Here is a 110191-nt window from a genome sequence, read left to right on the forward strand (position 1 = left end):
GATTGCCTGCAGAGATAAACTTGCTCTTAATGACGAGATGTTAGCTAAGTATTACGATGAAGCCATCAAATGGACCGAAGATCTATTAGCGATCGAAACGGAATATCACACCCACGCTTAACTTGGATTTTTTATGACATCATGCTATTGCGGTAACGATGCACCGTTTGAGTCGTGCTGCCTACCAATACACCAAGACGTTCGCAAGGCGAACAAGCCTGAACAGCTTATGCGCGCTCGGTTTAGTGCTCATAAGACAAAAAATGTCGACTTTGTTGTCGCCACCTATCACCCTAGCTGCGATGCCGAAGCCGAACGCAGTTCAATCGCTGATTCAATTAATAGCAATTGGACCAAGCTCAAGGTTACTGGTACTGAGAGCGGAACGAATGAGCATGAAGGTTTCGTGTCTTTTGAAGCTTATCTTGAAGAGGACGGCTTTGAATATTGTCTTACCGAACGATCTCGCTTCATTTTTGAAGACGATCAATGGTATTACATCGATGGCGAGTTAGACGATTCTATTCCGCCTCGCCCACTCACCACGCAAGCGCTCAAGGTCGGCAGAAACGATCCATGCGTGTGTGGCAGCGGCAAGAAATACAAAAAGTGCTGCGGATAGAGGATCATAAGGGAAAGCGAATCAACTCACTTTCCCTTATTTCATACATTGGATTCGCTACGACCGACCGCTGAACTAGAGTTAGCGTTCATACGCTTTAAACTGATTGGTTAAAGGATCATATTGATAGCCCAGCATATCTAGCTTGCCAACGACCCCTTCTACATCCATTTCGTACATGCTAACAAGCTCTTCGAACGAATCACATTCTAAGCGAAGCTTTTCATTAACGATGCCCAATAAGATAATGCTATCAAAACGGCTCACGTTACTTAAATCCATAATCGTACTCCATAAATAAGGCTAGCCTTTAAAGACTAGCCTTATTTAGTAAAATAGAAAGTGACCTAAGTGGCAGATTACGCCAGCCAATAGAGTTGCAACAACCCGACGTTAGTAACCATTAAACTAAGAAAAGCGATCGTCAATTGACCTTTGGTTGGCGTGCTATGACGAATGATGTGCCAACTCCAGATAACTATTCCGACCATCAGCATCACCAATGAACTAACCACAGCAGACGTGTATTGAGTCACGATTTCTGGTTCCCACTGGTAAGCATTTACGACAAAGCTCACCGCAAGAAGCATTGAAAAGATCACCCCTGAGACAGGCAAAATACGATGAAACGCCTGTAAGCGGGTTCTCGCGATAGTCAAAAGCAGGTGAGCAAAAGCCGTACCTAGTAGTAGGCCAGAACAGACTAGAGAAAGAGACTGAGCTAAATTTGGCTGTTGAGCAACAATGATACCCGCAAACGCAATACTGAAACCATTGGCTAAATGCACTACCCAAAAAGGGCCTTTCTCTCGCGTTTTGCCAGTTTTAACTTGGGAATAGAAGTAAAACACCGCGAATACCACAAGAAACGCCTCAACCTTTAATGATGCGATTGCTAACCACAAAATTCCGATAGCTGGAAACAACTTGTGGATACGTCCGCGTTGACCAGGGCAAATATCACCTTTTGCCAGTATTAGGGTCAGGATAAGCAGAGCTACCGTTAAAGCAGGCGCTAGAAGGGTTAAAACAGCGGTAATCATGGTTTGACATTCAAAATGGTAATTGATGGCGCTGATAATATATCAGGTAACCCTCGAATGCTATTCACATTGAAAAACCACAATTTCTTTGGGCTTTGAAGTCATCAACGTAGGGGTATATAATGCCCGCCTCCAAAACTAGAGGTTAAAATATGTACAACGACGTTTCCCCAATCCATGAGCATAAAAAATACTGGGCAGAGTGCTTCGGTGTGGCTCGTTTTCTGCCAACCAGCAGAAAAGAAATGGATGCCCTTGGTTGGGACAGCTGCGACATCATCATTGTTACTGGTGATGCCTACGTCGACCACCCTAGTTTTGGTATGGCGATCATCGGACGTTTGTTAGAAGCGCAAGGCTTTCGCGTTGGCATTATTGCCCAACCAGATTGGAGCAACAAAAATGACTTCATGAAGCTTGGTCAACCGAATCTGTTTTTCGGTATTACTGCAGGTAACATGGACTCGATGATAAACCGCTATACTGCCGATCGTAAGCTACGTCACGATGACGCGTACACGCCGAATAACGAAGGTGGAAAAAGACCCGATCGTGCAACACTTGTTTATTCTCAGCGTTGTCGTGAAGCTTATAAAGAGACACCCATTGTATTGGGTGGTATCGAAGCGAGTTTGCGCCGAATTGCGCACTATGATTATTGGTCTGATAAAGTTCGCCGCTCTGTGTTATTTGATGCTAAAGCGGATATTTTGCTGTTTGGTAATGCCGAGCGTGCCTTAGTTGAGGTCGCACACCGTCTTGCTGATGGAGAAACTATTAGCAACATGACCAATATTCGCGGGACTGCTGTTAATCTTCCTGCAGAACCAGAAAACTACACGATTATTGATTCTTCTCGCATTGAAAAGCCGGGTAAAGCGTTCGTGCCTCAAAACCCGTACGAAGTAGAATCAAATTGCGATACACAAAAGAAAGAGCCTGAAGCTAAGCCAATTACGATTCGCCCTTCTCGTCATGATGCAAAAACAACCGCAGTGAGACTGCCACCGTACGAGAAGCTTAACAACGACCGTATTTTGTACGCGCACGCCAGTCGTGTCATGCATCTGGAAACAAACCCTTATTCGGGGCGTGCTTTGATTCAAAAGCACGGTAATCGTGAGCTTTGGGTAAACCAAGCACCAATCCCACTTTCTACCGAAGAGATGGATTACGTATTCGGTCTACCTTATGCACGTGTACCACATCCTATGTACGGTAAGGCCAAGATTCCTGCCTATGACATGATCAAGACTTCTGTGAACATCATGCGTGGCTGTTTTGGTGGCTGCTCATTCTGTTCGATTACTGAGCATGAAGGCCGCATTATTCAAAACCGTTCGCAAGACTCAATTCTTAACGAACTTGAAGAGATTCGCGATAAAGTTCCAGGCTTCACGGGTACGATTTCTGATCTAGGTGGTCCAACAGCTAACATGTATCGTCTTGGCTGTTCAGATCCAAAAGCAGAAGCCAACTGTCGTCGTCCTTCTTGCGTCTTCCCTGGCATCTGTAACAAGCTCAATACTGACCACAAACACACTATTGACCTTTATCGTGCAGCTCGCAAAGTTAAAGGGGTCAAAAAGGTGATGATTGCATCGGGTGTCCGCTACGACTTGGCAATAGAATCACCGGAATATGTGAAAGAGCTTGTTACGCATCACGTCGGTGGTTATTTGAAGATTGCTCCTGAGCATACCGAGAAGAATCCACTCGACTTAATGATGAAACCGGGTATGGGAACTTACGACCGTTTCAAGGAGATGTTCCAAAAGTACAGTGAAGAGGCTGGTAAAAAACAATACCTCATTCCTTACTTTATCTCTGCGCATCCAGGCACTGAAGATGAAGATATGTTGAACCTCGCGTTGTGGTTGAAAAAGAACAACTACGAATGTGATCAGGTTCAGAACTTCTATCCATCGCCGATGTGTAATGCCACATCAATGTATTACTCAGAGACCAACCCACTCAAGCGTGTGAAGTATAAAAAACGTGAGGATGTGCCTGTTGCTAAAGGAGATCGTCAACGTCGGTTGCATAAAGCGCTGTTACGTTATCATGACCCAGCAAACTGGCCTTTGCTCCGAGAAGCATTAACGAGCATGGGCAAGCAGTACTTGATCGGTGACAAACCGGGCTGTTTAGTCCCTGCAGAAGATCTTGATGCTAAGACGCCAGCCCAACGAAGAAAGTCAGGTCGACACGGTGCAAACAGATTCGCGACCAAACATACTAAAGGTCAACCAGATATCAGAACTGACAGCCAAAGAAATTCAGGTAAAGGTTCGAAACCTAAGAAAAAGTCTGGGCAACCATCTGGCAATGGAAAACCATCCAGAAGCCCTAAACGACGACCTCGTTAAGCCTAACGTCAATATAAAAAAGCGCCTCTCAATTTGAGAAGCGCTTTTTTTATTTTGCGACAGACCCTATTGCATGCAAATAAGCCATTGAATTATTGATATTTATAAGTTTGGCACAGTCCGTGCTCTGTTACTCGAAACACACTCCCCTTGATAAGGACAGCAAGATGGAACTACTAAGAGCAGAGACCAACAACCACACTTTGAAACTAGAACTGTATGGTGATTTTGATGCTCGAGGAAGCCGTGAAGCACAGCCTCAAATCGATGACATTATCCACAATGATTGGCACCAAGAGATAGAGGTTGACCTAAGTCAAGTCCGCTTTATGGATTCTTCAGGCATCGGTGCTATTGTTTATCTATATAAGCGTCTAGTTGAACGCGAACGCAAAATGCGATTAGAGAACGTAACGGGACAACCGCTACAAATCATACAGTTGCTTCGAATTGGTCAGGCAATTCCTGTGAACACGCATGCGAGTAACGAATACCTGTAACACATAATTATACTAATTTGTTGGCAGAATAGGTGGTAACTACATGGACGTAAAAACGGGTGTAAAGCTATGCATTACCTGTCTCTCGGCATATCTCCTTTTAGCTTGTACAAGCTACCCAGATGAGGGAACAGGTGGTATTGCCGAGAACTATGCAGGTTCTGATTTTTCACCAGTGATGCCAGATGAACCCTTGGGACCTGAGCACGGTTTGCGATTTGACTGGAAGCTAGCCGCGCTGCACCTAGATTCCTTGATTGAAGAAGGGGCACAATGGTGCTTCCCCGCTGCCGTTCTTCAGGCACAAGAAAAACAAAATCGCATCGCAAGAGAGTTAGAGGGCGGCCTATGGATTGACGCTGCTAACGACATCGTCATTCAACGTAAAAAGCTCAATGATTTGGAGCTGCGTCTCGACTACGTATTGAATGAGGCGACATGTGCGCCCCCTCTTAAAGGCAAGGATTTTGATGATCTAATGCAAGTGGTTAAGCGTGTCTACCAACTTCTTAATGTCGATAACCAGTTCGCGTATAACTCTGTCGAAGTTAATCCCAAATACATGGGTCATCTCGCGGAAGCAGCAAATATCCTTAAACAACATCCTACCATTCGCCTTTCTGTTACCGGACACGCCGATGCTACCGGAGGTACCGAATACAATGAAAAGATTGCGAAAGGACGTGCGCAGCAAGTTAAGCGCTACCTAACTATATTTGGCCTAGCTCCTGGTCGTATCGAAACACACTCACTTGGTGAAGAACTGCCTCTCTACGAGGGTGACAGCCCGGGAGTTCGACTTACCAACCGAAGAGTCAGCATTGAAGTCATCGCGGATAAAAATAGCAATGCCACACAAGGAGCGTTGTGATGAACCAAGCTAAAGCAATAGTACTACTATGCGTAACTGTTCTCTTCGCCTTATTTGCATCACTTTCCCTAGCTAACGAGAAGCAGGTACAAGTCGGCGACCTCATTCAAGTCGATTTGCCTGGCGAATCGAGCTTAAATAGGGGATTTCAGGTTGATAAACGCGGTCGAATTACACTACCAGAAGTAGGCCCTGTATTCGTTGCTGGCTATAACGAAGAACAGCTCACCACGGCGGTTAAAGGTGCGCTTGATAAAGTTTTTCGAGACACCTCAAACGTCCAAGTTTATGTCGCAGAACGGCAAATTCTAATTTCAGTACAGGGCTATGTTGCCTCACCAGGAGAATATACGCTTCCCTACAACTCAAATGTCCAAATGGCATTGCACGCCGCTGGCGGACTGCGCTCCGGAGCCCAGTTAAACAAAATGTTGTTAAAACGAGGGGCAGATAGACAGGAATTCGACTACAAGCGATTCCTTGATACTGGTGATGACAAAAACCTCCCAGCCCTGCAATCTTTGGACACCTTATTTGTACCAGCTTCCCCATTAGTCGGTAATATTGAACAAGAGTTTGACCCGGCTAAACTTGCTGATTCGGGTGATAGTGCCGACTCACGCCAAGCCATTAAAGTATTTGGTGAAGTGAATGCACCTGGCTCCTTCTCCTATAAATCGAATAGCGACCTAGTAGACGTGCTGATGCGAGCAGGCGGCGTTACGCGTTATGCGAGCGTGGAGCAAATTCGAGTAATCAGCAATAACACCCCTACACTATTCAACTTAAAACGCTATTTAGACAGTGGTGATGTTTCCTTGTTACCTCCTCTGCAAGCCGGAGCGACCATTTTTGTACCCAAACAAGAAGAGGAAATTAAATCCGGCTCCAATACCGTGTATGTCATGGGTGAAGTAGCCGCTCCCGGTGCTTTTGAAGGCAAAAAAGGCGCGACCTTTATGGATATCCTTGCAAATGCCGGAGGCCCAACACGATTTGCAGAGTCTAGACAGATTCGTGTAATAAAGTCCGATGGCCGAGTAGTCCCTTTTGATATGACAGCGTACACCGAAGGTCTAAAAGGCAGTCAAGCACCAAAAATAGAGCCTGGTGACGCTATCTTTGTACCAGAGAAAACCGATATCAACGAGAAATCGTGGCTTAAAGTATCCCCAGACCGAGCAGTCAACGTAATCGGTGAAGTAGTTCGACCTGGTCGAATTGAATGGTCAGATGAAATGGATCTGATGGACTTGCTGGCGCATGTTGGAGGTCCAAGCGGCCGCGCAGACACCTCAAAAATCGAAGTCGCTAACGGCAACAAAATGGTGGTATTTGATCTTGATGCCTTCATAAAACGAGGGGCTCCTCAATCAGAGCTGCCTTACATTTCAGCTGGCGCTATTGTCCGTGTTCATGATTTACCACAAGATCCATCAGATAACAAAGCTCAGTGGGTAAGACAAAGCTCCGATGCCTCCATCTACGTGTTCGGCCAAGTCAATGCTCCGGGCCGTTATCGATTCACGGACGATATGCATTTTCTTGATATTTTATCTGCGGCAGACGGACCAACTAAAGACGCGGACATTCACAACATTCGCGTGACTCACCGAGACAAGCCTTATTCGAAAGTAAGCAAGCTCAATCTCTCGCTTTACTTTGAGACCGGTGATGAGTCCATTATTCCACTGGTTAAGCGCGGAGATACGATTTATGTCCCAGAGAAAAACCGTAACTGGTTAGATACGCCTAAAGAGAAAACCATTCGCATATTAGGTGCTGTCAATAACCCCGGACGATACGTGTTTAACGACAATATGACAATTCTTGACGTTTTAGCAGAGGCAGGAGGACCAAGTGATAGAGCTTATGTAGAGAAGATTAGCGTCGTCAACATGTCTTGCTGCCAAGGACAAGCAAGAACCTTTGATCTGGTGGAGTTCAGTAAAACTGCTGATATCAAAATGTTACCCGTGATTCGCGCAGGCGATACTATTTATATCCCGGACCGCCGTAATAGCTTTGCAGAACAAGCTCGACTGGGCTTAACCGATATCTTCAGGATCGTCTCGACGATCGCTGTAATAGGAGCGCTATAATGTCTATTCCCGCGACTCATGCTGAAATTGAAGAGCTTTATCTCAATGCAGAATTGAAGCAATGCCGCTCAATCAGTATTACAGCCTGCAACAGCCAAGAAGGCACCTCTTCGATAGCGCAAGCTTTGACTGAGCGCTACCTTCTTGCTGGTCATAAAACACTGTTGGTCGACCTCAATCTATACCACCCAAGTCTGATGAGCATAGAACTGTCTGATGTTCCCTCTCTTTCATCAGAACTCACGCCGAAGAACAGCCACTGGGTGCAAGATAAAAACTCCCCAAAAGTGTTTCTTGGGGTATCCGCACCTAGCGACCCACGAACTCGTTTGTTGTATAAGGACCCAACCAACTTAAGGCAACAAGTTGCGGAATGGCTAACTCAATACGATCGAGTGGTTATTGATACGTCACCTATCCTCAACGTTAATCAAAACAACATCCCAGCACACTGTGTCGCTAACGCATGTGATGGTACTTATTTGGTTGTGCTAAGCGGGGTCACGCTCACCAACCAAGTAGCCGATGCAGTTCAGGCATTACAAGAAGGTACCCACACCCACTTATTGGGAACCGTACTTAACTACCGGGATCAACCTTCACTAGCAAGTGAGATTTGCCGCGAGATTGATCGTCTGGGTTGGTTACCTTCCAAAATAACATCGTGGGCTAAGAAGAAAGTGATCAGCAATAGATTCCTGTCGTTGCCTATTTGACACTCTTTTGCGCAAATTCTTTATATTCAGCGCGTTAGACAGTAATTTACTAAAAATCGTCGTTATTTGTACTATCCTTTAATCAGCAGTGATATTAAACAAGGAAGTAAATATGACACCGAAAGTGCTCCTTATTGAAGACTCTTCTTCACTCGCAGTACTTTATAAACAGTTTTTGCAGAACGAGCCCTACGAATTATTGCATGTGGCTACCGGCGCGGAAGCAAAGCGTCTGTTAGAACGAACCTTGCCTTCATTGATAATCCTAGATCTGCAATTGCCCGATATGCAGGGAGACGAGATCCTTGAATGGATGGAAGAAAAAAACCTGCAGATTCCGGTTATCGTCGCTACCGCACATGGCAGTGTAGATACTGCCGTCAAGCTTATTCAAAAAGGCGCGAAAGACTTCCTTGAAAAACCAATTCGAGCTGACCGCTTAAAAACGTCCGTCAACATACATCTAAAGCAAGTTCAATTGGAAACTATGCTCGATGATATTCAACAGCAGATGGAACGTGAACGATTTCATGATTTCATTGGCGCCAGTATTCCCATGCAAGGTGTTTACAAAATTATCGATGCAGTAGCGGATACCAACGCCAGCGTGTTTATTATTGGTGAAAGTGGCACCGGTAAAGAGGTTTGCGCCAACGCCATTCACAACGAAAGCGAACGTCGAGAGCAGCCTTTTATTGCCATAAACTGTGGCGCTATTCCTAAAGATTTAATGGAAAGCGAAGTTTTTGGACATGTCAAAGGCGCATTTACAGGGGCGACAACGGATCGTAAGGGCGCTGCGTCACTTGCACACGGCGGTACTTTGTTCCTGGACGAATTGTGCGAAATGGACTTAGAAATGCAGAAGAAACTTCTGCGCTTTTTGCAAACTGGCACGTTTACACCACTAGGCGCAACCAAAGAACAAAAAGTAGATGTTCGCATTATTTGCGCGACGAACCGTGACCCATTAGCTGAAGTAAAAGAAGGTCGTTTCCGTGAAGACCTTTATTATCGCGTGCATGTAGTTCCAATTCATATGCCGCCACTGCGTGAGCGAGACCGTGACATCGTCACTCTGGCAGAACACTTCTTGAAAGGTTACGCGAAGCAAGATAAACGCCGTTTTGAATCCATTTCCAAAGAAGCACAGCGTTATCTCAAACGATATGACTGGCCTGGGAACGTTCGACAGTTGCAAAACGTAATACGTAACATTGTGGTTCTTAACGATGACAAATCTTTGGGCGTTAATCATCTGCCCGCCGAAATGGTCCAAACAAGACCAGCAACAGTTGTTCGTCCTAGCCCCCCACAAAGTCTGCTCTCAGTGGTACAACATCCAACGCCAGAAAACACCGTTGACCACAATATGGTAGAGACGGTCCAAATGGCCGCCGTGCAACCTCAGCCTGACAGCGATACTGAGCCTAGAACACCTAACATTCGTCCTATGTGGCAGGTTGAGCGAGAAACCATACAGCAGGCTATCGATTTTTGTGATGGCAATGTGCTCAATGCGGCCGTGCTTCTAGAGTTAAGCCCATCCACTGTCTACCGAAAAAAACAAGCTTGGGAGGCAGAAGACAGTGCCTCGTAGCAAGCGGGTTTGGCTACTGTTAGACAGTAGTACTTTTGGCGGTATAGAGACGCACGTCCTTGAGCTAGCAAAAGGCTTGATTGCCTTCAAGCAAAACGTAAAAGTTGTATTTTTAACGTCGCATAAACCTACGCCGCCACTCATTGCGCAGCTTCAAACCGCTAATATTGATACCACTATATTGGATGTCGACTATCCGCAACACTCTATTTGGCTGAGGCTAAACAAAGCCATTGACAAAGCGGCTTCGCAAAACCAAAAACCCACTGTTATTCATGCACATGGCTACAAAGCGAACATACTACTTCGCTTATCTCGCCTTTGCGGCGCGACATCTGCAATTAACATAGTATCGACTTTTCATGCTGGTGAAACACCGATCGGAAAAGTTCGCTGGTACGACGCTGTAGATCGAGTCAGTGCCATAGTCAGTCATAAGCGGATTTGTGTAAGTCGCGCGATCCAAGGCAAAGTTCCTTATTCTAGTGTACTGGTCAATAACTTTGTCCCACAAACTGAGTTTCTTGAATCCACAAATCAAAACGTAGCGTTCGTAGGGCGATTAAGTCCAGAAAAAGGCCCTGACACTTTTCTAGATATCGCAAATCGGTTTCCTCGCAATGCCTTTCATGTTTATGGCTCTGGTGATATGGAGCTAGAGTTAAAACAACACAATTCACCTAACGTCACTTTCCATGGCCACCAAAAAGAGATGGCCCGTGTATGGCCTGACATCGATGTATTACTCATCACCTCGAAGTATGAAGGGCTGCCCATGGCTGCGTTAGAGGCGATGTCTCGTGGCATTCCACTTATTAGCTTTAAACTGGGCGAACTGCCTAGCATGATAGACTCGGGGATCAATGGATGGATCGTTGACAGTAACCAGGAGATGTATGACGCGCTAAAGCACTGGTTTTCACTCTCCCCCGCTGAAAAAGCGCAAGTAAAGCGTAACGCGCAACAAACGATAGAACAGAACTACTCCACCAAAGTCATCATTCCCCAAGTACTCTCCATTTATGGTTTTGGCGATGCCGTAACCCAGTAACACCTATCATTAAGCTGTCATTGTGATTCCTATATTGAGAATTCCATTATCAAGTACAAGCGCACCTGAAGAGTTTTATCCTTAACTATTTGTAATATAAAGAGTTAGTAACGTGGCATCTTACTTGCTCTAAACATATCTATTACGCAAATTGATGAGCTATCCCTCGAGATAGTTATTCATCTCAATCAGGCCTTAGATATGACCAAACAATGCCAAAAACATATTGTAGTCTTCGATGCTTATTCCACTAAAGACAACGATACTTTAGCGTTGCACTCTTTGCTGCGTCAGCTCGGTAATGAAAGTGTGCAGATAAGCGTCTTAGCCGCGAAAGCCAGTCATTGGACACGACTGAAAGACTACGAAATCCCGTTGCAGATATACTCACTCCCTTTCCCTATTGACTCTAAAAAGCGGTTATCAATTACTGATTGGTTCAAAAGCTTCTGCCAGCTTTGTTACTGTCTCTACTTCTTAACAACACTCCCAAAGGTGCATGTGATGCTATCGTTTTCTCAGCCTCAAATGGCCCTCCCAGTCTACTGGCTGAGAGTGTGTTGGGGCTATGCGCTCGTTCACTTGGTTTATTCAAAACTCTATGACTCTGCCACAAACCTGTGGTGCCTAACCAAAGCCACGAAAGTTTTCTACCTAGCTGGTACTGAAGAATTAAACAGACATCTGCTACAACAAAACAACACGTTGAAAGATGAAAACTGGCAAAGCTTCCAAAGTGGTATCACAATCGCTGATTGGCCAACCGTAAGAAAAACCGCAGACTCGAGAATTTTCTGGGCAGGAGACCTTAATCAAGATCATATCGAGCACCTCTTAACTGCGGTGGCACAAGTTCCTCGGCCTATTGACGGAGATATCTGTTACTACTCTCGATCATTACTGAAATCAGCTGATAAAAGCACCTCTATCCCCCGCCCAATTAAAGGGCTACATTGGTATCAGGGCTGGCGAAATATCGATGAAATAAGACAGCAATGCAGTATTTTTGTATCAACTGCGCCTGATGAATCGGCTAACCTGTTAATTTTAGAAGCGATGGCTGCGGGCATGTGCCCTATTATTCCGAGGGACAATGGATATTGGGGTCGAGTGTTATCAGACGGTTACAGCTGTCTGAAATATAATGGCAATGAACCCAGTTCTCTCGCAAAAGTTCTCCACCATTGTTACAAAGACCCCTTCTCAAGGGATGCGATTGCCGTCGAAGCGATGAAGGTTGCTCAGTGTTACGATGCTGAGAAGAGTTATCGCCCAATCACTACTTACGTACTCGCTACATGCAATTCCATTCTTGAGTTGGAGCTTAGTCATGACTAGCGTCGATGCGCACGATTCCAATTGGAATGGGCTAGATGTCGTTGTAAGCAAGGTATGGCGATGAATACCGCCACTCCTTCTTCTAACCACTCTAAACATACACTACTGAGTGTTACGTTGTGCGCTCTGGTAGGCCTTATATGGGCATTGGTACCCCACCCTATTGTGGGTCTGGCTATCGGACTAATTCCAATCGCTATATTGGTTGTTTTGAGTCAGACCTTTTGGTTGGTAACGCTATTTATCGTATTTTCTTTTTTCCGAATTCATGAAGTTTTTCCCGCACTCTATCCATTGAAAATTCCGTTAATGCTCTCGGCTGCCGCCCTGTCCGCGTTACTTTGGCATACCTTAATTAGTGGAAAAATACAGCTTTACTGGCATCCGGTTTACCGATGGCTGTTTATATTTTGGGGGATTGTCATTATAGGAGTCGTGTTTGCCGCGAATAGAAGCGTTGCCATCGCGATGTTTAGTGGCACTTACGTCAAAATAATTATCATGACATTGGCCGTGTCATGGTTGATTACCTCTCCCAAAGAGCTATCACGTTTTTCATTTCTGATTGTTATTTCGGGGCTTGTTGTAAGTTGTGTTGCACTCTATAACTCCGCTAATGGTATTGGTTTAGTCGAAGGCTCAAGGGTCACTATTGGTCGAAATTTCGGCTCTATGCTTGGCGACCCAAATGATCTTGCCTTAGTGCTGCTGTTTCCTCTTGCATTTACTGTCGCCACTATGACGACGAAAGGAATCGGGTGGTCATTTCGAGCCCTGTCGCTCCTAACTTCTGCGGTTCTGTTTTTTGCAATTGTCGCAACTCAAAGCCGAGGAGGATTGTTAGGGTCACTTGCGGTGCTGGGGTTCTACGCTTGGCGCATCATTCCATCAAAGACTCTATTTGCCTTTTTAGGTGTTATCGGTGCTCTTGCGCTCTACTCATTAGCTGGCATATCCGGACGAGCCTCTGGAGGAGCTGCGGAAGAAGGGATTGATGAATCTGCAATGGGCAGGATCTATGCGTGGGAAGCTGCCTATAAAATGGCACTAGACAACCCTGTCTTAGGTGTTGGACTGGATAACTTTTACTATAACTATTTCTTCTACAGTCCTCATTGGGATGGATTAAACCACGCTGTTCACAGTACTTGGTTTGGCGTGTTAGCCGAGACTGGCTTTATTGGGCTTATTGTTTTCTTACTTTTCATTTATCAGCTTTTGAAGTGTGCTAGGCAAACGCTCACTTTCATAGATGGTAGAGCGGATATCCCACCTTATCTGCGCTCAATGGCACTGGCAGTATACAGTGGCCTTATAGGCACCTTTGTATCCGGTACTTTTCTCACTCAAGGCTTCGTATGGCCGATTTATATTCTCGCTGCACTGACCATCGCAGTGTCACAAATTGCTTCGCAATTTGAGAAGTGCGAAAGCCCAGAACATAGGTAGACGACAACCCTTTGATTAATATAACTATAATTATTGGCGCATTTCTTGTTACCCCTTCTAGTATCCTAAAATCTACGACTCAGAATAATGAGAAGGAATGTCAAAATGAATACTACTTCGTCATTCGATTTCAAAAATTGGCTTCGGTCTCATCCAAACCCCAAAATGAGAAACCTTTTTGTCATTTTGAAAAGAGCGCGTGCGACAGGCATTCCCACGCCATCGTTTTATAACAAAGCGCTCTATGCGTTATTAACTATTTTGCGAAATGGAATCGAAACACTATCTCGACTACTTGTATACACGCCTGCATTTAAAGGGCGCGTATCGAAATGTGGTCACTCACTCTATCTTTACAGCGGATTGCCACTTGTCACTGGTCCCCTGAAAATTGAATTAGGCAATGACTGCCGAGTGTCAGGACACACCACTTTTAGCGCTCGAACTACACCTCACCCTAACCCTGCAATACATCCAGAACTTATCGTCGGTAGCAATGTTGATATAGGTTGGCAGGTCACTATCGCTGTTGCCGAAAAAGTTGAAATTCAAGACAACGTGAGAATCGCGGGACGTTGTCAATTATTTGGTTACTCAGGACATCCGCTCAATGCACGCCAAAGAGCAGAAGGTGCACCCGATGAAGATCATCGCATTGGAAGCATTGTCCTAGAGCAAGACGTTTGGCTAGCGACAGGAGTAACCGTGCAAACTGGCGTGACAATTGGACAGGGAACCATCGTCGCTGCAGGTAGCGTCGTGACTAACGATTTACCCGCCAATGTTATCGCCGCTGGATGCCCTGCGAAAGTTGTTAGACATATCGATCAGACGATATAGCGCTAATTGGCCGTTACTGAATAACAAGGATTATGTTATGAGAGATTTGATTGTATTCGGAGAAGACTATGGTGCCTTGCCTTCTAGCACTCAGCATCTCGTCAAGCGCCTTGCCAGTCAGCGGAAAGTACTCTGGATAAATTCCATTGGTTTACGTCAACCCAAGTTTACTAAACACGATGCGGCCCGAGCACTAAACAAGCTACTCCGACGTGATAAGTCCAAACAACTGAAACTCGAATCCGAGCCAGTACCAGAGACTATTACTATTGTAAACCTGATGACGATTCCAGCGCCTCGTTCAACATGGTCTAGAAAGCTGGCAGCAGCCTTGATGGAGTCACAGTTGGTTCCCGTTATTAAAAGACTAAAACTCAACAATCCCATTATTTGGAGTTCATTACCCACCGCTGCTGACGTCTGCCAACGATTAGGTAATCTACCTATTGTCTACTACTGCGGTGACGATTTTGGAGCGCTCGCAGGAGTTGATCATGACACGGTATTGCAGCATGAACGTCATCTGGTTCAAGAGGCTGATATGGTCATTACGGCAAGCGAAAAGCTTCTGAGAAAATTCCCGGAAAGGAAAACTCGCTTGCTAACTCATGGTGTGGATTGTCAGCGCTTCTCCCAGCCTACCAAGCGCGCCAATGACTTACCAAACAGAGGACGTCCAATTGCTGGCTTCTATGGCAGTCTTTCTAATTGGCTAGATTATGATCTCCTTAATCAGGTGATAAGTGCCATGCCGCATTGGGATTTCGTATTTATTGGTCAACTCGAACTAGAACAGTTTCCAATTGTACAGGCCGACAACGTCTTTTATCTGGGACCCAAGCCTCATGCGCAACTCGCATGTTACAGCCAGCACTGGACCGTCAGTTTGCTGCCATTCGTCTTAAACGCACAAATTAGTGCGTGCAACCCTCTTAAGCTGAAAGAGTATTTAGCCGCAAGAAGACCGGTTATTACTACCGAATTTCCGGCACTTAAGCCCTACCGTGAACATGTCATCGTGATTCAAAATGTTGGCGAAATGATAAAAGCGCTTGAGTCAGCGGCAAAGCAATCGACTAAGCTTCCTGAAGGTCTAGTCGACAGCGAGAGCTGGGAACAAAGAACTCAAGTACTAGAGCGCTATTTGGAGGCCTTATGAGTGAGCTAAAGCTGAGGCTTTTAGCTATCTTAACGGCAGCGTGGAGGCGTCGTTATGCGATAGCAATGCCAATCTTGATCATGCCGTTTGTCGCTTATGCTATTGGCGTCTTGACTCCTCTGAAATATAAATCGCATACCAGCATGCTGATTCAAGAAACCGCCAAAATGAATCCGTTCCTTGAAGATATTGCCGTCTCGACCATGCTCAAAGATCGTCTGTCAGCACTTAAAACTCTCCTCAACAGCCGACACGTGCTGTTGTCAGTTGCAAGTGACCTAAGCCTTATTAATGACTCCATGACCGCATCTCAAAAAGATCAAATTATCGCTGAGCTTTCTGCCAACCTAACCGTTACTCAATTAGGCAAAGACTTCATAAAAATTGAACACTCCTCATCCTCACCAGAGGGCATGAAGGCGCTGCTAGAATCAGTAAGTGTTCACTTTGTCGAAGAACTTTTGGCACCTGAACGCTCATCGATCAGAGATTCCAGTGAATTTCTGACTATCCATATTAAGAAACGCAAACAAGAGCTAGAAAACGCCGAACAAGCGTTAGCCGATTATTACAACCAACACTCTTCAGCGACACCTGAAATGCAAAATGAGAATCTGAGCCGACTAGCCTCGCTTAAGCAAACTTTGGCGGAAAAACAAGCTGAGCTATCTGGCGTAGAACAAAGCCTAGGCTCGCTTGATCAGCAACTCTCCAAAACCAACCCGATAGTCGGCAAATTGGAAGAACAGATCATTGAAACTCGAAGCGCGTTAACCTTACTTAAAGCAAAATACACTGATACCCACAGTGCCGTGCAGGCCAAACTTAGAGAACTTAGTAGGCTAGAGAAAGAGCGCAACCAATTACTTCAGTCTGAGCAACCCGAACTCAACAGCGACCAACTGTGGGATATTGCCAGTGTGACTTCAGTTAGCGATGTAGGCGATATTCAGCCACTTCTAATTACCCAGCTTCACAGCCTCCAACTTGTTCGAGGTCGGTACGAATCACTCAAGCAAGAGACTAATAGCTTGCAGTCTATGATTGATGAGCTCACCGTCAACGCCCAAAGTTACGGTAGTAATGCCAAACAATTATTGAAGCTACAACGTGATGTCAGTCTTAAAAGACAACTCTACGATGAACTAGTGGAACGTTACGAAATGGCACAATTGACCGGTTCATTAGGTGTGTTTGAGCAAAATAAACGAGTCAAAATCATCGATCTCCCTTATACACCCAGTTCACCAACGAATTTCACGCCAACCGTATTTGCGGCTGTTGGTGTTATCGCTGGACTTGTTCTGGGCATAGGTATGGCAATTGTTCTTGAGCTCTTTGATACAACTATACGCCGTAGGGATCAACTCACTCAAATATCCGGTGTGCCTTTGATCACTGCTATTCCTAAGATTGCCGCCGAATGATATTCAGAATGAATGTCATATCGGGAAAGCCATATGTTTTGAGCTTAACTATATGTTTTTACTTACTTATAAATTTGGCACAACCTGTGCAATGCTAGATTAACAATGCAACGCCTATGCAAGGAGCAAATTATGGCAAGCTCACCCCTTATCCCAAAACACAACTCTGGTCCCACATACAAGGTCGTACACGTTGTTCAACACCTCGCTCCCGGAGGACTTGAAACCATGGTTCTTGAGCTGCTTAAGCAAGCGAACGAAGATGAGAGAGTATTTATCATCAGTTTGGAGGGGGAACTTGAACAAGCCATCAAACACTGGCCACAACTTATCAAATACCGTTCACACCTGTTTTTTCTTGGCAAAAAGCCAGGTTCCCAAATTACTCTGCTTCGAGTGATGTATCGACTCCTTAAGGTACTCAAGCCCCAAGTTGTCCACACTCATCATATTGGGCCTCTAATCTATGGTGGTATTGCCGCAAGACTCAACCGAGTTCCAGCACGGATTCATACCGAGCATGATATGTGGCACTTAACCGACGCAAAACGTCAAAAGGTAGAAAACCTCGCACTCAAATTGGTTAACCCTATCTTAGTCGCTGATGCTCAAAAGGTTCAGCAGCAGCTTTCTCAGCTTTTTCCGTACACCACGCCGAAGGTGATTAAAAATGGAGTGGATTGTAACCGATTCGTACCTGCAAATCAGGCAGGGGCAAGGCGTATACTTGATTTACCCTCCAAGGTTATCCTTATTGGTACTGCTGGTCGCTTAGAACCTGTCAAAGCACAGGCGACTTTGATCAAGGCCGTTGCACGACTTTCCAACGATATCCACCTCGCTATTGCTGGTATTGGTTCCCTTGAGCAAGAGCTCAAAGACCTTGCCAAAGCGTTGAAAGTGGAGGACAGGGTCCACTTCCTTGGATTAGTAAACGATATGCCTTCATTTTACCAATCGCTTGACCTGTTCTGTCTTCCCTCTGTGTGTGAGGGGTTTCCACTTTCGCCACTAGAAGCACAAGCGTGCAACATTCCAGTAGTGGTTACGGATGTTGGTGCAGCAAAGGAAACTCTCTGCCCATTATCTGGTGTGACAACGAAGTCAAATCGAGTGTTTTCTCTAGTGCAAGCTCTAGAGAACGCCTTGAAGACACGTCACCTATTCTGTCCACGAGACTTTGTTGTCGAGAATAATGATGTACGTTCAATGAGTGAAGCCTACCGAAATCTAGTATTCAAGGCTTAACAATTGGCTAGTCGAGATTAATTATAGAAAGGACATAGTATGGAAGTTGTAATGATTGGAGTATTCATTCTAAGCGCATTTTTCATAGTGTATCACCATGCTGTATATCCTGTGATTCTCCGTTGGTGGGCTAACCAACACCCAATAGTCGCAAGCGTTGCCATACCAAGAGGCTATCGTAGCGTTCGTAGAGATCGTGCACTACCTACGGTTACCATTATCATTCCCGCCTATAATGAGGAGCAGTGGATAGCAGATAAAATCAGAAATTGCGCATCGTTAGACTATCCAAAAGATAAGCTAAAAATCTTGATTATTGATGATGGCAGTGAGGACAACACTCTTCACTTTGCGGAGTCAACAATACAAGAGGCCATATGCGCGGATACCCATTTTGAAATTATCAATCAGAGAGATAATATTGGGAAAGTTGCCATCCTCAACCAATACATTCCCAAAATCGACACTGATATCACTTGCATTTCAGATGTTTCAGCCATTATTTCCGTTGATGCCCTCCTAATCGCCAGTGAATTTTTCAAAGACCAGAACATAGGTGTCGTAAACTCAACCTATCAGCTGCTCCATGCTAGCCAAACCGGTGAGTCAGACTACTGGCAATATCAAAACAACATCAAATATCGTGAGTCCACTATGGGGTCTACTATTGGTGCACATGGGGCACTGTATTTCATTCGAACACCGCTATTTGAATTGTTACCGGACAATACAATCAACGATGATTTCATCATTCCGATGAGGATTGTTCGCCAACACTATCAAGCTGCCTACGCACCTAATATGAATGCCATCGAGCAAGAACCTACTGAATCAGTACAAGACTTCCAACGACGATTACGAATCTCAGCCGGAAACATGCAGCAGGTCATCATGTTGTTTGATCTATTTTCACCGCAATATGGAAGAACTGCATTCACCTTTTTTTCCGGCAAAGGACTACGCCTATTTACACCATACTTAATGATTACATGCTTGATTTCGTCACTTTGGTTGGCGCAAACAAACGCTATCTTCTTGGTACTGTTTTATTCGCAGGTAGCCGTTTACGTTATTGCCGCAATAGCAAACTACTGCCCACCTCTTCAAAAGCTGCGACTCATTCGTTTAATTACATACTTAATCGTTGGCCATACTGCTAACTTGATTGGTGGGCTTCGTTACTTATTTGGACTTGAAAATGGAAAATGGCAGCGTCTCGCGCGCTAGGAGGATAATTATGACTAACTATGAAAGACGCTCAATTCACTTCTCAAAACGAATTTTCGATATTGTAGGTGCTAGTGTTGGCATGATCATCCTTGCAATCACTTTTATACCTGTAGCGCTAGCAATTAAATTTACCTCGAGAGGACCCATATTTTATAAGCAGCTCAGAGTAGGGAAATGGACTCCTGAAAGAATGGACTTCATTCATGTACTCAAGTATCGTTCAATGTATGTGGATGCCGAATCCCATTCAGGCGCAACATGGGCGACAGAAGACGATCCGCGAATCACACCTGTAGGCCGCTTTCTTCGCAAAACCCGACTTGATGAACTCCCGCAGTTTATTAATGTACTCAAAGGCGATATGTCGCTCATAGGGCCAAGACCAGAACGCCCTGACTTCTATAACAAGCTTGAGAATGACATTCCCTTCTTTGTAGAGCGTACTTACGACGTACTACCCGGTATCACAGGACTAGCACAAGTTAATCAAGGTTATGATACATGTATTGAAGATGTGAGAAGTAAGGTTGGTTACGACCACAGTTACGCCTTATCACTGTCGTCATTTAAAACTTGGCTATCCACTGACATTCATATTGTGTTTAAAACTCTAAAGATCATGGTTGATGGACGCGGCAGATAAATCTGAGACACAAAGAAAAGTCCAGCCTAATGGCTGGACTTTTTCGTGGTAAAGATAAAGGTCAGCCCTAGGAGGATAAAACCGATCCCAGACAATTTCACCCAACTAAATGACTCATTGAGCCAAGGCAAAGTAACTGCTAGCAAGTAGACAATTACATAGCTCAAGCTGAGCAAAGGATACGCGACCCCTAGTGGCAAGTGCTTTAAAGCCATTACCCAGCACGCCATAGACAGTGCATAGCAACCTAGGCCGATGCCAACACCAATTAAAGCTGGCCACACATGCAATAGCAGCTCGGCCAGTTGAGCTTGCCCAAATAGAGCTACAATGCTGTCCCATTGCGATGCAAGCCCTCCCATTCCCCATTTCATAGAGAGCTGAGCAGTAGATATGAGCAGAACGCTCACAAGTGCAATTGGCAAGCCGGCTTTAAGATCTTTCAATACCATTAACCAGCTCCTCCAAGAATGCCAACGCCGATCATTATGCACATGACACCAAGCCATTGCTTGGGCAGAATGACTTCGCCAAAGGCAAATTTAGAAACCAATAACATGATAACGAAGTTAACGCTTAGTAACGGATAAGCAACTGATACATCCCACTGACTCAGTACACCCAACCAAGTTAGAGCGCTGGTCGCCAAGAAGACAATTCCAAGGATCATAGGAAAGCTCAATAGCTTCCCTACTGCGGACAGCTGTGGATTTTCTTCAAAATACATAGCGGCTCGCTTTTGCCAATATTGGCTAAGCGAGCTTGCTACAACTGAGAGTACAAACAGCAGTACTGTCATTACTGGGCATCTTTTTGATTAAAGATCAGCGCATGATAACGGCCACGGTCAACGTGATCATCTGGTTTAGGAAAACCTTCTGGCAACGGTGGTAGGTCTCTAAAATGCAGCAACACTGGACCCGTTAACTGTTTTTCTTTGATAAAGTCATCTAGCTGATTCCACTCAATGTAGCGATGCTTCGAGTCATCATATTTCAGACCATAATCCACTTCGCCCATTGCCTTGGTAAGATAAACATCGCTGCGCTTCAAGTACCAGTTTAATGCTGACATCGTATCCGGGTAGTCAGCGATAAGAACCATATCATCGGTGACTTTTGGTGCTAGCTGCTCCATGAAACGCGCTGGCATTTTTGAGTCAATCGTCGTGTTTGGAACAACGGTAGAGAACAGCGCGAAAAGAGCCAAAGGCGATACCATATACGCTGCAAACTTGTGTTCGAACGCTTTGGCTTTCGCTGCATAGAAAGCACAGGTAGCCCAAAATCCTAGTATGAACAACGCAATCCAAGGACGATAAGATTCAGACTCATCCAAAGGTAGCTTACCCATAAAGAACATCACCATTAATGTAATAGCAACCGTCGCAAAGAATAAGCCATTAATGATCGAACCTATTGTTAGGCCTTTCGCTTTGCTGTTATAAGCTTTGATAATGCCATGGGTCAATAGAATCGCAATAGGAGCCATGCAAGGTAAAATATACGTTGCCAGTTTTCCACTTGCATAGGAGAACAACAAAAATGGCATTACCGCCCAGAGACTAGAGTAGCGAATAAGTGGCTTTGAAAACTCACCCTTCAACTGAACAAGAGCAGACGGTGCCCAAAATACCCAAGGTAAAGTTCCTAAGAATAGGAACGGTACATAATACCAAATCGGCGCAGCATGCTGTGCATCTTCAGCAGAGAAACGATGGATATGCTCTTCCCAGAAGAAGTAATTCCAGTAATCTGGTTCAGCTGCATGTATAGCTAGAGACCATGGCAAACAAGTGATTAGCGCAACAAACATTACCCACCAGCCCCATCTTAATATCTCTAGGAACTGCTTTTGCATGATCATGTAAGGCACGACAACGATAACTGGTAAGGCAAGTGCCAAAAAGCCTTTAGTTAATACTGCACAACCACAAAAGAAGCCCGCGAGACCGTAATGCAGCCAACGTTGCTTGGTAGAGGTCGCTTCCGTTGCAAAATAGAAAGCGGCATAACAAGCAGTAAGCCAGAATGCCAACATGCCATCAAGTACACTATAAGTACCGATTGCTGCCACCATAAACATGCTAAGAAACACACCTGCTGTTAGCCAACCTTGACGGCGATCTGTCATTCTGCCAACGAGAGAAACTAAAAATAGCGCAGAACCAAACATAGCGAGTGCCGAGGCAATTCTCACAGCAAAATTGGTATCACCAAAAATAACTTGTGCAATGGCGTTAAACCAATAGCCCATGATCGGCTTTTCGAAATAACGTAGGTCGTTAAAGGTGGGAACTATCCAGTTACCGGAAGCCACCATCTCGCGAGAGATCTCACCGTAGCGTAGCTCATCTGGTGACCACAGAGGGCGCAGATCAAGCGGTAGTATGTATAACGCAATAAAGAAAAGCGGTATCCAAACCGCCCAGTTAATTCGTGATTGTTGCATTCTTCATCCAATTGAATAAAAGCCCATGACATCATGGGCTTATACTAGTTTCAAATCTACATGCCGCAGCATTTAAGGCGTAAAAGCAACTACAGTCCCATGCGTTCAACAAATGACGCCTGGTGTGTTAGCCACCCTTCTCGCCCTTCCATTTCGATGTTTTTTATTGCATCACGTGGAAGTGGCGATTTTGTCCCTTCAAGCAGATCTATCATGGGTACGAATTCTATATTCTGTTGCTTGGCTCTGACAATCAAATCTTCAAACATTTCAGCACAAACAATACCTTCTACTTCCGCGTGGATTGTATAAACATTCAAACCATCGCGTTTGATAAGCTTAAGAATAGCATCATTGTAGTTGCTGTTGTCGACACCATCTTGCCCGACAAGCTCGTCATAGGTAGGCAGGGTCACTGGGATTTGAGGTGCCATTCCTTCGCCTGGAGAGAAAATAGAATCGCCACGGCAATCGCTATTGTACTTAAATGGGAAGGCATCTTTCTCAACAAGTGTTTGATCAGTGCAGCGCCAACCAGCTACCGCACTACAAGGCAGATCTCTACCAGTAATATCCTTCAGCATGTTATAGCCTTTGGAAATCTCACTGCGCAGCTCTTCAGGTGACATGGTATCGGTTTTCATCTGCCACTTGTGGTGATCCCAAGCATGCAAACCGATTTCATGACCAGCTTTATCAGCCGCCTCAATAATTGGACGAAGTTTTTTGCCAATCACAGGACCTGGCCAGATAGTGCCACGAATTAAAATATCGTAACCGTAAAGACTAGCGGCCTTAGAGCGAAGCATCTTCTTCAGAAATGCGGGACGCAAAAGGCGCCATATATGGCGCCCCATGTTATCAGGTCCAACAGTAAAGAAGAATGAAGCCTTCACTCCTTGCTTCTCGAAAATTTCGAGTAGCTTAGGTACACCAAGTTTGGTGCCTCTAAAAGTGTCTACATCGATACGAAGACCGACTTTAGTGACTTCATTCTGTTCCATTACTTCTCTTCTGCTACTGCACCTTTAAGGAAGAAATCTAGAGTCTCTTCGATTGTGTCGTTCATGTGAACTTTTGGTTCCCAATCAAGCAGCTTCTTCGCGTTTGCGATGCTTGGTTTACGGTGTTGAACGTCTTGGTAGCCGTCACCGTAGAACGCTTTGCTTTCTACTAGGTTGTAGCCAGCAAATGGAGGGAACTGATCACGCAGTGGGTGGTTCTCAAACTTCTCAACCAATGTCTCAGCAAGCTCTTTGATGCTCGCTTCGTTTTCTGGTGCACCGATGTTGATGATTTGACCGTCACACAGACCTTCTTTGTTCTCGATGATGCGGAATAGCGCTTCAATCGCTTCAGATATGTCAGTGAAACAACGCTTCTGTTCACCACCGTCGATAAGCTTGATCGGCGTACCTTCAACTAGGTTTAGGATAAGTTGAGTGATCGCGCGGCTAGAACCGATACGTGCAGAGTTCAAGCTATCTAGACGTGGGCCCATCCAGTTGAACGGACGGAATAGCGTGAACTTAAGGCCATCTTTCTTACCGTAAGCCCAGATAACACGGTCAAGTAGCTGCTTAGATACTGAGTAGATCCAACGCTGACGGTTAATAGGACCAACGATCAGTGGTGAAGTATCTTCGTTGAACTCAGGATCCGTCGACATACCGTAAACTTCAGAAGTCGATGGGAAGATAATGCGCTTGTTGTATTTCACACACGCACGAACGATCTTCAGGTTCTCTTCAAAGTCGAGTTCGAATACGCGAAGTGGGTTACGCGTGTATTCGATTGGTGTTGCGATAGCCACTAGTGGAAGAATGATGTCACACTTCTTAACGTGGTACTCGATCCACTCGTTGTGGATAGTGATATCACCTTCTACAAAGTGGAAATCTGGGTGGCTTAGGTGCTCTTCGATTTGATTCGAGTTCATGTCCATTGCATAAACTTCGTAACCACCGTCGTCTAGAAGACGCTTAGTTAGGTGAGTACCGATGAAGCCGTTAGCACCGAGGATAAGTACTTTTTGACGCTTCTTAGCGTTAATAAGTGCACTTGCTTGAGAACCAAAGCGCATGCCTTCAACAAGGTGAAGCTCAGCAGCTAGCTGCTCACCACCTAGGTATAGACCGTTTTCTGCTTCACCAGATTTAACAATCAGTGAACCTTGAGCACAAGCGATCGTTAATGGTGTAGTAGAAACGATAGTACCAGGAGTTACATCAAATGTTTTGTCGCTTGCTTCCGCGCTCCAAATAGTCAGCTTACGCTCACCAAGGAAAGTGAATGCACCTGGGAACGGTTCTGTTACCGCGCGAACTAGGTTAAATACGGTACGAGAATCGTTAGACCATTTAATCTCACCGTCAGCAGGAGTACGACGGCCAAAGTAAGTTGCTTTGCTTTCGTCCTGAGCCGTTGTTTTGAATGAACCATCTACGATAGTTGGAAGCACTTTGCTCAGTAGATCGCTAGATGCTGTGTTCATACGCTTATGAAGCGTTTCTGCCGTATCAGCGTCAGTGATAGCAATTTTTTCTTGACCAACGATATCGCCAGCATCCGCTTTCTGAACCATTTGGTGCAGCGTTACACCAGTTTCAGTTTCGCCGTTAACTAATGCCCAGTTGATTGGTGCTCGACCGCGGTATGTTGGAAGCAAAGAACCATGTAGGTTGAAACCACCTTTAGGAGCGATATCTAGCACTTCTTGGCTGATCATATTGCGATAGTAGAAAGAGAACAGTGCATCTGGCTTCATCGCACGGATTTTCTCAACCCATAGTGGGTGGTTCACGTCTTCAGGTGCGTAAACTGGAATACCGTTCTTTGCTGCAAGTTTCGCTACAGAGTCAAAAAACACGTTCTCGTTGCTGTCATCAACATGAGTAAATACTGCTTCGATTTCTACACCCGCGTCTAGCAAGCTACGAATACCAGTACAACCGATATTGTGGTAGGCAAACACTACTACTTTCATGGAATATTCCTCTAAATACAAATCTTATTCTTTATTTTTTAATTCGTCGCTTTCACGTGCATTTTTAGTGGCTTCACCGACTAAAACATCTTGCACGTAAAAACGTGGGCGCGCTCTTACATCAGAGTAAATACGACCAATGTACTCACCAAGTAAGCCTAGACCCACAAACTGTGCACCAACAAATACAAATAGGATAGCAAACAAAGTAAACAGGCCATCACCTGCCCACTCAGAACCAAACATAATGCGCATCAACATAAGGATGACGCCAAACGCGATACCTGCCGCAGCGATACCACCACCAACAATGCTCAACAGGCGTAATGGCGCTGTTGTCATACTGGTGATCAAGTCAAACATTAGGCTAATAAGCTTCATAAAGCTATATTTCGACTCACCATCAGCACGCTCATCATGATGCACATCGATCTCAGTGGTGTGGCGAGAGAAGCCATTCGCTAGCACAGGAATAAACGTGCTGCGCTCGTGACACTCAAGCATTGCGTCAACAACATGTCGGCGGTACGCACGAAGCATACAACCATAATCATTCATCTCTACGCCAGTAGAACGTTTCACTAGCTTGTTGATAAGCTTTGATGGGTAACGACGAAGTGCACTATCTTGACGATTCTTACGAACTGTCCCCACAGAATCGAACCCTTCTTCAGCTTTTGCTACAAGGTTAGGGATTTCTTCTGGTGGATTCTGAAGGTCTGCATCAAGTGTGATGATCAAATCACCACGTACTTGCTCAAAGCCAGCCATAATAGCGTTATGTTGGCCATAGTTACGATTCAAGATAACGCCAACAACATGGCTCCCTTCTTTCGCTGATGCTTCTTCAATGATTTCCGCGCTGCGATCACGACTTCCATCGTCCACAAGAATGAGCTCGTAATCTTTACCTAGGCTATCACTCGCCTTGGTCGTACGGTCAATGAGTTCTTGTAGACAGTTTTCTTCGTTGTATACCGGAATAACGATAGAGACAAAGTTGATTGCTTGATTGTGTTTCATGGTTTACCCAATTATTTCTGAAACGGCGCTAACTACACGCTCGACATCATCCTGAGTCATATCAGGAAACAGCGGTAGTGAGCAGATTTGATTACTGTTACGTTCTGTATTCTGTAAATCAGGGTTAATTGCCCCGAACAATTCCGCGTAGTTTTCGCGGTAATATTTTTGAGTATGACAGGCTTTAAAGTGAATACCTGCTCCGATACCTTTTTCTTTTAGTGCGGCAATTAGGTCGTCGCGCGTAAGGCCTGCAACAGCAGGATCCACTCTAACGATCATTAGGTGCCAACAGTGTTTGTGCTCATGAGAGGCCAAACCTAGTGGCGTCACACCTTTGATAGACGCCAACTGACTGCGATAAGACAGCGCTAACTGCGTACGTTTTTCGGTGATTTCCGCAATTCGATCCATTTGTCCAAGCGCTAACACTGCACAGATATCAGGCATATTGTATTTGAAGCCAGGCTCCACGACTTCTGCTTGAGGCGCTCGTCCTTGAGTTTCACGATCAAAAGCATCAACGCCCAGACCATGGAATTTTAAACGACGCACTTTGTCAGCTAATTCAGCATCATGCGTGGTAAGTACACCACCTTCTGCCGTCGTCACGTTTTTGATTGCGTGAGTAGAGAATAGGCATGTACCACGATTGCCCACTGGCTTGCCTTTGTACTCGGTACCTAAAGCATGAGCCGCATCCTCAATCACAGGGATATTGTGCTTCTCACCTAACTGGTAAATAGGGTCAAGGTCAAGCGATGCCCCAGCATAATGCACCGGGATGATAAGCTTCGTCTTGCTAGTGATCAGTGATTCAATTTTCTCAGCATCCGTCATCAAGGTGTCAGCATCAACATCTACGAATACTGGTTTTGCTCCAACAAGCGTAATCATATTGACGGTAGAAACCCAAGTAAGTGATGGAGTGATAACTTCATCTCCAGGACCGATACCTAAAGCCAACAATACTAGATGCATACCTGCAGTTGCGCTACTAAGAGCAACTGCATGTGGAGCACCAGTGTGTTCAGACACTTTATTTTCTAACTCTGCATTTTTGGGACCCGTGGTGATCCACCCGGAACGAAGGACATCGACCACGGCTTGGATGTCTTGCTCATCTACAGCAGGTCTACATAAAGGGAGAAAAGGCTGGCTCATTTTTTAAACTCACAGTTAAATCGTGTACTCTGACACGAAGAAGGACAACAAAGTTTACTAGGGCGTTCAAAGAATTAAAAGGGTCGATGCGTTTTAGCAATACAAAACATTGACCTTTAGAACATAATTACCGCAAATATAACCCACAACTATGTGTGTATCGGCAAATTAACAATAATATTTACTAAAGTGCTACTTATCGGTAAATATTCTTGGCCTAGCAGTAAAAATCCTATGATTTATCTAATCAGCATAGCACTCAGGGCACTAAGTCAGTTTTATGTAAATTTAGCTGACTCTTGTTTCACACTTTCTAAGCTAAGAAAACGCGCTATTCTGCCACATTTAATGGCTCGCCAATGTAATCATTTGTATGCGCTCTGTTTGTGTCTATCATGGTGAGAAGGTAGAATCAGCGTCCACTTTTTTGATTCAGGTATGATCGTGAACCTCAATAACAGTCCCGTGACACAACACCAGTTTCAAGGACACGATTTTCATTTGAAGCGAGATGACTTGCTACATAGTCATTTCAACGGCAATAAGGCGAGGAAATTTGCTGAATTGCTAGAGACAGATTTAGCGAACGTTACTCAACTCATCGGTTGGGGCTCCGCTCAAGCAAATTCCTTAACCTCTTTGGCTGCGCTGGCTAAAATAAAAGGTATAAAGCTTAAGTATTTTGTTGATCACAAACCAGAATGGTTAGACCTAAACCCTAATGGTAACTACAGGGCAGCTAAAGAGCTTGGTGCTGAGATAGTCTCCCTCAAAGAGCTGCTAGGTCCCAATGCACCGCATCCGCATGCCTATATACAAGCCAACTTCGCCAATTCTACTGACAGCTATATCGTACCAGAGGGGGGACGCTTTCAATCAGCCCGTCAAGGTATCGTGCAGTTAGCAGAGGAAATTCTAAGTTGGTCGAGGTTTGAAAAAAACAAGCAGATTAAAGTGGCATTACCTTCAGGAACTGGAACGACAGCTCTGTATTTGGCACAAGTTCTCGCCCCCCAAGGTATTGAGGTTCTGACTTGCCCTTGTGTGGGCGGTAAAGATTACTTAATACAACAGTTTGACGAGCTTGGTAATTTTTCTTATTCCCCGACCATTCTTGAGCTCGAAAACAAACATCACTTTGGCAAGTTGTATTTAGAAGATTATGAGATCTGGCGGTTACTACAAGCTGAAACCCACGTGGAGTTTGATCTACTTTACGACCCAATGATGTGGCGTTGCCTACTACCTTGGTTAAGTGATAACCCAGATGTTTCTCTATTGTACATTCACCAAGGTGGCATACTGGGTAATGAGACCATGCTACCCCGCTATCGCAGAAAATACGACGCACCAAAAAATGAGTGGTAGTTCAGCCTCAATGCGGTGCAACATGAAACAAAAAGAGGAGCTACAGCTCCTCATTTTTGTTTCTAAGAAGGCTCCGCTCTATCATTGATGCGAAGAGTACGACTCTAAATAGAGTTTTGCTTTCTGTTGAGCTTGCTGTAACTCGTCCGCGTTTAACTTGAGCGCTAAATCATCACGGAGCTTTTCCGCCGTCGCATAACCATTAGTAGATGCAACAGAGGCCCAAGCATAAGCTTCTACATTATTGAGCTCTACGCCCTCTCCTAATGAATACTTATAAGCCAAATTTCGCTGCCCATAAGCGTATCCGTTCTCAGCAGCCTTTCGATACCACTTTACTGCTTCAAGATCATCACGCTCGACGCCCAGCCCTTTAGCATACATTACGCCCAAACTATTCTGTGCTACATCAAAGTTGCGTTCAGCAGCTAATTGATAATACTCTACTGCCTTACTATTACTCTTGGGAACACCGCGTCCCCATTTGTACATACCAGCCAAATAATACTGGGCTTGAACACTACCTTTTTGAGACGCTTTTTCGAACCATGACGCCGCTTCTTTGGCATCGTAATTTACACCATGACCATTGTCGTACATCATGCCTAGCTTGTACATGGCGGATTCGCTGCCTTGTTTGGCCGCTTTGTGATACCACTCCACCGCTTTGGCGTCATTTTCTTTGACACCATTGCCGTCAGCATAGCGGTCACCCAACTCTATTTGAGCAAATAGATCGCCTTGCTTGGCACCTTGCTCAACTTTTTTTACGCTCACTGTTGACCAATCTTTTACAAACGCAAGGCTTCCTGCACTAAAACACAGACCACATAGGGAAACCGCTAACAGTGTTTTTCGCATTGTTTATTCCTATCCTTAAAGACGTCGTCAAATTCTGCCATATGATTAATAATCTTCTGACTAATTAAAACAGAATTAGCGATACTCTGACAAAGAATTTCGTATTAGTCACAAAAATGTTGTGGGTTGAACGCAAACTAAGCACAAATATATCGTTTGCCTTTTCAAGTCCCGCCCTATTTGAGCCTACAAGGCTCAGCCTTGCAATCGTTTACAGAAATCCCTCGTTTTACCCTAGTAAGTTTTGTACACTCAGAAAAGATTTTGAATTGGTCAAATTAGATAAAGAACGGAGTAGTTATGGTCTCTAAATGGGCGAAACGATTCATTCAGATGGCGGAACTGGTTGGTTCCTGGAGTAAAGACCCATCGACGCAAGTTGGTGCCGTTATTACCAAAAATAATCGAATCGTTTCTGTCGGCTTTAATGGGTATCCCCATGGCATTTCTGATAGTGCAGAAGTCGATGAACGAGAAACCAAATATCTCAAAACTCTGCATGCTGAAGAGAACGCAATTTTATTTGCAAAGAGAGATTTAGACGGTTGTGAGATCTGGGTTACCCATTTCCCATGCCCTAATTGCGCAGCAAAGATTATCCAAACTGGTATTTCGGTCGTGCACTGTCCGCAACAAACGGAAGACTTTCTGTCTCGTTGGGGTGAAAAAATTTCACTGAGCCAAGATATGTTTGAGCAAGCAGGTGTTCATGTAGATTGGCTACCTTTAGAACAACTAGATTAGAAATCATAGCAGTCCGAGTGCTTATCTTTTAGTTTAGAACTTACCATCTGATTCTTAACTAAAGAGCTAATTACTCAACTCGCAATGAACTGATAGCCTAGGGAAACCGTAAGCCAAATTGCAAATAATGAATGCAATGAGGCTTAACATGAACATCGTCAAACTTTCACTATTTGCTTCTGCAGCAACGTTCCTAGCTGGCTGTGGAAGCGACTCTCACGACTCAACCCCTACTTCTCAACTTCGTGTAACGCATGCTAGTGCTGATGCACCGCAGGTTTCAATATTACTTGACGGAGCTATCGCCAGCGGACTTTCTGAAGTGGATTATCAACAAGGCAGCGGGCTAATTACTGTAGATGCGGGTAATCACGACCTCATCGTCAGAGGTTTATTGGCAGGAGATACGACCGCGGATGTCATCACTGCTAATGCTGTCAATTTTGCACCAGACATGCAGTATGACGTTTTTGCGGTAAATAACGTTAACGCAATCGAGCCTGTGATTTTGTCACGTTCGACAATCGGTCCAGATGCTCAATCCGTGCGATTGGACGTATTACATGGTCATCCGGGAGTTGGTGGCGTCGATATTCACCTGACGACAGACCCAAGTATTAGTGCCAGCACTATCGCTGTTTCAGACCTTACTTTCAAAGAAGACGAATCTCAGCTCCCAGTTACATTACCTGCGGGTGATTATCGCATTAGAATTACGCTGGCTGGAAAGAGTACTGATGCAGATGTAGTTTACGACAGTGGAACCCTGACATTAGACGGTGGCAGCGATCTAATGGTTACCGCTGTGCCAAATGTCAGTGGAGGAATGGTATCACCTGTTAATTTGCTGGTTGCTGACGGTTCCGCTGTCAGCGTGTTGCGTAGTACAGGAGAAAAAGCAACGGTGCGAGTAGGTCATGCCGTTGCCGACCTCGGTGACGTCGACGTTCGAGCATCAGGTAACGTAGTGACAGGATTAAATGTTATTGGTTTTGAAAAAATCAAAAGCCTTGATTTGGCCGCTTCATCATATGACTTAACCGTCACTCCTACTGGAGCAACTACACCAGAAGCAATTCAAGCTCCAGGAACATTATTTTCTGCTGGCTCGGAAACGACGATTTTTGCTGTGGGACGTTTTTCGGATCAATCTATTGAACCTGTGGTGATCGAAGATGATCTCAGAAGTGTGGCCTCCTACGCAAAACTACGTGTATTACACGCAAATCCAGTTGCAGGCACCGTTGATATTCATGCAGCAGCCGCAGGCACCGGATTCTCTGCGAACACCGTTGTTTTGGAAGGCGTTAACTTTAAAGAAACCGCTGTATTAGAGGTCAATGCTGGAACCTATGATTTTGCCATTGCAGCCGCTGGAACGACAAACGTACTCTTGTCTGCTTCTGGAGTCACACTAGCTAATGGTAACGTCGCGACAGCGTTCGCTACTGAAAACTCGATTGCGCTCAATGTAGACAAATAGCTTAAAGCTCACGTCTGACCAAAGTCCGCTATTAACATGTAGCGGGCTTTTTGCTCAGCCTTACCATTAATTTTCTTTCCATATATGTTTTAGTCCACTACAATCCGCGATCTTATAATTTGAGCCAATAGTAACTCCATCAATGACCAATTTTCTTGTTTCCGTTTTCAAGCGTGCCGTATGCACTTCTACCTTAATATCTCTAGGTCTAGGTTCAGCGAACGCCATCGAGCTACCTCTATTTAAGAAGGAAGCAGAAGAGCGTGGATATACTCTACCCGAAGCGGTTGGACTTAGCTTGGGGTATATGAATGTGTCGCAAAACATTAATATAGATTCCATTCAATTTGATGGTTTAAAAACACCAATTTTCGGCTTACCTATTGGATCAGATACGATAGCAATCGACACAAAGGGTGGATATCAAGAGAGTGACGTTTTAACTCTCAAGGCAGATGTTTGGCTGCTTCCTTTTTTGAACTTTTATGCCATTGGCGGAAAAGTTCAAGGCTATTCAGAGACAACCATTAGTTCTATCGGAATTAAAGGGCTCGGTAGTGTAGAAACAGATATGCCCTTCAGGCTGGATCTCGACGGGTATTTATATGGAGCAGGAACGGTTATCGCTGGCGGATATGAGAACTGGTTTGCTCTTGCAGATGTTAGCTATACAAAAACACAGTTAACCGTTATTGAAGGGGAAATTGATTCTATCGTTTTCTCGCCAAGAGTAGGTTACGATTTTTCCAGAACCTCAGACTTCCCTGTTCGTATTTGGGTTGGTGCCCAATATCAAAATGTTGAGCAAAGTCTATCAGGAAAAATCAGCGACTTGAGCTTACCTTCTGAGCTGTCCGGACTAATTGGATTGGTTAATAAAGACGGTGAGGGTAGATTCAAGGTAAATCAAAGCCTCGCAAACCACTGGAATACTTTAGTAGGTGCTCAATATGAGTTTACACCTAATTGGGTTTTAGTTACTGAAATGGGTTTGGGTCAACGTAAGAGCTTCTTTGTTACTTTGGACGCACGATTCTAGCTACCGAGATTGCCAAAGAGAAATCTAACGCATCGATTTAATTAGATAATCACGGAATTTACATCTACTTTGAGTTTATGTTTGCTTTGGGTAGGTTCCTGCCTACGCAGGAATGACGTGGCTTCTTCCCTTGGGCTCGCTTCAGGTAATTGACAGCCTACGGAGGCTGGGGGCTTGTTGCACGGCATTGAGTGCGTGCTTTGAGTAGATCCCTGCCTGCGCAGGGATGACCACCTTTATTTCTTTGGCTTTGTGCAGATTATGTCGCTTTTTTCTTTGTTAGTTCTAGTAATACCGGTAGTAAAACCAAACTAAATACCAAGATGCAGCTAAGTGCGATGGTTAGCACTAAGCCAATAGAATGCATCCCTCTATGTTCTGCGACGATTAGCGCTCCAAACGTGGCGAGTGTCGTTAGGCAACTAATCAAGGACGCTTTAGGTGTAGAGGTTTTAAAGAAAGCATCGATGTTTCTAACGGCTCTAAAACGCTTAACGATGTGAATACCATTATCGACTCCCAATCCAAATATCAAAGGGATGACAATAATATTGGCCATGTTCATTGATAGATTAAACCAATGCATCATGCCTAAAGTGGTGATTGCAGCTAGGCCAAGCGGAATAAAGATCAAAATAACATCACGCTTCTTGTCTACTGTCCAAATCAAAATCAGTGCAATACCAAATACCGACATCAAGATGGCGGCTTGAAACGCTTGGACAATAATGCTTCCAACTTCTTGCTCTGCTACTGCACGTCCTGTTGCATTAGAAGCGATTTTTTTCACCTGGGAGATAAACTGTTCTAATTCATGAACATTTGTCATATCTCCCTTGGGAGTAACGGCAACCAACCACTCTCCACTATTAGCAATGTAGCGTTGTTGAAGTGATTTTGGTAACTGACTGACTGTCGGAGCGACAAGCTTAGCTTCTGGATTATTAGCAAGTGATGAAAGGTTTTCAAAGAGGTCCATTGTCACTTTCTGGGTGTCAATATTTGTAGGTAATTTCTCAGCATCAACCCAATGTTTTGACAATGCAGACTGTCTAAATTCGGCATAATCCATTGGTTCGTCGACTGACTGAGCATTTATAGCATTGTTTAGTTGTGAGTATCGCTGTTCGATATTATTAGGTATAAAATCACTCGCAATTGTTACGTCTTGAACGCTATTCTGATTCAATAGCCTTTTTTTCCACTGCTGAGCTTCTTGCTGATCCTTTGCTATAGCATACAATTGGTAACTCGAACCAAGACCGTGTTGCTGAAGTGCATTTAAGCCCGCCACCGACTCGGAATTAGGGTTTTTAAGAACCAATGTCGAGAAGTCGAATTTAAATTGTGTTGCACCATACCCCATACCGACAGCAAGAAGGCATGAAGCTGCGACTACCAGGTTTTTGTTTTCATTCAGTTTTTTTCCAAACCATACAAATCGGTGAGTATCCACTTGGTGCTTCACGGTTGGATACCCAAACAAAGTGAAGAACAACGGTATAATGATAAACGTGGCGGCTAGACCTAAAATCATACCCAACGCAGATATAATGCCCAATTCACCTAAACCAGTGTAACTAGTAGGATAGAAGCTTAAGAACCCTAGGGCCGAAGATAAAGCACACAGTGTAAGCGGTCTAATGGAATGGGCTGCTGCCTCTTTCAAACTTGTCACATTACTATCACCTCTCGTTCTCAGTTCATGAATATGCAAACAGAGGTGAATGGAAAAATCGACGGCTAAACCGATAAACATAACCATAAATACGATGGATATCGTATTGTAAGAACCAACAACAAATAGACCTGCCGCAAATGTCCATACTAAGCCGACTAGTACTGTTACGTAACAAGCAAGAATGACACGTAGAGAGCGAATGCCAATAGCTAGTATTAGAACCAAACCTAACAAAGACGCAGATCCAGCAATAGTAATACTGTTGTTCGCATCGGCGATTTCATCAAAGTCTAAGGCTGCTTGGCCAGTAATTTGGACTTTGATGTCATTCGGTAAATTCTGAGATTCGATAACACGGTGAATAGTTTCTATTATCGCCCTATTGGGCTCTTTTACTGTCTCGTCAGGCTGAGCCACTATCGTAATAGCAAACGCTTTAGGTAGCTCTATGTTAGTTTTTAATAATTGTTGCCAATCCACTACTTTGCTATCAATCGCTGACAGCAGAGGTCCAAGGGATGCTTGAGCTTGCTTATCGAGGGAGCCAAAGTATTGGTTAATGTTTTGTGCTCTTGCTGCTTGAGCGGCAGGTGCAATTTCATCCTGTGCTGTCTCTAATAAACGTTGAAATTCTGTGTCTGAAAAGAAGCCCAGCGAGTATTGTTCAAACCAAGACAGTGAGCTTGGCGCGAATACGTCTTTAAACAAAGCCTCGTTTGCTAAAGCGTCCGATAAATCGTCAACATGCTGCCTTAACTGCGGGTCGCTACTACTAGTAATAAGCAATACGACATTCCCAGTGTCAGGGAACGTGCGATCTAACGTTGCTAAATTCTCAACCCATTGCCCCTCTTGTTTTACTAGAGAAGACAAATCCGCGTTCATTTTAAAATGTTGTTGCCCATACCAAGCACAAAGGGCGGTCAGAGAAAGGACGAGAAAAAGTGTTAGCTTAGGAAAGCGTAGAATATGAGAGATAAATCGGTTCACGGTAAGATTTGATACAAACGTTAATTAAGGCAATGATAGCCCAAAATCGCTAAACATTGGTTAACTTCCTGTCAGACCCGACTAATAAAAAAGGAGGCATCTGCCTCCTTTTTGCAATATTCATCACATCAAATGATTATTCTTGATCAATCATCCACTTGCGGAATTCTTTACGTTCTTCCTTTGAGGCCTTAAGGTACCAAGCTTTCAGTTGCTCGACATTTTCTACTTTTGTCGGTTCAGCTTTTACTGTGGTTTTCGGAGCGTTATTATTTGCTGCAGTAACATCCTTAGAAGTTGCAACCGCGGCTGTTGTCACTAAGGTTGCTGTGGTAGCTTGTTCCGCCTTGGTCATTTGACCGTTATCGAAGACAATACCTCTTTCAGCATTGTGTGCTGCAATAAGCTCATCCATTTTCATATAAGGTAAGAAACCACTTTGTGCTTGAAGTTTCTCTTGAGAATAGGAAAGATTACTGCCGTCTTGTGTGATGCGCCAGTCAGGTTGGTCTGTTCTAAATGCAGCTTTAGCCTCTTGCTCACTTCTAGCAACTGGATGATTGATTTTTACTTCATCACCAGAAACATTGAATGTGAGAACGTAGGGAGCAGAGGTGAACACACCTGAGCTACTACCTTTTCCTACTTTTTTATCCATTCTCACTACAACTTGGTTTTCACCTTCCGCCAACTCGTTTTTTCCTATTCGGCTTTCCGCTTCTTGTCCATTGATAAAATAAACAGAAACCCCTTTGAGAGGAACAAGTGTTGCCGCACTTACTGAAAAGGAACAACCAAGCGCAACCAATGCGGCCACCATATTTTTTTTCACGACCCGACTCCCTTACAAAATACGATTGGGTTATTAGGCTAGAATGCCATAGATTCAAATCTCAAAATAGCCATTTTTAGGAATATTTAGCTGTAGAAGATTGATTATGCGCACAAAAAAAAGAGTCACCCTAAGGTGACTCTTTCTAAAATTATCTGCTCTAAATTAAATTAGAATTCAGCTTTAGCACCAAGAGCGAAGCCTACATCGTTTGTTTTGTAGTTATTATTCGCATCTTTACTATATCCGTTGTTGCCGCCGACTTCCGCGTAAACTGTAGCACTTGGCGCAATCTTATAACCTGCGTTTAAGAACCAGCCAGTAGTAGAATCTGCAGTGTCAGTAGAGCCATCCGCGCTTGTATAAGTTTCTTTGTCAAAAGTTGCGTACTGAAGACCTGCTGCTAGTACAACTTTATCGATAGTATAATCTGCTGCTAGACCGTAGATGTTCGTTGTCTTATCTGCTTGATTGTTTAAATTATAGTAACCCGCTTCGATGTTTAGGTTTTCTACCCCTGCCCAACCAGCTTCTAACGCGTAAAGGGTTTCGTCGGTAGAACCAGAAACAGCAGTACCGTCGATTACACCTTTGAATGTAGCCTTACCATAGAAAGCACGCACATCGAAATCAGCAAAACGAGCACCTAGCTTAGCATCGACCATATTGCCATCTGTACCCAGACCTGCATCATCGTTTTTATCTTGCTTGTACGCAAGAGCACCGTAGAAGTTGCCTTTATCCAAATCGTAGCGAACACTCTCATCCGCACCAAATGGAGACTCGTTAGAGAAGAATGCATCAAAACCAAATTGGTAATCTGAACCAATACCTGCGTCATCTAGTACCGAGTCTAAACGACCAAACTTCACAGAACCATAAGTCGCTGAGTATACAGCAACATATGTGTTTCCTACTAATGCATTCTTGTTTTCGCCCTTAGTAACGTCTGAGCTAGCACCGTCAAACTCCCAATAACCACCAAACTGCAGGTCATCGTTAAGTGCATAACGAACATCAAATCCAAAATCAGCATCTTGGATCTGTTGTTCCATTTCTTGGTCAACACCGATACCTTGAAGATAAACAACTTCAATATCGCCTTTCAAGTTAACCGTTACTTTGTCTTGATTATAAATTTCGATACCTGCTTGCGCAGAACCCGCTGCTAGTACAGCTAGAGCTACTAGAGTTTTTTTCATGATAATCCACTGCCTTTTCTTAGATGGGAATTCCTTTTCGGTTCCCTTTTTTAATATATGTGACGTCTAAATCTTCCTTCAGAACGACAACCTTTTGTCCTTTGGTTGATTCAGCGTCTTTAAATCTCGAAACCAAGAATGCAAAAGTTATCAGACAATGTCAAACACTCTAAACGAAATAAATAAATATATGTAAAATCATTAAATTCAACAACTTACAGAATTCATCGTGATGTATCGCAAATTTTTTGAACACCTTTCGATTGCAACGCTAGTCTTGTTTTTAGGTAACATTCATAAATATAATTCTATAAATAGTGGAAATCGCATACACTAGACAGAATTTTATTCGTTACAACTATGTTTTTTGGCGTTTTATATTTTTTATCATGCAAAAAATATAACCTAATGTGAAAGTTCACTTATTTTTTGTGACTTTGATCTAAATACCCACACTATATACGACTGCTTTTGAGCATATTTTTCACTAGCTAAAGTGTGCTACACTCGCTCGTCGTCAATTTAGGGCTGTTTATGCTTACCCGTAAAATCCAACAATCCATTCGCCAGAGTTATCAAAACCTTCAGAATCAGCTAGAAAACTTTGTTCCGCGTCGAGCTCAGAACTACCTTGTTTCAGAGATCGCTAAAACACTTTGTGGCCAGTATCACAAATCAACTCGTATGATTGTTGCAGAAGCAGGTACCGGGATTGGAAAAAGTCTGTCTTATTTAATGGCAGCTATACCTGTTGCCGTTCAAAATAATCGTAAGGTGGTTATTTCTACCGCAACAGTCGCCTTGCAAGAACAGTTACTTGATAAGGATTTGCCACTGTTCCGACGTATTACCGATCAAAACTTCTCTTTTATTATTGCTAAAGGAAGACAGCGTTATTGCTGCGCCGAGAAATTGGCCGTGGCATGCGGTGCCGATGGTGGTCAAATGGCCATGTTTGAAAGTAAGCCTAAAAAATCTGATATCGAACAGCTTCAACTCATGTACGAGAAGCTAGCTCAAGGTAAATGGGAAGGAGACAGAGACTCCTGGCCGAAGCCCATTGATGATGTCATTTGGCAAACCATCGTTAGCGAAAAGCACAGCTGCAATAACAGTTTACCTGCTCACCGAGGCTGCCCATTCGCTAAAGCGCGTTCTGAACTTGATAAAAACGATGTCATTATTGCCAACCATAGTTTGGTAATGGCGGACGCAGACCTTGGTGGCGGCGTCATCCTCCCAGATCCCGAAAATACCATCTTTATCTTCGATGAAGCTCACCATCTACCGCACGTAGCTAGAGACCATGCATCCGCAGCGGCTACTTTAAAGGGTGCCGCCTCTTGGTTAGAAAGATTGAATCAGTCTGCGAGTAAGTTCTCTGGTTTAGCCGATGAAAAGCGAGTGGGTCGTTTTCGTAATGAACTGCAGGATTCCATACAACAACTCATTCCACTATTAAATGAGGTCAACACTTATTGCTCTGGTCTTCCATTTGAAGAAGAAAGCTGTCGTTTCGAGAATGGCGAGTTACCCAGCTGGCTAGAAGAGCAGTCTAAAGCACTCAAACAGTTTTCTCAAAAAGGCGCACAAGCATCGGCGAAAATTGCTGACCTCATTTCAGAAAGACTCAAAGACGGAGAGGTTTCAGCCAAACTAGCCGAACCCGCTTTAGCCGAATTGGGTTTCTATATTCAGCGATTTGATAATCTAGCTGCGGTATGGCGACTCATGGCCGAGCCTAAAAAAGAGAAAGGTGCACCATTGGCACGCTGGGTAGAAAAAAGCAAAGAGCGTGAGGGTGACTACGTAATCAGTGTCGCGCCTCTTGAGGTAGGCTGGCAATTAGATCAGCAGTTATGGTCTCGATGTGTAGGCGCCGTCCTTGTTTCAGCGACGATGCGTGCACTCAATTCCTTCGCTTTTTTCTGTAACCAAGCAGGTATCAGTCAGAAATCTGAAGATGGCGTCCAATTTTTAGCTTTAGCGTCACCTTTTAATTATGCAGAACAAGCAGAGCTTATTGTGCCCAAAATGCGTAATGAACCGCAGGCCCCTCAGTTTACTGAAGAGTTGACTGAAAAGCTGTTCGACTTTATTCAGGACGGCAAAAGTAATTTAGTGCTGTTTTCCTCTTATTGGCAAATGAATAAAGTTGCCGATGAGGTGCGATCGAAATTCGCTCTAAAAGGTTGGCATCTGCAGATTCAAGGCGAGAAATCACGTACAGAAATTCTAAATAAACATAAAACACTGACTCAATGTCAAAAAACCAGTGTGCTTTTTGGAACAGGAAGCTTTTCTGAAGGGCTCGACTTACCAGGGGAGCTACTAGAGAACTTGATTATCACTAAAATACCTTTTGCGGTGCCGACTTCTCCCATCGAGCAAGCACACTCCGAATATATAGAGAGCAAAGGTGGCAATCCATTTCTTCAGATTACAGTTCCAGAGGCGAGTAAAAAACTGATACAATCTGCAGGCCGTTTGCTACGTAAAGAAAGAGACTGTGGAACTCTCTATATTCTCGATAGGCGAATCGTCACAAAAAGGTATGGCAAGTCTCTGCTCGATTCCCTACCCCCTTTTAAAAGAACAATAGAATACTAAGGTCTCAAATCTCGATGGAATTTATCGAACCTAGCATGTTGGTTATTTTGGCGCTTGTCGCCTTTGCTGCAGGCTTTATTGACGCGGTCGCAGGCGGCGGCGGAATGCTAACGGTACCTGCACTGCTATCGCTAGGGCTTCCTCCACACATAGCACTCGGTACTAACAAGCTAGCAGCTACGTTTGCCTCATCTACCGCAGCGTTTACCTACTATCGCAAAAGGTTATTTAGCCCTGAATGCTGGTATCGAGCTTTTATTGCGACACTCATCGGCGCGACTATTGGTACTCTCGTTGTTGATATGATCAGCACCGAATGGTTAGAAAAGATCCTACCTCTTATTATTCTTGCCGCAGCGCTCTACACGGTTTTTCAAAAAGCACCTCAAGGCGATGAACAGAACAAGGTCCATGTAGGCTGTCCAAAGTTTAATCGAAAGCAGTACTTACAAGGGCTGTCTTTAGGCTTTTACGATGGTGTTGCCGGTCCCGGCACTGGTGCATTCTGGACCGTCAGTTCAATGGCTTTATATAGACTGAACATTTTATTCGCTTCCGGTCTATCAAAAGCGATGAACTTCACCAGTAACTTTACCTCATTGATAACATTTGCAGTATTAGGCCATATTAATTGGGTCTTGGGCTTAACCATGGGGCTGTGTTTAATGGCTGGTGCTTATATCGGCGCACATTCCGCTATTCGATTTGGTGCTAAGTTCATTCGACCTATCTTTGTTACCGTTGTAAGCATTCTGGCCATCAAACTGGCGTATGATGCTTGGTTATAATTTGGTCGAAGAGAAAGAGGAGCTGCAATGAAATTATCTGAAGTTAAAGCTCGACTAGAACAACTCCATCAAGATGCTCAAGAGTTTGATTTTAAGAATCGTGGTCATAAAAAGCCACTGTTTGATGAACACCTTTTCTCCATTTCCAACATACTGCTTCAACCTTGCGTTATAGAAGCCGAGCGAACCTTAGATAAAATCATCACATTGAGTAAACAAGGTATTAGCACCTCTTCTTCAGAAATTTGGGTGACAAAGTTTACCGAGCAGCTTGAAGCGATTGAGCGAGTCTTACTCATTGCTAATACACCCACTGATACTGCTTTAGAAAGCAAATCCCTTGAACAACTGAGAGCTGACCTTAGACAACATCAAGTTTGGGAACAAAAGTTGTGCACTCTTGTGAGGCAACAAGAACAGTGTTTGACAGATGATCAAACTACCAAACTACAACTTATCTCGACCGAACAACGTTTACAACGCTGCCGCAATGCTATGAATGCGATTCAGCACACCATCAATCAAAAGATGAGGTTTATATAATGTCTTCTGAATCTGGGCTCGATAACGCACCTGAAGAAATCAAACTTGCCGTTGATCTTATCTTTCTACTGGAAAGTAATGAGGTTGATCCTAAAGTGGCACTCAAGGCGCTAGAAATCGTGAAAAGCGATCTATTAAGAAAAGTGGAGAACTCTTAGGCCAAAATCTCTACCCAAACTTCATAAGCCGAAAAAAAAGCCTTCTAATAAGAAGGCTTTTTGGTATTTCTTTACGCTGTTGCTTGTTCAACTAACTTTTCAGCGTCATCTAATCGTTTATTCTCACCAAAACCGCGAAGACCGACAACATGAACATGTTCGTGATCTTTGAACACTTTACGCACCAATTTGTACGTCGTCCCTTTTTCTGGGCTGATGTTCTCCGGTGCGGCAATGAGTAGCTGCATCCCTTGGCGGTCACAAAGTTCAAATAATGTCGCAATGGATTTAGCATCAAGACGCGCAGCCTCATCCAGGAACAGTAAACGACAAGGCAAGATATCTTTGCTACGTAAACGACGCGATTCTTCTTCCCAGCTTTGCACTACCATTAACAGAATTGACTGACCTGTACCGATAGCTTCACCTGTCGATAGTGCGCCCGACTCTGCCTGTAACCAGCCATCAGAACCACGGTTAACTTCGACACTGAGCTCAAGATAGTTTCTATAGTCTAGTAACTCTTCACCCAGTACTTGCGGAGAGCGTTGCCCCATATCGATATGTGGGTTAACACGCTGGAACAACTTAGCCATCGCTTCAGAGAAGGTATAACGCGTTGTCTCGAACAAGTCTTTGTGCTCAGCCGTTAAAGCTACTAACAATTGCTCATGGCTCTCACGAATCTTGACATTAAGTCTTACGCCTTTCACTTGACCGAAATGAATATTCGATAGACCTTGGTTAAGCATACGAATTCGATTCTGCTCGCGCTGAATCGTTTTCTTGATGATGCTTGATACCGATTCCGAACTAATAGCCAAACGGTTTTCGCGTTGCGTCAGTTCTTCGGTCAAGCGAGCCAGCTCTACTTCCATCTCTTCAATAGCTTCTACCGGATCATCGGTGCGGATGATATCCTGACGGATGCGCTCTCTCAGATGTTGGTATACAGCGATATAGAACAGGACTTTGCGTTCTGGTTTTGAAGTATCTTCCGACTGACGCAGTGAATCACGCAAGTCTTCATTATCAGCGACCGCCAAACGCAGTGCACCCAATGACTTATCCGACATTGAACGCAATTCACCAGCACTCATGTAGGCGAGTTCACGTTTGTGTAATCGACGTTCTACGTCATTAGCTTTGGCTAGACGTAATACGCTGCACCATCCCGCTTTTGCTGCTACCACATAGGTACGTAACTCAACGTACTCCTTCTGAACCTTTTTCAGACGTTTCGCCAAACCTTTCATTTCAAGTTCAGTGGACGTCATGGTTTTCTCGTATTCGCTCTTACGAGTACGAGATGTTTGCAACGCTAACTGAAGCTCATTACGACGCTGCTCTGCGCGTTCCAATGCAGATTCATCAGGGACAATACCGTATTCCTGAAGCTCTGCTCTAAACTCTTGAACCGTTTCCAGCTTAGCTTGATGGGAACTCTTAAGAGACGCCAGTACTTGGTTGTATTGGTTAGCTTGCTCCTGAACTTGCTTTAAGCCTTCGCGCAAACGAGCACGCGTTGATTCAGCTTGCACCAACTTTGCTTTAAGTTGCTCACTAAGTTCACTACTTTGATTCAACATATTTATGGAATCAGCATAAGCAAAGTAAGGACGACGCTCAGCCAAATCGGCAACGGCAAAGATCTGAGCTTTTAATGCTTGTAGATTTTTGTCCGCAGATTGGTATTGCTCAGTTAACGCTTCAAACTGTTCAGGGTCACTATCCAACGCATTGACCACACTAGACAGTTTTTCTAATGCGGAACCATGTTGATTAACATACGCTTTCGCTGAGGTTAGCTGTTCCATTTGCGATTTCAACTCTGCAAATCGCTCAACCAATGTCTCATCAAACAAAACATTTGATGAAATCGCCAATCGATCAAGTAAACCAACCGATTGTTTTGTCGCCACCAGCTGCGCGTTGATCTGCTGTTCACGTTGTTTGTGATCGCTTAGCTCACGAGTTACAGCACTTCGTTGCTCACGCAGACGCGCCAGCTGTACTTCAGGGTCGGATTCAAATGCTAACTGCATATGCTGTGCTGCGAAAGCATTGAATGCTTGGTATAGACGTTGCAGCTTTTGAGCATCAAACGCCGCTTTCGCGTGTTTTTCAACGGTCTCCTCACGTTGTTCACGCAGTAGCTCCAAACGCTGTTCACGCGCCGCTCGGCCAAATAGAGGGATCTTCGGAAAACGCGAGTAACGTAACTGTCTTTCATTAAGCTGTACGCACACTGCACCATCTAATTCGTCAGCATCAAATGAACTATCATCAAATGCATCGATGTCGCCTTCGATGATGTACAGATCTTCAGGGCAGTCATCAAGCTCTACCAGCTTTTCTTTAATTCCGTCAAGGTTTGACACTACAATCGCGTGACGAGCAGGACCATACATTGCGCTAAAGTACGGCGCATCATCAATAGTAATGTCATCGTAAATCTCAGAGAGAAGCACGCCACCCAGTGTATCAGCCAAACCTTTCAAGCGAGGATCATTTGAACCACCTGGGGACGCAAGACGTTCAATCTCAAGATCAAGTTCTTCACGACGTTTCGCTAGTGAGTCGCGTTCAAATGAGGTCTTACGTTCGTTATCATTCACTTCCTGCATTGAGCTGATAACGTCCGCTCGATCTGTCAGTTTCAGACCACTTTGCTCTCTTAACTCTTCTAGTGCATTGTATGACTTAATCCATTGAGGAGCATAACGTTCAAGTTTACTAATTTCAGAAACAAGTTCCTGTTCGCGCTGCTTCGCGTCACTTGATGATTCACGTAACTGCTCAAGTCGTTGCTCGCCTTCTAGCACTTTTTCGCGCTGACGCTCCGCTTCTATCTCAATATCCATTTCATTGGCTATTGTGACGCCAACACTCTGGAGGTCGTTCACCAGTTGCTGAGCTTGCTCTTGACGTTCAATATTCTTTTCAGTATCGCGGAACTGTGCTCGTAGCTGAGGTTCATTGCCAAGCAGTTGACGCTGCTCATCCACTTGCTTTAACGCTAGTCTTGCGGCGCTTGCTGCTTTATTGCGAGGTACATCGCCTGCAAATTGCTGGACGAGTTCTAATGCAAGTTCAAACTGCTTCGCCGCAGCAGAAGACATATCCAGCTTATGCTTAAATTCCAGCAATTGAGTAGTACGTTCTGCTTCTTCAGTTTTCAGTTGAGTTAGCTTAGTCGCAGCACCGTCTTGCTCAAGAGTATCATCATCAAGCAACTCACGCGCTTTCTCTAACGCTTGGACCGCCTGCTGATATTGCAGCGCGCGCGTCTGTTGCACATCCAGTGCTTGTTGGTAATCTGCGAGCTGCGTTTTTAAGCTATCCACTTCTTCTTCAGCGAATGTCGCTTGCTCTTCTGCGGCTAACTTGCGTTCGGTGGCCTCTTCAACCACCATCATTTGCTCTTCAAGACGCTCGTTGAGCTCCTCAAGATCTTCCTGATAACGTTCGATCTTCTCTTGTTGGCGCAAAGCATTTTGAACCAACAGTAAGTAATCTTGCGCGCCTTGATAATCTTGTTCGAGCCCAGATTCGCTTTCGAGAAGCATAGACAATTCTTGCTGAACCTTGTTGAGCAATTCATTCTGTGCAATCAAGGTCTGTCTTGAGCCAAACAACTCATTGCGCATCGCCATTGTATTTTCGAGCTTATTACGGCGCTCATTGGCATGGCGCATGTAATCTGCAGCAACATAGTTCGTTGATTCGGTGATTAGGTGCTTGAACAGGTCGCGGTCGGCTTGCGTCGTTTTGATTGCTTCTAGGGTCAAACGGTTTTCGCGCAGTGCCGATTCCATATCTTGGAATGCTTTTTTCACGCCACCATTTTGAGGCAATAGATAGTCACGAAGCGAGCGAGTAATGGCGCTTGAAATACCACCATATAGCGAGGCTTCAATCAGGCGATAAAACTTCGAGCGGTCGCTGCTATTGCGCAATTTCTTTGGCAAGACACCAAACTCAAACATCTGCGCATGATAATCAACAATAGAATTAAACGCCTTAAAGTGAACGCCTTCCATACCACTGACCGCATCTTTCACTTCATTGATTTGGCGGACACGAGCATGGTTGTCAGACACTGCTTCAATTAGGATATCGGTCGGCTTAACGCTGCTTGGCAAACCTTGAACAATAAACGGTTTAATATCGACTTTTTTATCTCGTCCAGCAACTTGCTGCAACTTAACCACGAACAAGACTCGTTGATTGCGTGAGTTCACAACGTCGAGTGCCGAGTAACATGTACCTGGTTGCAGCTTACCGTATAGGCCTTTGTCTCTCGATGCCTGAGAACTGCCGGCTTCTGTCGTATTTCTAAAGTGAAGCAAGCTTTGGTCGGGGATCAGAGCCGTGATGAATGACGCCATTGTAGTAGATTTGCCCGCACCGTTACCTCCAGATAACGTGGTCACTAGGCTATCAATGTCAAAAGTACGCGCGAAAAAGCCGTTCCAGTTGACCATCGTCATTGATTGATACTTACCTCTTTCAATCATACGTCAGCCTCCTGATCATCTTGCTGAATATCCAATTGTTCGGTTAACTCTGTCTCTTTCACTTCTTCGTTAGGAATTAAGCTACCTTGTGATGGTGCTTGAGTATGCGCTACCGCTTCACCATCGCGAATTAGTCTCAATTGAGCATCACGCATATCGTCACCAACCCGAACGTCGGCACCAAAGCGGAACACCGCCTCACTGATACGGAACTTACCAGTATCGCCAATAGAGATCGTCATACCTAGGCGGCGTAGACGTCGTAAAGACGTACGTACTTTTTCAAACAGTTTTTCTTTATCGAGATCCGATCCTGTTGCGCGATTAGTGACGAGGCGCATCAGTTTCTTTTCATCAGCGAGTGCCAATAACTCGTCATACAGTTCTTGATTGGTAAAGATGCCTTCATGAGCTAGACGCTCTGGGCTTAAATACAAAAAGCACAGTACTTTGCCCACCAGCATATCTAATTCTGACAACACACTTCGACCGATTAACGTGGTCGAACGAGGGCGTAAATAGAAGAATCCTTCAGGCGCTTTCACCAATTCGGTGTTATAACGCTGATAGAAACTCGCCAGTTCCACATCAAAATCACACAAAAGGGCGTGATTATCCATGTCCTCTGAGGAGATGTGTTTACCCGCACGAAGTGCACTATCTAGTGCAGGAAAAAGCGGATTTGTTATCGCTTTTGCCAGTTTTTCTGACATGTATTCGTCAATATTTGTCGATGACATTTGCTTGTACCTTTGCACCAAAATCGTTGATAGCTTGCCAATCTGGTTGAATGGCTGAGTAATCGGATTGGGAGTAGCCCAACCGAACTGCTTGATCCACAACGATTCTTGCGAGATCGAAATGATGGGTGTATGGGTGTGCTGCAAGATAATCTCGAAGCACTATGCCTAAATCAATTGGAGCACCCTGCTCTTTATGCACTTTCAGCATGTCTCCAATACGTTCGGCTAGTTCATCATTTACTTGTTCAAATTCTTCATATTCCACTTCAAGTGGCACAGCTCCCGTCACTTCGTCATTACGAAGCACCAAAGCTTCATCACGAAGATCTGTGAGTTTTTCTGCGTCGACATAGGTTAAATACCATGGCGCATCAAAGTAGTCCGTTACTGACTGGCGAAGTCTTTGGCTGAATGCACGGTTTTGATCCATATCGATCGCAGTACGAATAAATTTATGTACGTGACGATCGTAACCAATCCATAAATCGATCGCTTGCTGACCCCAGCTAATGATTCGATCCAGCTTCATTTGCAAGCCAAAGAGCGCCTCTCCCACAAACTCAAGCTCATCGTCACCATAGACGATCTCTTGGATATCTAGAATTTGAGTTTGTAGCTCATCCCCAGCTGCTTGCAGAGTATCTTGAAGCTCACGAAGATTCGCGGAGGTTTCAGACAGCAAAGCTTCGCAATTGTTGATCGCTTCTCGCCAGTCTTTATTGAGTAGCTCTGCGATTTGCACTTTGACTGACTGCTGCTGTTCATCCATAACTCGTTGGTTCAAATCAATCTGGTCGAAGATTTCACCCACTGAGTATTTCAAAACGCCAAATACGTTCTTGCGCCAGTGACCAACCGTTCCGCCTTCTTGAGCCGCGAGAATGGCTTTCGCCATTTCATCCGCCACCATTGAAAGCTGGATAGAGAGTCTGAGCTTGGAGAACTCACGATGCCTGACGTAGTAATCCGTAATGCCAATCGCAAGTGGACTGAGACGGTAGATGCTCGCGCCATCGTTTACCTCACTGGTAAAACGACTTAGCAGCCTCTGTTTAACTAATTCATTAATTGCATTATTGGCACGAAACGCGGTCGCTTCGCCCGTTTGCTCGAACTGTTGGGTGACGATCTTAAACGCATCATGCAGTTCCCCTTCCCCAAGTTCTTCATCAAATCTTTCATTACTCAATACCGCAATGGATATGAGAAATGCCAACCGTTCAGTGGAAAGATTCAATGCAAAATCATGCTGTTTGACCCAGCCGACAAGTTCATCAATCGGTCGGTCATCTGCAATCAGAGTGTTATCACTCATGGTCTTTCCTGTTATTGTTTTTTCCTCGCCCATACATGTATGTATCGGCCCATGGAGAGATAGGGTTCTTGGCGACACAGCTGCTGTTCTATTTTTAGAACATCTTCAGCGGTGTAGTCTCCCATGTATTGCATATTGCCAATGTAATCACTGAATGAGCGAATGCCAGATTTGCCACATATTTCAAATCCCGCATCCTCTATCCATTGATACACTTCCTCTGGCTTCAGCCCTTTTTGTGGCTGAAGCTTAAATCTTTTTCTATGCGGCATGCCTTCAAGTACATGAGGAATATTGCCACATATGACGTTCTTAAATACCAATCCATGATGATTGTAAAACATGACAGAAGCGATACCACCAGGTTTCACTTGCTGCAAAACCGCTTCTAGAGCGGGTCTAGGTTCAGCTAACCATTCCATAACGGCATGAAACAACACCAGGTCTACTGGTTGACTCATATGTTCTGCAATACGCTGTACTGGACTATGTATCCAGCGATATTGCGAGAGTAGCCCGTTTTTTTCAACATCTGCCTTGGCCAACTTGAGCATTTCAGAAGAGAGGTCACACAATGTGATCTTGTGTCCTCTCTCAGCAATTCGTTGCGAAACTTGCCCTAATCCACCACCTGCATCTAAAACTTCTAGTTTTTTTCTTGTATCATCCAGCGCAGCGAGAGCTTGGGTTAAGTCTTCCCAAACAATAGTTTGGCGGATTTCACCCTTCTCTGAGCCGTAAATATTTTTTGCAAATTTGTGGGCGATATCGTCGAAATTTCGGTCTTGCATCACGGTATATTGAGTTAAGATAACCAGTTGTACAGCTATTCTGTCATATAAGTGACAGGAATAAAGGGGCAACTCCCTTTTTTAGCGTTAAGTGGTGTTTTTTCGGACTATTATTCTATGTTTGAGCTGAAAAAGGTTGTGTCTTCATTACTAATGCCTTTACCTGCCATGTTAATTCTTGGCTTCTTGGGCTTAGTTCTCATCATGTTTACGGCACGCCGTAAACTAGGAAGCCTGATTATTCTCGTGTCTCTGTGTGGGACTTTTCTTATTTCATTCCAACCCTTATCTAGCCGCCTGTTAATGCCACTTGAGCGCCAATACAGTGCGTTCTTACCCATTAATGAAACCATCGACTACGTGATGGTCCTTGGTGGTGGGCACGTGGTCGACGACCAAATTCCGCCCACTTCAGAACTGAGCCGAGCTTCATTAATGCGCTTAAGTGAAGGTATCCGGATTCTCAGAATGTATCCAGGCGCTAAATTAATTCTATCTGGTTATGATGGTGGTACCGGTGTCAGTCACGCTAGAACCATGGCGAAAGTTGCCCTTGCTTTAGGTATTGCTAAACCGGATATCATTTTGTTGGAAACAGCAAAAGAGACATGGGAAGAAGCCCGACAAGCTGCTGGATTCGTGCAAAATAAGAAGCTGGTTTTGGTGACGTCAGCTAGCCATATGAAGCGCGCTATGCACGAATTTGAAGCTGCAGGCTTAAACCCACTCCCGGCGCCAACTAACTTCCTAGCACAAAAAGACATCGACCAAGCATGGCAGAAATATACGCCATCATCTCGCTACTTGGAGCAAACTGAGCGGTACTGGCACGAGACCATGGGGTTAATATGGCAAAACCTTCGTGATTGGGTGGCTAACGAAGGTAACCAAGAGTTTTTACCTTCCGTTTCTGAGTTAGAGTCTTCTGAGGGTGTAGATAAGATCACTGAGCAAGACATTGAAGCGCAGCTTGCTCCTGAAGAACCGCAAGAAGCCGCAAACGCTCAATAAAAGTCAGGCACAAAAGAAAACGCCACACTTATAAAGTGAGGCGTTTTTTTCGACTATTCAAAAAGTCTGGTTGCAACGGACTTTATGTCATGATTGCAACAGAATAGAAAGCTAATCACCGGCGAACATATACCCTTCACCGTGAACAGTAATGAAAATCTGTGGGTTCTTCGGATCCAGCTCCATCTTCGCACGCATGCGACGAATTAAAACATCAATAGTGCGGTCGTTTGGCGCGTCAACTCGATGGCTAATCATATTAAGTATACGCTCTCGGCTAAGTACCTGGTTAGGATATGCCGATAGTGCTACTAAGAGTTCGTACTCTGCCTTAGTGAGTTTTACTGGCTCTCCATTGTTACTTAGCGAACGGCGTTGCTTGTCAAACACCCATTCACCAAAGTAAATCAAGTTCTCATTCTGCACCGATTCTTCAATAATAGGTTGTTTTCTGGCTAGAGAAATACGCCATAGCAAATTTTTGACGCGGACTAGGAGTTCCCTCAATTCGAATGGTTTCGTCACATAATCATCTGCGCCCATTTCCAAACCAACGATACGGTCGATACTATCTGTGCGACCCGTCACTAGAATGATGCCAATATCCGATTGACTTCTTAATTCACGCGTTAGCATCAGTCCATCTTCTTTCGGCAAGTTGATGTCTAACATCACCAAGTCGATGCTGGCTTCCTGTAGAATCTGACGCATTTGTTCGCCGCTCTCCGCTTCACTCACCAAGTAACCTTCACTTTCGAAGTAACCCGCTAGTTTGCTGCGCGTAACGACATCATCTTCCACTACTAGTACGTGATATTTCATGTCTTTCTATCTCAATCTTTCAATGACAGAGTCATTCTATTCATAATTAGTCACAATTCTAGCCTACATTGACGTGAATTGAAGAAAACTTGCTTTTTCTTGATTCAAAACAAATAGAAATCTTAACTTCAGATATGCAACAGAGATTTATCCAAAAACCTTGTTCCACATGACCATATCTTCACAACCCTTCATTTTTTATCTTTTTTTTTCACATCAATGATTACTGTTGTTCATCTTTATTAGCTAAAATAGAGATAACACTTTTGGAGATAAGAAAATGCAAGAAATCAAAGCATTTAACGAACAACGTGCTGAATTATACTGGTGGCTTTCGAGCCTCTTTGCTAGAGAACTAACCACAGAAGAACTCGAGAAATATCAAAGCCCAGATATACGCGCTTTCCTTACTGGACTGGGTGAAAACCCAACACTATCAGCTCCTATCGCCTCTATGGTCGACGCACTAAACAGACTGCAAGTAAGAGAAGATGCCCAACTTGAGTTGTCTGCTGATTTTTGTGATCTGTTTTTGAAAACAGATAAGCATGGGGCGCTACCTTATGCTTCTTTATATATTGGTGAGTCAGGTCTGTTAAACGACAAACCCGCTCAAGTGATGTCAGAGTTGCTTGCGGAGCACAATATTGCGGTAACTGAAAACTTAAACGAACCAGCGGATCATTTGGCTATTGAGCTCGATTTTCTCGGGAACCTCATTATTCGTTCCAACGAATTAGAGTCAGAAGCTCACATGAATGAGGCGATGGAGCAGCAAGCAGAGTTTATTGAACAACACCTGCTAACTTGGGTGCCACAATTCGTGACTAAATGTCAGCAGCACGATGAGTTTGGTTTTTACGCCGCGGTATCAACAGTACTTCAAGCACTCATCAAGCTAGATCTTGATTACTTAAAAGGTGATCAAGCCTAAGATTTTGAGGCGCATGTACTGTTTATCACTCACCGTTACAGACAAAAGTGCGCCTTATCTATAAATTTGTTGTATAAGTGATTGCTTGTATCAATGGGGAAGACTACAATCCGCCGTTTAAATGCAAAAGCCGCTTTGGTATTCAACAAGCACAATAATAATCTGTCGAACTGTTGAACCAAACCGCTGAAAAGCGGTTTTTTCATTCAGAATGCACTACTTATTAGGAACCCATATATTGGCTTCCAGAATTCGAAGCGGTATTGGCTATTAATAGCACTCCGCGATAAAAGGATATAGCTATGGCAACAATCAAAGATGTCGCCCGTCTGGCTGGCGTTTCAACGACCACCGTTTCTCACGTAATTAATAAAACTCGTTTTGTAGCAGAAGCCACACAAGAAAAAGTGATGGCAGCGGTAGATGAACTTAACTATGCACCAAGTGCGGTTGCTCGTAGTTTGAAATGTAACTCGACCAAAACGATTGGAATGCTTGTCACTCAATCTACAAACTTGTTCTTCTCGGAAGTCATCGACGGTGTTGAAAGCTACTGCTATCGCCAAGGCTATACTTTAATCCTATGTAACACGGGTGGTGTCTACGAGAAACAGCGCGACTATATTCGCATGCTCGCAGAAAAACGTGTTGATGGCATTTTGGTTATGTGCTCCGACTTAACTGAAGAGCTACTAGAAATGCTAGACCGTCATTCAGATATTCCGAAAGTGATTATGGACTGGGGCCCAGAAAGCTCTCAAGCCGACAAGATCATTGATAACTCGGAAGAAGGCGGCTATCTCGCAACTAAATATCTGATCGATAACGGTCATACTGACATTGCATGCTTGAGCGGACACCTAGAGAAAGCCGTTTGCCAAGAGCGTATTGTCGGCTATCAGCGTGCTCTAGCGGAAGCGGGTATTGAGATGAAAGATGACCGAATCTTAGAAGGTAACTTCGAATGTGATACGGCCGTGATTGCCGCTAACCGTATTGCAGCAATGGAAGTTCGTCCAACTGCCGTATTCTGCTTCAACGACACCATGGCATTCGGTTTAATGAGTCGCCTGCAACAATTAGGTGTAAAAGTTCCAGAAGATATTTCCGTTATCGGTTATGACAATATCGAATTGGCTGAGTATTTCTCTCCACCACTGACAACAGTGCACCAACCGAAGCGTCGTGTAGGTAAGAATGCGTTTGAGATTCTTCTAGAACGAATCAAAGATAAAGGTCACGAAAAACGCATTTTCGAAATGCACCCTGAGATTGTAGAACGTGATTCTGTCAAAAAACTCACATAATCCTGAAAAAAGTGCCTTTCTAGGCACTTTTTTTTGATCCTCATCCAATAAACTGAACGCTTTATTGTTTGTTTCGACACACTCTCCCGCACAAATCCCAATCGATTATCTGAAGCAATATCACACTTTTACCATACAACCGTCATAGATATGAGTCATTTTCATTTATTCTAAATATGTCACGCACAGGGCAAACCACTTGAAAGGGTGGGACGCAAAGCCACCGGCCTAAACCAAATTTATTTGATAGGTAGCGGGGTTACCGATGGCAAAGGTATTAGCATTCTTTTGGTTTACCGCTAACAGAAGGCTGACACCCGTTTGCTATACTCTCGGACCTGATTTTGGTGACACAATCAATAACACCGAGAAAAGAATAAGCATGGACAATCCTATACTAAAAAACTCGATGCAATTGTTCGCTCAGCTTGGAAGAGTTAAGTCTCGTTCTATGTTTGGTGGATTTGGTATCTTTATTGACGATACCATGTTTGCATTAGCAGTGAATAACAAATTACATATCAGAACTAACCGTCAGACGATCGCTAAATTTAAGCAACTTGGCTACAAGCCATACGTTTATAAGAAGCGTGGGTTCCCCGTTGTCACTAAGTATTTCGCACTCCCTGAGGACTGTTGGCAAGATCAGGATGTTATCTTGACGCATGCTCGCTCTGCCTTAGAGTTCGCAAAAACAGAAAAAGTGCAACAGTCGGAAACAAAACCCAATCGACTCAAAGATTTACCTAATTTAAGACTGGCTACTGAGCGTATGCTTAAGAAAGCTGGAATTGAATCGGTATACGATCTGCAAGAGCAAGGTTCTGTGGAGGCTTTTAAAGCAATCCAACGAACTCACTCAAATACTGTAGGTCTTGAGTTACTTTGGGCGCTAGAGGGTGCCATTAATGGCACGCACTGGTCCGTGATTCCGCAAAATAAAAGAGAAGAATTGGCCAGTCTTATAAACTAGCCCTTATCGCTCTATACAAAAAATCAGCCTAACGGCTGATTTTTTTAGTTTATGATGAAAGTAAATCTATCCACGCCCTGTCTACTAAACTAATACAGAGTCGTCACAAGGACAGCATCATGAGCAAAAAGCTAATACTCGGAATCGCACTTCTCGCCGTCATTATCATTCTAGGTGTTAATTTTGGACAATATTTAACGCTGGAAAATGCTCAGGCTCAGCAAGCTGCACTCAGCGAATATATCAGTCAGAATTTTGTTACTGCCGCATTAGTGTACTTTTTTGCCTATATTGCCATTACCGCATTCTCAATTCCGGGAGCTGCAGTTGTTACGTTACTAGGTGCCGCTTTATTTGGCTTTTGGACCAGTCTTCTTCTTGTCTCTTTTGCTAGTACCATTGGTGCAACCATTGCATTTTTGAGTAGTCGCTTTTTATTGCGTGACTGGGTTCAAAGCAAGTTCGGTTCAAAGTTAGAAACTATCAATAAAGGTGTAGAAAAAGACGGGGCTTTTTATCTGTTCTCGCTAAGGTTGATTCCGGTATTTCCGTTCTTCTTAATCAACCTATTAATGGGCTTAACACCAATTAAAGTGTCAAAGTACTATTTAGTGAGCCAGTTAGGCATGTTGCCTGGAACTGCGGTTTACTTAAATGCCGGTACACAGCTCGCCAATATTAACAGTTTGTCAGGTATCGTTTCCCCAGCAGTTTTAGCTTCATTCGCTTTGTTGGGATTATTTCCACTGATTGCTAAGTGGATTATGGCGCGAATTTCTCGCTCACCACAGGTACAAGAATAATGAAGGTTTTTATTGGCAATAGTCCGACGGAAGCACATATCCTTCAACAACAATTGGAAAATGAAGGAATCCTTTGTGAAGTTAGAGGTGAAGGGGTTTACACGCTTCGAGGTGAAGTGCCATTTGATGAAAATACCTTGCCTTATGTCTGGCTAATCGATAACAAACAACATGTTAAAGCGAAAGCTATCATAGCCGAGTGGCAAGAACAGTTAAAAGCAGATTTGGAAAAAAGGGATTGGGTGTGTCCAAGGTGTCATGAAGTGAATGAAGCGCAGTTTGGCGCCTGTTGGAGTTGCCAAGCGTTAGCACCTACTTAGGTGTCACCGACTTAATAAAGGCAATTGAGTGACGATTGAACTCTTCGGGGTTCTCGACATTACAAACATGACCACAATCTTTAATCTCTAATAGTTGGCTGGACTTATGTTCAGCCACCATTTCTTTCACCGGCTTGATGAACATGTAGTCTTTCTCACCCATTAGGTACAGGGTCGGAATCGGTAGTTCCCTCTCCTTGAAGTAACGATTCAGTGGGTTGACTTCCGTAGTTAGTCGATACCAACGCTTAAATTCGTTTTGGCACAGTTTCTTAGCTTCTCTAACAAACAAGTGGCGAGACTCTTTCTGTCCCCTCTGAGGCATCACAATGTACGCAAATAAGCTGTAGAGCCACATATAAGGGATTATGTGCTTACTCATGTTGCCAATTTTTACCAGTATTTGTGAACGTGTGTTAAAGCGCGTTACCGCTCCACCCAGAACCATCGAGCGCACTCTTGGCATTGCCAGTTCAGCAATATTGCGCACGATGATGGTACCAAGAGACATGCCGACAAAATGGGCCGATTGTATTTTAAGGTGGTCCAGTACACGAACGATATCCATTGTTACCGTTTTGAATGTGTACTTGTTGGCCATGATATCTTTTAAGAACTGATTCGATTTACCATGCCCACGCAAATCAATGAACAGTAAGTTGAAGTGCTCACGATAAGCTCGTATCTGCTTAAACCATATAGATGAGCTGCCCCCTGCCCCATGCACAAATACCACCCATTCATCACTTGTAGGATGGGTATACGTTTTATGAAATAGTAGGCTTTCGGACATAGTTCTCGGATTGGTTAGTAGTACGAAAATAAAGTTATCACAACTCTACACGTCTCAGGAGAAAATTGCGCGGAAATTTAGAAAAAATGATTTCCAATTGTGTCAAAAAATGCCAACAAGTGCATATAAAAGAGCGGCATTACGCCGCTCTTCCAATGATATTAGCAATGTGAGGCTTCAAGCGCCAAATCATACATTTTGATGTATTCCTTGGCAGATTCTATCCAGCTAAAGTCTTTGCGCATTGCTCGAAGTTGCATCTCACGCATCTCTTCTGGGTGTTGCAAATAGAACAGAAGCGCTCGCTGTAAGACAATCAACAGCGCGTCATGGCAAGGCTCATCAAACCCAAAGCCCGTTGCCTGCTGTGGATTGTCATCAAAGTCGATTACCGTATCTTTCAGCCCACCAACTTTACGTACAATAGGCAAGGTACCATAAGCCATACTGTAGATTTGGTTCAGACCACATGCTTCAAATTCAGAAGGCATTAGGAAAAAGTCTGAGCCAGCCTCTACTAGATGAGCAAATCGGTTGCTATACGCCTCTACAAACGCCAACTTATCAGAAAACTGCTCTGCAATATCGTTAAGATGGGAAGCGATTTGTGGCTCACCAGTTCCGATAATGACAACCTGAACATCGTTTTTCAGAAACTTATCCAATATTGGCAGTATGTAATGGAAACCTTTTTGGTGAGTCAATCGACATACCATGCCAACCATTGGAACATTGCGTTCTGGCAGCGATAGCTCCTTTTGCAGCGCCTGCTTAGCAGCGAGCTTACCATTTAGCATACTCTCTAACTCGTCGTCGTAATTGACCGGAAGAAAGTCATCAAGCTTCGGGTTCCACTCTGAGTAGTCACAGCCATTAACAATACCATGAAGATCTTTGGAACGATGAACAAAATCGTCTACCAAACCATGTGAACCTAGAGGTGTCACTAGTTCAGCGGCATAGTTAGGGCTTACTGCATTGATTTTATCTGCGAAGGCAATTCCCGCACGAAGTGTGCTTACCCAACTGTCCCCATACTGTAGAAATTCCATTCCAGAAAGACGAAGTTCCGGAATGATTTCCAGCTGACTGTAGGAAAAGATGCCTTTAAAAATAGCATTGTGAACCGTTAGAACTGACTTCATTCCTGCAAAACGCTCGTCATCAGCGTAGCGTGTTTTAAGCAAGAATGGGATCAAACCAGTATGCCAGTCGTTGGCATGAACAATAGAAGGTCGAATACCGAGTTTCGGTAACACATCCAGACTCGCTGCAGCGAAGAAACCAAATCGTTCCCCATTGTCAGCATAAGCTCGATTGTGCTCAGCATACAATTCCGGCCTATCGAAGTATCGATCACATTCGATCACGAACACATCAACGCCGTCGAGTTGCGTTTTCTTAACTTGGTACGGTGTATGTGGCCAGTGCTCTAGCTCCGTAGCTAGTACAAACTCATACTGATCCTTGTTAGGCAGTGACTGGTAACCGGGTAAAGTAATGGCTACATTTTTACCCAGTTCTTGCAGAGCTTTAGGCAGAGCCTTGGCAACATCTGCCAAGCCTCCACTTTTTACAAGTCCTTGCGCTTCTGAAACTGGAAACCATACATCTATGTTTCGCATTTTAGAATCCAACTTTCGTCCCTTTCTTGATGACTACAACGCCACCCGGGGAGACATGGAAACGTTTCGCGTCCAACTCAAGATCTTCACCAATCACAGTCCCAGGGGCAATTTCTACGTTCTTATCAATGATCGCGCGCTTGATTGTACAACCAGCACCAATCTTAACGTCACCTAGGATAACAGATTCACTCACCACAGAACCAGCGGCAATATTACTTCTAAAACCTAATACAGAGCGATAGATTGATGAGCCACGAACATAACTACCGCCCGCAATCAAGCTGTCAGTAATCTTGATCTTTTGATGCTCAGCGTCAACGAACGTTGCTGGCGGCAATGGTGGATAATAAGTGTGAAGCGGCCATTTACGGTTGTATAGCGAGAACTGAGCGTCTTCTTGAAGTAGATCCATATGAGCCGCCCAGTACGAGTCGATCGTACCTACATCACGCCAGTAAGTAGTGTCTTTCTCACCGCTGATTTTGTTGGTAGAGAAATCATAAACATAGACATCACCTTCAGGGAACATCTTAGGAATGATATCTTTACCAAAATCATGGCTAGACTCAGTATTCTCGGCATCTATACGTAGCTCATTGCAGAGACTTTCTGCTTCAAAGATATAGTTGCCCATAGACACTAACGCCATATCAGGGTGACCAGGGATTGACTTCGGGTTTTGTGGCTTTTCTTCAAAGCCAATCATTTTGCCTTCTTCATCAACTTCAATCACACCAAATTCAGACGCTTCCGCTAATGGCATTCGCAGTGCTGAAACGGTTAGTTTCGCTTCCTTGCGTTTGTGAAAGTCTAGCATCTGACGAATGTCCATTTTATAGATATGGTCAGAACCAAAGATACATACATGCTCAGGATTGGCTAACTCGATAAAACGAACGTTTTGATAAATCGCATCCGCAGTACCTTCATACCAACGTTTACCATCACGCATTTGTGCAGGAATGGGGTCAATGAATCGGTCAGTGATTCCCGTTAGATTCCAACCCTTGCGCATGTGTTGATAGAGTGATTGAGACTTAAATTGAGTGAGGACATAAATTCGCATTAAGTCAGCATTGATAAAGTTGTTCAGAGCGAAGTCAATCAGACGATAGCTTCCTCCAAATGGTACCGCAGGTTTGCTACGTGATTCGGTTAAAGGACGTAGGCGAGAGCCTTCTCCACCAGCAAGAATCATTCCCAATACACCAGCCATTGATATCTCCGTTTTATTACAGCTTTTTTCCATTTATTGTCGGGTAGTTAAATTACATTTGGGGGTACCCGACTTCTTTATTAACGGATGACAATGTCGATTATTTCATCGACCATTCAAACGTTGAATCTTGTATATAAAATAGGCTTGAGGCCAAGTTGTTTAATTATTAACCTAGGGCCAACCATTTTTTTTAATATGGTTTTTATCTAAATTATCGTTTTGAAATAAGATTACAATGCATCATGACGCATTATTTGGCATTGAACACAGTTGCATCAAAACTTACGCCTTTAATCACAGAATGGCATACCGACATCACCTTATCAACACATATTGTTAACATGCAATTCACCTCAACCACTCTTTGATGAAAACTGCCTGAAAAACAATGAGCTAAACTGCTATGACCAGTTTAATGGGTATATATAGATAATGAATGTACTAAATATATACAATCATTTACAAAATTAAGGGTTTAATAGTGAGGATAAAAAAACAGCACTCAAATGAGTGCTGTTAATTAGAACGTTCAGAGATTATTTTTTAGGCTTTTTACGCTTATCGGTAATTTCCCATTTACCATCAACATATAACCCCGTCCAACCCGATGGTTTACCGTCGATTTCAGAACGAACATAATTCTCTTTAGTCTTACGACTGAAACGAACTACCGTTGGTCTACCATCTGGATCTTCTGTTGGTGCATCCGCAAGATAGTGGAACTTCGGCGATAAACGTTCTTTGTATTTCGCAAGTTCACTTACAAGCGGTGCGCGAGTCTCACGAGATTTAGGGAAGTTGCTAGCAGCCATAAATAGGCCTGATGCACCATCACGCAGTACAAAGTAAGCATCCGAGTTTTCACAAGGAAGCTCTGGGAAATGAACTGGGTCTTCCTTAGGAGGTGCTATTTCACCGTTTTTAAGGATCTTACGGGTGTTTTTACAGGTCTCACTGGTGCAGTCCATGTACTTACCAAAACGGCCGTTCTTAAGTACCATTTCAGAGCCACACTTGTCACATTCGACCGTCGGGCCATCATAACCTTTAACTTTAAACTCACCCTGTTCAACCACATGGCCTTCACAATTTGGGTTATTACCGCAAACATGAAGCTTGCGCTTATCATCGATCAGATAAGCATCCATTGCCGTCTCACAAATTGGGCAACGTTTCTTAGCACGCAGAGCTGCCGTTTCGACGTCTTCTTCAAGAACGTTAATAATGCCTTCTTCATCACCCAAGTTAATCGTCGTTTTACAACGCTCTTTAGGTGGTAAAGCATAGCCAGAACAGCCCAAGAATACGCCAGTTGAAGCAGTACGAATACCCATAGGGCGTGAACATGTAGGACATTCAATTTCTGTCATAACGATATGATTTGGCTTCATACCGCCATGCTCTTCGTCTTGCTCAGCTTTGCCTAAATCAGTAGTGAACTCTTCGAAGAATTCGTTCAATACATTTTTCCAGCTTGCATCACCTTCGGCGATTTGATCGAGCTTCTGCTCCATGCGAGCAGTAAAGTCGTAGTTCATCAAATCAGTGAAGCTGTCATCAAGACGATCGGTCACTATCTCACCCATCTTCTCAGCATAGAAACGACGCTGGTCAACTTTTACATAACCACGATCTTGAATCGTTGAGATGATTGACGCATAAGTAGAAGGACGACCAATTCCACGTTTCTCTAGCTCTTTAACTAAAGCCGCTTCGGTGTAACGTGCAGGTGGCTTGGTAAAGTGTTGCTTAGGATCTAACGCAACAAGGTCAAGCTTATCGCCCAGCTGTACTGCAGGAAGGATAGCATCTTCGTTTTTGCCCATTGGACGCTGAACACGAGTCCAACCATCAAACTTAAGAATGCGACCCTTCGCCTTCAACGTATACTCGTCAGCTTTCACACTGATGGTTGTTGAATCGTACTTCGCTGGTGTCATTTGACAAGCCACGAACTGATTCCAGATAAGTGCATATAGCTTATGAGCGTCGGCTTCCATACCAGAAAGATCATCAACTTTCACGTTAACGTCTGAAGGACGAATCGCTTCGTGCGCTTCCTGAGCACCTTCTTTGCTTCCGTAGAAGTTTGGTTTTTCAGGAAGATAGGCACCACCAAACTCACTATCAATATAGCCACGGACTGCATCAACTGCTTCTGCACTCAAGTTGGTAGAGTCGGTACGCATATAGGTGATATAACCCGCTTCATACAGCCTTTGAGCCAACATCATAGTCTTTTTAACACCATAACCTAGGCGCGTACTTGCTGCCTGCTGCAGCGTAGAAGTGATGTAAGGTGCTGATGGCTTACTTTGAGTTGGACGGTCTTCACGTTTACAAACTTCGTACGTCGCCTTATCCAATACAGAAACAGCGGCTTGCGCTTCTGTTTCATTAGATGGTTTGAACGCCTTGCTCGCTTTTTGAGCAACTAGTAGACGAAAATCTGTCTTATCCGAAGTTTTAGTATCTGCATGAATATCCCAAAATTCTTCTGGGATAAACGCATTAATTTCACGCTCACGCTCTACGAGAAGCTTAACGGCAACTGACTGTACGCGGCCCGCAGATAGACCTCGTGCGACCTTCTTCCAAAGAAGCGGAGACACCATAAAACCAACAACACGGTCTAAGAAACGTCGTGCTTGCTGTGCATTCACGCCATCCATATTCAGTTCACCAGGATCTTGGAATGCCTGTTGGATCGCGTTTTTGGTAATTTCGTTAAATACTACTCGTTTATATCGCTCTTCATCGCCACCGATGATCTCACGAAGGTGCCATGCGATAGCCTCTCCTTCGCGGTCCAAATCGGTTGCGAGATAAACATGGTCAGCGTCTTTCGCAAGTTTTTGTAGCTCGGCAACTACTTTTTCTTTGCCTGGCAATACTTGATAGTTTGCTGCCCAATCATCATATGGGTTAATACCCATTTTTTTAATTAGCGCTTTGCGGTCTTTTTCTTTTTTAATACGTGCTTTTTCTTCAGCACTTAAGCCTTTTGTAGAGACAGCTGCTGCTTTTTTACCAGTACTTTGCCCTGCAGTTGGTAAGTCACGCACGTGACCTACACTCGACTTCACTATAAAGTCTTTACCGAGGTATTTGTTAATGGTTTTAGCCTTAGCGGGTGACTCCACTATAACCAGTGACTTTCCCATAATGACACTAACGTCCTATATCACATTGCGACATTTAATCGCACGATGTTCGAAATTTATGCTTCTTTTTACTATTGAGCGAGAACAAAAGAAGATCAACCAGTTTTTTTGCAATTAGATTCTGATTGCTCGACAAATGTCCGATCAAATAGAACTCATCGCTTGAAAAATGGCGCAATATTAAACGCCATTTATGATTGTTGCCTAGCAACATTCACCAAAATTTGTTGCTTATCACAAATTGCTGCTAACTATAGCCGAGATATTTGTCCTTGCAAAATGTGTTGGCACTCATACACTACGCGGTAATGTTTTATATAGAGGACATCAATATGTCACAGAAAACCGCCATCACAGAGTTTGATTTGTTGCTCATCGCCAACCAAATCATTCAGGAACATGATGATTTCATTGAAGGAATGCGTGCAGACAGCGTCGAAGAAAAAGACGGTGTCCTAGTTTTCAAAGGTAACTACTTCCTCGATGATAAAGGGCTACCAACCGAGAAAACAACGGCGGTATTTAATATGTTTAAATACCTTGCACACCACCTTTCGAAAGAGTTTACTCTGCAGAACTAAATAATAACGCCCCGATTCTGGGGCGTTATTATTCACTGTGTTACTGGCTTAAATCTGCCAATTTATCAAAGTAGTCAGGGAACGTTTTTGACGTACACTTAGGATCGTTGATCGTCACTGGTGTGTCACTCAACGCAACGAGAGAGAAACACATTGCCATTCGGTGATCATCATACGTGTCAATCGCAGCATGTTTTAGGTCATCGGTTGGCTCGACGATAATATAGTCTTCACCTTCTTCTACTGTGGCACCTACTTTTCTCAATTCGGTAGCCATAGCCGCAAGACGATCTGTTTCTTTTACTCGCCAGTTGTATACGTTACGAATTGCAGTTGTGCCCTTTGCAAAGAGTGCCGTCGTAGCAATAGTCATGGCGGCATCGGGGATATGATTATAGTCCATATCAATACCCACTAAATCACCTTTACGACACAGAATGTAGTCATCACCCCATTCAATCTCTGCGCCCATTTTTTCTAGCGCGTCGGCAAATCGAATATCACCCTGAATACTGTTCTTACCAATACCCGTCACCTTTATCTCACCGCCTTTGATGGCTGCAGCAGCAAGGAAATAGGAGGCTGAAGACGCATCCCCTTCTACCAAAAACTGGCCTGGAGACTGGTATCGTTGACCACACTTAATAACAAACTGTTGATAGTCACGATTTTCAACTTTAACACCAAACTGCTCCATTATATGCAGCGTAATATCGATATATGGTTTTGATACCAATTCACCGACAATTTCGATGGTGACATCAGCCTTCGCCAATGGTGCAGACATCAAGAATGCTGTTAAAAACTGACTGGAAATGGAACCATCAATTTTGACCAGTCCACCTGTCAAACCGGTACCAACGATCTTTAGAGGCGGATAGTTTTCTGCTTCTAGATATTCGACGTCCGCACCAGCTTGCTTAAGCGCATCAACCAAGTGACCAATGGGTCTTTCCTTCATCCTTGGTTCGCCAGTAAGAACATATTCGCCTTCACCAAGGCAAAGCGCAGCTGCTAGAGGACGCATCGCAGTACCTGCATTGCCAAGAAATAGTTCTTTTGGTTCCGAGACACTGAATGGTTGACCTAAACCTTTAACGATGCATTGAGTTTTGTCTTCGGATAACTGATACTCGACACCCAAACTGGTGAGGGCGTTGAGCATATGACGAATATCATCACTATCTAGAAGATTGGTGAGTGTGGTCGTACCTTCTGCCAACGCAGCAAGCAATAAAGCACGATTCGAGACACTTTTTGAACCTGGAAGGTTAACCGTTCCGGATACTTTTTGGATGGGTTGGAGTGTTAAGCTTTCCATTAGTTGAATCTAATCCTTTGTAGACACTTCAGTCCTTGTAATGAAGCGTCTTAAATAATTCTTGGTAGTTGCAGCGTAACTAAAATACAAGGTAAACACCAGAGCTAATACACCTCTAGATGGTCAATATCTCGACACTTAGTACTAGCCAGCTAGTACTAATGAAAATTAATAAATGAGTCGGTATTGCTTATAATTAATAGAAAGGAACGCAACATTACAGCACTATGACGATCTACCTGACAGAACTAGACAGCAATGACTTTACATTCCCCTCTCCTTTCGAAGCGCTTGATGAGCCAAATGGCTTACTAGCGTTTGGCGGTGATCTCAACCCACAACGACTGCTGTCTGCCTATCAACATGGCGTTTTCCCTTGGTTTGGTCCAAATGAACCACTGCTATGGTGGAGTCCAGCCCCGAGAGCCGTATTTGATCCATCTCTTTTCCGTCCATCAAAAAGCCTGCGTAAATTTCAGCGCAAAACAAATTATCGAGTCACGATGAATACATGTACATCGCAAGTCATTGAATATTGCGCAAGTACACGTCCTATCGAAGAAACTTGGTTAAATGAGGATATGCGTTCTGCGTATGGAGAGTTAGCAAAAAAAGGCCACTGTCATTCCGTCGAAGTTTGGAACCATAATGCCCTAGTCGGCGGCCTTTACGGACTTTCCATTGGCCAAGTCTTTTGTGGCGAATCGATGTTTTCTCTGGAAACTAATGCTTCCAAGACTGCTCTTTGGTACTTTTGTCATCACTTTAAAAACCATGGAGGCAAACTCATCGACTGCCAAGTTATGAACCCGCACTTGAACTCACTAGGAGCACAAGAACTGACCCGTGAACAGTTTATAGCGGCTTTGCATAATTTACGTGAACAAACCGTACAAGATTCCTGTTTTTCTCAACAAGAGCTATCATTTCCTATACAACAGGAGATGAGTTGATGAACATGGCTGTCCAACAGATCCGAATTGGTCTGAGTCGCAAACAAGACTGTAGTTATTTGCCCGCTCAACAAGAGCGAGTAGCTATTGTTTTGGAGAAAGAACTGCATGAAGCCAATCAATACGAAATGTTATTAGCTAATGGCTTTAGAAGAAGTGGAGACGCCATTTATAAGCCTCAATGTGACCATTGCAGTGCCTGTCATGCGTTGAGAGTAGCTATCGATGATTTTAAGCTATCTAAGAGCCAGAAACGTCTACTTGCCAAAACCAAATCATTTCGCTGGGAGATAAGACCAACGTTAGATGAAGAATGGTTTGATCTTTACTCTCGCTATATTGAGAAACGTCATTCAACAGGCAGTATGTATCCACCAAGACAACAAGAGTTTTTTGAGTTTGCACAGTGTTCATGGATGACCCTGCACTATCTGCACATCTTTGACGATGATAAGCTGGTAGGGATCGCCATCACCGATATTCTCTCTGATAGCGCCAGTGCTTTTTATACCTTCTTCGACCCTGACTACACGTTATCTCTCGGTACGTACGCTGTATTGTGTCAAATTGAATACTGCCAACGATATAACAAACAATGGCTCTATTTGGGCTACCAAATCGATGATTGTTCAGCAATGAACTACAAAACACGGTTCCAACGTCATCAAAGGCTAGTAAATCAGCGATGGCGAGGGTAGAATACACCGCAACTTTACTTATTAAGATTTTAACGGCACAATGCCTGCCGTTAAAACGCCGCATTTCGAAAGAGGATTAAATGGCTAAAGAAGACGTAATTGAGATGCAAGGTACAGTCCTTGATACTCTACCAAACACAATGTTCCGTGTTGAACTAGAAAACGGTCACGTAGTTACTGCGCACATCTCTGGTAAGATGCGTAAAAACTACATCCGTATCCTTACTGGTGACAAAGTAACTGTAGAGATGACTCCATACGACCTAACTAAAGGCCGCATCGTCTTCCGTGCTCGTTAATCTCAACGTTTAAACGAACACAAAAAAACGGAGCTTAGGCTCCGTTTTTTGTTATCCACTAAGTAGCGATTCAGATGAAGAAGCGCTAGTGATGCGCTTCTGCTTCTTCCTTAGCGCCTACATATTCAAACGCTAAATCATCATCTTTAAGGGACACTTTCACTGTTCCGCCATCAACCAACGAACCAAATAAGAGTTCATTCGCCAGTGGTTTCTTAAGCTTGTCTTGGATAACACGACCCATAGGTCTTGCACCCATTGTCTTGTCGTAACCCTTAATCGCAAGCCAATCGCGAGCATCATCAGACACTTCTAACGAAACGCCTCGAGAATCCAACTGCGCTTGAAGTTCAACAATAAACTTATCAACCACTTGATGTATAACCGTGTCATCTAGGCTGTTGAACCAGATGATGCCATCAAGACGGTTGCGGAACTCCGGAGTGAACACACGTTTAATGGCACCCATCGCGTCTGGTTTGTGATCTTGTTGAATCAGACCAATAGATTTCTTCTCAGTCTCAGCAACACCTGCGTTACTCGTCATTACCAAAATCACATTGCGGAAGTCAGCTTTTCGACCATTGTTATCCGTTAGCGTACCGTTATCCATGACTTGCAGTAGCAAGTTGAAGATATCAGGGTGCGCCTTCTCAATCTCATCCAGTAATACTACAGAGTGCGGATGCTTGATAACCGCGTCGGTTAGCAAACCACCTTGATCGTAGCCCACATAACCTGGAGGAGCACCGATTAAACGGCTTACTGAGTGACGTTCACCATACTCCGACATGTCGAAACGAAGCAGTTCGATACCCAATAGCTTAGACAATTGAACGGTCACTTCTGTTTTACCAACCCCAGTTGGGCCAGCAAACAAGAATGAGCCAACAGGTCTATCATCATTACCTAATCCAGCGCGAGTCATCTTGATTGCTTCACAAAGCACGTCAATGGCTTTGTCTTGACCAAAGACCAGCATCTTCATCTTGTCATCAAGGTTTTGAAGAATATCCTTGTCTGAAGAAGATACAGACTTCTCTGGAATGCGCGCCATCTTGGCAACCATCGCTTCGATATCTGCCACACCAACCGTTTTCTTACGACGGCTTACCGGAACCAAACGACTGCGAGCGCCCGCCTCATCGATAACGTCAATAGCCTTATCAGGTAAATGGCGCTCGTTGATGTACTTCGCTGACAATTCAACGGCAGCACGCAACGCTTTGTTAGTGTAACGAACCTCGTGGTGCTCCTCATATTTAGGCTTAAGACCCATCAAGATCTTAGTCGTATCATCTAAAGAAGGTTCCACTACATCGATTTTCTGGAATCGACGAGATAGTGCACGCTCTTTGTCAAAAATGTTGCTGTATTCCTGGTAAGTTGTAGAGCCAATACAGCGCAGTTTGCCGCTGCTTAGAAGAGGTTTAATAAGGTTTGCTGCGTCTACTTGTCCACCAGAAGCCGCACCTGCACCGATAATTGTATGGATCTCATCAATGAACAGAATGGCGTCATCTTCTTTTTCCAATTGCTTGAGAATCGCTTTGAAGCGTTTCTCGAAGTCACCGCGGTATTTAGTACCTGCAAGTAGCGAGCCTATATCGAGAGAATAAATAACACTGTTTTGGATAACATCTGGCACTTGGCCTTCAACGATTCTCCAAGCCAAACCTTCAGCGATAGCAGTCTTACCAACACCGGCCTCACCCACCAACAGTGGGTTGTTCTTACGACGGCGACATAGCACTTGAATCGTACGCTCAAGTTCTTTATCGCGACCAATAAGAGGGTCAATGTTGCCTGCTTTCGCCACTTGGTTCAGATTCGTTGCAAAGCTTTCAAGACGATCTTCACCGTTGGCTTCTTCAATGTTCTCACTACCACCACCAAGTGAGCCACTCGATGGTTCGTCACCAGTTGGACCGATGTTCTTGGTAATACCGTGAGAAATAAAATTAACGATATCTAATCGGCTAATGTCATTTTTCTTAAGAAGGTAAGCAGCATGTGATTCTTGTTCACTAAAAATCGCTACTAAGACGTTAGCGCCTGTTACTTCACTGCGCCCAGAAGACTGTACATGGAATACGGCGCGTTGAAGAACACGTTGGAAACTTAAAGTAGGTTGTGTTTCTCGCGTGTCGTCGGCATCAGGGATAAGAGGAGTTGTTTGATCAATGAAAATGTCGAGCTCATTACGCAGATTCTCTAAATTTGCGTTACAAGCAGTTAGTGCCTCTTTAGCCGAGTCATTTTCCAACAAAGCTAAAAGGAGATGCTCTACGGTCATGAATTCATGTCTTTTATCACGAGCACGAGCAAATGCGCCGTTCAGACTCGATTCTAATTCTTTATTAAGCATAAGTACCTCCTAAGGAATGACAAACGTCATTCATGCGAAAATTAGGCTTTTTCCATGGTACACAAAAGTGGGTGTTCATTTTCCCTTGAATACATGGTCACTTGAGCAACTTTCGTTTCCGCGACTTCGGATGTGTAGGTGCCACAGACAGCTTTACCTTCATAATGCACCGCTAACATCACTTGAGTCGCTTTGTCTTCGTTGAGTGAAAAAAAGCGTTCCAAGATTTCTACTACAAAGTCCATCGGCGTATAGTCATCGTTGTTTAACACAACGTTGTACATTGCCGGCGGCTCAACCTTAGTTTTTTCTTTCTCCAGTAAGTCTGAGTCTGGAGTCACCCATTCAAAATTTTTACTCATGGCCAAATGTTGAGAGTTTTCTTTTAATTACAAAACACTGTGCTGAATTTCAATGCTAAAAGCGTCGCTAGAAACACCTGAGAGCCAACACTCAAAAAACATCTCTATTAAGAGACTAATGCACCAATTGTATCGCTGCAAACAAAACAATGCTATTAGTGTGTGTCACATATGAGCCAAGTTGAAAAAACTTTCGCCTCCCTCATAAATAGAATACATGAAGCTCATGCAAACAGAAGATAGATTTTGCACTTTTGTTAAAACCAAAGCGCATATGTATAGAATATGTAGTTATTTATACGACTTTCCTATTGACTCCGCTCAATGTTTGACTACAGTGGTTAATTAGTGACTAAAATTTAACAAGTTTTGCATCGGTATTCCCCACAAAGTAAGAATACCCTTACAGCAAAAAACACATTCAAAACGGATGAATGTGGTATAGAGCCACGACTTAGGTTGTGGTTAGTTAGTTTGAATCACAGCAAAGAAGAAGCAAACACGATTGGTCAGTGTCTTCAAAGCGACTTCAGTAACAAAAAATGCATGAGGGATGTATAGCATGGCTACAGGTACAGTAAAATGGTTTAACAACGCCAAAGGATTTGGGTTTATTTGTCCAGAAGGCGAGGATGGTGACATTTTCGCACACTACTCCACTATTAAGATGGATGGCTACCGTACTCTGAAAGCGGGTCAACAAGTGAATTACGAAGTAGAAGAAGGGCCAAAGGGCTATCACGCTAGCTCAGTTACGCCTGTCGAAGGTGACATAGCGAAGTAGTTTCACAAAACAATCACCCATTACAGAAGACACGACCTATAAAAAAACCACCTTTCGGTGGTTTTTTTATGCCTTTCACAATTCGATGTTTAGCGATTAGCCAACAATGTTATTCAATGTGGAGCTTGGACGCATTAACGTTGAAGTCTTCACATCGTCAAATTGATAGTAACCACCAAGATCGCCTGCAACGCCTTGAGCATTGTTTAGCTCAGAAACAATAACACTCTCGTTTGATGCAAGGTGCTCTGCAATTGGCGCGAACTCGTCTGCTAGTGCTTTGTCTTCTGTTTGAAGAGCTAGTGCTTGAGCCCAGTATAGAGCTAGATAGTAGTGAGAACCACGGTTGTCTAACTCACCAACGCGACGTGATGGCGACTTGTTGTTGTCTAGGAACTTGCCTGTTGCTTCATCAAGAGCTTTCGCTAGTACATTCGCTTTTTCTTTACCAGAAACGACCGCTAGATGCTCTAGAGAAGCTGCTAGTGCTAAGAATTCACCTAAAGAGTCCCAACGTAAGTGATTTTCTTTTTGAACCTGTTGAACGTGCTTAGGCGCAGAGCCACCAGCGCCTGTTTCAAATAGGCCGCCACCGTTCATCAATGGAACAATAGATAGCATCTTCGCCGATGTGCCAAGTTCAAGAATTGGGAACAAGTCTGTTAGGTAATCACGTAAAACGTTACCAGTGACAGAAATGGTGTCTTCACCCTTCTTGATTCGGTCTAGTGAGAACAGTGTTGCTTCCAGTGGAGCTTTCACATAAATTTCTAGACCTGACGTATCGTGCTCTGGAAGATATTGATTCACTTTTTTGATCAACTCAGCATCGTGGGCACGGTTCTCGTCGAGCCAGAATACCGCTGGCGTACTTGATGCACGAGCGCGTGTCACAGCCAGTTTCACCCAATCTTGAATCGGTGCGTCTTTCACCTGACACATACGGAAGATATCGCCTTCTTCAACTGACTGCTCAATAAGCACATTGCCGGCTGTATCGATAACTTCGACTTTGCCATCACCTTTTAGGATGAAGGTCTTATCGTGTGAACCGTACTCTTCTGCTTTTTGAGCCATTAGACCTACGTTTGGCACACTACCCATCGTCGTTGGATCAAATGCACCATTCTCTTTACAGAAGTCGATAACTGCTTGATAGATACTTGCATAGCTACGATCAGGGATCATTGCTTTGGTATCTTTCTGCTTACCATCCGGGCCCCACATTTGGCCAGATGAACGAAGCATCGCTGGCATAGAAGCATCAACGATAATGTCACTTGGTACGTGTAGGTTGGTAATACCACGGTCAGAATCAACCATTGCAAGTGCAGGTTGAGTTTCATAAACAGCTGCTAGATCGGCTTCAATCTCAGCTTTTTGAGCGGCTGGTAGTGAGGCGATTTTTGCGTATACATCACCAATACCGTTGTTTACATCAACACCTAGTTCTTCAAATAGCTGACCGTGTTTTGCAAATACATCTTTGTAGTAAACTTTAACTGCGTGACCAAAAATAACTGGGTCAGAGACCTTCATCATCGTCGCTTTCATGTGCAATGAAAGCAGAACATCTTGCTGTTTCGCTTCTGCAATTTGCTCTTCAAAGAAAGACACCAACGCTTTCTTGTTCATTACAGATGCGTCGATGATTTCACCCGCTTGTAGGGCAACCTTCTCTTTAAGAACGCTAGTCTCGCCAGTAGCTGAAGTAAATTGAATCTTCACATCCGTCGCATCAGCAACAGTGACCGATTTTTCACTACCGAAGAAGTCTTTATCTGTCATGCTAGAAACATGAGACTTAGAATCTTTCGACCATGCTCCCATTGAATGCGGGTTTTTCTTAGCATAGTTCTTCACAGATAGCGGTGCGCGTCGGTCTGAGTTACCTTCACGTAAAACCGGGTTTACCGCACTGCCTTTGATCTTGTCATAAGTAGCTTTGATAGCTTCTTGTTCTGGCGTGCTTGGCTCTTCTGGGTAGTTTGGCAAATCATAGCCATTTGCTTGAAGTTCTTTAATAGCAGCCTGTAGCTGTGGGATAGACGCAGAGATGTTTGGTAGCTTGATGATGTTCGCTTCTGGTGTTTTCGCCAGCTCACCAAGTTCAGCTAGTGCATCACCAATACGTTGCTCTTCTTTGAGGTATTCAGGGAAGTTAGCAATTATACGCCCTGCTAGTGAAATGTCTCTCGTTTCAACACTGATACCAGATGAAGCAGTAAATGACTGAATGATCGGCAGCAACGAGTAAGTTGCGAGCGCTGGAGCTTCATCAGTAATGGTATAGATAATTGTCGGCTTTTCTGTAGGCATGAAATTTCCCTATCGTTCTAATTGGGTATGAGTACCCTTATTAATCAACGTGCCTTCATCAAGGACACGTAAACGTTATGACGGAACGCGATTGAGTGGTTGATACAAAAAGTTTGCACATGAAAACCCTCTCAATTGGGCTTTTTTTGTTCAGTCAAACGAAATCCTAAGCACTTATAATTAAACAAATTTGGGCAATTAGTCTATTATCTTGTGCGTTATTCCTGTTTTTGAGCGCGCTTATGATAGCTCAAAACAACCGTAGACAAAACTACACCACACAGTTTGTTTACATTTTTGCAAGGTAGTTAACATGACGAATAAAACAGCGGCACCTCGTAGTAAATCGAAAAGCCGCGCTGCTTCTACACGTTTCAAACAGCACTCAGGTCCAGGAAGTAGACTGCGAAAGTCCACTTCGAAACCTGCGGTTAAACGAAAAACAGACACTAACCGAAGCAGACTACCCATTGAAGAACGCAAAGTGATCCTCTTCAACAAACCTTATGACACTTTAAGTCAATTCACAGATGGTGACGGACGAAAAACACTTGCCGATTACATACCTGTCAAAGATGTATACGCCGCCGGACGCCTCGACAGAGACAGCGAAGGGCTGATGGTTCTTACCAACGATGGTATTTTGCAAGCTAGACTGACTCAACCAAAATCCAAGTCAGAAAAAACCTATTGGGTTCAGGTCGATGGAGCGCCCTGTGAGGATGACTTAGATAAGCTGCGACGCGGTGTAGTGCTTAAAGATGGCCCTACATTGCCTGCGAAAGTCAGCCTTATGGATACGCCTGACGTTTGGGAGCGTCACCCACCGGTGCGCTTTCGTGCCAACATTCCTACCACATGGTTAAGCATTACAATTATTGAAGGAAGAAATCGACAAGTACGTCGAATGACAGCCAATATTGGTTTCCCAACATTAAGGCTTATTCGTGCTTCGATGGCAGGGTTTGAGATTGGAGGCTTGCAGCCAGGTGATTGGTTGGAAATCCCCACCGATCACCCAGCTTTAAAGAGATAAGTAATCCAAAGCAAAGCTATTATTGCTGAGCAACAATAGCCCTCACATGCTCTAGGTCTTCAGGAGTATCTACCCCAGCAGGTGGTGCTTCCTGAGCCGTTGCGACGTGGATTTTTTCTCCATACCACAGCACTCGAAGCTGCTCTAGGCATTCAATTCGTTCAAGTGCACTCGGCTCCCATTCTACATAAGTCTTAATAAACCCAGCACGATAAGCATAGATGCCAATGTGTCTCAGTAGAGGGTTAGTTGCACGTTTTTTCGGCTCTGCAGCGTAAGCATCTCGATCCCAAGGTATCGTTGCTCTACTGAAGTACAGCGCATAACCTTGCTCATCCGTCACTACTTTTACCGCATTTGGGTTAAAGACTTCTGATTCATTCTCAATCGTTACACCGAGGGTAGCCATTGGCGCCGTGCTGCTCTCAAGATTATTAGCAACTTGCTTAATAATGCATGCTGGAATCAAAGGTTCATCACCTTGTACGTTCACAACGATGTGATCGGGTGCGATTTTCATCGACGCAACCACTTCCGCTAACCGCTCGGTGCCAGACTCGTGAGATGGAGAAGTCATACAAACTTCGGCACCAAATTGTTTTGCAGCGAGCTCCACTCTTTGGTCATCGGTTGCGATGATCACGCGATCGGCACCAGATTGTAGCGACTTCTCATAAACGTGCTGGATCATCGGTTTGCCACCAATATCCGCTAACGGCTTGCCTGGCAAACGAGAAGATTCATACCTTGCTGGGATAATGACCGTAAAAGACATTAGCGTCCCTCTTCCATACTCATTTGTCTCGCTTCAGGCTCTAGTAAAACCGGAATACCCTCTTTAATCGGATAAGCAAGACGATCAAGCTTACAGATAAGCTCTTGCTTATCTTTATCAAAAGTGAGTTTTCCTTTACATACTGGGCATGCCACGATTTCAAGAAGTCTGTGATCCATAACTTTCTATTACCTTGTTTATTTTTTTGAGTATTTCCCTACCGTCTTGCTCAGTAAATTGAGCCGATACAGGTAAATACCACCAATTGTTTTGTGCAAATGAACGACATTTTACGGCATCTTTCTCCGTCATAATGACGTTATCAGACCCATCACTTAGGGCATATAATTGTTCCGGTTGAAAATCTTTATGGTCTGCAAAGCCTTGGCTGCGCACCACATCTGCATCAAGATCATTCAACGTCTTAAAAAAACGTGGAGGATGGCCAATACCAGCAAACGCAGTGAGTTGCCCTAGTTCGGTCACAGCTTTACTCTCATTGGTTGTTAGATTGATAGCAAGCTCAGGCTGTAATTCAAAACGCTTCTCTTGCCCTAAACGAGGCTCCCCGCCATTGGTAACAACAAGGTCTACTTCTTCCAAGCGAGACAGCGTTTCTCGTAGTGGTCCTAGTGGAATAGATTGCTCATTACCAAAGCGGCGCACTCCATCAACCACTACAATTTCCATTGCTCTATCAAGCGCATAGTGCTGTAGACCATCATCGGTGATAATCACATCAACACCAAGACTTTCTAGTGCCTTGACTGCATTCGATCTTACCGGATCCACAACAACAGGGACTTTGGTTCTTTCATAAATAAGCTTCGGCTCATCGCCACTGGCTTTAGTACTGGTCTGGGCTTCAACTTGCAAAGGATAATGGTTAGATTTACCCCCATAACCTCGAGAGACTACTCCAGGTTTGAAACCTTGACGTTGCAAATTCTCAACCAGCCAAATAACGATCGGTGTCTTACCATTACCACCAGCGGTAATATTACCAACGACAATCACAGGCACAGAAGCGCGGTAGCATTCTTTTGAACCATCACTGAAAGCTTTCCTACGTCGCTTCGCAATCGCTCTATATAGCGCACTAAGTGGCCACAAAAGCGGCCACCATAAGTAGTTTAGTGGATTACGACCAAACCACAGTTTCTCAATCACTCGTTGTCACCAAACTGAATTTTATGCAGTTGAGCGTACGCACCTTTATGTGCAAGTAACGTATTGTGATCACCTCTTTCGATGATCTCACCGTCATCAACAACGAGAATTTCGTCAGCTTCTTCGATTGTTGATAAGCGATGAGCTATAACTAGCACCGTTTTATCCTTTTGAAGTTCATCCAACGCAGATTGAATCGCGCGCTCAGACTCAGTATCTAATGCAGAAGTCGCCTCATCCAAAATCAGAACGGGAGCATCACGCAACAAAGCTCGTGCAATCGCGAGACGTTGCCTCTGACCACCTGACAAGCTTGCGCCATTTTCTCCAATCACGGTATCAAGGCCGTTGTCGAGACCATTAATGAACTCCATAGCATGAGCCAGTTTCGCCGCATGCTCGATTTGCTCTCGGCTATATTCGCCATCAGTTGCATAGGCAATGTTGTTGGCAATAGTATCGTTAAACAGATGAACATTTTGAGAAACCAATCCGAAATGCTTACGCAAGTTGGTCAGCTTGATATCATCAATCTTGTGACCGTCAAGTTCAATATGTCCACTATCGACGTCATAGAAGCGTGTAAACAAGTTAGCGATGGTACTTTTGCCCGAACCCGAACGCCCTACAAGCGCAATGGTTTTACCCGCAGGAAGATCAAAACTAACATGGCGTAACGCTGGCTTTTCGGTTCCCTGATAAGTGAAAGTGATATCGTTAACTTTAATGTCGCCTTTCACTTTCGACAGCTCAACTTTACCAGTATCACGCTCCGTATCTAGGTCCATTAACCCAAATAAAGTTTGGCTCGCGGCCATACCACGCTGGAACTCAGCCGTAACACCAGTCAGTGCTTTCAATGGACGCATCAATGAGAACATAGCCGAGAAAATAACCGTAAAAGTACCCGCGGTAAGTTGCTCACGAATCTCATCGAAACTTGCCAAATAAAGGACCGCAACCAATGCTAATGAGGCAATCATTTGAATCACAGGATTCGCTACCGCTGAGGCTGCTACCATCTTCATGGTTTGCTGCCTCATTTGGTTACTCATCTGATCAAAACGCTCTTTCTCAACTTGCTGACCACCGTAACTCAACACTACCTTATGACCTTTTAGCATCTGCTCGGCTGAGGTGGTCATATGACCCATCGAGGTTTGCATGTTGCGAGAGATCTTTCTAAAACGCTTAGATACAAAGCTAATCGCCCAAGCTACGACAGGAGCGACAGCGAAAAGAACCAGCGATAACTGCCAGCTGCTCCAGAACATCAGTATCAATAGACCAATGATACTTGCTCCTTCTCGAACAATACTGACTAGCGAGCGACTCGTCGCTCCTGCAACTTGTTCTGAGTCATAAGTAATCCGAGAGAGCAGTCCACCAGTTGACTCTTTATCGAAAAAGGAGACTGGCATGTGCATAAAGTGACTGAATATTTTGCGTCGTAGTTCCATGACGACTTTGCCGGATACCCAACTCAAACAGTAGGTCGAGACAAATCCACTGGTACCACGTATGAACATCATTCCAAGAATGATTAAAGGAAGGATTTTCAAGAAATTCGATTCGACATCACCAAAGCCTTCATCAAGTAGAGGCTTAAGTAGTGATAGCATGTAGGTATCTGCAGCAGCATTGATCACCAGTGCGATCACCGCAACGACGAGACCCGCTTTGTACTCTCGAATATAAGTCCAAAGACGCTTAAAGGTCTGCAGCGTCGTTTCATCTTGATTTAGCGACATAATTATTGTTCGTTTTCTTTTATCTATCTGTTCATTCTACTCTGCTTCGCAACATCTGCCTATACCAAGGGTCGAGGTTCTGGTTACGAAGCGTTGAAACGGTTAATTCTCCATCAAAAAAGACGAAATTAACCTGCCCCTGCTTACCTGTTTCATACCATTGAGCACCTCGCTCTAGGTATCGTTGTTTAACCAATTCGTTAGGCAGTTGCCAGTGGGAACGAAATTTCGTAGAGGCCACAACGTGCTCAGCATGAATCAATTGTGTCAAAAACGTAGAAGAGGAGGTCCGGCTGCCATGATGAGGAACACTCATAACATCAACACCTAGTTCAGAGAGTGTTCTGGCGATCAATATTTCGCTGACTTTCTCAATATCGCCTGTAAGCAATATTCGATGAACTGAATTGTCTCCCTGAACAAAACTAATCAGAACCACACAAGAGTGTGGGTTGTAAGCTCTATCCACTCTCTTCGGAGGCCACAGTGCCTCAAATCGAACTGCCTTCCATTGCCAAGTTCTACCTCGAATACAGAGTTGCTCTTCTGTCAATCCATCAGGCTTCTTGACCCAATCAGGCTTCCAATAATTACGGAGTTCAATTTCACCACCAGCGTGGTCATTATCAGCATGACTAATAATTACTCCATGCAGGTCTCTAACTCCTATAGCTAAAAGATTGGGAGTCACTACTGCGCTCGCCATAGATAAAGTTGGACTCGCGCGTCCTGTATCATAAAGTACCGCTTGTTCTCCCTGTTTGATGGCAACAGAGAGCCCGTGGGCTACATCAAAAAAGTGGACACTAACCTTTTGCCCGCTTTGTTTTAATGGCAATGTGACAGCACATAATATCAGTAATAGTGCCAGCCACTTCAATGACACTACTTTTCTCAGGACTAACGTGAAAATTAAAGGTATTGCATAGAAAGCAAAATAAGCCGGAGCGTTAAGCCAGAACCAGTTTGATAGGTTCAAAGAGTAATCAAAGGGCATCATCAGCATATCGACCAATGCCCAGATTAAATTCTCCTTCTCCGACAGTACGGTCACTACAGTCGCTAAGAGCAATAAAGGAACGACTAAAAAACTAAACCATGGGACAAACAACAAGTTATAGAAAGGCGATGCGACAGCAACCCCTTGAAATAAGCTGACCACAATTGGAATGAACAGTAAGCAGAGCAAAACATGGGTATACAACACAGTGCGAACACCAAATTGATAGGAAACAACCGAGTTGGTCACCATGAGCGCGGAGACAGCGAGAAAGGAAAGCCAAAAACTGGCACTTGCGGAAGAAAAAGGCATCAAGGTGAGTATGAGAGAGGCCGCTACTAATAAAGTGGTCATACTCATTATCCGGATGTGAATAATGCAAAGCGAGTTGACAATGACAAGCATGAGTAGAGCGCGAACTGTTGATGTAGCAAACCCACCTAAAGCAGCATAAAAAAACGCTAACACCAACCCTGTAAAGATGCCTAACAATAAACAGAACGGTGTCGTTTTACAACGTAGTTCTGTCGGTAGAAGCAAGGTCACCACCAGCAGTGTTCCCCGCCCGACAAGATAGCCAACGGCAAAAACTATTCCAATATGTAGACCAGAGATAGCAACTAGATGAGACAGTCCGCTCTGTTTTAATTGCAACCAGTCTTCACCAGCGAGTTTGCTTCTGTCACCGAAAATTAACGCTAAATAATAACCTTGATGTAGGCTGTTTGCGGTCACAGACGTTACCAACCGATGTATTTTCGAACGCCAATCATACGTACTACGAACCATAAAATGACTGTCATCCGATAGAACACCATCGGCTAAAAACCGATTAGAAAAATAGTATCGCTCTTTGTCGAAGCCAACCTGATTAAGAACACCAACAACGGGTTTGAGTTGAACCAAAGCTTGAAGTTCATCGCCCATCGTTAATGCTATCGGTGCATATAACTTAACGCTAGGTCTCTCAAAGAATGACAATTTTTCTCCATTAATCGATAAAATCGTCAATTCAACCTCATATCCACGAGTTATTTTTTTAAAATAGCTGTCAACTCGTCCTTTTATGGTAATATCTGTGCCAAATCGGTAAAGCACCTCCGATTGGTGCTTGTAAAGATTCCCTTGTATCAAAGCCACGGACATTGCAATAAAAACCACTGCGATTATCGAGCAGCGTTTTATTAGTAAGGCTATGCTAATTAAGGATGTAGGAATCAACCAGTAGTAATGAGGCATCATTGGCCACCACGCAACACTGATAAGTGTTAGTGAAAAAACCAACGGTGCAACAATGCCTGTTAAGAGAGTCATGTTTCCCTATGCCAAGAAAGTTCATTAAACGTTTCATGCCCGATCACGAGATGATCAAGCGACAAAAGGCATTGAAAGTGTTCGGCAATGTCCTCTATAACCCAAACCTTTGGTGTTTAAATCGACGCTCAGCGGCAGGCGCTTTTGCGGTTGGTTTGTTTATGGCTTTTGTCCCACTACCAAGCCAAATGATTATGGCGGCAGGGTTAGCTATCCTGTTTGGTGTAAACCTTCCGTTATCGGTCGCACTTGTATGGATTAGTAACCCTGTGACCATGCCAGTACTGTTTTATTTTGCGTACAAGATCGGCGCATTTTGCTTGAATACGCCTCCGCAGCCATTCCATTTTGAGTTGTCTTGGCAATATTTATCCGACCAAATGACCACCATTGGCCCCCCGTTCCTCTTAGGGTGCGCGATATGTGGTATTGTTGCTTCTGTTGCTGGGTATTTCGGCATTCGTGGCCTTTGGCGTTACTCTGTGGTTCGCAGTTGGCAGCAACGCGCTACAAGATAACGTTAGCTTGAAACTGACAACAGAGTCGTAAACAGAAACTACGAGTGTGACGACACTTCTAAGCAACAAGACTGTCGACCAAATATGAAAAAGCCCGTCAATGATATTCATTGACGGGCTTTTTCTTGAGATTAAATTACTTGGCGCTCAGTACTGAAGCTGGGTTTAACTGACTTGCCTTTGTTGCTGGATACCATGTCGCAATCAGACTTAACACCGTTGCAGTCCCCGCTACTAAAGCCACATCACTCCAAACCAACTCAGATGGCAGAAAGTCTACAAAGTAAATGTCGCCAGATAAAAACTTATGACCAATGAGAGACTCGAGGCCAGAAACTAATGGCGTGAGATTCAGTGCAACTAAACTGCCCAGCATACCACCGACAATACTACCCACTACGCCAGAAAATACACCTTGCCAGATAAAGATGCGTTTTATGAGGCCATCTGTGGCGCCCATCGTGCGTAATATTGCAATTTCAGATGCGCGATCTTTTACCGCCATCATTAGCGTTGAAACAATATTGAAGCACGCAACACCAATAACCAAAACCATCACCAAATACATAATGGTACGAACTAACTGAATATCTCGATATAGGAAACCATATTTCTGTTTCCAGCTACGTAAATAGACATACTCCGTTAAGGTATTACCCACCTCTCTAACAATCAAAGGGGCATTGAATACGTCATCTACTTTTATAGAAACGCCAGTAACTTGATTACCTAGTCGAGCATACTGCTGAGCATCTGCTAACGGAACAATCGCCAAGCTATGGTCAATCTGTCCATTTAACTCGAGCAAACCAGATACTTGGACTCGAACTCGTCTTGGTGCTTGCACTTTGCTGGTGTTGCTAGTGGTTGGGATCATTAACGTTACGTAGTCACCTACTTTTGCATCCACTTGATCTGCGACCCCTTTGCCGAGGATCACTTGCTGTTCACCGGCATGAAAGTTTTGCCAAGCTGTGCCTTTCACAAAGCCCGGTAGTGTCGACACTTTGGTTTCAAGTTCGGGGTCAACGCCGCGAACTTCAACAGCTTTGAGTAGGCTGCCCTTTTCAACCAAAGCTGTCATTCGAATATAGGGTGCGGCCGCCTCTACTTTTGAGTGTTTCATTGCCGAGTCCATCACCTTTTGCCAATTTTTGATCGGAGCATTCACACCTTCAAACTCACCATGGGCAATTACGGATAACACTCTATTCTTCAGCTCGCGCTCAAAGCCATTCATCGCAGACAAACCAATGACAATCACCGCCACCCCAACGGCGATGCCAACAATGGATGAAATCGAAATAAACGACACCATTTTGTTACGTTGCTTGGCTTTGCTAAAACGTTTACCAATAAAAAACGATAGTGACACATTAGCTCCTTGAATTACGCAATTTTGGCATCGAGTAGCAGGCCATCTTGCATATACATCTGCCTATCCATTTTCGCGGCTAACTCATTATCATGAGTCACCACTAGAAAAGCGGTTCCGTATTCTTGGTTAAGTGTTCGCATCAAATCATATATAGATAAAGCCGTAGTATGGTCAAGGTTACCGGTCGGCTCATCAGCCAACACTAACGCAGGCTTATTGACCAAAGCTCTAGCGATGGCAACTCGTTGGCGCTCTCCTCCCGAAAGCTCAGAAGGTCGATGCTCTAAACGATGTTTTAGCCCCACACGCTCTAGTAATGCACTCGCTTCGGCCTTCGCAAGTTTGGTTCCCATACCACCAATGAGTAACGGCATCGCCACGTTTTCTACCGCTGTAAAGTCACTGAGTAGATGATGGAACTGATATACGAACCCTAAGTGTTCATTACGAAGCTTGGCTTGTTGGTTGCTGCTTAAAGTCAGTAGAGGCTCATCAAGGAAAGTAACCTCCCCTTCCGTTGCCTCATCCAAAGCACCTAGTACGTGAAGTAGAGTTGACTTACCGGAGCCAGAAGAACCAATTATAGACACCAACTCACCTTTGGAGATCTCAAAACTCACGCCTTTAAGTACCTCGGTATCCACCGCCCCATCGTGATACGTTTTTCGAATGTTTTGACAGGCGATTAACGGACTACTCATATCTTAAAGCCTCTGCTGGTTTAACGGATGATGCTCGGAAAGAAGGAAACAGTGTGGCTGCTAAACTCAGCAACACAGCGCAAATAACAACGACAATAATTTGGCTAGGATTCACCACTATCGGCAACTGTCCACCAAAGCTAAATAAAGCGACACCCATGACTTCCAATAGGCTATTAAGATTGTTTGCCAACAACACACCAAGAATACCACCAACAATGGCTCCTAGTGCACCACTGCTGGCACCCTGAACCATAAAGATGGCGAGCACTTGACGGTCAGTCATGCCTTGCGTTTTCAAAATGGCGACTTCTGATTGTTTCTCCATCACCACCATAATCAGTGCGGAAATAATATTGAACGCCGCTACGCCGATAATGAGCCCAAGCATCAGCCCCATCATATTCTTTTCCATTTTTACTGCTTGGAATAATTCGCCACGTTGATCGCGCCAGTCACTCCATAACCAACCATCCGGCAATGGCTGTTCACTTAAATTGGAAACAACGAACGGGTCATTAAAAAACAGTCTCCATCCACTCGCTTCATCGGCTTTGTAACGCATTAACTTGGCGGCATCTTTCAAATGAGTTACGACTAATTGGCCATCCACATCGGAGCCAGTGCTATAAAGCCCAGCAACAGTAAACATTCGCTGACTCGGGATTCGCCCAAGCGGCGTATACTGGCTAGCACTGGTAACCATTAGTCTTACCTTATCGCCAACGCGCACATCGAGCTCTCGGGCAAGCGTATGACCCAACAAAACCTGATACTTTCCTGCTTGTAAATTATCTAGGCTACCGCTTACCAGACGATAGCGAATCGGATCATCAGTTTCGGGCTCAATTCCAATCATCATGGCAGCAGACAATCCCTGATGGCTTTGGACCACAGCCTCACTGCGGACAATAGGGACCGCTGGCTGACTAGTAGCAAAACTATTCAGCAACGCATCTGGCTTGTCATTTAAGTCTACTCGACCTGAATCATGTGAAATAACCGCTTGAGGCAAAACGCCAAGAATTCGACCTTTCAGTTGAGCTTCAAATCCGTTCATTACTGAGAGAACAGTAACGAGCGACAAAACACCGATAGTGATTCCTGCGGTCGACATATAAGATACGAACCGACTAAAGCGATCGCCTGAGCGACCTCTTAGGTAACGTAATCCAATAAAAACGGGCAAAGGGTGAAACATAATAATGGCCATGGGACGAAATCTATGAGTAATGTAACCAGAAAACCCATTGGGTTGTAGCCCCGATTGTAAATTTCCTTTTAAATTACGTACTTTTGACCTTTCATTCGGTCATTTTCTTGATAACTCAGACATACACAGAGATAATTAATTCAAGTCGATTAGGAAAAATGTATGCAGCAGAACGAATTCTTCACCGTAAATGGACCTTTAAAAGCCAACATTGAGCCATTAGCACTTGGTAGTACTCTACCCGACCTAGACCAATACATTGCTGAAATTCCAGCTCCGTTTATGGCATCGAGTGAATTTAGTCTGCTCGATCAGCAAAATGACGCTGCAAAGCACGAACTGAATCAACATAACCTCAAGCACGTTGCCGAGTTAATTGAACAGCAAAACAGCAAGCTTAATTTGCTGCTTAATTATATTATTTCGCAACAAGATGACCCTACACAACGCCATGTGACTCACAGTTTTGGTGCAGGTCAACTTGCCTATATCACTTCAGAAGCACTGAAAGTTGGTCAAGTAGCCAAGGTGAAGCTTTTCCTAGATCACCCACCTGCTGGTATATATTGTTATGCAGAAGTCACCGATATACAGAACTCCGAATCAGGCCAATTGGTTACGTTGAGTTTTGTACGAATCCTTGAAGAACACCAAGACCTACTAATTAAAGCCGCTTTGTACCAACAACAGAAATTGCTTCGACAGCGCTCGCTAGACAGAGACAACCAATAAATACTATGAGTAATTGTCAACTACTTCCTCTTAATGCACCAACGGGTGCCGGTGATAAAAAGTTTCTCGGTAACCTGATTGGTGGCGCATTAGCCCTTGCTATCAGCGAGCATGCTAACACCTATAATGATCATACTTTACTGGTTGTGCCAGACCCACAGCTTGCACTTAAACTTCAAGGTGAACTAGAACAGTTCTTTCCAGGAGAGGTTGCGCTATTTCCTGACTGGGAAACCTTGCCATACGATAATTTCTCGCCACATCAGGATATAATTTCAGATCGTATTGCACGGCTATACGCCCTACCGCAACAGTCAAAAGGGATCACTATCGTCCCGGTAAGCACTTTGTTGCAAAGGCAAAGTCCTCGCGATTTCTTAATGCAACATACCTTGATGGTAAAAGCTGGTGATTTGTTTTCACTGGATAAACTACGTCTACAGCTAGAAAACTCTGGCTACCGACATGTAGACCAAGTATTTGGTCCCGGTGAATATGCAAGTAGGGGTTCAATTCTCGATCTCTTCCCTATGGGAAGCTCTGCGCCTTATCGCATTGATTTCTTTGACGATGAAATCGACACTATTCGCACCTTTGATCCGGAAAATCAACGTTCCATCGAAGATATTAGCGAGATTCGACTCCTCCCAGCTCATGAGTTTCCTACGACAAAAGACGCGATTGAAGAGTTTCGTGTTCGCTGGAGACAACAATTCGACGCAAGGCGCGAACCAGAGTCAGTCTACATGCAGGTAACAAAAGGCACTTGGCCAGCGGGTATAGAGTATTGGCAGCCTCTGTTCTTTGAGCATACTGAAACGCTATTTGATTACATCAGTCAAGACTCCCAAATTATTGCGGTGGGTGATATTGAGTCCGCCATAGATACCTTTTTGTCTGACGTGGAAACACGTTATGAGCAGCGAAAGGTCGACCCTTTGCGCCCACTTTTAGAACCGAGTGCGCTTTGGCTGCAAAAAGATGAGTTCTATTCACAGCTAAAAGCCTATCCACAATTGCTGTGCTCCGTTGATTCCGTGGATGAAAAAGCAGGACGCGTCAATGCTCCCGTCGAAGCACTTCCTGATTTAGCAGTACAGCATCAATTAAAAGAGCCGATGGCTCAAATCCGTCAGTTTACGGAGCAGTACGCTGGTAAAGTGATTTTCTCGGTGGAATCTGAGGGCCGTCGAGAGGCGCTACTCGAATTACTGCATCGCATAAAACTGAGGCCACAAGAGAAAGAACATTTTCTCGATGCTCTGAAGAGCGACGATAAGTTCACACTTGTTATTGGTCAATGTGAACATGGTTTTGCTTATCAACAGCAGTTCGCACTGATCTGCGAAAGTGACATGCTCGGCGATCGCGTTATTCAACGACGCAAGAAAGAAAAACGCTCGATTAATAGTGACACCGTCATTCGCAACCTTGCTGAGCTCAAACCAGGCCAGCCCGTTGTTCATATTGACCACGGTATTGGCCGCTACGTCGGCTTGCAAACACTCGAAGCCGGTGGCATGACGACAGAATACGTCACACTCGAATATCAGAACGACGCCAAGCTGTACGTCCCTGTCGCTTCACTGAACTTAATTGGACGCTACTCTGGTGGCGCGGAAGAATCGGCACCACTCAACAAATTAGGCAGTGAATCTTGGGCTAAAGCCCGTAGAAAAGCCGCTGAAAAAGTGCGTGATGTCGCGGCAGAGTTGCTCGATGTATACGCCAAGCGCGAGTTAAAACCTGGCTTTAAATTCAGCTTAGATCGTGACCAATATGCGACCTTTAAAGCTGGTTTCCCATTTGAAGAAACTGACGACCAAGCACAGGCCATCAATGCTGTCATGTCTGATATGTGTCAGCCTAAAGCCATGGATCGTTTGGTTTGTGGTGATGTTGGCTTCGGAAAAACAGAAGTCGCAATGCGCGCAGCATTTGTAGCAACCGACAACGGTAAACAAGTCGCAGTGCTGGTTCCTACCACACTGCTGGCACAGCAACATTTTGAGAACTTCCGCGATCGATTTGCCAACCTGCCTATCCGGGTTGAAGTCTTGTCGCGCTTTAAATCGGCCAAAGAGCAAAAAGCCATCCTACAAGACGTCGCCGATGGAAAAGTGGATATTGTCGTTGGCACCCACAAACTGCTCTCTAGTGACATTCAGTTTAAAGATCTTGGCCTACTCATCGTTGATGAAGAACATCGATTTGGGGTGAGACAAAAAGAGAAAGTGAAAGCGATGCGTGCCGATGTCGACATTTTGACCTTAACAGCAACGCCTATTCCACGAACGCTGAATATGGCCATGAGTGGCATGCGCGACCTTTCCATCATTGCTACACCGCCAGCGAGACGTCTTGCCATTAAAACCTTTGTGCGTCAAAGCGAAGACAGTGTTGTACGCGAAGCAATACTTCGTGAAATCATGCGTGGTGGTCAGGTCTATTTCCTCCACAATCAGGTTGAAACCATTGAAAAGGTCGCGGCAGACTTAGAAAAGTTAGTCCCCGAAGCACGCGTCACAGTTGCCCACGGCCAGATGCGTGAACGTGAACTAGAGCGAGTTATGAATGATTTCTATCATCAACGTTTTAATTTACTAGTATGTACGACCATCATTGAGACGGGCATCGACGTGCCAACCGCTAACACCATCATCATGGATCGTGCTGATAACCTTGGCTTAGCGCAGCTTCACCAACTTCGTGGACGTGTGGGTCGCTCACACCATCAGGCGTATGCTTATCTGCTGACTCCTCATCCAAAAGCCATGACAAAAGATGCAGTGAAGCGATTAGACGCTATCGCCTCGCTAGAAGATCTTGGGGCCGGCTTTACTCTAGCGACTCATGACCTTGAAATTCGTGGCGCTGGAGAGCTTTTAGGAGATGAACAGAGTGGCCAAATTCAGTCCGTTGGATTCTCACTCTATATGGAAATGTTAGAGCAAGCCGTGGAAGCGCTAAAAGAAGGCAAAGAGCCCTCTTTGGACGATCTACTTCGCGAACAAACTGAAGTGGAATTACGTATCCCCGCTTTGCTCCCTGATGACTATATTCCGGATATCAATACTCGTCTATCCATGTATAAACGGATCGCAAGCGTTATAGATAACGAAGAACTCGACGAGCTAAAAGTGGAACTGATTGATCGATTTGGCCTGCTGCCAGATGCTGCCAAACACCTTCTTGCCGTCTCACAAATGAAGCTTCGTGGTAGAGCACTGAAAGTTAAAAAAGTAGAAGCCCATGATAAAGGTGGCTATATTGAATTTTATCCGGATGCTGACATTAACCCAGCCTTCTTGGTTAAACTACTTCAAGCGCAGCCAACAAAGTTTGCGATGGAAGGGCCAACTAAGTTCAAGTTTATGGAAGCGTTAACCGATAGGCGTAAACGCTTAAGCTACCTCAATAACATGCTTGACGAGTTTGAAGCCAATCGACTTCCGAACGCATAATTGCTTACAGCTGCAACGATTTTTCACCGTGAAATGTTTCAGCAACGTCCTGTATTAATTGATATAATGGGATTGCACTCAATGATAGTGGCAATCAATGGAGAAACAATGAAAAAACTGATCCCACTGCTACTCCTATTGGTTTCTATGCCAAGTTTGGCGCAGAGACAATTTGATATAGAAGTGATCGTTTTCAAACGTGCGGTAAACCCTGAAAAAGTAAACGAGTCTTGGCCAAACACCATGCCGCAAATAGACTTTAGCCGCGCTGGTTCAATGAACGATGCCAGTTATCGCGCGTCGAAAGGCGTTCAGATGCTGCCTTACTCTTCATACCAATTGAATGATGAAGCGGCAAAACTAAAAAATCATGCAGGCTATACGGTGCTCATGCACAAAGCATGGCGCCAAGGCGATAACGGTAGAGGCTCTGCTCCAATTTTCCATATTCGTGCAGGGAAAGATTACTCAGCTGGTTTTAATGCCGATGGAACAGAGAAGGGCAGCAATAGCAACACCACAAGCCCGGTTGATGGCGTAACGGAAGTGGCCATAGATAAACCGTTGTACGAGCTTGACGGTAAACTACAGATATACGTGCAGCATTATTTGTATGCTGAAGCCCAACTAGACCTTCGCTCGCCAAGCACAAAAGAGGTGATTGTTACTGATTCAGTCACAGCAACAGAACCGATGGAGCCGTCTGTTGACAATTCTGTAGCGACAGGGACTGCAGATAGTAACGTCATTGCTGGCAACTTACAGGCCATAGAGCCTCAACGTGAAGTTCAAACCTTTCTCAAGGACTATCGATTTGATCAGAAACGTCGCATGAGAAGTAGTGAAACGCACTACCTAGACCATCCGTTAATGGGCATGATCATCCAAGTTCGAAGAGTACAGAACTAATCCAGAAAGGGCCTAAAATAAGGCCCTTTTTTCAATTCCTGTTCCATTCCAAGGCATTATGAATACGCATTACACCATCTACACAAAAAGATTATGCCTTCGACTATTGGATCTTAACGATGCCGAGCAATTGGCAATCGCAATCCAAGAATCTCCCTCATTGCATCAATGGATAGATTGGTGTCATAAAGACTTTACTCAACATGAAGCGATGGAGTTCATTGGCGCAACTCGAGTTAACTGGGTGAAAGCCGTGGCATTTGGCTTTGCATTGTTTGACCGAAAAACCGAACAGTTTCTAGGTATGGTGGCGCTCAATGAGTTTTATCATACCTTCAACATGGGAAGCCTTGGCTATTGGCTAAGAGACGATGCTCAAAAGCAGGGCTATGCCTTGGAAGCGCTCGATGCGTTGGTGGAATTCAGTTTTGCCAATTTATTACTCACCCGGCTAGAAATTGTTTGCGACCCAGACAATACCGCTAGCCATAGGCTTGCTGAACGTATCGGAGCAACCTACGAATGTTTAGCGCAGAATCGCTTTATTTTTGATGGTAGACCAAAAGCTGGACTGGTCTATTCCCTCATTCCCCCTACCCGTTGAACCAATGACTCTGAGATAAAAAAGAGGCGCTTTTCAGCGCCTCTCTGTTATTACTAGGTATTAGTGCAATTTCAAGTTTGGTCTCAATACACGGTTAATACGACCAACCAACATCATTAATCCGGTCTTTAATACACCATGCAACGCCACCTGGTGCATACGATAAAGCGAAATGTAAACCACACGAGCGATTCGCCCTTCCACCATCATAGAGCCCTTGGTTAGGTTACCCATTAAACTGCCTACAGTTGAGAATCGGCTCAATGATACTAATGAGCCGTGATCATTGTATACGTAAGGCTTTAATTCTCTGTCTGTCAGTTTAGCAACGATGTTACTAAACGCTCGGCTCGCCATTTGGTGTGCTGCTTGAGCACGTGGTGGTACGAATTTACCATCAGCTTGGGTACACTGAGCCAAGTCACCGATAACGAAAATATCGTCATCACGCGTGGTTTGCAGTGTGTCTTTTACTACTAACTGGTTGATACGGTTAGTTTCCAAACCGGCAATGTCTTTCATAAAGTCTGGCGCTTTGATTCCTGCCGCCCAAACCATTATTTGTGCTGGGATTTTTTCACCATCTTTCGTAGTTAAGCCATCTTTGTCCGCTTGAGTCACCATAGTGGCAGTGCGAACGGTTACACCCAGTTTTGTCAGTTCAGAATGCGCTGCGCTTGAAATACGTGGAGGAAGCGCTGGAAGAATACGCTCACCCGCTTCAATCAAGTTTACGTTCAGCTTACTCGAATCCAGATCACCGAAACCATAAGTACGAAGCTCTTTGACTGCGTTGTGCAGTTCGGCAGACAGCTCTACCCCTGTTGCACCAGCACCAACGATCGCAATATCGACAGTGCCGTGACCATTTTTTGCATGCAGTTTTAGGAACTCATTGTTCATTTCTGTACGGAAACGGTGTGCTTGTTCTGGGCTATCTAAGAAGATGCAGTTATCGCGAACACCAGGAGTATTGAAGTCGTTTGATGTTGAGCCAATCGCAAGCACTAAGATGTCATAAGCGATCTCGCGGCTTGGCATCAATAGCTCATCGTGCTCATCTCTCAATTCACTTAACGTAATGCTTTTGCGCTCACGATCAATCTCATTCAGGCTGCCCATTTGAAAGTCAAAATGGTGGTTTTTCGCGTGAGCACGATAGCTTAGCGCATCAACCCCTTCGTCCAATGAGCCGGTCGCTACTTCGTGCAGAAGTGGCTTCCATAAATGGCTTGCTTTACGATCAACAAGCGTAATATTGGCGCGCCCTTTACGTCCAAGTGTTCGGCCTAATTTGGTCGCAAGCTCAAGTCCGCCTGCGCCACCACCAACAACGACAATATTAGTCACAATGGCTCTCCTAAAAAGTGAAATTTGAAAGTTAGAAAATGGTCTTACATCCCGCCCAAGGCGCAATGCTTAAAATTTGGTCATTATGCGCAAATATAGACTCCAAGTGGCAGCCCCTAGCGCGGTACAATCATGGTTTCACTTCACAAATTTGTTCAAAATCGTCTTTGTTTGAACATCTTAGGGCAAGTTCTCTTCTTGCTCTCAACTTTTTTTGATATTTATCAAATAATGTAGAATGGTTTTATTATATAGGGCAAATCAATGTCCGCAACTATTCAATGGAATTATTTTTGTTAAGTGAATTAAATGGCCATTTGTTAATCGATAGTTCCATCACTAAAAACGGCTCCTCAAAGGAGCCGTTTTTAACTTCATAATTCAAGGTCAATACCTAGGGCGTTACCGTAACTAATGCATCACCTGTGACATTTTCAAATGATGCAGTGATGGTAGCAGTACCCGCCGAAATGCCACTGACATATTGCTTGGATGGGTATGCAACATCCATGTCGAACTGCTCCAAGAGACATATTTGACGTAGTTCTCAACACGACCATCAGAGAAAGTGACATTAACAGTTACCTCAACAGTATCACCGGTAGCAACCGTGATATTTTGTGGCACAGTTTCTACCTTTGTCGTTGTGGCAGGATAGGTTTGCGTTTCAACAAAATCTGTCATGCCTTGGTATGACATCGTAATCGTCGCGCGCACTCCTTCATAAACACCTTGCGCTAAACCCGCCTTGGCATTTCCGGATTCAATCGTCGCGGCAGTGGTATCGCTGCTCGACCACTCAGCATCTAAGGTAACATCTTTGCTCGACCCACCTTGATAGTATGCAATAGCATGGTATTGGAATGGTGTTCCCGAATAGAGGATGTCCTGTCTTGGTTCTATTGCGACTTGTGCTAGAACTAGAGGAGCAACCGTGGTAGTTACCTCATCCTCAACCCCATCAAACTCAGCTTTGATCTGCGCGCTGCCTGCGGATAACGCTTCACCACTACCTCCTAACTCCCCTGTGGTGACCACTTGAATCACATTAGGGTCACTAGAAGACCACGTCGCTTTTGAAGTTACATCTTCATCAGGCAAGCCTTGATGATATTTAGCAATCGCCTTATATCGTCCTACAGTTCCTTCTGGAACTGTCTCATTGTCCGACGTAACGACTAGCTGTCTGATATATGTGTCAACAACAGTAACCTGACCTGCTCCTTCGATGTTTTGATAGATCGCATACACTTCACTGTGACCCGCAGATTTTCCTTCTATCAACCCCGTCGTATTCACGGCAAGTTTATCTCTCTGTTGCACCCGCCAATCACTTAGCGCTGTTACATCTTTAAATGAAACCTTATTAGTATTAACGTCTTTGTATATTGCATAAGCATTAAGTTGCTTTGTATCCCCTACTTTGACCGTAGAATCGGCAGGCTCAACTTTCACGCCTAAGTAGGTCAGGCTACTGAAGAGTGTGAGAATGACCTTGTAAGAGTAACCAACCTAAACTAACTGGGCGTACCATAATAAAATCTTAATGTTGTGTGAAAGTTGTTACCGTATTGAACAAAAAAAAGCAGCGAAATCCGCTGCTTTTGTAAAAAGTAGTACACGCCACTCGGACGTTTCTTACATTACGATTCTTTAAACGCCTTCATTGTTTGAAGGTGCTGAGAGATCTTTTTGAATTTATGTGTTTGAGTTTCATCCCACACTACATCGTAATAATCTTTAAGGGCATCCGCCGTTTTTTGGTTATCGTGAATTTCGTCTTCTTTGGACAAAATGACCATACAACGACCCGCATTTTTACTGCGGAACTTTTCAACACACTTAGTGGCAATGTCTTCATATTCTTCTGGCCGATCAATACGACCTTGCATATTTACTTCAGGGTGCAAATTGGGGTTGAAGATAACTTGTTTAATGCCACATAAGAAGCCTATGCGCTCTGACCAGTAGCCTCCCAGACCAACACCGCAAATAATCGGCGCTTCATCTTTTGACTCTTGAACCAGCTTGTTCACTTCTTTAAGAAGGTGCTGCATATCATGCTTGGGGTGAAGTGTGCTGTAGTTGACGAAACGAACGTCTTCGTCAATGAATTGCAACTGAAGCACTTTTTCATGGTTGCCTGGGCTTGTTGAATCGAAGCCGTGAAGATAAATAATCATAGTACCTCTCAATCCGTCCTTATTGGTACGCTTTCGTTAAATCTACCACGAAAGCCCTAGTTTCATAGGGGGTAAGATGATTTTTCAGAAAAGATAACGTTAAACAGTGATCCCCTCAACATAATCGTAGATAAATAGCCTCAGCTTCGACTAAAAAACCATCATCTTGCCACACCTGCGCTGCAAGTAGATACCAGAGCATAGCCATCATCTGCGAGTGTCTTTGCCAAATCTCCACATCCTTTTGCCAAGATCTACTATCTATCGTGGGCTGGTGCTGTTTGTAGAGTTCAATTCCTGTAACGATATCCATTTGTAGCATATCCAAGGTCATTGTTAGGTCCAGAACGGGACTGGCAATTGCAGCATATTCCCAGTCAATTACCGCAAGGCCCGTTTCAATCTGCACTAAGTTATGAATGCCAAAATCAAAATGACAAAGCGCTTGTTGCGCACAGCTTAATTTTGGTAGCGTTCGAAGGCTTTCGTAGATCGGACGAAAGCGCCGCTTTAGAATAGAATCGTCAAGCTGAGACCAGTAATGATCCACTTTTTCTTGGTAATCAAAACGTCGCACCTGACTGATAGGTTGAATGGTATGGATATTCGCAAGAAGCGCGATAACCTTTGAATGATCGTCTAACTGACTAACAGGAATGCCATTACACCAACTGAGCGCGATACCCTTTGGGCCGCGAGCAATTACTTTGTTAGTAGGGAGGTGTCCGGCAACCGAGTTCAAAACCTCAGCTTCATTGTCGCGACTTATATCAAATGACTGACATAGCGATGAGTTGGCACGCCAAATCACCCAACCATGAGATGGAGTCAATACACGCCACGCCCGATTTGTCAGACCGCCAGATAACGGAAGTGCCCCTAAGGGCACTTCGTTTAACAAGGAAGATAATCCAGCCAAATCTGGTGATTGCTGGACCGCATCAATCCAATTAAGCATTGAGCGCTTGTTATAGACCTAGTACTGAACGAGACTCTTGCTTACGAATTTCAGTTTCGTCAGCCCACTCAATCAGACCCGTTTCTAGATCCATAAGACGCATGGTCATTTTGTAGTATACGTCTTTATCGCTGCCCGCTTCTTTAACGATACTACTTAGGTTACCGTAAAGCATGTATTGCGCACCAACCATTTTACCGAATTGGATAGCTGTGCTTTGGTTCACTAGCTCATCATTGTTTTGGAAGTTAAGCTGTTCGCGTACAGACTCAACACGATCCATATCTACGAAACGGAACTTACCAGAGTTCAGCATTTTGGTGCTGATGCTGTCAGTGATAGACTCGGTATCAATGTGCTCCGTTGTTTTGTTCTTGATACGTTCAACAAATACAATTGGGCGACTGTCGCGCGTGATTGCCGCAACTGAACCAGACATCAGCATGCTATCAACCATGTCACCAGCGATCTTCTGTAGGTCAGTTGAACCGAAGTCGATTGTTGTCGTTTCAGTAGCTTGCGCGTCGCCGTAACTTACTTTATTTGAACAGCCACCGAGAATGACAGCCAAACCCAACAAAGCAATAATACTTTTTTTCATTTTGTTTCCTTAGTCTTACTTACTTTCCAACGGGTGGAAATTACTCATCCGCTCCGCGCAATTGCACACGGAATTCTTTACCATTAGGATTTACAGACACCTCAGATAGGGTAATAGTTTCATCACCGCGTAAGATGGCTCTTTTCCAAGGGGCTTGTTTAGTATTTACTTCGAGTCCTTGCGCATCATACCAATAGAATCGATATTGGATGATTTGGTCCGTAGATGTCGTATTAGACATTCGAACCACGCCTCTCGCGTGACCATTGGTATCAATGGTCGAAATATCATCAATAGAGAATTTTTTACCCATTTGTGCGTCGCCATAAAGCACAGCCTGAGTTTGGCCTTCGATTTTGATCCCTGAGGTTTTACTTGAAGCACAGCCAAACAACGTCAACAGCACACCAATACTCACTAACCATTTTTTCATTACATTCTTCCTAATTGTTTATGCCAAATGGTGGCATTGCCGCCCTGGCGCGACACCCAAACCAAAGTGGTCTGTCTATCTCTCACATCAAAAGTATAGTCTTGACCATCTAACGTCATTTTGTGGCTGCCCGCTTTAACGATTTGACTTGCACCGTTCACTACACCCGGTAATGTTTGCCAACTTCGAGTATCAGGCTGTTCCGTCAAAGTGTTCCACACGTTGAAGATAAGGTTACCGACATCATCGTCTTTCGCCGTACTCTTACGAATTTGGTCTTTGGCATACACGCGCAGTGCTTGTCGCAACAAGATGGTCGGCATATTCTCGGTAAGCTGCTGCTGCGCCATTAAATTAGTATCCACTAATTCATCCGACTTCAGGGGCTTACCATCCAACATAATATTCGAAAATTTAGGCGTCACCGCTGGAACATAATACGGCAGTGCCACAGTATACAACGCAGTATTACCTTGGCTGTCATAAACAGGCAAAGTCAGATTCCAAGATTGCATGGCGCTCACAACCCCCTGCTCTTCGAGCAGGATGACACGACCTTCACCAGCTTTGACACCTGGTCGATCACCATATTGCTTTTTAAGCTTCGCAAGATCTTGATTCCGACTTGAGCGTTTAGCCACACGAATTACCGCGTCGATAACGGCTTCGTTATCTGGTGCAACGGCAAGTGCGCGAGTATAGTCAATATAGGCCCCATTGAGGTCATTTGAAGCTTCGTACATCAAGCCTGACAAAAACAACAAATAGCCATTTTGAATCGCTTTCAGTTGATTTCCCGCATCAGGATAACGCGACAACACCGACCCTAGATTAGGTGATAACCCCTTCTGCTTCATTTCAGCTTCAGCAGAACGTAAGTCTTTCTCTCGCGCTTGGCGAGCACGCTGTTGAACTTGGTTTGCTCGTCGCACTTCAACCAGTGCACCCTCTAGGTCGTTTTTTTGAATATAGTTGAGCCCTAGATACAGGTGTAAATAACCTAGCTCATAATCTGGCGGTACATACTCGGTTATATTGTCATTGACCGCTAAGGCGCCAACACTAGTCGCAGTGTCAGTAATAGAAATAAGCGCCTTATCTTGCTGAACTCTAACGGCCTTATCACTAACTTCAAGCGCTGATTTACTTTGCGGATAGGATTGGTTTAAGAACTCGACCCTGCCGCGCTCAAAATTATCCAAGATATCACCCGCAACGACATCTTCAGCTTGAGGCAATGCAGCCTGCGCTTTTTCATATTGGCCAGTTTTCACCGCTTGATACACCACCGTATTCTGCTGGGTATAATGGCTAAACAGATTACCTGCACTTAGTCCCGCACAAGCGGTAAGTGATGCAGCAAGTACGACGATGAGTGCGTGTTTAACGCTACGTATTAACATATGTTTTGAAGAGAATAGATACCTTTAGTGAGGCTTTGACAATTACGTTAGTACTAAGTTGCCAAAGCCTCTCGAAATTAGCTCATCAACAATGGGCCAAGTGGGCGACCACCAACGAGATGCATGTGAATATGGTACACCTCTTGACCGCCGTGAGAATTACAGTTGACGATCAAACGATAGCCATCTTCTGCAATACCTTCATCATGGGCGATCTTCCTTGCAACGGTGAACATACGTCCCATCATTGCTTCATCATCAGTTTCAACTTCATTAACAGTGGGAATCAGTTTGTTTGGAATGATCAACACGTGGCTTGGAGCACGCGGATTAATATCACGAAATGCGGTAACAAGATCGTCTTGATACAACACATCGGCAGGAATTTCTTTACGAATAATTTTGCTAAAAATGGTTTCTTCAGCCATGAAGTTCTCCAATTACCAAACCAATAATACTGACACAGGATCGCCAGCACATACTTACTTTAGAAGTATGCACTAAGGTCTATAGAATCACAATTTAAAGCAAAGCCAACATAGCTTGTTGTTTTCACTATTGTTCGATTCTCAACCTATATCTCGCTAGAAGTACTTTTTTGAGATAACACTTCACGACAAAACCTTGGCTTTTATTACATTTTTGACGAGTGCGTCATAAAACGTAGCACGACAAGTCATATATATTTCAGTTTTTGTTATTTGTAACGATAAAGAGACAAAAGCGCCAAACCTCAATTCCGACCTGATGTTACGAGTGGACGGATAGTGCAAGGTTTAGCGTAAAGCGTCCAGTTAAATTTTGTATGATTTTTGTATTGCTGCAACATCACTAGGGAGAGATATATGCAGGGTTCCGTTATACGGAGGATGTACGCCGGGTTCACGCTCATCGTCATTCTTTTTGTTATCACCATCATGATTATGCTCAGTGGCATGAACCAAATTCATCAGTATTTTGGTTCTGTTTCTAAGTCCTCTCTCCCGTTAGTTTCTCTTTCGAATCAAACCAGTGTGCAATTATTGTCTGCGGACAAATCCTTCAAAGATTTCCTCACAACGCAGAACGAAGAAAGAATGACTATTCGTCGCGAAGAGTTTTCCGCTTCAATGGAAGAGTTTGGTCGTGACTTAGAACAACTTGCTAGCGCGAGTGCCGGTTTCCCTGAGCTAGAAAACCGAATTGGAGAACTGCGAGAGGTTCAAGCTCGCTATAGCGAAGAAGCTCAAGAAGCAATGGATAACTACCAATCCATGTTCTCAGCTCAAGAACAGGTTCAACTATCCACACGACGATTCCAAAAACTCCACTCAGACCTTTCTGTTGGTATGAAAGAGTATGTAGATGACGCTTCGAGTATTTCTGTCAAAGTGATGGCAAAAAGTTACTTTATCAAACTAAAAGACGCCGAACTCATCACTTCAGATGCACTAGCCAGTAGCGATACCGTCTTCGTTCAAGAAGCCGTTAATAAAAACCGCAAAGCCGTCACTCACCTCAACTACGCTTACCGCGGCTTAGTTACACAAATGCCAGAGTTGAAGAAAGTGTTTGAGAGCTCTGTGGAACAATTTACCAAAGATGTCGGCCAGAAAGGTGGCGTGCTAGACCAACATAATAATTATTTGATCGCCAGAGCCGCTCTGTATCAAAACATCGAAAACCTAGCTCTGGAAGTAGACGGTGCGATGGCGACACTTAACGGCTTCACCGAAACTGCGACAGCCAATCTAAACCAATCTCTTGAACAAGCAGGCACTATCTATGACGAAGGCGTAATAAAAGCCATTGGTATAGGTGTGGTCGTTGTCTTAATTGCAGTCGGTATTGGTTACCACATTGCGCAAAGTGTGCGTCAACCACTGAACAGCACACTCAAAACATTAGAAAGCTTAACCGAAGGCGACATGACGCAGCGCATTGAAGTGAAATACAACAATGAGTTCCGCCGTCTAGGCAACCACATTAATACGCTTGCAGACAGCCTGCACAACGTGTTGGTCAAACTGAATGATGCATCGGACAACCTCACTGATACTGCAAGCAACAACCAAAGCACGTCTTTGAGTGCGCAAAGCCAACTTAGTGCGCAGCGTGAGCAAACCGCTAACGTCGCGACGGCAATGACCGAAATGTCTCATTCAGTACAGGAAGTGGCAAACAGTGCGCAAAACTCGTTAGAGAAGGTACATCAAGTCGAATCGGCCTCTGAATCTGGTCGTCAAATCATGAGTACCAATATCAGCACCATCAATCAGTTGGAGCTTCGTCTTAATGAATCGGTTGAAGCGGTTGGCGAACTTCAGAAGATGAGCAGCCAAATTGGCAGCATTTTAGATGTCATTCGCAACATCGCTGAGCAAACCAACCTACTCGCCCTTAATGCTGCTATTGAAGCAGCACGTGCAGGCGAGCAAGGACGTGGGTTTGCAGTGGTGGCAGACGAAGTTCGCGTACTAGCTCAGAAGACCACTGAATCTACCACTGAAATCGAAACTATGATCAGTAACTTACAAACCAGCTCTAAGAGTGCAGGACAAGTCATTGAAAGCTGTATGAAGGATATGGAACTATCGGTTGAGCAAGCCTCTACAGCTAATGGAGCCATGGAAGAGATACAAGCGTTGATCATCGAAATCAGCCAAATGAGTACGCATATTTCTCAAGCCGCAGGCGAGCAAAGTGAAACTACCGTAGATATCGCTAAAAACATCGAAGAAATCAATCATATCGCCGATGAAAGCTATCAAGCCATGTCGCAAATCGCGGCAACAAGTGAAAGCTTAACTAGTCTAGCCAATCAGCAAAGTGAACTAGTACACCGCTTCAAACTTTAGTTTTCGTGTAAGAAACGCGTAAATTCTCCCCCTAAGAGCAGGTTTCGTTGAGACCTGCTCTTGTTTTTTACTAGTAACGGCATTATATCTGAATTATGGCTTGCTTCACTTTTCCATGACCTTTGATTTTGAAAGCCCAAGTTTCGATATCAATGACGAATGTCATGCTCTCATTTTCTTCAGCAAGCCAATAGTTGAAGGAAGCTATAATGGCCGTTCACGTAGGCATAATTGATCAAGATCCCATTCGTTTGGTAACTCCTTTACTGGATGACCGAACCGTTAGTCGTCACATCATCTTTATTGGTGACGAATCCCAATTTGAAATGTATGAGCGTTTGAGCTCAGTATTGGCGGAGCGCGACATTACTGCAGAATTTTATGAAATTCCCAATATCGTCAATACGTCTGTTATCAAACAATCCATTCTCGGTTTAGCTAAGCAACTTAAAGAAAAGAATGTCGAAGTTAAATTGAATGCCAGTTGCGGCTTAAGACATCGACTGCTTTCTGTCTATGAAGTATTCCGTACCTTCCATTGGCCAATCTTCGTTGTTGAACCGAACAGCGATAAGATGTGCTGGTTGTACCCAGAAGGCGCAACTGATGCGCAGGTACAAGATCATATCACCATTGGTGATTACCTCACGATTTTTGGTGCTCGTGGTGAATTTACTGACTACGATCTTCCCCCACAACTTGACAGAAAACTTTATGAGCTGGGTGAAAAATGGGCGAGTAACGCACTGGAATTAGGTCCGGGTCTAGCGACGCTAAACTACTTGGCAACCACGTGCCGAAAAGAACAGAAACTCGATGTTGAGCTTTCCGAAAAACAACAAGGTTATCGCGAACTCAATATGCTACTTAGCGATTTGGTAGAATCTGAAATAGCGACTTATGACAACGGCATTTTAACCTTTATCAGTGAAGATGCACGTCGCTTTTCCAATGGGGAATGGTTAGAGAACCTAGTTCATAGCACGGTCAAACAAATCCAAGACGACTTACCGACCATTCAAGACCGTTCTTTGAATGTTCAAGTATACCGTCAGCTTGGTGAGCGAGAAGTTCGCAACGAACTGGATGTCGCATCCGTTGTAAACAATAAATTGCATATTATTGAATGTAAGACCAAAGGTATGCGCGACGATGGTGACGACACTCTATACAAACTGGAATCGCTGCGTGACTTGTTAGGTGGCCTGCAAGCCCGTGCCATGTTGGTTAGTTTTAGACCGCTACGTCACAACGATATTACTCGTGCAGAAGATCTTGGCTTAGCACTTATTGGACCGGATGAGTTGAAGGATCTAAAACTGCATCTAACCAAATGGTTTAAAGGTGCCGGCGGTATCGATGAGAAAGCTCACCTTTCTTAAGCAGATAGAAACAGAAAAAGCTTGGCCATCGCCAAGCTTTTTTACTTTGATTTTGCGTTTACGCTGCAGCTTGTTGCTGCTTATGCTTTACCGACGCTTTGTGTTTCGCGCCAACAATGACAATACATACATATGCAGCAATCGTCAGGGCTAAAATAGCAAATGGCAACGCTGCCCAACCAAACCCATCTACAGCAACACCACTGATAACGCTACCAGCAGCAAAACCTAATGAGATGAAGAACATCATTAAGCCTTGAGTCAGACCGCCACCTACTACGGTCAAGCGAGCAGCAATCGCTGGTGAAATCATATCGGTAATAGTGATACCTTGCAGATAAATCAGGAACAAGCCAAGGGTAATAATGTAGTGCACACTCATTCCGGCTTCAGCTATCACGTAAAGCAAACCAATCACGACGATAGAAGCAATCGCTGACACTTTGAACAAGCTAAGGTTGCCGTAACGTGCCACAAAGCGCTCAGCCGCGATTAAGATAAACAGGCCCACAACTGACGCCACCGATAGGTTAGCAGCGGAGAGAGATTGCGCGACACCGTAAGCGTTTTCTAGTAAGTTCGGATATTGTGCCTGAAATGCCCCTTGTCCCGCACATAGCAAACCAACGGCAAGTAGGAACAAACCGAAATTTGAGAATAGTGATTTTGTTAGACCAACGTCTTCTTTGCCACCGATATCCGCTTCGGCACTCGCCTCAGCGTTATCCAGTACTCGTTGAGCTGCAGCTTTATTGGTAAACATGGTTATAACCAACAGCACAGCAACAATCGCCATCATAACGCCAAAACGTTGTTCGTAAGACCAACCTAAATCAGTGATATATGCCAAGGCTACACCAGATAGTAAAGCACCAATGATAAGCGTTTGAGCCATACGGCCAAGCTTCATCGCTTCAGTTTTTGTATCGTAGCCCGCAAACGTAATAAAAACAGGGTTGAGCATAAGAAGAATAGCTGAGCCAACACCGAAACATGCAGCACCCACTAACATCAATGGAAAGCTTTCACCCGCGACGACAAAACTTGTCCCAGCAAGCAGATAACAGATCATACCGAAAAGCTGTGCATGTCGATGCGCTTTGTACTTATCAGCGAGGCCTCCAATAATTGGAGCGGCAAGACCCGCCATACCAAATACTGCCATTGCCAGACCTGCTTGAGTCGCACTACCAGTACGAGCAAGAATAAAGGAAGGCATTAACATAGGAATAAACACGATTTGCACAATGCCATAAGCAAAGTGCGCGGCAAACCAGCCCTCTAAGCCAAGTTTTTTCAACATGATCACAGACCTCAATAGATCATTACCCTTAGTGTTGTGGGTAATAAATTAAACCACAGCAAAAAGATCCGTTTTCTACTGAGCGAATAGCTAGCCCACGCCAAATCTAGGTAAATTATCAACTGAGTAAACACTCTGTTTGACCCGTTGTTAACCATAAAAATACTGGGCTTATTTATAGTGATGATAATATCAGCCTACCTACAAAGTCGTAATAGCCCAAAGCCTCCAGTGTTAAGCCCACACTTCTCTCAGCGTCAAGTTTGTTATACTCTAATCATGCTGACAGAAAGAATAGTTGTCATCTACCCAGTCGTGTTGGGTATATACTTTGCCGCTAATTATTAAGGTAGGAGTTTGCCTTATGAATCTCACCAAACTTAGAGTGTTTGCGTTAACTGCAGAGCATGGTTCATTGACCAAAGTTGCTAATATTATGGGTAAAACGCGCACCTCACTAAGTATGGCGCTATCCAGTTTAGAAGATGAATTGGGTGTAGAACTGTTTGAACGGACTCGTAATCGTCTGGTATTAAATGACGCGGGAAGTGCTTTACTGCCCGATTGTCGAAACATCCTCAATATGGCAGAAAGTCTGTACTCAAAAGCCGAGCAGTTTCGACAAGGTGACAGTGACAAAATACGCATCGCCTATGACGACACACTACCGTCTTCATTCTGGCGAAAACAACTTGTTGCTTTGTCTGATGAATTTCCACATGTCTCCCTGACCGTAATCAAAGCCTCCAGTGCCGATATCCCGACACTCGTTCGCGAAAATCACGTAGATCTTGGCTATGGTTTGGTCTTTAGCTCAGGCGATGACCCTCAAGTTAAGGTTCGTGCTCTGCATCGTATTCGAATGATGGCGGTATGTTCCCCTAAGCATGAATTGGCTAAACTCACCAACGTAACCAGTACCGACATCAGTGCCCATCGGCAAATCGTGCTGTCTCACCTGTTTGAAGAGATTCATCAAGACTTTCGCCCCATTTCGAGTAGCACAATGAGCTTTTCTAATTACCAAGAAGTATTGGATGCGGTTATCGATAATTTAGGTTGGGCGATCATTCCTGAGACATTGGTAAAACAAGAGTTACGCCAGGAACATTTAGTGGTCGTGAAGCATCCGAACGGCATGTATTTTGAGAGCTTTGGCGAGATGTCACGCCCGAACGATCATGCGGTAGAGACAAGACAAGCACTGATCGATGGCATCGAAGAAGGTATCTACGACTTGTTTTAATTATCCACTTTCATAAACGAGAAAAGCCGAAGCAAATGCTTCGGCTTTTTCGTTTCTCGATTGGGGTAAATCGATTAAACGATGCGCAGACCGCCTTGAGCGATTGCGAAACGACGTGCACGAGTGAACGAGTACGCGTTTGTAATACCTTCACCAGTTGGACCAGCGATTGTGAACGTTGAAGTACCTTCAGCGTTGTAACCTACACCAGATAGTGTTGGACCGTTGTGTGCAAAGATAGTTGTGTTGATAGCACGACCGAACTTAGTTACGTTCTCGATGTTGCCAGAGTAGATACATGCAGAGTGTTTGTTACCACGTTCTGCAGCAACAGCGCGCTCGATAGCTTCGTCGATGTTCGCACAACGAACAACTGGAAGTACTGGCATCATTTGCTCAACGTGTACTAGTGGGTGATCGTTCTCAACAACCATAACCGCTAGACGAGTCTCAGACTCAACACCGATAGACTTAAGGATCTCACCAGCGTCTTGACCAACGTGTTGCTTAACTGGATGCCATACGCGAGCAATTTCTTGCGCAGTACATGGCTTAGCACCATCGATTTCATCCATAGTTAGGATTTGTGCAGTTAGCTTCTCAGCTTCTTCTGCAGAAAGAACGTAAGCACCAGTTGCTTCTAACTTAGCTAGGAACTCGTCAGCTACTGAATCTTCAACGAAGACTTCTTTCTCACCGATACATAGTAGGTTGTTATCGAAAGATGCACCGCCGTAAACGCCTGCCGCAGCTAGGTCTAAGTTAGCAGAAGCGTCTACGATTACAGGTGGGTTACCCGCGCCAGCGCCTACACCTTTCTTACCAGATTGTAGGATTGCTTTAACTAGACCTGGGCCACCAGTACCTACTAGCATGTTTACTAGTGGAGACTTAGCGATTTCGTTAAGAGTTTCTAGCGTAGGCTCTTTAACCATAGTAACTAGGTTAGCTGGGCCGCCTGCTGCAACGATAGTCTTGTTGATCATGTCAATCATTACCGCAGAAACAACTTTTGAAGATGGGTGAACGTTGAACGTTACCGCGTTACCAGACGCTAGCATAGAGATAGCGTTGTTAACGATAGTTTCAGTTGGGTTAGTTACAGGAGTAACAGCACCGATAACACCATATGGTGCACGCTCTTCTAGAGAGATACCGTTGTCACCAGACCATACTTTAGTTTCTAGAACTTCAGTGCCCGGAGTCTTAGCAGCAGTTAGCTGGTGCTTAGCGATCTTGTCTTCAACACGACCTAGTTTAGTTTCTTCACGAACCATTTTCGCGAAGTCTTCAGCTTTAGCTAGAACCGCACCACGGATCGCAGTAAGGATAGCTTCACGGCCTTCTTTGGTAGAGTTAGCGTAGAATTCAACTTGAGCTTTGTGAGTTGCTTCGATTGCTGCTTCAACAGTTTCGAATACACCTTGTGCGTTATTGATATCGAATGACATTTTAATTACCTTCTGTAAAGTATTCAGTGGCGAGCCACTTCTACAGAGCAGGTTGATGACCTGCCCTAATCTTTAATTCATTAAGCGTATGTTTTCGCCGCTTCTTCGCCGTTAGCCACACGCAGTGTGCCTAGTACAAGTGCTTCTAGTTCAACTTCACCTGGGAACTTAGTTACCGGAGCAATGAACTCAACGCGCTTAGTGATTTCAGCTGTGATGTATTTGCTGTAAGCGATACCACCTGTTAGCAGGATTCCATCAACTTTCTCACCACCGAATACCGCGCCCATTGCCGCGATTTGCTTAGACACTTGGTAAGCCATTGCATCAGTGACTAGTTTGAACTCAGCGTCTCCTGCTTCCGCTTTCTCTTCGATTTCACGCATATCAATGCTACCTGTGTAGCTAAAGGCGCCGCCTTTACCTTGGATGAATGCTTTTATCTCAGCATGCGTGTACTCACCGCTGAAGCAGATGTCAATTAGCTCACGAGTTGGCAGATCACCAGAGCGCTCAGGTGTGAAAGGGCCTTCAGAAACCGCGTCGTTTACGTCAACAGTACGACCGCCCATGTGAGCTCCAACTGTGATACCGCCACCCATGTGACACACGATAACGTTCACGTCTTCGTATTTCTTACCTTGCTGTTCAGCAAACTGACGAGCGATCGCTTTCTGGTTAAGCGCATGGAAACGACCTTTGCGTTTAATGGCTTTGTGACCAGAGAAAGCAGCTAGCTCAGATAACTCATAAGTCACTGGTGCGTCAGTGAAGAACGCTTCAATACCGTTCTCGTCTGCAATCTCTTTACCGATGATGCCTGCGAGGCTTGCTGGGTGTTGAATTTGTGCTTCAAGAAGATCAGCGATGACTGCATCATCAACTTTGTAAGTACCACCAGCGATTGGCTTAAGAACACCGCCACGACATGCAATAGCACCTAGTTCAGACGCTTTAACACCAGCTTCTTCTAGTGCCGCTAGGATCGCTTCTTTACGGAATTCTTTCTGGTGAGCAACAACCGCGCCAAACGGTGCCAACTCTTCAGCACTGTGACGTAGTGTTTTCTCGAACAGCTCAGTATTGCCTTCGAAAACACCGATTTTTGTAGAGGTAGAGCCAGGGTTGATAGCTAGAATTTTCATCACTTATAAACCTAATTTAGTTATTGCTATTTATGATTAAGCAGACGCTTCTGCGGCTGTTTTCTGTTGGCTCATTGCAGCAACAGAACAAGCAAGCGCGATAGAGACTGTCTTCTCTGCTTCGCCGTCAGCGCGAGACACAAGAACAACAGGAATACGAGCACCAAGTAGAACACCCGCCATGCTAAATCCAGCCATGTACTGAAGTGCTTTCGCAAACACGTTGCCTACTTCGATGTTTGGAACCATTAGGATATCGGCGTTGCCCGCTACTGGAGACTCATAACCTTTTAGGTTTGCAGCGTACTGAGATACCGCGATATCTAGAGAGATAGGACCAGAAACGATACAACCTTCGATTTCACCGTTTTGGTTCATTTTTTGAAGCTCTGCCGCGTCCATCGTCGCTGGCATCTTGTCGTATGGCTTCTCTTTCGCACATAGATTAGCGACTTTAGGCTCTTCGATACCTACAGAGTGCGCTAGGCTTACAGCGTTTTTGATGATGCCCGCTTTTTGTTCAAGCGTAGGCATGATGTTCATCGCTGCGTCAGTAAATACGTGGAAGCTGTCGCCACCTTCTTTGAATAGAACGCCAGCATGGCTAAGTACATTACCAGTACGAAGGCCGTGTTCTTTCTTTAGGACTTCTTTAAGTAGAACAGAAGTGTCAATAAGACCCTTCATTAGTAGGTCGCCTTTACCTTCTGCAATAGCTGAAACTGATGCGGTTGCAATTGCTTCAAGACCGTCGGCTTCGATGATCTCAAAGTTGGCTAGGTCAACATTTGCTTTCGCCGCTGCTTCGTTAATTAACGCGCGCTCACCAACAAGAATGACGTCTGCCATGCCTTCTTGGAATGCATTGTTTGCTGCATCAAGCGTTGCATCATCGTGCGCTGCCGCAACAACCATACGTTGCTTCTTGCCGAACTTTTTAGCTTGCTGAATAAAGAAATCTTTATTGTACATAGGGGCGATACCTTTTAATTAAGAAGAAGGAAACAACCTTCTTTTTATCTTCGATAAATATTCATCAAAGGGCGTAATCAATTATTGTGGAGCAATAAATTGAGACTATTTTTAACCCTTTCAAAGGATGGAATTAATCTATCTCAGGTATCGTCGAAATAAACTTCACTCAGAGTCAGGTTTTTTGACCGTTTTACGGTAACAATGATTTGACGATGAATAATTAAAACAATGAAGTATCAACCAGGGCTATAACTGGCGATCTTTATCACAAAAACAGCTTATATTTTCGCGTAGAAAAATAGACTTTTTACTGTCCTAGCCTTAGGTAACACTACAAAGTAACCGAGTAATTTACTTTAGAGCGAATAGGTAACAATTACTGGTTCTTGCCTTTATTAGTGGAATTTATGGATTGTCACGCTCTAATAACCACTTCAACACCAAAGTCAGAAAGCCACATTCATTCACCAGAGGAATAATTTTGCTTCCTGATGCAAGTTGTTATTTTTCGCTAGCGTAAGTTTTTTTGACGCTGAGTGATGTGCTTGGGGACAACGTCCAAGAATATACTCAACAGCAACAAATCAATACCGCATTCGAGCCTTTGTAGAGTCCAAAACTCAGTAAATAAATCGAATGTAACTTCATGATAATCATTGACTAAATAGTAAGGGTCGAAGATGACAATTCAAAACCGCTTAGAAGAAAGTGTAAACAACCTTAGCGTTGTTCTTGAAGAACAAAAACAACTACTTGCAGAGCACAAAGCTAACCAAAACTACGCTGAGCGTCTAAACAACCTATTGACTCCAACTGACGAGTTAACCACACAGGGCGACGATCTATTGATTGGTGGTTGTAAAGCGACTGACCTTATTGAGCAATACGGCAGCCCGCTATTCGTTCTAAGCGAAGACACACTGCGTGGTAACTTACGCCGTGTGAAAAACGCCTTCGGGAACTACTGGCCAAAACCTGTAAATGTTATGTTTGCTATCAAATCGAACACAAACTTTGCGGTTCGCGCTATCTGTAATGAGGAAGGTGTTGGTGGCGACTGTTTCGGTCCCGGTGAAGTTGAAGCGACTCACATTGCGGGCGCTGATCCAAAAACTATCGCACTAAACGGTACAGTGAAACCTGAGCTTGCCATCCGCAAAGCCATTGAATACGGCTACGCTATCCACCTAGATTCTTACGAAGAGATCGAGATTGTTGAGCGTATCGCTCGTGAAGTGAAGCCTGCTGAGAAAGTACGTATCGCGGTACGCCTAAAAGTCATCCCTGAAGATTTCTTCAACGACTTCGAACCAGACGCCTACCCGTTCCCTAACTTTATCGGTGCGATGAAGTGGATTAAATTCGGTCTACTTAAAGAAGAAGCGAAAAAAATCATCAACCGCGTTAAAGAAATCGATATCTTCGAATTCTACGGCTTCCATACTCACCTAGGTCGCTTCTCTAAGCAGCCTGAAGGTTGGGATGCGCTATACCGTGAGTATGCACGTAACGTAATCGAGATCTCTCGTGAATGTGGTGTACAACCTTTCCAAGTGGACCTAGGTGGTGGTTGGCCTCGTGAACGTGAGCCAGAGTGTCGTAGCAAAGAGCACATGATGAACTCCAACACTATCGAAGATTACGCAAAAATCGTCTGTGAAGGTATGCTAGAAGAGTTCACTAAAGAAGGCTTCGAAGTTCCACAATTATGGCTAGAACCTGGCCGTTACATTGCAGGTAACATTGGTACTCTACTGACATCTGTATACGTCGTAAAGGACGACCAAGAGATGGATTACACTTACACTATGGTTGATGCGTCAACCTATCTAGCAACGCTAGTAGAGTCTCAAGAGTCGAAGAACCCTGTACTACCAGCAAACAAGATGACACAACCTCTTGTTAAGAAAACAACAGAAATTGCGGGTCCAATCTGTATTCCTTCAATCTGGGAAAGCGCTGCAACAATGCCTGCATTAGAGCCAAAAGACGTATTAGCAATTATGGATGTGGGTCACTACGCTGAATCTCAAGCGAGTCAATTTAACTCACTACCACGTCCAGCAACCGTGCTTGTTAAAGATGGTCAAGCTGAACTCATTAAGCGTGCAGAAACAGTTGAGGACGTATTCGCTACTCAAATCCTTCCAGAACGTTTTAAGAAGGCCAAAGCAGAAATCGCTAAAAAGAAAACCGCTAAAGCGTAAGCTTTAACGTATCAGGAATAGAAACCTCTCAATTGTCATATGAGCTGTTCTATTTAAAAGGCTTAGCTTATTGCTAAGCCTTATTATTATCGAAACTTCCCGTCTACTAATTACATAAACCTACATTACTTCTCTATTGGTTAGGTTTTCCATTAATTATACCAGCTGTTTCCATCCGATCATTTAATAGAACCTACTTTAATCCAACTTAATATCACATAGATAGAGCCAATACCTGGCATTGAAAGTGATTTATATAAATTAACATTTCAAAAACATCATAGTTAACAAATAAACAAAGCTATTTGCAATTAATTATCGATACTATTTTAGGAAAATGATATTGAGACATAGAGCAATATATAACACTACTTTGTACCTATTTAAGGTATATCCAAAAGGAGTATCTCTAGCTAACTTAAGTAACAGTTATCAAGTGAATGACTATCATCCTATTAGGTGTTTTTTGTTAATAATATTTTTAACAAAAGATTTTTTATTAATTTTAATAATTCACTTCTTGAAAACTTATCAGTGTGATTGCAGCCACGATGGCTGAAATATTAATTAGAAGGATGCGGGTTGAAATTTTATCTTCTTTCGATTGAACGAGGGAAGCTAAATGGGAAACGCAGATTGATTATGCTAAAAAAAATATGTAATAAACTGGGTATTGAGCTTTGGTTCTCCGCTCACCTTGCCTATGGCTTTGTCCAGCTTGTGTTTATCCCGATCGTAATGCCTGCGTTTGTCGCAGAGCGAACCGGCAGTTTTGCCAATGCAGGCTTAGCGATGGGCTTCTTCGGTGTAGCGGGTCTTGCAGCTCCTATTATTGGCTTATTAGCAGACAAATATAAAGCACACCGATTAGCTCAGTTTTTAGGCATGGTGGCGTATGTGATTGCCGGTTTCTGCTACATCGCTTCAGGCAGTGACTTTAGGATGATGGCGATTGGCTCTATTTTCTTTGGTCTAGGTTCTGCAACACTATTAATGTTAAACCCCGTCTTTATCGCTTTCGCCGGTTATGACAATAAAACGGAAGCTCTCAAACTGGGTCGAATGGCACAAGCCGCTATTATAGGTACTTTGATTGGTGGTGGCGTGTTAGCAGCTTTAACCGATGGAGGGTTTGGCTATGAAACGAGCTTTTACACTATGATGGGCACCGTCGCTGTATTAGCCTTGATCACCTTTATGACTAATAAACAGGCTGGTCAGCGAGTACTTGATACCGCAAAAGCTCGCGAAGAAGCAGCGAAAGCTGAGTCTCAACAAAAAGTGAATCTGTTGAGTGTGCTGTTTTCTAAATTCGGTCTATTCCTTTTTGCTGTCGCAGCATTATGCGCAGGTCAAGGCGCGTTTCAAGCTCAATTCCCAAACTTAATGAAAAATGCGTTCTCGGTATCTGAAGCAGTCTCCGCCACCAGCCTATCAATTTCAGCAGTGCTGGGGTTAATCGTCGTCGTTATGGCCGAGCGCTTCTCAGCTAAATTTGGTCCAGCAGCACTATTTAGGCTGTGTACGGTAGCGTCTATTGTTGTTGTTGCAGCACTTTACTTTATTGCTGAGTTCCAACTCATACCAACCATTATTTTCCCTGTTGCGTTAGTCATCATTTATTTACAAGGTATTACTGTGACAGACATGTGCTCTCCAGCCGTCGCTTCCCGCTTAACAAGAGTTGGCGCTGGATATACGCAAGGGCTAATGATGTTCTTCATTTCCATCGGTTTTGCAACTGGCAGCGCGATCAGCGGCTTTACTGTCGAATCGTTTAGCTGGAGCGCATTACCCGTCGCCATTGGTGTACTAACAACAGTTGCCTTTGTATGTATTTGGGCCGTCACTCGTGACAACAAAGAAGCAAAACACCAAACCTCGACAAAACATGCTTAGCAAATTTGGCAATTTTTGTGACCCGTCCTGATATGGGTTGACACTTTTAGTTAAAACGCTCGATGAACTTCATCGGGCGTTTTGTATTTTAGAG

Annotated in this window: 93 protein-coding genes and 1 riboswitch (1 of these 94 cut by a window edge); of the genes, 47 read left to right on the top strand and 46 right to left on the bottom strand. The window is 44.2% G+C overall.

Annotated features, from left to right (window positions below):
• A protein-coding gene (locus MMA19_RS10115) for an HDOD domain-containing protein (RefSeq protein ID WP_164491465.1) crosses the window boundary here: on the top strand, window positions 1-121 show its final stretch. The gene continues 1112 nt to the left of window position 1, outside the view; only the last 121 of its 1233 coding nucleotides appear in the window; its start codon lies off the left edge, out of view; it ends in the stop codon at window positions 119-121.
• A gap of 12 nt (window positions 122-133) precedes the next feature.
• Window positions 134-622, top strand: coding sequence for a YchJ family metal-binding protein (locus tag MMA19_RS10120; RefSeq protein ID WP_124939954.1), 489 nt, complete (start codon window positions 134-136; stop codon window positions 620-622).
• Between the two features lie 81 nt (window positions 623-703).
• On the opposite strand, the gene MMA19_RS10125 is transcribed toward MMA19_RS10120, so the two are convergent.
• Together MMA19_RS10125 and MMA19_RS10130 are read right to left on the bottom strand one after the other, a co-directional pair.
• Entirely contained in the window at window positions 704-904 is a 201-nt protein-coding gene (locus MMA19_RS10125) for a DUF4250 domain-containing protein (RefSeq protein ID WP_006074412.1), read from the bottom strand.
• A gap of 77 nt (window positions 905-981) precedes the next feature.
• The gene (locus MMA19_RS10130) at window positions 982-1665 is read right to left on the bottom strand and encodes a hypothetical protein (protein WP_240206120.1); all 684 of its coding nucleotides are present in this window, start codon (window positions 1663-1665) and stop codon (window positions 982-984) included.
• Between the two features lie 152 nt (window positions 1666-1817).
• Here MMA19_RS10130 and MMA19_RS10135 point away from each other — a divergent pair, with 152 nt between their 5' ends.
• From MMA19_RS10135 to MMA19_RS10205, 15 genes are all read left to right on the top strand, one after another.
• Window positions 1818-4034, top strand: coding sequence for a YgiQ family radical SAM protein (locus MMA19_RS10135; RefSeq protein ID WP_240206121.1), 2217 nt, complete (start codon window positions 1818-1820; stop codon window positions 4032-4034).
• 167 nt (window positions 4035-4201) lie between these two features.
• A complete protein-coding gene (locus MMA19_RS10140; RefSeq protein WP_006074409.1) occupies window positions 4202-4534 on the top strand; it encodes an STAS domain-containing protein in 333 nt (110 codons plus the stop codon).
• 43 nt (window positions 4535-4577) lie between these two features.
• Window positions 4578-5405, top strand: a complete 828-nt coding sequence (locus MMA19_RS10145; RefSeq protein ID WP_006074408.1) for an OmpA family protein — start codon at window positions 4578-4580, stop codon at window positions 5403-5405.
• Window positions 5405-7507 (top strand): SLBB domain-containing protein, encoded by a 2103-nt coding sequence (locus MMA19_RS10150; protein ID WP_240206122.1) that lies wholly within the window; start codon window positions 5405-5407, stop codon window positions 7505-7507. The genes MMA19_RS10145 and MMA19_RS10150 overlap by 1 nt, the downstream gene beginning before the upstream one ends.
• Window positions 7507-8223, top strand: a complete 717-nt coding sequence (locus tag MMA19_RS10155) for a CpsD/CapB family tyrosine-protein kinase (RefSeq protein ID WP_236109448.1) — start codon at window positions 7507-7509, stop codon at window positions 8221-8223. Before MMA19_RS10150 ends, MMA19_RS10155 begins: the two co-directional genes overlap by 1 nt.
• A 112-nt stretch (window positions 8224-8335) precedes the next feature.
• Entirely contained in the window at window positions 8336-9823 is a 1488-nt protein-coding gene (locus MMA19_RS10160; protein ID WP_240206123.1) for a sigma-54 dependent transcriptional regulator, read from the top strand.
• Complete coding sequence (locus tag MMA19_RS10165; RefSeq protein ID WP_240206124.1) at window positions 9813-10874, top strand: glycosyltransferase family 4 protein; 1062 nt, start codon at window positions 9813-9815, stop codon at window positions 10872-10874. Before MMA19_RS10160 ends, MMA19_RS10165 begins: the two co-directional genes overlap by 11 nt.
• Window positions 10875-11075: 201 nt before the next feature.
• The gene (locus tag MMA19_RS10170; protein WP_240206125.1) at window positions 11076-12212 is read left to right on the top strand and encodes a glycosyltransferase; all 1137 of its coding nucleotides are present in this window, start codon (window positions 11076-11078) and stop codon (window positions 12210-12212) included.
• Window positions 12213-12272: 60 nt separating this feature from the next.
• Entirely contained in the window at window positions 12273-13661 is a 1389-nt protein-coding gene (locus MMA19_RS10175) for an O-antigen ligase family protein (protein WP_240206126.1), read from the top strand.
• Between the two features lie 105 nt (window positions 13662-13766).
• Window positions 13767-14501, top strand: coding sequence for an acyltransferase (locus MMA19_RS10180; RefSeq protein WP_006074401.1), 735 nt, complete (start codon window positions 13767-13769; stop codon window positions 14499-14501).
• A gap of 37 nt (window positions 14502-14538) precedes the next feature.
• Window positions 14539-15660 (top strand): glycosyltransferase family 1 protein, encoded by a 1122-nt coding sequence (locus tag MMA19_RS10185; protein WP_240206127.1) that lies wholly within the window; start codon window positions 14539-14541, stop codon window positions 15658-15660.
• Window positions 15657-17087: a GNVR domain-containing protein gene (locus tag MMA19_RS10190; protein WP_198558041.1), complete on the top strand. Its 1431-nt coding sequence runs from the start codon at window positions 15657-15659 to the stop codon at window positions 17085-17087. The genes MMA19_RS10185 and MMA19_RS10190 overlap by 4 nt, the downstream gene beginning before the upstream one ends.
• Before the next feature lie 132 nt (window positions 17088-17219).
• A complete protein-coding gene (locus MMA19_RS10195) occupies window positions 17220-18335 on the top strand; it encodes a glycosyltransferase (RefSeq protein ID WP_240206128.1) in 1116 nt (371 codons plus the stop codon).
• 39 nt (window positions 18336-18374) lie between these two features.
• Window positions 18375-19562, top strand: a complete 1188-nt coding sequence (locus MMA19_RS10200; RefSeq protein WP_240206129.1) for a glycosyltransferase family 2 protein — start codon at window positions 18375-18377, stop codon at window positions 19560-19562.
• Window positions 19563-19572: 10 nt separating this feature from the next.
• On the top strand, window positions 19573-20208 hold the full coding sequence (locus MMA19_RS10205; RefSeq protein ID WP_240206130.1) for a sugar transferase: 636 nt from the start codon (window positions 19573-19575) through the stop codon (window positions 20206-20208).
• A 26-nt stretch (window positions 20209-20234) separates the two neighbouring features.
• Here the strand turns inward: MMA19_RS10205 and arnF are convergent, their stop codons facing one another.
• From arnF to arnB, 7 genes are all read right to left on the bottom strand, one after another.
• A complete protein-coding gene (gene arnF / locus MMA19_RS10210) occupies window positions 20235-20660 on the bottom strand; it encodes a 4-amino-4-deoxy-L-arabinose-phosphoundecaprenol flippase subunit ArnF (RefSeq protein ID WP_240206131.1) in 426 nt (141 codons plus the stop codon).
• Window positions 20660-21007, bottom strand: a complete 348-nt coding sequence (locus MMA19_RS10215) for an EamA family transporter (RefSeq protein WP_240206132.1) — start codon at window positions 21005-21007, stop codon at window positions 20660-20662. The genes arnF and MMA19_RS10215 overlap by 1 nt, the downstream gene beginning before the upstream one ends.
• Entirely contained in the window at window positions 21007-22659 is a 1653-nt protein-coding gene (gene arnT / locus MMA19_RS10220; protein ID WP_240206133.1) for a lipid IV(A) 4-amino-4-deoxy-L-arabinosyltransferase, read from the bottom strand. Before arnT ends, MMA19_RS10215 begins: the two co-directional genes overlap by 1 nt.
• Before the next feature lie 89 nt (window positions 22660-22748).
• Window positions 22749-23663 carry a 4-deoxy-4-formamido-L-arabinose-phosphoundecaprenol deformylase gene (arnD, locus tag MMA19_RS10225; RefSeq protein WP_240206134.1) on the bottom strand — a complete coding sequence of 305 codons (915 nt, stop codon included), beginning with the start codon at window positions 23661-23663 and terminating at the stop codon, window positions 22749-22751.
• Window positions 23663-25645: a bifunctional UDP-4-amino-4-deoxy-L-arabinose formyltransferase/UDP-glucuronic acid oxidase ArnA gene (gene arnA, locus MMA19_RS10230; RefSeq protein ID WP_240206135.1), complete on the bottom strand. Its 1983-nt coding sequence runs from the start codon at window positions 25643-25645 to the stop codon at window positions 23663-23665. The genes arnD and arnA overlap by 1 nt, the downstream gene beginning before the upstream one ends.
• Before the next feature lie 24 nt (window positions 25646-25669).
• Entirely contained in the window at window positions 25670-26668 is a 999-nt protein-coding gene (gene arnC, locus MMA19_RS10235; protein ID WP_006074390.1) for an undecaprenyl-phosphate 4-deoxy-4-formamido-L-arabinose transferase, read from the bottom strand.
• A gap of 3 nt (window positions 26669-26671) precedes the next feature.
• Window positions 26672-27832, bottom strand: coding sequence for a UDP-4-amino-4-deoxy-L-arabinose aminotransferase (gene arnB, locus MMA19_RS10240; protein WP_006074389.1), 1161 nt, complete (start codon window positions 27830-27832; stop codon window positions 26672-26674).
• 444 nt (window positions 27833-28276) lie between these two features.
• Here arnB and MMA19_RS10245 point away from each other — a divergent pair, with 444 nt between their 5' ends.
• The gene (locus MMA19_RS10245; protein WP_240206136.1) at window positions 28277-29200 is read left to right on the top strand and encodes a pyridoxal-phosphate dependent enzyme; all 924 of its coding nucleotides are present in this window, start codon (window positions 28277-28279) and stop codon (window positions 29198-29200) included.
• A gap of 81 nt (window positions 29201-29281) precedes the next feature.
• On the opposite strand, the gene MMA19_RS10250 is transcribed toward MMA19_RS10245, so the two are convergent.
• Window positions 29282-30061, bottom strand: coding sequence for a tetratricopeptide repeat protein (locus MMA19_RS10250; protein ID WP_198558047.1), 780 nt, complete (start codon window positions 30059-30061; stop codon window positions 29282-29284).
• Between the two features lie 300 nt (window positions 30062-30361).
• On the opposite strand from MMA19_RS10250, the gene MMA19_RS10255 reads away from it, so the two are divergent.
• The 3 genes from MMA19_RS10255 to MMA19_RS10265 all read left to right on the top strand — a co-directional run bounded on the left by MMA19_RS10255 (window position 30362) and on the right by MMA19_RS10265 (window position 33327).
• A complete protein-coding gene (locus MMA19_RS10255) occupies window positions 30362-30805 on the top strand; it encodes a cytidine/deoxycytidylate deaminase family protein (RefSeq protein WP_031495097.1) in 444 nt (147 codons plus the stop codon).
• Window positions 30806-30953: 148 nt separating this feature from the next.
• The gene (locus MMA19_RS10260; protein WP_240206137.1) at window positions 30954-32288 is read left to right on the top strand and encodes a DUF4397 domain-containing protein; all 1335 of its coding nucleotides are present in this window, start codon (window positions 30954-30956) and stop codon (window positions 32286-32288) included.
• Window positions 32289-32430: 142 nt separating this feature from the next.
• On the top strand, window positions 32431-33327 hold the full coding sequence (locus MMA19_RS10265; protein WP_240206138.1) for a TonB-dependent receptor: 897 nt from the start codon (window positions 32431-32433) through the stop codon (window positions 33325-33327).
• Between the two features lie 259 nt (window positions 33328-33586).
• Here MMA19_RS10265 and MMA19_RS10270 read toward each other — a convergent pair whose 3' ends face one another.
• The 3 genes from MMA19_RS10270 to MMA19_RS10280 form a co-directional block, all read right to left on the bottom strand.
• A complete protein-coding gene (locus MMA19_RS10270) occupies window positions 33587-35881 on the bottom strand; it encodes an efflux RND transporter permease subunit (protein WP_240206139.1) in 2295 nt (764 codons plus the stop codon).
• Between the two features lie 253 nt (window positions 35882-36134).
• Window positions 36135-36830, bottom strand: coding sequence for a DUF2057 domain-containing protein (locus MMA19_RS10275; protein ID WP_240206140.1), 696 nt, complete (start codon window positions 36828-36830; stop codon window positions 36135-36137).
• Window positions 36831-37000: 170 nt separating this feature from the next.
• Window positions 37001-38032 (bottom strand): porin, encoded by a 1032-nt coding sequence (locus MMA19_RS10280; RefSeq protein WP_240206141.1) that lies wholly within the window; start codon window positions 38030-38032, stop codon window positions 37001-37003.
• A gap of 534 nt (window positions 38033-38566) precedes the next feature.
• On the opposite strand from MMA19_RS10280, the gene dinG reads away from it, so the two are divergent.
• From dinG to rsmS, 4 genes are read left to right on the top strand one after another with little or no spacing between them, the layout of a single operon-like run.
• Window positions 38567-40642 (top strand): ATP-dependent DNA helicase DinG, encoded by a 2076-nt coding sequence (gene dinG, locus MMA19_RS10285; RefSeq protein WP_240206142.1) that lies wholly within the window; start codon window positions 38567-38569, stop codon window positions 40640-40642.
• A gap of 14 nt (window positions 40643-40656) precedes the next feature.
• Window positions 40657-41430 carry a TSUP family transporter gene (locus MMA19_RS10290; RefSeq protein ID WP_006074961.1) on the top strand — a complete coding sequence of 258 codons (774 nt, stop codon included), beginning with the start codon at window positions 40657-40659 and terminating at the stop codon, window positions 41428-41430.
• A 27-nt stretch (window positions 41431-41457) separates the two neighbouring features.
• The gene (gene priC / locus MMA19_RS10295) at window positions 41458-41973 is read left to right on the top strand and encodes a primosomal replication protein PriC (RefSeq protein ID WP_240206143.1); all 516 of its coding nucleotides are present in this window, start codon (window positions 41458-41460) and stop codon (window positions 41971-41973) included.
• Entirely contained in the window at window positions 41973-42131 is a 159-nt protein-coding gene (rsmS, locus tag MMA19_RS10300; RefSeq protein WP_081875874.1) for a pleiotropic regulatory protein RsmS, read from the top strand. Before priC ends, rsmS begins: the two co-directional genes overlap by 1 nt.
• Before the next feature lie 71 nt (window positions 42132-42202).
• Here rsmS and mukB read toward each other — a convergent pair whose 3' ends face one another.
• From mukB to cmoM, 4 genes are read right to left on the bottom strand one after another with little or no spacing between them, the layout of a single operon-like run.
• Window positions 42203-46651 carry a chromosome partition protein MukB gene (gene mukB, locus MMA19_RS10305; protein ID WP_240206144.1) on the bottom strand — a complete coding sequence of 1483 codons (4449 nt, stop codon included), beginning with the start codon at window positions 46649-46651 and terminating at the stop codon, window positions 42203-42205.
• Window positions 46648-47391, bottom strand: a complete 744-nt coding sequence (gene mukE, locus MMA19_RS10310; protein WP_006074957.1) for a chromosome partition protein MukE — start codon at window positions 47389-47391, stop codon at window positions 46648-46650. Before mukE ends, mukB begins: the two co-directional genes overlap by 4 nt.
• Complete coding sequence (gene mukF, locus MMA19_RS10315; RefSeq protein ID WP_240206145.1) at window positions 47372-48709, bottom strand: chromosome partition protein MukF; 1338 nt, start codon at window positions 48707-48709, stop codon at window positions 47372-47374. Before mukF ends, mukE begins: the two co-directional genes overlap by 20 nt.
• An 11-nt stretch (window positions 48710-48720) precedes the next feature.
• Window positions 48721-49503, bottom strand: a complete 783-nt coding sequence (cmoM, locus tag MMA19_RS10320) for a tRNA uridine 5-oxyacetic acid(34) methyltransferase CmoM (RefSeq protein WP_038223139.1) — start codon at window positions 49501-49503, stop codon at window positions 48721-48723.
• 48 nt (window positions 49504-49551) lie between these two features.
• On the opposite strand from cmoM, the gene elyC reads away from it, so the two are divergent.
• On the top strand, window positions 49552-50511 hold the full coding sequence (gene elyC, locus MMA19_RS10325) for an envelope biogenesis factor ElyC (RefSeq protein WP_346657531.1): 960 nt from the start codon (window positions 49552-49554) through the stop codon (window positions 50509-50511).
• A 111-nt stretch (window positions 50512-50622) separates the two neighbouring features.
• Here the strand turns inward: elyC and torR are convergent, their stop codons facing one another.
• Window positions 50623-51333, bottom strand: a complete 711-nt coding sequence (gene torR, locus MMA19_RS10330; RefSeq protein WP_006074953.1) for a two-component system response regulator TorR — start codon at window positions 51331-51333, stop codon at window positions 50623-50625.
• Between the two features lie 280 nt (window positions 51334-51613).
• On the opposite strand from torR, the gene torD reads away from it, so the two are divergent.
• From torD to MMA19_RS10355, 5 genes are all read left to right on the top strand, one after another.
• Window positions 51614-52267 (top strand): molecular chaperone TorD, encoded by a 654-nt coding sequence (torD, locus tag MMA19_RS10335; RefSeq protein WP_006074952.1) that lies wholly within the window; start codon window positions 51614-51616, stop codon window positions 52265-52267.
• Window positions 52268-52569: 302 nt separating this feature from the next.
• On the top strand, window positions 52570-53574 hold the full coding sequence (gene purR / locus MMA19_RS10340) for an HTH-type transcriptional repressor PurR (RefSeq protein ID WP_006074951.1): 1005 nt from the start codon (window positions 52570-52572) through the stop codon (window positions 53572-53574).
• A 179-nt stretch (window positions 53575-53753) separates the two neighbouring features.
• Window positions 53754-53841: riboswitch (cyclic di-GMP riboswitch) on the top strand.
• Window positions 53842-53956: 115 nt separating this feature from the next.
• The gene (locus MMA19_RS10345; protein WP_006074950.1) at window positions 53957-54547 is read left to right on the top strand and encodes a TfoX/Sxy family DNA transformation protein; all 591 of its coding nucleotides are present in this window, start codon (window positions 53957-53959) and stop codon (window positions 54545-54547) included.
• A gap of 119 nt (window positions 54548-54666) precedes the next feature.
• Window positions 54667-55350 carry a TVP38/TMEM64 family protein gene (locus MMA19_RS10350; RefSeq protein WP_006074949.1) on the top strand — a complete coding sequence of 228 codons (684 nt, stop codon included), beginning with the start codon at window positions 54667-54669 and terminating at the stop codon, window positions 55348-55350.
• Window positions 55350-55670 (top strand): DUF2007 domain-containing protein, encoded by a 321-nt coding sequence (locus MMA19_RS10355; RefSeq protein ID WP_031496326.1) that lies wholly within the window; start codon window positions 55350-55352, stop codon window positions 55668-55670. The genes MMA19_RS10350 and MMA19_RS10355 overlap by 1 nt, the downstream gene beginning before the upstream one ends.
• On the opposite strand, the gene MMA19_RS10360 is transcribed toward MMA19_RS10355, so the two are convergent.
• The 4 genes from MMA19_RS10360 to topA all read right to left on the bottom strand — a co-directional run bounded on the left by MMA19_RS10360 (window position 55663) and on the right by topA (window position 62474).
• Complete coding sequence (locus MMA19_RS10360) at window positions 55663-56463, bottom strand: alpha/beta hydrolase (RefSeq protein ID WP_031496328.1); 801 nt, start codon at window positions 56461-56463, stop codon at window positions 55663-55665. The genes MMA19_RS10355 and MMA19_RS10360 overlap by 8 nt on opposite strands.
• 161 nt (window positions 56464-56624) lie before the next feature.
• Window positions 56625-58088, bottom strand: a complete 1464-nt coding sequence (gene glgA / locus MMA19_RS10365) for a glycogen synthase GlgA (protein ID WP_240206147.1) — start codon at window positions 58086-58088, stop codon at window positions 56625-56627.
• Window position 58089: 1 nt separating this feature from the next.
• Window positions 58090-59307 carry a glucose-1-phosphate adenylyltransferase gene (glgC, locus tag MMA19_RS10370; protein ID WP_062457062.1) on the bottom strand — a complete coding sequence of 406 codons (1218 nt, stop codon included), beginning with the start codon at window positions 59305-59307 and terminating at the stop codon, window positions 58090-58092.
• A gap of 539 nt (window positions 59308-59846) precedes the next feature.
• The gene (gene topA / locus MMA19_RS10375; protein WP_240206148.1) at window positions 59847-62474 is read right to left on the bottom strand and encodes a type I DNA topoisomerase; all 2628 of its coding nucleotides are present in this window, start codon (window positions 62472-62474) and stop codon (window positions 59847-59849) included.
• Window positions 62475-62806: 332 nt separating this feature from the next.
• Here topA and MMA19_RS10380 point away from each other — a divergent pair, with 332 nt between their 5' ends.
• Complete coding sequence (locus MMA19_RS10380; protein WP_031494484.1) at window positions 62807-63055, top strand: YciN family protein; 249 nt, start codon at window positions 62807-62809, stop codon at window positions 63053-63055.
• Window positions 63056-63095: 40 nt separating this feature from the next.
• Here the strand turns inward: MMA19_RS10380 and aroA are convergent, their stop codons facing one another.
• The gene (gene aroA, locus MMA19_RS10385) at window positions 63096-64376 is read right to left on the bottom strand and encodes a 3-phosphoshikimate 1-carboxyvinyltransferase (RefSeq protein ID WP_031494483.1); all 1281 of its coding nucleotides are present in this window, start codon (window positions 64374-64376) and stop codon (window positions 63096-63098) included.
• Window positions 64377-64603: 227 nt separating this feature from the next.
• Between aroA and aat the strand changes: the two genes are divergently transcribed.
• The 3 genes from aat (at window position 64604) to infA (ending at window position 66326) form a co-directional block, all read left to right on the top strand.
• On the top strand, window positions 64604-65329 hold the full coding sequence (gene aat, locus MMA19_RS10390) for a leucyl/phenylalanyl-tRNA--protein transferase (RefSeq protein WP_240206149.1): 726 nt from the start codon (window positions 64604-64606) through the stop codon (window positions 65327-65329).
• Window positions 65329-66027: an arginyltransferase gene (locus MMA19_RS10395; protein ID WP_240206150.1), complete on the top strand. Its 699-nt coding sequence runs from the start codon at window positions 65329-65331 to the stop codon at window positions 66025-66027. The genes aat and MMA19_RS10395 overlap by 1 nt, the downstream gene beginning before the upstream one ends.
• An 80-nt stretch (window positions 66028-66107) precedes the next feature.
• Window positions 66108-66326 (top strand): translation initiation factor IF-1, encoded by a 219-nt coding sequence (gene infA / locus MMA19_RS10400; RefSeq protein ID WP_006075347.1) that lies wholly within the window; start codon window positions 66108-66110, stop codon window positions 66324-66326.
• A gap of 85 nt (window positions 66327-66411) precedes the next feature.
• Here infA and clpA read toward each other — a convergent pair whose 3' ends face one another.
• Entirely contained in the window at window positions 66412-68694 is a 2283-nt protein-coding gene (gene clpA, locus MMA19_RS10405; RefSeq protein WP_006075346.1) for an ATP-dependent Clp protease ATP-binding subunit ClpA, read from the bottom strand.
• A gap of 41 nt (window positions 68695-68735) precedes the next feature.
• On the bottom strand, window positions 68736-69056 hold the full coding sequence (gene clpS, locus MMA19_RS10410) for an ATP-dependent Clp protease adapter ClpS (RefSeq protein WP_031494481.1): 321 nt from the start codon (window positions 69054-69056) through the stop codon (window positions 68736-68738).
• 562 nt (window positions 69057-69618) lie between these two features.
• On the opposite strand from clpS, the gene cspD reads away from it, so the two are divergent.
• Window positions 69619-69840 carry a cold shock domain-containing protein CspD gene (gene cspD, locus MMA19_RS10415; RefSeq protein WP_006075342.1) on the top strand — a complete coding sequence of 74 codons (222 nt, stop codon included), beginning with the start codon at window positions 69619-69621 and terminating at the stop codon, window positions 69838-69840.
• A gap of 96 nt (window positions 69841-69936) precedes the next feature.
• On the opposite strand, the gene MMA19_RS10420 is transcribed toward cspD, so the two are convergent.
• Entirely contained in the window at window positions 69937-72159 is a 2223-nt protein-coding gene (locus tag MMA19_RS10420) for an NADP-dependent isocitrate dehydrogenase (RefSeq protein ID WP_124939981.1), read from the bottom strand.
• 313 nt (window positions 72160-72472) lie between these two features.
• Between MMA19_RS10420 and MMA19_RS10425 the strand changes: the two genes are divergently transcribed.
• Complete coding sequence (locus MMA19_RS10425) at window positions 72473-73195, top strand: pseudouridine synthase (RefSeq protein WP_240206151.1); 723 nt, start codon at window positions 72473-72475, stop codon at window positions 73193-73195.
• 19 nt (window positions 73196-73214) lie between these two features.
• On the opposite strand, the gene kdsB is transcribed toward MMA19_RS10425, so the two are convergent.
• From kdsB to MMA19_RS10450, 5 genes are read right to left on the bottom strand one after another with little or no spacing between them, the layout of a single operon-like run.
• Window positions 73215-73970, bottom strand: a complete 756-nt coding sequence (gene kdsB / locus MMA19_RS10430; protein WP_198558060.1) for a 3-deoxy-manno-octulosonate cytidylyltransferase — start codon at window positions 73968-73970, stop codon at window positions 73215-73217.
• Window positions 73970-74149 carry a Trm112 family protein gene (locus MMA19_RS10435; RefSeq protein WP_006075338.1) on the bottom strand — a complete coding sequence of 60 codons (180 nt, stop codon included), beginning with the start codon at window positions 74147-74149 and terminating at the stop codon, window positions 73970-73972. Before MMA19_RS10435 ends, kdsB begins: the two co-directional genes overlap by 1 nt.
• On the bottom strand, window positions 74130-75140 hold the full coding sequence (lpxK, locus tag MMA19_RS10440) for a tetraacyldisaccharide 4'-kinase (RefSeq protein WP_240206152.1): 1011 nt from the start codon (window positions 75138-75140) through the stop codon (window positions 74130-74132). Before lpxK ends, MMA19_RS10435 begins: the two co-directional genes overlap by 20 nt.
• Window positions 75137-76891, bottom strand: coding sequence for a lipid A ABC transporter ATP-binding protein/permease MsbA (gene msbA, locus MMA19_RS10445; RefSeq protein WP_240206153.1), 1755 nt, complete (start codon window positions 76889-76891; stop codon window positions 75137-75139). The genes lpxK and msbA overlap by 4 nt, the downstream gene beginning before the upstream one ends.
• A 31-nt stretch (window positions 76892-76922) precedes the next feature.
• Window positions 76923-79205 (bottom strand): DNA internalization-related competence protein ComEC/Rec2, encoded by a 2283-nt coding sequence (locus MMA19_RS10450; RefSeq protein ID WP_240206154.1) that lies wholly within the window; start codon window positions 79203-79205, stop codon window positions 76923-76925.
• An 8-nt stretch (window positions 79206-79213) separates the two neighbouring features.
• Here MMA19_RS10450 and MMA19_RS10455 point away from each other — a divergent pair, with 8 nt between their 5' ends.
• Complete coding sequence (locus tag MMA19_RS10455) at window positions 79214-79723, top strand: DUF2062 domain-containing protein (RefSeq protein ID WP_006075333.1); 510 nt, start codon at window positions 79214-79216, stop codon at window positions 79721-79723.
• Between the two features lie 136 nt (window positions 79724-79859).
• On the opposite strand, the gene lolE is transcribed toward MMA19_RS10455, so the two are convergent.
• Genes lolE through lolC form a run of 3 tightly spaced genes read right to left on the bottom strand, consistent with a single transcriptional unit; the run spans window position 79860 to window position 83003 of the window.
• On the bottom strand, window positions 79860-81098 hold the full coding sequence (gene lolE / locus MMA19_RS10460) for a lipoprotein-releasing ABC transporter permease subunit LolE (protein WP_261359885.1): 1239 nt from the start codon (window positions 81096-81098) through the stop codon (window positions 79860-79862).
• A gap of 14 nt (window positions 81099-81112) precedes the next feature.
• Window positions 81113-81802 carry a lipoprotein-releasing ABC transporter ATP-binding protein LolD gene (lolD, locus tag MMA19_RS10465; protein WP_240206155.1) on the bottom strand — a complete coding sequence of 230 codons (690 nt, stop codon included), beginning with the start codon at window positions 81800-81802 and terminating at the stop codon, window positions 81113-81115.
• Window positions 81795-83003 (bottom strand): lipoprotein-releasing ABC transporter permease subunit LolC, encoded by a 1209-nt coding sequence (lolC, locus tag MMA19_RS10470; protein ID WP_038223394.1) that lies wholly within the window; start codon window positions 83001-83003, stop codon window positions 81795-81797. The genes lolD and lolC overlap by 8 nt, the downstream gene beginning before the upstream one ends.
• Before the next feature lie 174 nt (window positions 83004-83177).
• On the opposite strand from lolC, the gene MMA19_RS10475 reads away from it, so the two are divergent.
• The 4 genes from MMA19_RS10475 to MMA19_RS10490 all read left to right on the top strand — a co-directional run bounded on the left by MMA19_RS10475 (window position 83178) and on the right by MMA19_RS10490 (window position 88724).
• On the top strand, window positions 83178-83747 hold the full coding sequence (locus MMA19_RS10475; RefSeq protein ID WP_240206156.1) for a PilZ domain-containing protein: 570 nt from the start codon (window positions 83178-83180) through the stop codon (window positions 83745-83747).
• A 5-nt stretch (window positions 83748-83752) separates the two neighbouring features.
• Entirely contained in the window at window positions 83753-87211 is a 3459-nt protein-coding gene (mfd, locus tag MMA19_RS10480) for a transcription-repair coupling factor (RefSeq protein WP_240206157.1), read from the top strand.
• A gap of 108 nt (window positions 87212-87319) precedes the next feature.
• Window positions 87320-88120 carry a peptidoglycan binding protein CsiV gene (locus MMA19_RS10485; protein WP_240206158.1) on the top strand — a complete coding sequence of 267 codons (801 nt, stop codon included), beginning with the start codon at window positions 87320-87322 and terminating at the stop codon, window positions 88118-88120.
• Window positions 88121-88178: 58 nt separating this feature from the next.
• On the top strand, window positions 88179-88724 hold the full coding sequence (locus MMA19_RS10490) for a GNAT family protein (protein WP_239921043.1): 546 nt from the start codon (window positions 88179-88181) through the stop codon (window positions 88722-88724).
• 60 nt (window positions 88725-88784) lie between these two features.
• On the opposite strand, the gene MMA19_RS10495 is transcribed toward MMA19_RS10490, so the two are convergent.
• From MMA19_RS10495 to hinT, 8 genes are all read right to left on the bottom strand, one after another.
• Window positions 88785-90074: an NAD(P)/FAD-dependent oxidoreductase gene (locus MMA19_RS10495; protein ID WP_031497041.1), complete on the bottom strand. Its 1290-nt coding sequence runs from the start codon at window positions 90072-90074 to the stop codon at window positions 88785-88787.
• Between the two features lie 411 nt (window positions 90075-90485).
• Window positions 90486-91529 carry a hypothetical protein gene (locus tag MMA19_RS10500; RefSeq protein ID WP_240206159.1) on the bottom strand — a complete coding sequence of 348 codons (1044 nt, stop codon included), beginning with the start codon at window positions 91527-91529 and terminating at the stop codon, window positions 90486-90488.
• A gap of 188 nt (window positions 91530-91717) precedes the next feature.
• Complete coding sequence (ycfP, locus tag MMA19_RS10505; RefSeq protein WP_006072986.1) at window positions 91718-92257, bottom strand: alpha/beta hydrolase YcfP; 540 nt, start codon at window positions 92255-92257, stop codon at window positions 91718-91720.
• A 115-nt stretch (window positions 92258-92372) separates the two neighbouring features.
• Window positions 92373-93215 (bottom strand): phosphotransferase, encoded by an 843-nt coding sequence (locus MMA19_RS10510; RefSeq protein WP_240206160.1) that lies wholly within the window; start codon window positions 93213-93215, stop codon window positions 92373-92375.
• Between the two features lie 10 nt (window positions 93216-93225).
• The gene (gene lpoB / locus MMA19_RS10515) at window positions 93226-93816 is read right to left on the bottom strand and encodes a penicillin-binding protein activator LpoB (RefSeq protein WP_006072984.1); all 591 of its coding nucleotides are present in this window, start codon (window positions 93814-93816) and stop codon (window positions 93226-93228) included.
• 40 nt (window positions 93817-93856) lie between these two features.
• Window positions 93857-94249: a YcfL family protein gene (locus MMA19_RS10520; protein ID WP_240206161.1), complete on the bottom strand. Its 393-nt coding sequence runs from the start codon at window positions 94247-94249 to the stop codon at window positions 93857-93859.
• Window positions 94249-95652 (bottom strand): hypothetical protein, encoded by a 1404-nt coding sequence (locus MMA19_RS10525; protein WP_006072982.1) that lies wholly within the window; start codon window positions 95650-95652, stop codon window positions 94249-94251. The genes MMA19_RS10520 and MMA19_RS10525 overlap by 1 nt, the downstream gene beginning before the upstream one ends.
• Before the next feature lie 77 nt (window positions 95653-95729).
• Window positions 95730-96080 (bottom strand): purine nucleoside phosphoramidase, encoded by a 351-nt coding sequence (gene hinT, locus MMA19_RS10530; RefSeq protein WP_006072981.1) that lies wholly within the window; start codon window positions 96078-96080, stop codon window positions 95730-95732.
• A gap of 417 nt (window positions 96081-96497) precedes the next feature.
• Here hinT and MMA19_RS10535 point away from each other — a divergent pair, with 417 nt between their 5' ends.
• Both MMA19_RS10535 and MMA19_RS10540 read left to right on the top strand, forming a co-directional pair.
• The gene (locus MMA19_RS10535) at window positions 96498-98489 is read left to right on the top strand and encodes a methyl-accepting chemotaxis protein (protein ID WP_038229553.1); all 1992 of its coding nucleotides are present in this window, start codon (window positions 96498-96500) and stop codon (window positions 98487-98489) included.
• A gap of 209 nt (window positions 98490-98698) precedes the next feature.
• Window positions 98699-99871 (top strand): DUF1887 family protein, encoded by a 1173-nt coding sequence (locus tag MMA19_RS10540; RefSeq protein WP_006072978.1) that lies wholly within the window; start codon window positions 98699-98701, stop codon window positions 99869-99871.
• A gap of 58 nt (window positions 99872-99929) precedes the next feature.
• Here MMA19_RS10540 and MMA19_RS10545 read toward each other — a convergent pair whose 3' ends face one another.
• Window positions 99930-101174, bottom strand: a complete 1245-nt coding sequence (locus MMA19_RS10545) for an MFS transporter (RefSeq protein ID WP_240206162.1) — start codon at window positions 101172-101174, stop codon at window positions 99930-99932.
• Window positions 101175-101538: 364 nt separating this feature from the next.
• On the opposite strand from MMA19_RS10545, the gene MMA19_RS10550 reads away from it, so the two are divergent.
• Window positions 101539-102420, top strand: coding sequence for a LysR family transcriptional regulator (locus MMA19_RS10550; protein ID WP_006072976.1), 882 nt, complete (start codon window positions 101539-101541; stop codon window positions 102418-102420).
• Window positions 102421-102494: 74 nt separating this feature from the next.
• Here MMA19_RS10550 and MMA19_RS10555 read toward each other — a convergent pair whose 3' ends face one another.
• The 3 genes from MMA19_RS10555 to MMA19_RS10565 all read right to left on the bottom strand — a co-directional run bounded on the left by MMA19_RS10555 (window position 102495) and on the right by MMA19_RS10565 (window position 105988).
• Window positions 102495-103871, bottom strand: coding sequence for an aldehyde dehydrogenase (locus tag MMA19_RS10555; RefSeq protein ID WP_006072975.1), 1377 nt, complete (start codon window positions 103869-103871; stop codon window positions 102495-102497).
• An 80-nt stretch (window positions 103872-103951) separates the two neighbouring features.
• Window positions 103952-105016 carry a butyrate kinase gene (gene buk / locus MMA19_RS10560; RefSeq protein ID WP_240206163.1) on the bottom strand — a complete coding sequence of 355 codons (1065 nt, stop codon included), beginning with the start codon at window positions 105014-105016 and terminating at the stop codon, window positions 103952-103954.
• Between the two features lie 36 nt (window positions 105017-105052).
• A complete protein-coding gene (locus MMA19_RS10565) occupies window positions 105053-105988 on the bottom strand; it encodes a bifunctional enoyl-CoA hydratase/phosphate acetyltransferase (protein WP_031494278.1) in 936 nt (311 codons plus the stop codon).
• Between the two features lie 683 nt (window positions 105989-106671).
• Between MMA19_RS10565 and MMA19_RS10570 the strand changes: the two genes are divergently transcribed.
• Window positions 106672-108198, top strand: coding sequence for a diaminopimelate decarboxylase (locus tag MMA19_RS10570; protein WP_006072972.1), 1527 nt, complete (start codon window positions 106672-106674; stop codon window positions 108196-108198).
• A 642-nt stretch (window positions 108199-108840) separates the two neighbouring features.
• A complete protein-coding gene (locus MMA19_RS10575; RefSeq protein WP_240206164.1) occupies window positions 108841-110097 on the top strand; it encodes an MFS transporter in 1257 nt (418 codons plus the stop codon).
• The last annotated feature ends 94 nt before the right edge of the window (window positions 110098-110191 follow it).

This window comes from Vibrio sp. CyArs1 (genome assembly GCF_022432925.1).
In the GTDB taxonomy this organism is placed as follows: Bacteria; Pseudomonadota; Gammaproteobacteria; order Enterobacterales; family Vibrionaceae; genus Vibrio; species Vibrio mediterranei.

Coding starts and splice junctions, on each gene's coding strand:
- MMA19_RS10120 (WP_124939954.1), top strand. CDS start 134: ATGACATCATGCTATTGCGGTAACGATGCACCGTTTGAGTCGTGCTGC.
- MMA19_RS10125 (WP_006074412.1), bottom strand. CDS start 904: ATGGATTTAAGTAACGTGAGCCGTTTTGATAGCATTATCTTATTGGGC.
- MMA19_RS10130 (WP_240206120.1), bottom strand. CDS start 1,665: ATGATTACCGCTGTTTTAACCCTTCTAGCGCCTGCTTTAACGGTAGCT.
- MMA19_RS10135 (WP_240206121.1), top strand. CDS start 1,818: ATGTACAACGACGTTTCCCCAATCCATGAGCATAAAAAATACTGGGCA.
- MMA19_RS10140 (WP_006074409.1), top strand. CDS start 4,202: ATGGAACTACTAAGAGCAGAGACCAACAACCACACTTTGAAACTAGAA.
- MMA19_RS10145 (WP_006074408.1), top strand. CDS start 4,578: ATGGACGTAAAAACGGGTGTAAAGCTATGCATTACCTGTCTCTCGGCA.
- MMA19_RS10150 (WP_240206122.1), top strand. CDS start 5,405: ATGAACCAAGCTAAAGCAATAGTACTACTATGCGTAACTGTTCTCTTC.
- MMA19_RS10155 (WP_236109448.1), top strand. CDS start 7,507: ATGTCTATTCCCGCGACTCATGCTGAAATTGAAGAGCTTTATCTCAAT.
- MMA19_RS10160 (WP_240206123.1), top strand. CDS start 8,336: ATGACACCGAAAGTGCTCCTTATTGAAGACTCTTCTTCACTCGCAGTA.
- MMA19_RS10170 (WP_240206125.1), top strand. CDS start 11,076: ATGACCAAACAATGCCAAAAACATATTGTAGTCTTCGATGCTTATTCC.
- MMA19_RS10175 (WP_240206126.1), top strand. CDS start 12,273: ATGAATACCGCCACTCCTTCTTCTAACCACTCTAAACATACACTACTG.
- MMA19_RS10180 (WP_006074401.1), top strand. CDS start 13,767: ATGAATACTACTTCGTCATTCGATTTCAAAAATTGGCTTCGGTCTCAT.
- MMA19_RS10185 (WP_240206127.1), top strand. CDS start 14,539: ATGAGAGATTTGATTGTATTCGGAGAAGACTATGGTGCCTTGCCTTCT.
- MMA19_RS10190 (WP_198558041.1), top strand. CDS start 15,657: ATGAGTGAGCTAAAGCTGAGGCTTTTAGCTATCTTAACGGCAGCGTGG.
- MMA19_RS10195 (WP_240206128.1), top strand. CDS start 17,220: ATGGCAAGCTCACCCCTTATCCCAAAACACAACTCTGGTCCCACATAC.
- MMA19_RS10200 (WP_240206129.1), top strand. CDS start 18,375: ATGGAAGTTGTAATGATTGGAGTATTCATTCTAAGCGCATTTTTCATA.
- MMA19_RS10205 (WP_240206130.1), top strand. CDS start 19,573: ATGACTAACTATGAAAGACGCTCAATTCACTTCTCAAAACGAATTTTC.
- arnF (WP_240206131.1), bottom strand. CDS start 20,660: ATGGTATTGAAAGATCTTAAAGCCGGCTTGCCAATTGCACTTGTGAGC.
- MMA19_RS10215 (WP_240206132.1), bottom strand. CDS start 21,007: ATGACAGTACTGCTGTTTGTACTCTCAGTTGTAGCAAGCTCGCTTAGC.
- arnT (WP_240206133.1), bottom strand. CDS start 22,659: ATGCAACAATCACGAATTAACTGGGCGGTTTGGATACCGCTTTTCTTT.
- arnD (WP_240206134.1), bottom strand. CDS start 23,663: ATGGAACAGAATGAAGTCACTAAAGTCGGTCTTCGTATCGATGTAGAC.
- arnA (WP_240206135.1), bottom strand. CDS start 25,645: ATGAAAGTAGTAGTGTTTGCCTACCACAATATCGGTTGTACTGGTATT.
- arnC (WP_006074390.1), bottom strand. CDS start 26,668: ATGAAACACAATCAAGCAATCAACTTTGTCTCTATCGTTATTCCGGTA.
- arnB (WP_006074389.1), bottom strand. CDS start 27,832: ATGAGCCAGCCTTTTCTCCCTTTATGTAGACCTGCTGTAGATGAGCAA.
- MMA19_RS10250 (WP_198558047.1), bottom strand. CDS start 30,061: ATGCGAAAAACACTGTTAGCGGTTTCCCTATGTGGTCTGTGTTTTAGT.
- MMA19_RS10255 (WP_031495097.1), top strand. CDS start 30,362: ATGGTCTCTAAATGGGCGAAACGATTCATTCAGATGGCGGAACTGGTT.
- MMA19_RS10260 (WP_240206137.1), top strand. CDS start 30,954: ATGAACATCGTCAAACTTTCACTATTTGCTTCTGCAGCAACGTTCCTA.
- MMA19_RS10265 (WP_240206138.1), top strand. CDS start 32,431: ATGACCAATTTTCTTGTTTCCGTTTTCAAGCGTGCCGTATGCACTTCT.
- MMA19_RS10280 (WP_240206141.1), bottom strand. CDS start 38,032: ATGAAAAAAACTCTAGTAGCTCTAGCTGTACTAGCAGCGGGTTCTGCG.
- dinG (WP_240206142.1), top strand. CDS start 38,567: ATGCTTACCCGTAAAATCCAACAATCCATTCGCCAGAGTTATCAAAAC.
- MMA19_RS10290 (WP_006074961.1), top strand. CDS start 40,657: ATGGAATTTATCGAACCTAGCATGTTGGTTATTTTGGCGCTTGTCGCC.
- priC (WP_240206143.1), top strand. CDS start 41,458: ATGAAATTATCTGAAGTTAAAGCTCGACTAGAACAACTCCATCAAGAT.
- rsmS (WP_081875874.1), top strand. CDS start 41,973: ATGTCTTCTGAATCTGGGCTCGATAACGCACCTGAAGAAATCAAACTT.
- mukB (WP_240206144.1), bottom strand. CDS start 46,651: ATGATTGAAAGAGGTAAGTATCAATCAATGACGATGGTCAACTGGAAC.
- mukE (WP_006074957.1), bottom strand. CDS start 47,391: ATGTCATCGACAAATATTGACGAATACATGTCAGAAAAACTGGCAAAA.
- mukF (WP_240206145.1), bottom strand. CDS start 48,709: ATGAGTGATAACACTCTGATTGCAGATGACCGACCGATTGATGAACTT.
- torR (WP_006074953.1), bottom strand. CDS start 51,333: ATGAAATATCACGTACTAGTAGTGGAAGATGATGTCGTTACGCGCAGC.
- torD (WP_006074952.1), top strand. CDS start 51,614: ATGCAAGAAATCAAAGCATTTAACGAACAACGTGCTGAATTATACTGG.
- purR (WP_006074951.1), top strand. CDS start 52,570: ATGGCAACAATCAAAGATGTCGCCCGTCTGGCTGGCGTTTCAACGACC.
- MMA19_RS10345 (WP_006074950.1), top strand. CDS start 53,957: ATGGACAATCCTATACTAAAAAACTCGATGCAATTGTTCGCTCAGCTT.
- MMA19_RS10350 (WP_006074949.1), top strand. CDS start 54,667: ATGAGCAAAAAGCTAATACTCGGAATCGCACTTCTCGCCGTCATTATC.
- MMA19_RS10355 (WP_031496326.1), top strand. CDS start 55,350: ATGAAGGTTTTTATTGGCAATAGTCCGACGGAAGCACATATCCTTCAA.
- MMA19_RS10360 (WP_031496328.1), bottom strand. CDS start 56,463: ATGTCCGAAAGCCTACTATTTCATAAAACGTATACCCATCCTACAAGT.
- glgA (WP_240206147.1), bottom strand. CDS start 58,088: ATGCGAAACATAGATGTATGGTTTCCAGTTTCAGAAGCGCAAGGACTT.
- glgC (WP_062457062.1), bottom strand. CDS start 59,307: ATGGCTGGTGTATTGGGAATGATTCTTGCTGGTGGAGAAGGCTCTCGC.
- topA (WP_240206148.1), bottom strand. CDS start 62,474: ATGGGAAAGTCACTGGTTATAGTGGAGTCACCCGCTAAGGCTAAAACC.
- MMA19_RS10380 (WP_031494484.1), top strand. CDS start 62,807: ATGTCACAGAAAACCGCCATCACAGAGTTTGATTTGTTGCTCATCGCC.
- aroA (WP_031494483.1), bottom strand. CDS start 64,376: ATGGAAAGCTTAACACTCCAACCCATCCAAAAAGTATCCGGAACGGTT.
- aat (WP_240206149.1), top strand. CDS start 64,604: ATGACGATCTACCTGACAGAACTAGACAGCAATGACTTTACATTCCCC.
- MMA19_RS10395 (WP_240206150.1), top strand. CDS start 65,329: ATGAACATGGCTGTCCAACAGATCCGAATTGGTCTGAGTCGCAAACAA.
- infA (WP_006075347.1), top strand. CDS start 66,108: ATGGCTAAAGAAGACGTAATTGAGATGCAAGGTACAGTCCTTGATACT.
- clpA (WP_006075346.1), bottom strand. CDS start 68,694: ATGCTTAATAAAGAATTAGAATCGAGTCTGAACGGCGCATTTGCTCGT.
- clpS (WP_031494481.1), bottom strand. CDS start 69,056: ATGAGTAAAAATTTTGAATGGGTGACTCCAGACTCAGACTTACTGGAG.
- cspD (WP_006075342.1), top strand. CDS start 69,619: ATGGCTACAGGTACAGTAAAATGGTTTAACAACGCCAAAGGATTTGGG.
- MMA19_RS10420 (WP_124939981.1), bottom strand. CDS start 72,159: ATGCCTACAGAAAAGCCGACAATTATCTATACCATTACTGATGAAGCT.
- MMA19_RS10425 (WP_240206151.1), top strand. CDS start 72,473: ATGACGAATAAAACAGCGGCACCTCGTAGTAAATCGAAAAGCCGCGCT.
- kdsB (WP_198558060.1), bottom strand. CDS start 73,970: ATGTCTTTTACGGTCATTATCCCAGCAAGGTATGAATCTTCTCGTTTG.
- MMA19_RS10435 (WP_006075338.1), bottom strand. CDS start 74,149: ATGGATCACAGACTTCTTGAAATCGTGGCATGCCCAGTATGTAAAGGA.
- msbA (WP_240206153.1), bottom strand. CDS start 76,891: ATGTCGCTAAATCAAGATGAAACGACGCTGCAGACCTTTAAGCGTCTT.
- MMA19_RS10450 (WP_240206154.1), bottom strand. CDS start 79,205: ATGACTCTCTTAACAGGCATTGTTGCACCGTTGGTTTTTTCACTAACA.
- MMA19_RS10455 (WP_006075333.1), top strand. CDS start 79,214: ATGCCAAGAAAGTTCATTAAACGTTTCATGCCCGATCACGAGATGATC.
- lolD (WP_240206155.1), bottom strand. CDS start 81,802: ATGAGTAGTCCGTTAATCGCCTGTCAAAACATTCGAAAAACGTATCAC.
- lolC (WP_038223394.1), bottom strand. CDS start 83,003: ATGTTTCACCCTTTGCCCGTTTTTATTGGATTACGTTACCTAAGAGGT.
- MMA19_RS10475 (WP_240206156.1), top strand. CDS start 83,178: ATGCAGCAGAACGAATTCTTCACCGTAAATGGACCTTTAAAAGCCAAC.
- mfd (WP_240206157.1), top strand. CDS start 83,753: ATGAGTAATTGTCAACTACTTCCTCTTAATGCACCAACGGGTGCCGGT.
- MMA19_RS10485 (WP_240206158.1), top strand. CDS start 87,320: ATGAAAAAACTGATCCCACTGCTACTCCTATTGGTTTCTATGCCAAGT.
- MMA19_RS10490 (WP_239921043.1), top strand. CDS start 88,179: ATGAATACGCATTACACCATCTACACAAAAAGATTATGCCTTCGACTA.
- ycfP (WP_006072986.1), bottom strand. CDS start 92,257: ATGATTATTTATCTTCACGGCTTCGATTCAACAAGCCCAGGCAACCAT.
- MMA19_RS10510 (WP_240206160.1), bottom strand. CDS start 93,215: ATGCTTAATTGGATTGATGCGGTCCAGCAATCACCAGATTTGGCTGGA.
- lpoB (WP_006072984.1), bottom strand. CDS start 93,816: ATGAAAAAAAGTATTATTGCTTTGTTGGGTTTGGCTGTCATTCTCGGT.
- MMA19_RS10520 (WP_240206161.1), bottom strand. CDS start 94,249: ATGAAAAAATGGTTAGTGAGTATTGGTGTGCTGTTGACGTTGTTTGGC.
- MMA19_RS10525 (WP_006072982.1), bottom strand. CDS start 95,652: ATGTTAATACGTAGCGTTAAACACGCACTCATCGTCGTACTTGCTGCA.
- hinT (WP_006072981.1), bottom strand. CDS start 96,080: ATGGCTGAAGAAACCATTTTTAGCAAAATTATTCGTAAAGAAATTCCT.
- MMA19_RS10535 (WP_038229553.1), top strand. CDS start 96,498: ATGCAGGGTTCCGTTATACGGAGGATGTACGCCGGGTTCACGCTCATC.
- MMA19_RS10540 (WP_006072978.1), top strand. CDS start 98,699: ATGGCCGTTCACGTAGGCATAATTGATCAAGATCCCATTCGTTTGGTA.
- MMA19_RS10545 (WP_240206162.1), bottom strand. CDS start 101,174: ATGTTGAAAAAACTTGGCTTAGAGGGCTGGTTTGCCGCGCACTTTGCT.
- MMA19_RS10550 (WP_006072976.1), top strand. CDS start 101,539: ATGAATCTCACCAAACTTAGAGTGTTTGCGTTAACTGCAGAGCATGGT.
- MMA19_RS10555 (WP_006072975.1), bottom strand. CDS start 103,871: ATGTCATTCGATATCAATAACGCACAAGGTGTATTCGAAACTGTTGAA.
- buk (WP_240206163.1), bottom strand. CDS start 105,016: ATGAAAATTCTAGCTATCAACCCTGGCTCTACCTCTACAAAAATCGGT.
- MMA19_RS10565 (WP_031494278.1), bottom strand. CDS start 105,988: ATGTACAATAAAGATTTCTTTATTCAGCAAGCTAAAAAGTTCGGCAAG.
- MMA19_RS10570 (WP_006072972.1), top strand. CDS start 106,672: ATGACAATTCAAAACCGCTTAGAAGAAAGTGTAAACAACCTTAGCGTT.
- MMA19_RS10575 (WP_240206164.1), top strand. CDS start 108,841: ATGCTAAAAAAAATATGTAATAAACTGGGTATTGAGCTTTGGTTCTCC.